We start from the raw sequence: 112,448 nt of genomic DNA, 5'->3' as shown, positions 1-112,448 counted from the left end.
TAAAAATGTCTTTTTGAGCACAAACCGGAAAATTACCGGCAACCCCGGCAGATTCCGCAATCTCGCGCATCAGGGATACAGAGACGCTGCGGCCTTTGCGGCATCGGTCCTAACGCATCTGTCCTAACGCATTTCTCCTAACTTACCCCGCCCTCGGAAAGGTAAACCGCACCTTGGCTTCCCGCCTGCCCCCGGACGCTGGACGTTCTCCCCGTTCCTTGCGCGCCTCCCCATCTCCGCGCTCGCCCGCCCCTTCGCTGGCCATGCAGATTGCCTCGCGCGCAGGCGCGGCGATCCTGGGGGGCTACCTGCTCGCCTCGGCCAGCATCGTGGCTCCCGCCGCCTTGCTGCCGGCCTTGCGGGCCGAGGCCGTCATGACGGCCAGCCTGTTCAGCTACGCCATCTACACCGGCGCCGCGCTCTGGGCCTTCGCCGCACGCACGCCAGGCCGCGCCTGGCTGGGCCTGCTGGCGCCGTCCGCGGTGCTTCTGATCGCCGCTGGCGCCGGCCACTGGATGCAGGGCCGGCCATGAAGACCTCTTTGCGCCAATCGATGGCATGGCTGCATACCTGGTGCGGCCTGTGGCTGGGCTGGCTGCTGTTCGTGGTGTTCCTGACCGGTACCTTGGGTGTGTTCCACGCCTCGATCACACGCTGGATGCAGCCGGAACGGCTGGCGGTCACCGCAGGCGCGGTGGACAACGAACGCGCCCTTGCCTATGCCCAGCACTACCTGGAGCGCCATGCGCCGCACTCCGCCCATTGGGAGATCGAGTTTCCCGCTAACGACGATGGCGCCATGCATCTGCACTGGGACGGGCAGGCCCGCGGCGACGACGGCGAAGCCCGGGAGGTCCGCCTCGACCCCATCACCGGCACCGTACTCCCGCCCGCCCGGGACACGCTGGGCGGGCAGCATTTCGTGCTCTTTCACTACGAGTTGCATGCGGGCATGACGGGCGTGTGGATCATCGCTGCCGCCACCATGGTCATGCTGGTAGCGATGGTGTCGGGCATCGTCACGCACAAGCGCTTCTTCAAGGACTTCTTCACCTTCCGCCCGGGCAAGGGCCAGCGCTCCTGGCTGGATGCGCACAATGCGCTGGGCGTGCTGACGTTGCCTTTCCTGCTGATGATCGCCTACACCGGGCTGGTCATCTGGTGGCCGGACACCATGCCGGCAGGCATCCGCACCTACTACGAAGGCAGCGAGGCCAAGCTGTTCCGCGTGCTTGGCCAGGCTGGCTGGCTCGAATCCAAGGCCCTGCCGCCGGCGGGCGCGCCGGCCGCGCTGGTGGCGCTGCCCACGCTGCTGGCTGATGCGCGCGAACGCCTGGCCGCCGGGGCTGGCGCAGACAGCGAGCACCGCGCCATCACATCGGTCGCCGTGACACGGCCAGGCACCAGCACGGCCAGCGTCGCCATCGCCGGCCCCTATCTGTACGACGGCCTGGCCTTTGCCGCCCGGCGCGAACTGCACTATGACGGCGTAAGCGGCGCCTACCTGTCCGCCAAGGCCGAGGATGAAATGCTGGGCACCGGCGGCGCCGCGCCGCTGGTTGCCGGCTCGGTCATGCGCACGCTGCACATGGCCCGCTTCGGCGGCTATGCGGTGAAATGGCTGTACTTTGCCTGCGGACTGGCGGGCGCCGCCATGATGGCCACCGGCCTGCTGCTGTTCTCGGCCAAGCGCGGCAACCGCAAGGCCCGGGAGTTCGGCGCAGCCAGCGCGCGCGTCCACGGCGCCATCGACCGCCTGAACGTCGCGGCGATCGGCGGGCTGGCGATCGCGTGCGCGGGATACCTGTGGGGTAACCGGCTGCTGCCCGTGGCGCTGCCTGAGCGCCACGAGTGGGAAATCGCAGTCTTCTTCGCCGTGTGGCTGGCCGCCACGGCCCACGCACTGGCCAGCCCGCCGGCCAGCGCCTGGCCCCGGCAACTGGCGCTGGCAGGCCTGCTGTGCCTGGCCTTGCCGCTGCTCAATGCGCTCACCACCGGCTGGCACGTCCTGCGCTACCTGGCACACGGAGACGGGCAGAGCGCGGGGCTGGAACTCGGCGCTCTGGCCCTCGGCGCCTTGCTGCTGTGGGCCGCCGCCGGGGTCCGCCGGGCCGGCCGCCAGGCCATGACCCGTTCACCGGCCAAGCGCGGCGGCGCCGCGGCCGGGCTGGGAGACGCATGATGGCACTGAGTTCGATGCCCCCAACGCTTGCCGCCCTGGCCAGCCTGGCGTTCTGCTATGCCGGCATGGCCAGCATCAGCCTGGCGATGGACCGGCACCACGGCCAGGTCCGGGGGCGCAATGCCGCGCCGCCGGCCGCCCCCGCGCGCTGGCTGCTGCGCGGCTGCGGCTGGCTGCTGCTGGCCCTGGCCGCGCTGCCCTGCCTGCGCGGCTGGGGCGCCAGCATAGGCGCGGTGGTGTGGGCAGGCTCGGTCAGTGCCGGGGCGCTGGCCTTCGTGCTGCTGCTTGCCTATTTCCCGCGCACGGCCGCGGCCCTGGCGCTGCCGGCCACGGCGTTCGCCGCGGCAAGCCTGGCGCTGCTGCCTTAGCCGGATGGGGGCCGCGCCCGGCTTCCCGCTTCTTAATGCCCGCTTCTCAATGCCCACCTCCCGCGATGCCGCCAGTCCAGGCCGTATCGCCACTTTCTCAACCGAAGACCCCTGACCCATGGCGCTGGCTCACCAACGCCCTCCTCTCACCGGCATCGCCATCCTGGCCATTGGCCCGGTGGAACACGGACGCCGGGCGGCACGGGTGGGCCTTGCGCAAGCAGTGGCAAGCGAATGAATAAGATCAACACCCTGCATTCACTGACCCTCCTGGTCACGCTGGCCGCCGTCATGGCCGCCACCGGCTGCGCCGCGCCGGCCGCGCCCGATGCCGCCCTGCCCACCGCGCCAGCGCAATGGCGCTACGCGCCGCAGGACCGCGCCGGTGCCGATCCCGTCAGCGCGGCGTGGTGGCAGTCCATCGGCAATGCCGAACTGGACATGCTGGTGCGGCGGGCCCGCGCGGACAACCCCGGCATCGCCGCGGCCTACGCGCGCGTGCAGCAGGCCCGCGCCAGCGTCATCATTGCGCGCGCGCCGCTGCTGCCGGCGCTCACCGGCTCCGCCGACGCGCAGCACTATGGCGGCTCAGGCGTCAGCAGCAGCGACAGCACCGCGAACTTGCGGCTGGGGCTGGCGGCCAGCTACGAGTTCGACCTGTGGGGCGGCAACCGCGCCGCCGCCGGCAGCGCCGCGGCATCGCTGCGCGCCGCGGGCTTCGCGCAGGATGCGGCAACGCTATCGGTCACCGGAGAAGTCGCGCTGGCCTGGCTGCAGACCGTCAGCCTGCGCGAGCGCATCGGCATTGCCACGCGCATGCTGGAGAACGCGCGCAGCGTACTGGCCGTGGTCGATGCGCGCCAGCGCGCCGGCAGCGCCACCGCGCTTGAGCTGGCCCAGCAACGCGGCCTGGTGGCCAGCCGCGAGCGCACCTTGCGGCTGCTGGCGCAGCGCGCCAACGACAGCCAGGTCGCGCTGGCGATCCTGCTCGGACAGTCCGCCGGCGGCCTGGAGGTCGAGACGGCCAGCCTTGCCAGCCTGCGCCAGCCCGCCATCGACAGCGGCCTGCCGGCAGCCCTGCTGACGCGCCGCCCCGACCTGGCCGCGGCCGAAGCCCGGCTCACCGCCGCCGACGGCAACATCGCCGTGGCCCGCGCGCTGATGCTGCCGCGCCTTGCGCTGACGGCCAACGCCACCGTGGAGAGCGACCGCCTGCGCACGTTGTTCGAGAACCCCGTCTACACGCTTGCCACCGGCGTGCTGGCGCCGATCTTCAACGCCGGCAAGCTGGCCGCCGGGCACGACCTGGCCATGGCACAAAAGCAGGAACTGCTGGCGGAATACCGCCGCGCTATCGTCGCGGCCTCGGGCGATGTCGAAGTTGCGCTCAACACCCTAGCCGGCGTGGATGCCCAGCGCATTGCCCAGGATGAGGAACTGGCACAGGCCCGGCGCGCTTTCGCGCTGGCGCAACGGCGCTATCGCGCCGGCGCGGAGACGCTGCTGATCGTGCTGGACACGCAACGCACCCTGTACAGCGCCGAGGACGAGGCCGCCCAGCTGCGCCTGGCGAGCCTGCAAGGCGCGGTGCTCTTGTACAAGGCGTTGGGAGGCGGATGGCAGCCGGATGCGTAGCGGCGCCCGCGTAGGGAATGTACCGATCCGTGCCGGCGGCGGGTGCATGCCTTGTCACTGAGTAACGATCTCACATACAATGCGAATCATTCTCAATAGCGTTTGGCGCAGGGCGCCCGCATCACACAGGCGCCATGGCCACGGCAGACACCCTTCCCCAGTCGGAACTCCACGCGCTCTACCGCAATCACCACGGCTGGCTCGTCAACCTGCTATGGCGCAAGCTGGGCAATGCGGACAACGCAGCCGACCTGGCCCAGGACACATTTGCACGGCTGCTGGTGGCTTGCGACGCTAGCTCGCTGCGCGAGCCGCGCGCCTACCTGACCACGGTAGCAAGCCGCCTGACCGCGCAATATTTCCGGCGCCTGGCGCTGGAACGCGCCTACCTGGAAGCGCTCGCCCTGCAGCCCGAAGCCGCCGCCCCGTCGCCCGAGACCCGCGCCCTGGTGGTGGAGGCGCTCACCGCCGTCAGCACGGTGCTCGAGCAGCTTCCTCCGCGCGTGTGCGAGGCCTTCCTGCTGTCGCAACTGGACGGCCTGGCCTACAAGGACATCGCGCAGCGGCTAGGCGTCACCGTCAACGTGGTCCAGAAATGGATGAGCAAGGCCTTCCTGCATTGCTATACCGCGGTGTACGGATGACGCAGCCCGCCAGCGGGCGCATCGACATGCAAATCGTCGAAGCGGCGGCGCAATGGATGTCGCGCCTGCAATCCGGTGAGGCCACCGCCGCCGACCATGCAGCTTGCGAGCAATGGCGCCAGGCCGACCCGGCTCACGAGCTCGCCTGGCGGCGCATGGCCCTGCTCGGCCAGGACCTGCGCGCCGGCCTGGACCAGATGCCGCCTTCCGTCGCCCGCAAGGCGCTCCATGTGGCCAGCCCTGGCGGCACCGCCGGGCGCGTCCGCCGTGCCAGCAGCGTCTCCCGCCGCAGCGCGCTGAAATCGATTGCTGGCGTGGGCATCGCGGCAAGCGGCGTATGGCTGGCGGGCGAGCAGTTCTCCGGGCGCGGGTGGAACACYCTGAGCGCCCTTGCCGCGGACTACCGCACCGGCAACGGCGAGCGCCGCACCATCGCACTGGCCGACGGCACCCGCGTGGTGCTCAACACCGGCACCGCCATCGACGTGCGCTTCACGCCGGCGCTGCGCGAACTGGTCTTCCTGGCCGGCGAAATCCAGGTCACCACAGGTCGCGACCCGGCCGCCAGGCCCTTCACCGTCACGACCCGCAACGGCAGCATCACGCCGCTGGGCACGCGCTTCATCCTCCGCGAAGAGCTCTCGCCCGACGGCACCAGCGACAAGCGCGACCCGATCAACGTCTCGGTGCTGGAGGGCGCGGTGCAGATCCGCACGCGCCAGCGCAGCGAGCCTTTTCGCCTTGATGCGGGCCAGGAAACCGCGTTCACGTCCATCGCCATCGATACGCCCTCCATCATCCGCCCGCAAGCCAGCGCATGGCTGGACGGCATGCTCGTGGCGGAGCAAATGCCACTGGGCCAGTTCATCGCGGAGCTGGCGCGCTACCGCGCCGGCAGCCTGCGGTGCGATCCGGCGCTCGCCGCCCTGCGCGTGTCGGGCGCCTTCCCGCTCGACAACACCGATGCGGTGCTCGCCATCCTTGAACAAACGCTGCCCGTGCAGGTGCGTTACCTCACCCGCTACTGGGTCCGCGTGGCACCCAGGTAAGCACGGCGCTGCGCGTGCGCCTTGTTCGTCCGTCTTCTCCCAACCCTATTTTGGCTGTGGGCGGCAGCTTTCCATTTCTCGCGCATCAAGTGAATTAGCAACGCTGCAGCAGCCACGCCGCCATGCAGCCAAAAGCCATTCAATGACACGAGAACCAAGAGGAATCCGCACCATGGCGCACCGCCCCAACGCTTGCACCAACCTGCAAGGGAACATGCCCTCGCCACAGCCTCGCAGCCGCTACCGGCACACGCCGCTGGTGCTGGCGCTACGGGCCGCCCTGCTCGGCTGCGCGCTGGGCGCGACAGCGACGATGCCGGCCATCGCGCAGGCGCAGGCCGCCCCCGCCAGCAGCAAGGCATACGACATCGGCGCGGGCTCGCTGGACCAGGTGCTCGGGCGCTTTGGCCGCGAAGCGGGCGTGCTGGTCGCCATCGATCCGGCGCTCACCCAGGGCCTGCGCAGCGAAGGGCTGCGCGGCAGCTACACCGTTCCCGAAGCGCTGGCCAAGCTGCTGTCCGGCCAGCAACTCGAGGCGGTCAGCGGCCCCAGCGGCGGCTATCGCCTGCGCAAGCGCAGCGCGCCATCCGCCGCGCTCGCGCCGGCTGGCGGCCCCATGCTGGCGGAGGTCAAAGTCACGGCCAGCGGCCCGGGCGACGGCATCACGGAGGGCAGCGGCTCCTACACCAGCGATGCCAGCAGCACCGCCACCCGCCTGGGCATCAGCCTGCGCGAAACGCCGCAGTCGGTCAGCGTCATGACCCGCCAGCAAATGGACGACCAGGGCTTGAACGCGCTGACCGAGGTCATCGCCCAGACCCCCGGCCTTACCCTCAACCAGGGCGGCAACCTGGGCTCCGACAGCAGCAGCGTGTACGCGCGCGGCTTTGCCGTGGAGAACTTCCAGCTCGATGGCGTGCTGCAGCTCAACAGCGGCTTTGGCGGCTTGTTCCAGACCAGCGACATGGCCATCTACGACCGCGTGGAAGTGGTGCGCGGCGCCACCGGCCTGATGAACGGCATCGGCTCGCCCGGGGCCACCATCAACCTGGTGCGCAAGCGGCCCACGCGGGACTTCCAGGCGTCGGCCAGCGTCGAAGGCGGCTCGTGGGACTATCGGCGTTTCGGGGTGGATGTGTCCTCCCCGTTCAACGAGGCCGGCACCGTGCGCGGCCGCGTGGTCGCCGCTTACCAGGAAAACAATGGCAGCGTGGAACGCCTGCACGAGCGCCGCGAGATCGTCTACGGCGTGGTCGAGGCCGACCTGACCCCTTCCACGCTGGCGACCCTGGGCTTCTCGCTGCAGAGCTTCGATGTACAAGGGCACGCCCGCTCCGGCCTGCCCCTGTACTTCGCGGACGGCACACGCACGGACTGGGCGCGCTCGAAATCGTCCGCCGCCGACTGGGCTTACTCGTACCGGCGCAATCAGAGCCTGTTCGCTTCGCTCGAGCACCGTTTCGACAACGCGTGGCGCGTCAAGGGCACGGTCAGCCAGGACACCTACGGCTACGACGAGGTCTTCGGCTACGCGGCCAGCGGCTTTCCCGACCGCAGCACGGGTGCCGGGCTGGCCATCTGGGGCGGCCGCTGGGGCGGCAAGCCGGACCAGACCAGTGTCGACCTCTATGCCACCGGGCCCTTCAGCCTGCTAGGCCGCGAGCATGAGATGGTGTTCGGCGCCACCTTCGCACGCACCTCCTACGACAGCACCACTTACCAGCTCTGGCGCCCCGATGGCTGGGACGGCAGCATTGCCAACATCTACACCTGGGACGGCCGCACGCCGGGCATCGCAGCGAACCCGCCTGTCGGCAGGTACAACTACGCCGAGCAAACCACCGCCGCGTATGCCACGGCCCGGCTGCGCCCGACGGATGCCTTGTCCGTGCTGCTTGGCGCGCGCATCACCAACTGGAGCACCGACACCCGCGACTCGGTCAACAGCACCGGCGCAACCACCGTCGACAACCGCTCAGCGAATGGCAAGGTCACCCCCTACGTGGGCGTGGTCTATGACCTCTCCAGGCACTGGTCTGCCTACGCCAGCTATACGAGCATCTTCAAGCCGCAGAACAACCGCACTCTCAGCGGCAGCTTCATCGACCCGGTGGTCGGCAACGGCTATGAAGTGGGTGGCAAGGGCGCGTTCTTCAACAACCAGCTCAATGTGAGCGGCGCGCTCTACTGGGTCAAGCAGGACAACCTGGCCGTGGCGATTCCCGGCGCGTTCGCGCCCGACGGCTCGCAGGCCTACTACGGCGCCTCGGGCGCCAAGACACGCGGCTTCGAGCTGGAAGCCGCCGGCCAGCTGGCGCGCGACTGGCAGGCCACTGTCAGCTTTGCCCGCAACCTGTCCCAGGACAAGGACGGCGTCACGCTCAACACCAATATCCCGCAGAACACCTTCAAGCTGTTTACCACCTACCGCATTGCCGCCGTGGGCAACGGCCTGACGGTAGGCGGCGGCCTGCGCTGGCAGAGCCAGATCTACAGCGACAACACGGGCCCCCTGAGCGCGCGGTCCACGCAGGGCAGCTACTCCGTGGCGGACCTGATGGCACACTACCCCATCACCAAGAAGATCTCGGCCACGCTCAACGTCTACAACCTGTTCGACAAGCGCTACTACACCAGTTCCAACTCGGCCTTCTACGGCACGCCGCGCAGCTTCCGGCTCGGGCTGAACGTGAGCTATTGAGCCGCGGCGTCGGTGAGGCAGCGCGGTCGGCCATGGGGGCCACGGGACGATCGACTATGATAAGTGCTTCTCTTCCGACCAATCCGGGCCTGCCCCACTCATGACCGCCAACGACAACAAAGCGCCGCCGATGAACGTAAAGACGGCGTTGCGCGTGCTCGAGATCATCGAAACCTTCGCGCGCGAGCGGCGCGCGCTGTCGCTATCGGAGCTGGCCCGGTTGCTGGCGGTGCCGGCATCGAGCTGCCTGGCGCTGATCCGCACCCTGACCTCGCTGGGCTACCTGTACGAGACCGGCCGCCGCCAGGGCTATTACCCCACGGGCCGCCTGCTGGCCATGGCGCAGCAGATCGCGCGGCACGACCCGGTGCTGGACCGGGTGCACGGCACCATGAACGAGCTGCGTGCGGCCACCGGCGAGACCGTGGTGATCGGCAAGCTGCATGAAGGCCGGTGGGTGGTGTACCTGGACGTGCTCGAATCCCCGCATGCGATTCGCTATATCGCCACCGCAGGCGAGCGGCGAGAGCTCCATGCGAACTCGATCGGCAAGGCCTTGCTGTCAGTCATGCCCGAGGACGAGCGCAGCGCGCTGATCGCGCAGCTTAGCTTCGAACGCTTCACGCCACGCACGGTAGCCAACGCGGCGCAGCTGGAAGCCGAGCTGAAGAAGTCCGCCGAGCAGGGCTGCTTCATCAACCTGGGCGAGTCGCTGCCCGATGTTGGCGCGCTGGCCTGGCCGGTGCGGCTGTCGGGAGAATGCTACGGCATTTCCATTGCCGGGCCGGCGTACCGCATCGAGCCCGCGCTGACGCGTTTCTCGGCCATCCTCAGGACGGCCTGCTCCGCGCTCGAGCGCGACGAGCGCAGCCGGTTCTCGCAATAGCCACCGGCATAGCCGTCGTCAATTCGTGGCGGGCGCTTCCTCCGGCACGCCGCACTCGCGCAGCAGGTCGCGCAGTTCGTTGATGACCGGGAACACCTCCTGGTTCCAGTCAGCGCCCTGCTCGTCATGCGCCGCCTGCTCGCTCTCGACGATCCAGCGGTCCTCCTTGAAGATCCGCTCGGTAAACCACACCAGCAGCGGCCAGGCCAGATCCAGTATGCCGGGAATGCCGGGCTTCTTGATCGAGAGCAGCCCGAACGTGCGGTTGGTGCGCTGCTCAGCGTCGAGCGGCACGTAGACGATCCACAGGTCCATCACCAGCGTGGCATCCGAAGTACGAATCTGCAGGGTCTGGTAGGGATACAGGGTGCGGACCGTCATCACGTCCTTGCCACCTTGCCCGCCCTTGCTGCCCTTGTTGCCGCCGCCGAACACCAGCGCTTCGCCCACCGGCTGCTTGCCTTGCTCGCGAGCGAAGGTGTAGTCCACCTCGACCCAGCCGTCGCCGCGCCGGCGGCCCAGCGAGCGGGCGCGCATCTGCCCCATCTGCCGCCGGTGCAGGAACTGATGGTTCATGTCCATCAGGTTCTCATGCATGAACGAGTAATGGCATTTGACCTCGCGGCCAAAACGCCGCGTCTTATAGGCCTTGTTGGCCACCGAGCCCAGGCTGGGCAACGGGGTTTCGTCGGCCAGCACCGCGCTGCCGGGAAACACGAAGATCAGCCCTTCCACCTCGCGGCAAGGGTAGGAGCGCACGCCGTTGGGCAGGCGCTCGCGGCCCAGGTAAGGCACGTCGATGCAGCGGCCGGTGCAGTCATAGGTCCAGCCGTGATAGCAGCAACGGATCGATTCGCCGTCGACCACGCCCGCATGCAACGGCACCTGCCGGTGCGCGCAACGATCCTCGAGCGCGAACACCGCGCCGGACGCCGTGCGCACCAGCACGATCGGCTCGCCGGCAAAGCGCACGCCATGCGCCTTACCGCGCTTGACTTCGCGCGACCAGGCCAGCGGATACCAGTGATCGGGGTGAATGGTGACGCGGCGCAGGTCGCGCAGCGGGACTTCGGCAGAAGCAGGGGTATCGCTATCGCTATCGCTATCGCTATTGCTATTGCTATTGCTATCGTTGGCACTGCTATCTAGCAACGGAACTGCATGCATGGGGGACTTCTCCTTGCAAGACTGGTATCTCGATTAGCCGACTGCATGGGCGGGGGGACGAAACCAAGGACTAAGTCTAACCGAAGGCGTGCCAAGCGACGTGTTGCCCGCCGCAAGGTAATGGCGGGTATCCGGGCTTACCCCGATACAGGCCGAACGTACCGGCAGTGGCGTGGATCGCGCCCGCGATGACGTGATGCTCAGGACGCATTCTCCGCCGGCGTCAGGCACCAGTAGCGCAGGTTCGCAGGCGCGGTATCCGACAACGACAGGGGGGGCGTGGCGTGGATCGCCAGGATGGCATCGCCGTGGCGCCAGGTGCAAGCATTGGCGCTGGCCGGAGTTGCCGCGGGCGACACCGCCACCGTTTGTCCGAGCATGGTCTGGAACAAGCCCCCGCCGCCGCGCTTGAGCCAGGCTTCCTTCAAGGTCCAGAGCTGGAAGAAAGCCTCGCGCTGCGCCGCCGGATCGCCGCCTGGGCGCAATGCCGGCAACGCGGCGCGCTCGGCGTCGCTGCTGACCGCGAGCACCAGCGCGTCCATCCCCTTGCGCGGCAGCACGCGCTCAATGTCCAAGCCAAGCGGCTCGAGCCCGACGGCACAGGCAACGTGGTCGCCGGAATGGGAGAGGGAGAGAAAAGCGGATGCAGGCCCAATGGCCCGCGGCGGGCCGTCCGGCGTGGCGCTCAGCGTCCAGTCCTGCCAGCCGCCGCCGTAGGCTTGCGCCAGCAATTGGCGCGCAATCCAGCGGCCAGCCACGAACTGCGCGGCGCGCTGGCCAGCCTGCAGGGCGTCCAGGCGCCGCGCTTCGTCCGCGCCCAGCCATTGCCTGGCGGGCGGAACCTGTCCCGCCAGGCCAGCTACCGACGCAACGCGAACGTGGATCGGGGCGGCCGGCATGGCGGGGGCGCGCGGATTTACTTGCCCGCCACCTTGGCGTACGTGCCCTTGAGCGCTACACCGGCCACCACGGCGCCTGCGTGGCACTCATACTCGGTCGGGCTGGCGACCGAGTCTTTCTTGTAATAGCTCACCACATCGACCACGGCATTGGCGCCGAGGGTCTTGGCCTTGTCCTGAAACGCGATCAGCGCGGACAGCGCGGCCCAGCGGCAGGCGTCTTCATCGCTCTTGCCGAAGCTGTTGGTCTTGCGGTTGGACACATCGCTCTCCTTGGTCTCCAGGACCTTGGGCTTCTTCTGCCCGGCCAGGAAGAACTTGACCGAGCCATCGAGCTTTTCCTGGGCTTCCGGCATATCCAGCACTTCCTGGAACGGCAGCATGTACCTGGTATCGCGCGCCGCGGCGGGCGTGGACAACAGCATGGCGGCCGAGGCGGTTGCGGCCAGGATGGAGAGAGCGTGCTTCATTGACCTTCCTTTCTTGGTGTTGTTGGTGTTGTTGATCTTGTTGATGAGGAAAATGCACGATAGTACTGGCAGATCAACGCCAGCGGCGGAACACCAGCGACGTGTTGATGCCGCCAAAGGCAAAATTGTTGCTCATCGCATGATCGATGTCGAGCCGCCTGCCTTCGCCCATGATGTAGTCGAGCGAGGCACAGCGCGGGTCCGGGTTGGCCAGGTTGATGGTGGGCGCAAACCAGCCGTCGCGCATCATCTCGACCGTCATCCATGCCTCGAGCGCGCCGCAGGCGCCTAGCGTATGGCCCATATAGCTTTTCAGCGAACTCACCGGCACCGCGTCGCCCAGCACCTCGCGGGTGGCATGGGACTCGGCGATATCGCCCTGGTCGGTGGCAGTGCCGTGGGCATTGACGTAGCCGATCGCCGAGGCCGGCAGGCCGGCATCCTCCAGCGCCAGGCGCATGGCCTGCGCCATGGTGTCCGCCTTGGGCTGGGTCACGTGGGCGCCGTCGCTGTTGGTGCCAAAGCCGACGATCTCGGCCAGGATGCGCGCGCCGCGCGCCAGCGCGTGCTCCAGTTCCTCCAGCACCAGCGTGCCGGCGCCCTCGCCCAGCACCAGGCCGTCGCGCTCGCTGTCGAACGGGCGCGGCGTGCCATGCGGCGCATCGTTGCAGGTGCTGGTGGCGAACAGCGTATCGAACACGGCGGCCTCGGTGGGATCCAGTTCCTCGGCGCCGCCCGCCAGCATGGCCACCTGCCGGCCGCTGCGGATGGTTTCGTAGGCGTAGCCGATGCCCTGGCTGCCCGAGGTGCAGGCACTGGAGGTGGTGAGGATGCGCCCGGTAATGCCGAAGAACACGCCGATGTTCACCGCCGTAGTATGCGGCATCATGCGGATGTATGTGGTGGCGCTGACGTCCTCGGTGGTGCGATCCATCATCATGCGGCCAAAATCGGCCACGGCCGACGGCGTGCCGGTGGACGAGCCGTAGGCAATGCCAAGCTTGCCGCTCGCGACCAGCGGATCGCCAAGCAGCCCCGCGTCGCGCAAGGCGGCCTCGCTGGCCAGCACCGACATCACCGCCACGCGGCCCATGGCCCGCGTGACCTTGCGGGTGTAATGCGCCGGCAGCGTGAACGGCGGCACGGGTGCCGCAAGCTGCGTGTTGAGGCCCTTGTAGACGGCCCACTCCGGCATCTGCACGACCGCGTTGCGGCCGCTGGCCAGGCGCTCGCGCACGCTCGCCCAGTCGTTGCCCAGCGAGCAGACTGCGCCGGCTCCGGTAATGACGACTCGCTTCATCCGAACATCCCCCCGTTGACCGAAATCACCTGCCGGGTGATGTAGCCCGCATCGGCGGACATCAGGAACGCCACGGTGGCGGCCACCTCGTCCGGCGTGCCCATGCGGCGTGCCGGGATCATGCGCAAGGCTTCCTCCAGCACGTGTTCCTCGACCATTTCTGTATCGATCAGGCCGGGCGCCACGCAGTTGACGGTAATGGCGCGCTTGGCCAGCTCGATGGCCAGCGCCTTGGTCGCGCCGATCACGCCGGCCTTGGCCGCGCTGTAGTTGGTCTGGCCCCGGTTGCCCACCAGCCCCGACACCGAGGACAGCGTGACGATACGGCCCGGCTTGCGCCGCTGCACCATGGGCATCACCACCGGGTTGAGCACGTTGTAAAAGGCGTCCAGGTTGGTGTGGATCACCTCATCCCACTCTGCCCCGGTCATGGCCGGGAACGCGGCATCGCGCGCAATGCCCGCGTTGCAGACCACGCCGTAGTAGCAGCCATGGGCTTCGATATCGGCCAGCAGCGCGGCCGCGGCCTGCTCCCGCTGGCTGACGTCGAAACAAAGCACACGCGCGGTGCGGCCCAGGGCGCGGATCGCGTCGGCCACCGATTCGGCTTCATCGCGCCGGGCGCGGCAATGCACCACCACATCGTAGCCCTCGCGCGCCATGCGCAGCGCGATGGCGCGGCCGATGCCGCGCGAAGACCCTGTGACGAGCACGGTTCGGTTCGTCATGGTTGTTGTCCTTGCAAGAAAGCCTGCGCGTCGGCAGGCTGGAAAACGGAAACGTTGGCGCGCGCCACTTCGCGCTCGCCCAGCGACAGCGAGCAGGCAAACATGCCGAGCCCGTTGTCGCCGACCAGCTCGGCACGCACTTGTATGGTCAGCACGCCGCCCATCGGGAACGCCGGCACATCGCATTCGTAGTGCCGCGAGCCAAGCAGGAAGCCGATGCCAGGCGCCCGGCCGGCACGCCAGTCCTGTGCGCCGGCCCAGGCGGCGATGGTCTGCGCCATGTACTCGATGCCGACCCAGCCCGGCATGCCGGACTCATCGACAAACAGCTGGGTGGCGCGCACCGTGGTGCGCGCCACCGCGTGCTCCTCATCGGCGCGCAACAGCTCATCCAGCAAGCGCATCCCGCCGGTGTGCGGCAGCACCTCGGCGATTGCCGGCAACGCGGCAAGGGACGTCATGGTCATGGTCAGCCGGCTCCCAGTATCACGGCGCTGTTGCTGCCGCCGAAAGCGAAGGAATTGCTCATCACGTGGCGCGGCGCGCGGCCCAGTGTTTCGCCGGGGGCCACCACGCGCAGCGCCGGCAAGGCCGGATCGGGCACACCGTCCCACCAGTGCGGGGGCAGGCGGCCGTCCGGGTTGTCGACCAGCGTCAGCCACATCAGCGCGGCCTCGATGGCACCGGCCGCGCCGAGCGCGTGCCCGGTCATCGGCTTGGTCGAGCTGAGCGGCAGATCGGCGCCGAACACCGCGGCGCATGCCAGCGCTTCCATGGCGTCGTTCTGCGGCGTGGCGGTGCCGTGCAGGTTGAGATAATCGATGTCCGCGGGCGCAAGCCCGGCGCGCTCCAGCGCCTGCAGCATGGCGGCCCGGGCACCGGCGCCGCTGGGGTCCGGCGCCGACATGTGATGCGCGTCGGAGGTCTCGCCGCAGCCGGCCAGGCGCACCGGCCCCGGCTCGGCGGACAGCAGGAACAGGCCGGCGCCTTCGCCCAGGTTGATGCCGCAACGGTTGGCCGACAGCGGGTTGCAGCGCGACGCAGAGACGGAATCCAGCGCACTGAAGCCAGCGACCGTGAAGGAGCACAAGGTGTCCGCGCCGCCCGCGATCACCACGTCCGCCATGCCGCTGCGCAGCAGGCGCGCGGCAGCCGCTAGCGCCTTGGCGCTCGACGAGCAGGCGGTGGACAGCGTGTAGGCCACGCCGGTCACGCCCAGCACGCCAGCCAGGAACTGCGCCGGCGAGCCCAGCTCCTGCTGCCCGTAGTGGAAACCCTCCGGCCACGCGCCGGTGGCAGCGCGCGCGCGCACGGCCACGCCGCCCTCGGCAATGCCGGAGGTACTGGTGCCCAGCACCACCGCCACCCGCGCCGGGCCAACCCGGGCGATGGCGGCCTGCGCCTGCGCAATGAACTGGAGCGCGGCGTGATACAGCAGCGCGTTGTTGCGGGTACGGTGCACCCGTGGCGTGTCGTCCGGCAGGCTGAGCGCAGCGTTGACCGTGCCGAGCTGCAGCGGCCGGCCCGGGCTGTACAGCTCGGTCACCTCGCCGCCCTGCGGGGCGTCGGCGCGCCAGAGCGCCGCGCGCACGGCATCCGCGCCGTCGCCCAGCGCGCAGGTCACGCCCAGTGCGTTAATAAAGACATTCATTTCGTCCCTCCTTGCCCCGCCGGCGGCAGGGCGCGGATGGTCAGCCGATAGCCATCGCGGTATTGCTCGAACTCGATCGTTTGCGGGTCCGGATAGCGCACCTCCGCCACCACCTCGCCACCCGCGCGCAGCACGCGCCGGCCGGCCTCGACCTCCAGGCGCCAGCCCGCCGGCAAGGCCGCGGCAATCGCCTCGACCGGCCACAACGACAACTGCATTTCACTCAGGATACGCTCCGGCACCAGCTCGGCCGGCGCCCAGGGCGAGCGCACCACGCGCAGGTCCTGCCCATCCCAGTCCAGCCGCGCCAGCACCTGCCCGCCAGCCAGCGCGGCCAGCCGCGTGTGGGTGGCGTCGGCTTCCAGCAAGGCCTGGATCTCGCGGCGCTCCTCCCCGCGCGGGGTGCGGTACACCACGGTGATCTGCTGCTGCAGCGCCAGCTCGCGGCCCAGCGATGCCGGCGGCAGGCGCAGCAACGGCACGGGCTGCTGCTCGGCAGCCAAGGTGGGCGCGGCAGGCGGCGAAGCGGAACCTGCCGCCGGCACCGCGCCCGGGCCGGCGCAGCCCGCCAGCAGCAACGCACACGCGGCAACACCCAGCAGCATCCGCGYCGGCGCGGCGCCAATGCAGTGATGCCTGGCGATCAGGCTTCGCAAAGCTGCTCCAGCACGCCAAGGCGGCGCCGCGACTCGGTGACGAACGGGTTGGTGCGGTCCCAGGCATAGCCCGCCAGGATGGCCGAGATCATGCGGCGGATCTCCGGCGTGGCATTGGGATGGAAAATCAGCTTCTGGAAGCGGCCTTCGTACCACGCTTCCACAAAGGTGCGGAAGCAATCCACGCCGTCCTTGAGCGGGCGGCCGTAGTCGGCCTGCCAGTCCACCGTCTCGCCATTCAACTGGCGCGCCAGGCAGGCCGTGGCCAGGCTGGCGGACTTGAAGGCAATGGTGACGCCGGACGAGAACACCGGGTCGAGAAATTCGCCCGCATTGCCCAGCAACGCATAGCCCTTGCCCCACAGCGATTTCACGTTGGCCGAGTAGCCAGCGATCTGCCGGGCCGGGGTGTCCCAGTCGGCGTTGGCCAGCAGCTTGGCAAGGCCGGGCTCCTCGCTCACCAGCGCCCGCAGCCGCTCGGTCTCGGTCCCTGTGTACTGGTCGAGGAAGCGCTTTTCCGCCACCACGCCCTGCGAGCAGCGGCCGTCCGAGAACGGAATGGTCCAGTACCAGACATCGACATGCTCCGGATGCACGCTGACGCGGATCTTGTTGCGATCGAAGGTGCCCAGCGGGATGCGGTCTTCCACGTGGGTGAAGATGGCGCTGCGCACGGGGAAGTGCGACGGCGACTCCAGGTCCAGCAGGCGCGGCAGCACGCGGCCGAAACCCGAGGCATCCAGCAGGAAGCGCGCCCGCACCTGGTACGCCTTGCCATCCGGGTCGCGCACGGTGACGCAAGGCTGCTCGCCCTCCAGGTCGGCTGCGCTGACCTGGTGCTTGAAACGAACCTCGGCGCCCTGCTTCTGCGCCTCGCGGATCAGCACGTCGTCAAAGCGCGCGCGCTGGACCTGGTAGGTGGTGCCCCAGCCGGCGGAGAACTTGTCGCGGAAATCGAAATCCGTATAGCGGTCGCCACGCACGAAGGCAGCGCCGTTCTTGTACTGGAAGCCGGCTTCGACCACCGCCTGCAGCATGCCCGCCTCTTCGATGTAGGCCATGCTCTGCGGCAGCAGGCTTTCCCCGATCGAGAAGCGCGGGAAGGTCTCCTTCTCGATCACCAGCACATCAGTGCCGCGCTTGCGCAATAGGCCCGCCGCCACGGAGCCCGCCGGGCCGGCGCCGATGATAAGGACATCCACCTGTTCGGTATTCATTTGCAACCCTGTTTGACTCGTTGATCTTGTTGGTTTTATTTGTCTTGCTATTTGTTTTGCTATTTGTCTTGCTGCGACTTCAACTTGAAACTAGTGCGCATGCCCATGCGGCGCGTGCGGCCGGAACCATGGCGACAGCACCCATACCGCCCCCACGCCGGACAGCATGGTCATGCCAAAGGCATGCAGCGCCGGCGTGGACGACAGCGCCAGCAGGCCAAAGGCCAGCAGCGTGCTGGCCGCGCCAAGCACAATCGCCGTCCATGACTCGCCGTCGCCGGGATGCTCCAGCAGGAAGATGCCGTAGTCCACGCCCACGCCAAGCAGCAGCGCCAGCGCAAGCACGGAGAACAGCTGCAGCGGCACATGCAGCCAGCCCAGAAGCGCCACGCTGAATACCGCCGCCAGCAAGGTCGGCACCAGCGCCCGCCACGAGGCCCTGCCATAGCGCCATGCCAGCAACAGCGCCACGCCCAGCGCGCCGGCAACCAGCAGCCAGGTCATCAGCACGCGGTAATGCTTGAGCAGCGAGGACAGGTCGGCCACGCGGTCCACCCACTCGACGCCAGGCACCTTGGCCGCCGCCGCCTCGATCAGCGCAATGGTGGCGGGCTTGTCCAGCCCGCGCAACAGCATGACGCTGGCGTAGCCCTGGCCCTCGCGATCCAGCCAGAGGTGGCGCAACGTCTCCGAAACCGGGTTCGCCAGCCACGCCGGCAACGTCAGCACACGGTCCGGCGCGGCGGCATTGGGCGCGCCCACAGGGCCGCCCACCGCGCGCGCCACGCGCTCGCGCACGGCGGCCTCCAGGCCGTCCGTCAGCGTGGCATCGGCATGCTGGCGGGACGCCGATGGCACCCAATCGGAGATGGCCAGGAAGCCCTCCAGCTCGCCGCGCGCCACCACGCCCGCCAGCGCCGCCTTGACCGCCTCCTCGCGCGCCAGCACCTGGTCCGGCGAGTCGCCGCGGACCAGCAGGAACTGGGCGGGGCTAGGCGTGCCCAGCAAGCGCCCAGCGGTGCGCTGCGCCTCGATCAGCGCCGGCGGCGAGCTTTGCAGCTGGCGCACGTCATCCGCCACCCTGACCTGCCACAGCCCCGGCACGATGAACAAGGCCAGGGCGCCCAGCAGCAACATCGAAGCGCGATCCATGCCCACGCGCGGCCAGCGGGCCAGGCTGGCGGTCAGCCAACTCGACAGGCGCGTCTGGCGCAGCTGGCCGCGGTCGAGCAGCGGGAACCAGAACACCACGGTCAGGAAAGCCGCCACCAATCCCACGGCTGAGAACAGCGCCATTTGCCGCAGCCCCGGGAACGGCGCGATGCCCAGCGCCAGGTAGGCCACCACGCTGGTCGACAGCGCCAGCGCCATGCCCGGCAGCAGCCTGCGCATCACCTGCGGCGGCGACAGGCCAGGGCTGGCCTGCCGCGACACGAAATAGTGAATGCCGAAGTCCTCAGCCACGCCCACCAGGCTGGCCCCGAACACCAGCGTGATCAGGTGGACGCGGTCAAACACCAGCGCGGTGGCCGACACCGCGGCAGCCGTGCCGATCAGCAGCGACAGCCCCACCAAGATGATCGGGCGCAGCGAACGGAAGGCCAGCCAGACCAGCAGCAAGACCGCCGCCAGCGAGCCCCAGCCGATCACGTTCATCTCCAGGTTGGCCTGGGATGCGGCGGCTTCCGCGTGCAAGGGAATGCCGGCGGCCACCACGTGCACGCCGCCGTCGCCCTGCGCGGCGGCGCGCTCGCCCAGCTGCAGCACGTCGCCGTAGTCCGTATTGCCGCTCACCGAGAACGCAGGCTTGGTGATGCGATACGTCAGCAGCACCCACTCCTTGCCCTCGGCGCTGAGTGCGGCGCRGCCATCACGCTCATGCACGCGCGTGATGGCCGCGCGCGACAGCCACCAGTCCTGCCAGAGCCCGATCGGGTCAGCCGCCCAGTCGGTCAGGCGCGGGCCGGTGGAAAGCTGGTAGAGCCGGGTCAGCGCCTGCTGGGACAGTACGTCGGGATCCGCTTGGCGCAGCATGGCGCGCTGGCTGTCGGTAAGCAGGCGGTCGCGGTAAGGCCGGTAGAAGGCCAGCGCCGCGTCGAGGTCGAAACTGGCGATGCGGTCCACCGGCTGCAGCAAGCTTGCCTGCGGTTTCGCGGCCGCGCTGAAGCGATCGGCGGCGGCGCGGGCGCGGGCCCAGTCGGGCGCGCCGACCAGCACCACGATCTCGCGCGAGACGCCATCGGCCAGCCGGCGCAGCACGCGGTCGGCGGTGGCGGTGCGCTGGCTGGTGGGCAACAAGGCCATCACGTCGGTGTCGAGCCGCGAGGCGCGCCAGAACTGCAACTGGTGCACCGTCAGCGCGATCACCAGCAACAGCCACGCCACGGCCAGCACCCGCTCCAGGGTGCTGAGCCCGTGCGCGGGCTTGCCGGTGGCCGGGGTGGCCTTAGCCACCTTTGCCGCCTTACTCAAAGCGCTTCTCCTCATCCGCGCCAAGCTTGGCGGCCGCGCTCGGGTCGATCATCTTGACGGTGGTGCTGTCGCCGCTGCCTTCTTCCAGGCGCACGTTGCGCACAAAGCGGTCCCCGGCCAGCTCGATGCGGGTGAATACGCGCCGCATGCCGGCGTCGGTCGGCGTCAGCGTCAGCGTCCAGCCGCTCTTGCCCACCAGCTGGCCGGCCACTTCGAAACGTGTGGACAACGTGCGCAGGTCGCCGCGCAGCACGGCAATCACCGATTCGCCCACGACCCGCATGGCGGGCTGGGCGTCTGCCTGCAACTGTTGCTGCACGCGGCCATCGGCACCGCGCATGACCAGCCGGTCCGGCGTGACCAGCAGGCTGGACGCAAACGGCTCACGCGTGCTCCACACCACGCCACGCTCGCGCGCGAGCACGAAGTCGCCGCGTGAGACCAGGGGATTGGCAAAGCCGGACAGACGGCGGATCTGCTCGAAGCGTCCGTGGATGACCGGGGCATCGGACAAGCGCGCAGCCACCGAGGCCAGCAAATCCGGCGCGGCCGCGGCGGCAAGGCCCGGGCCAGCCAGCACGGCGCAGCAAAGCGCCTGCAACAAGCGGCGGCGCATCATGCCTGGCGCTCCGGCTGCGCCCCGTCTTGCACACCAAGGCACGCCAGCAGGACCGGCGGGCAGACGTACTGCATCTCGCCATTGGCCATGTCCACCGCCACCTGGATGGTGTAGCCCTTGGTCAGGCGCCGGCCGCTGGCGGCATCGCGGACCACATACTCGATCTTGAGCCGGTTCTCCCACTCGACGATGGTGGCGCGCACGATGAATGACTGGCCGTAGGTGAGCGGCCCGACATACTTGACGCGCATGTCCACCACCGGCCATGCATAGCCCGAGTCCCGCATGGCTGGGTAGTCGTAGTGGTAGCGCGCCAGCAGCGCGCAGCGTGCCTGCTCGAAATAGCGCACGTAGTTGCCATGCCAGACCACGTTCATCGGGTCGAGGTCGTGGAAGGCCGCGCTGAGCGTGATCTCAAAGCTGAAGTCCTGGGAGGCTTGGGGCATAAGATTGGGTATCGCGATATCCGGATTCAGGTCAGCTCTCGATGGGCGCGGCGCTGGCGCGCGCTGCGTCCGGCACGGCGCCGCCCTGCCCCCAGAAATCGTAGAAGTTGAACCAGTCGTAGGGCGACTCCACCAGCAGTTGCGACAGCCATTGCGCATAGCCGGCCGCATGCTCGGTCAGGATCGCGTCGCGCCGCGCGCGCGGCAGGCGCACTTCACGGGCCAGCTCGGTAAAGCGCAGCAGATGGCCGTCGCCCGAACGCACGCAGCCCATGGCGAACAGCGGGCATTCCAGCAGCGCTGCCAGCACATAAGGCCCCACGGGAAAGCGCGCGGGCGCGCCCAGGAACGGCACCGTCACGGCGCGGCCGCCATGCACCGGGACGCGGTCGCCTGCAATGGCCACGAACTCGCCCGCGCGGACCTTCTCGGCCAGTTGCAAGGCGGTAGCCGGCGAGATATCGTCGACCTGGAACAGCTGCAGCCCGGAGCGCGGGTCCAGCCGCGACAGGATGCGGTTGAACTGCGCCGCGTGCGCGGTATGCACCAGTACCGTCAGGCGCAGGCCGGCGCGCTGGTTGGCCAGCACCCGGCACAGCTCCAGGCAACCCATGTGGGCGGTCACGATGATGCCGCCCTGCCCGCTGGCGATCTGCGCCAGCATCACCTCGGCGCCTTCGCGCCGCACCGCGCCGTAGCGGTAGCCGCCGCCGATGGCCAGCAGCTTGTCGAGCAACGTGTCGGCAAACGAAAACAGGTGGCGCAGGCTATGGCGCAGCCCCGGCATCATGCCCGCCGGGCCGACCGCGCCCGTGGCGGCCTGGATGCGGCGCAGGTAGTCGAGCGACGCATGGCGCGCCAGCGGCTTGGCAAGCCAGTAGTAGGTCACCACCGGGTACAGCACCGCGCGGAACAGCACACGGCCGCACAGGCGATACAGCCAGTACAGGCTCCAAACACCCCATACGCAAGTGGATTCGCGGATCTGGCTCCAGTGACGGGCCATGCGTCCGGGTTGCGCCGCTTGGGTGCCTTGGGTGGCTTGGGGCGTGCTCATGCCGGCCGCACCTTGCGCCACAGCAGTACTGGCAAGCGCTTGAGCATGCCGAAGAAGAGCCGCGTATGCATGGAAGAGATCAGCACGTTGTCGCGCCAGACCTGGAAATGGGAAACGCCGTCGGTGGGATACGTCACGCGCGTGGGCACGTTGACGATGCGCACGCCGCGCCAGACCAGGTGCACCAGCACCTCGGTATCGAACTGCATGCGCCGGCCCAGCTTGACCTGGCGCACCAGCGGGAGCACGTGCGCGAGAGGATAGACGCGCAGGCCGCACATCGAATCGCGCACGGCGAACGACAGCGTGTTGATCCAGACCCAGACGTGGGTCAGGTAGCGCGCCAGCAGCCGCACGCGCGGCACCGATTCGTCGTAGATCGGGCAGCCGCAGATCATGGCGTCCGGGCTGGCCTGCGCCAGGGCCAGGAACTGGGGGATGCAGCCGGCATCATGCTGCCCGTCGGCATCGATCTGCAGCGCATGGGTAAATCCCATGCGCGCGGCCTCCTCGAAGCCCGCCATGATGGCCCCGCCCTTGCCCTGGTTCTGCGGCAGGCGGATCAGGTGGACCCGCTCGGCATGGCTTGCGGCAAGCTCGCGCAGCACACGCTCGCAGGCCGGGCTGCTGCCGTCGTCCACCAACAGGCACGGCAACGGGTGCGCGAGAATGGCTTGCACCATCGCGCCGATGGCACGTTCGTGGTCGTAGACCGGGACGAGCGCCACGGGCTTAAACATCCGCCTCTCCAAAAATGATGCGCCCGCTGGCGTGCGGGCCGCGCGCCGAACTCAGGCGAAAGGCCAGCGCGCTGCGCTCGGGCTGCCAGGCCAGCGTCATGTGCACCAGGGTGCCGGGCGTGATCACGGCCTGGAACTTGAGGATCTCGATCCGGCGAAAACGCGCGCGCGGCGGCACCGGCAGGCGCTCGGGCGCCAGCGCCATCACCCAGTCGACCTGGGCCACGCCCGGCACGATGGGGCTGCCCGGGAAATGCCCGTCGAACACGGCCAGATCCTCGCTGACTTCCAGCTCGGCGGCGGCGGACAGCGCGTCCTGTGCGGCCTGCCAGCACACGGCCGGCAGCACGCGGCGGAACACGTCGCGCAGCATGGCTTGCGTAGTCTTGCCCTGCGCGTTGCACGGCAGCGCCTCGGCAAAGCTCCAGCGCCGCGGCAACGCCACCGCGTCCACGGCATCCGCAAGGCGGGCGCGCAGCGCGGCAAGCAGCGCCGCGCGGCCCTGGCCGGCCAGCATGGCCGCGCCGCTCTCGCTGGGCACCACCACGGCGCCAAGGCGCGTGCCGATATCCAGCTCCAGCAGCACCACTTGCGCCTCCCGCACCAGCGGCGACGCGGCCAGCGCCTGCTCGACCTGGGTCAGCGATACGCGCTTTTCCTCGATCTTGACGATGCGGTCGGCGCGGCCCGCCAGGGTGAAGCCGCCATCCGGGGCGGGCAGCACATGGTCCGCGCACTGAAACCAGCCGTCGTCCGGAAGGTGCGCGGAGCACACCGCCAGGAAGCCGTCCTGCAAGCGCCATTGCACGCCCGGCAGCGGCGTCCAGCGGTCTTCGTGGCGGGCACGCTGCCGCCAGGCGATGCCGCCGGTTTCCGAGCTGCCGAACACTTCGATGGGGGCTTGTCCCAGATGGCGCAGCGCGTCGGTGGCAGCCTCCGGCGGCAAAGGCCCGCCCGACGAGAACACGGCGCGCAGCACGCCGCGGGCGGCAGACCAGTCGAGCGCCTGCGGCATGCGCCGCAGGTGTGCCGGGCTGGTGACCAGCAGCGCGGGCGCATCACCGCACGCGCGCACGATTTCCTCATGGAAAGCGAGTCGGTCTGCCGGCATGGCGCGCGCCGCGGCAAGCGGCCACAACACGCAAAACAGCAGACCGTAGATATGCTGGTGCGACACCGTTGCCAGCACCCTCACCTGCGCCGGCAGCGCCGCGCCGAACGCTTCTTGCAGCGCCCGCACTTCCGCGTCGAGCTGCGACAGGTGCTTGACGATGGCGCCGGGCGCGCCGGTGGAACCCGAGGTAAACATCGTCACCAGCGTGTCGCGCGGCGCCAGCGCAGGCCAGTCCATGCAGTCGGCCGGCTCGATCGATGCTTGCGGCCACAGGCCATCGGGCAGCTCGCCGGCGCAGCCATCGGCGCGCTCGCGCAATGCCGCCAGCGTTTCGGCGCGCGTGTCGCCGGGCAGCACCACGTGCTTGCCCGCGTGCCAGGCGCCCAACAGCGCCGCCGCGAACTCGGTGGTCGATTCGATGTAGAGTGCCCAGGACTTGCCCGGGGCCTCGGTAAACGCTTGCCGCCAGGCGGCCACGCGCCGCACGAACTCCGGTGCGGTGGTCACACCGGCCGCGCCATGCGCGACCACGTGCGAGCGCTGGGCCAGCGCCGCCATCAATCCGCTTACGCCCAGCCACTCAGCCATGCCGCCCCCTTGCCATCACACGCTGGCGCACCAGCCATTCGCCGGCGAACATGGCGCCGATCAAGCCGTAGGCGATGCCGCCGTTGTAAAGCGCCCAGATGCGGTCGCTGGCCAGCACGGCGGTCAGCGCGGCTACCGTGCCGTTGCACACGAAGAACACGCACCAGGCTTGCGTCACGCGGCGCGTGTACGCCACGCCCGAGGGCGGCAGGTCCGGCTCTCGCAGCCGCGCCAGCCGCTCCACCAGGCTGGGCGGGTGCCGCAGGCTCCAGCCAAACAAGCCCAGCATCGCGGCATTGACCAGCACGGGGTACAGCTTGAGAGGCAGCGCGTGGTTGGACGCGGCCACGATCGCGGCCAGCACGGCGGCGGCCACGGCAAGCAGGCGCCAGCCGGTCTGGCGGCTGGTCAGGGCGCGCAGCAGCGCCAAGGCCACCAGCGCCAGCGCCATCACGCGCGGCGACCAATGCTGCAGGCCGAAGTAGATCGCCACCGGATAGCACAGCGTCAACACGCCGAGCAGCAATTTGCGCACGGGCATGCGCGCTCAGGCCGTGGCGGGCGAGTCGATCAGCAAGGCCAGCGCCTGCACCACGTCCTGCACGGTGCGCACGGCCTTGAACTGCTCCGGCTTGATCGGCTTGTTCAGCATCGGCTTGAGCTTCACCAGCAGGTCGACCGCGTCGATGCTGTCGATGTCCAGGTCGTCGTAGAGACGGGCTTCGGGACGAATGCGGGCCGGGTCGATCTCGAAGGTTTCCTCGAGCACCGCGGCCACCCGCGCAAAGATTTCGTCATGGGTCATGATGGGCTTCCCCCTGTTCGGCTATGACCGGCCATGGTTGCCGGCCTGGCAAGTGGTATGTGGATCCTTGGTGTGTCGCGGGCGGGTTCAGGCAGAAGCCTGGCCAGCGCGCTGAGATGCGACGAACGTGGCCAGCGCTGTCACGCTGGCAAAGCGCGCACGCATGTCTTCCTTGTCGCCGTTCATGGTCACGCCGTAGCGCTTTTGCAGCGCCAGCCCGAGTTCGAGCGCATCGATCGAATCCAGGCCCAGCCCTTCGATGAACAGCGGTGCGTCGGCGTCGATATCGTCCACGCCGATATCCTCCAGCGACAACGATGAAATGATCAGTTCCTTGATTTCTTGCTCAAGCGCCTTCACGGCGGACCTCCCTGGAAAAAAACTCGGATAGCGATTGGGTCAGGTGCCGTACCGCCAGCGCGTCGTCCAGTCCGGACGGCACCATCTGGGCGACACTGACATCCTCTCGCACGTCAATGATGTAACGAGGCCTGCGGGCCGGCACGCGGTACCACTTCTCACCCTTGGTGAGCGTGGGTGGCTCGCACCGGATCACCACAGGCGTCAGCGCAAAGCCGCCGCGCACCGCGACATTGGCCGCACCCCGTTGCAGGCGCAGCGGGCCATGCAACGGCGTGCGCGTGCCCTCGGGGAAAATGACGAGATTATTGCCCGCGCGCAGCGAGGCAATGCAGTCATCCACCATGCCTGCGCCGGAGTCATTGCAGACGTAGCCGGTGGCGCGCACCGGGCCACGGGTAAACGGGTTGTGGGCCAGGCCGGAGCGCACCACGCAATCGGCCTGGCGCGTCAGCGCGATCAGAAAGACGACATCGATCAGCGACGGATGGTTGGCCACGATCAGCAAGCCCTGGCGGCGCAGCCGCTCAGGATGCAGCACCTCGTAGCGGATCACCCCGACCGAGCGCATCAGCCACAGGAAAAGCCGGAACGCGTAATGCACCACGTTCTTGCAGACCCGCTGCCGGCGCGCCGAAGACCACAGCAAGACGGCAAGCAACGGGAACACCAGCACCCGCAGCACAAGCCCGCCGACGCCGAAGCTGGAGAAGCACAGCCCGGTCGCGCAGACGCGCCAGGCCCGGTCCAGGCGCTCAACCATGTCGCAGCCACCTCCAGCCGGCGCGCTCCCCGGCGTGGCACAACTCGGCGTCGCCGGACAGCATGAAGCGCAGCACCTCCAGCCCGTGTGGCAGCGTCACGCCGGCGGCGGCCGGCAGGGCCTCCCCCACCACTTCAAGACTGAACACCGGTTGCCCCGCCTGCGGCATGCCGACCCGCCACGCCCACCCGAACAGGCACTCCGGTTCATCCGCGAAGACGGCATAGGCCTCGGGCAGCGGCGCCTCGTAGTGCACCAGCAAGACTTCCGGGGCGCCGTCGGCCAGCAGGCCGCACGCTTCCACTACCGCCGCCTCCACCGTATCGCGGCCCGCGGCCAGGGCTTGCAGGTTGCCCGGATCGCCCCGGTCGATCGAATACAGCGCGCCGATGGCGTTATGCACGGACAGGCCGAAGGCCGTGGGCGACAAGGGCTCGCCGCCGGCAAGGTCGCCGAGCATTTGCAGCGGGCGCAGGGTGTCGCCGTGGCGCGACGCGAAGATGACGGGAATGCCGTCCACGCCCGGCTGGCAGGCATAGGCGGGGTGCAAGGCCGCGCGGCCCAGCGCGGTGATCCTGCGGCGCAGCATCGGGGCCATGGCGGCCAGCGTGGGCAATGCGTCGCCTTTGGGCAACCAGGGCGCGCGGCTCCAGGCCTGCCAGGCTTGCTGCGTCTCTAGTTGTGCTGCACATGCCGCCCATGCGCGAATACCAAATTCCATTGCCGTGCCGTTCGCGTAGGGTGGATGAAAAGGCGGGTTGCTGCCGGCCCGCGGGTGATGCACACCGGCGCCAGCAAACACGCAGGCGTTTCGCACACATCACGAATCACGCCCGTTGCCGAATTTTGTGGGCAGATACCGCCTGTTTGCCCAGGTTTGCCGCTTGATTGCTACTTGAATACTTTTCTTGCATTGACTCCGGGGCCGCTGCCGTGGCGGACATGGCTGCCTGCCGGCAAATGACGTTGCCCGTCAGCGAGTCGGTATTAAATCGGTGTTAAATAGGCGTTAAATAGGTGTTAACGACCGAAAACCCGCAAAACTGACCCCAGGCGACCCATCGGCATCAGCCGCGGGACAATCAAAACATCATTTCTGGCAGGAATGCCGAACTTTGACTCGCCCTTTTTGTCAGGGCCGAATTCTCGCACAAAGGCGCGGCAACAGGGGATGCAAGAAGGTTAAGAAGGTTGTCAATTGTAACGGCGCACGCCTGCCGGCCATGCGGTGGCATAGCCATGCCTGTCAAGGCCAGGAGGGAAACGGGGGAATGAGAACGGGAGGGAGTGTGAGCGGGTTATCCCCCGCCCGGCGTAGCGCGGCGGGGGCCCGTGGCAAAACGAGCGTAATGCGGCTTACAGCGCGGGCAGGATCTTCCCTGCCACCTCGCCAAAGCCGACGCGATAGCCGTCGCCCTGGCACCAGCCGGCCATGATCACTTCGTCGCCATCTTCCAGGAAACCGCGCTTGCTGCCGTCCGCCAGCGTCAAGGGCTCGGCACCGTTACGGGTCAGTTCCAGCAGGCTGCCATAGGAATCCGGCGTGGTGCCGCTGATGGTGCCGGAGCCCATCAGGTCGCCCACACGGACATTGCAGCCGGACACGGTGTGGTGCGCCAGTTGCTGGACCATGGTCCAGTACATGGCCTTGAAATTGGTGCGGCAGACGGTGGTGGCCTGCGCGGCGCCTTCAGGGCGCAGGGAGACTTCCAGCGCGATGTCATAGGCGTTGCGCTCGGGCTGCTGCAGATACGCCAGCGGCTCGGGCGATTGCACCGGATTGTCGCGGCGGAACGGCTCGAGGGCGTCCATGGTGACCACCCATGGGGAGATCGAGGTGCCGAAGCCCTTGCTGTTGAACGGGCCCAGCGGCACGTACTCCCACTGCTGGATATCACGCGCGCTCCAGTCATTGAGGATCACCATGCCGAACATGTGCCCGGCGGCCGCAGCGGTGCTGACCGGCTCGCCCAGGGTCGACGGCTTACCGACGATGAAGGCCATTTCCAGTTCGTAGTCGAGCTTCTGGCAAGCCGTAAAGACCGGGCGCGACGCGTTCGGCGGCTTGATCTGCCCCTTCGGGCGGCGCAGTTCCGTGCCGCTCACCACCACCGAGCTGGCGCGACCGTTGTAGCCGATGGGGATCTCCAGCCAGTTGGGCAGCAGCGCATTGTCCGGATCGCGGAACATGCGGCCGACGTTGGTGGCGTGCTCGCGCGAGGAGTAGAAATCGGTGTAGCCGGGGATGTCCACCGGCAGGTGCAAGGTAGCCCAGGCCATCGGCACCAGGGCCTGCTCATGCAGGGCCGACTTGGGATGCAAGGTGGTGTCGTCCGCCGCCAGCATGGACGTCAGGCGCTGGCGCGTTTCAGTCCATGCCGGCTTGCCGAGCGCGATGAAGGCGTTGAGCGTGGCGCCGCTAAACACGCCTTTGACGGAGGCAGGCAGCAGGCCCGCCTCGTCCAGCACGGACAGGTCGAGAATGAAGTCGCCGATGGCGACGCCTACGCGCGGCCCCTGCCCGTTCGGGGAAAAGATGCCGTAGGGCAGGTTCTGCAGCGGGAAATGCGTAACGCCATCATTGGCGGATTCGATCCAACTCTGCTGGACAGTGGTCATTGGGGGCTCCGGAGGGCAATGACAAGGGTGCCGGCGACATGCGCCGCGCGGGCACCCTGGATTCATGATGGTTGGCCGGGTGAAGCCGGCCTCGGGACTTGAAGATCAGCGCTCGTTGGGGTTGAAATGCTTGTTCAGGCCTTGCCAGCACCTGAAGTAGTCGTCCTGCAACTGCGCCGACTCCGCTGCATACGGCGTCGGCCGGATCACGGCCGGTGTCTCGAACATGAACGCCATGGTATCGCCGATGCGATGCGGCTGCGAGGTATCCGCGGCGGTGGCCTTGGCGAACGTCTCGGCATCCGGACCGTGGCCGCTCATGCAATTGTGCAGGCTGGCGCCACCCGGCGAGAAGCCATCGGCCTTGGCATCGTAGACACCCTCGATCAGGCCCATGAACTCACTGGCGATGTTGCGGTGGAACCAGGGCGGGCGGAAGGTGTTCTGCATCGCCAGCCAGCGCGGGCCAAAGATGACGAAATCGATGCTGTCCACGCCCGGGGTGTCGGACGGGCTTTGCAGCACCAGGAAAATCGAGGGGTCCGGGTGATCGAAGCTGATCGAGCCAATGGTATTGAAGCGGCGCAGATCGTACTTGTACGGCGCGTAATTGCCATGCCAGGCCACCACATCCAGCGGCGAGTGCCCGATCGCGGCGCGCCACAGGTTGCCCTGGAACTTCGCCACCAGCTCGAAATCGCCCTCACGATCCTCATACCATGCATGCGGTGTGAGGAAGTCGCGCGGATTGGCCAGGCCATTGGAGCCGATGACACCCAGGTCGGGCAGGCGGAACAAGGCGCCGTAGTTTTCGCAGATGTAGCCGCGCGCCTCGCCATCCGGCAGCTCCACGCGAAAACGCACGCCGCGCGGGATCACCACAATCTCCTGCGGCTCGACGTCCAGCAGGCCCATCTCGGTCGCCAGGCGCAGCCTGCCCTGCTGCGGCACGATCAGCATCTCGCCGTCTGCGTTGTAGAAGAAGCGATCCGTCATCGACCGGTTGGCCAGGTACAGATGGATCCCGCAACCCGACATGGCCTCCGGGCCGCCGTTGCCAGCCATGGTGATGATGCCGTCGACAAAGTCGGTGGGCTCCTTGGGCATCGCCGGCGGGCTCCAGCGCATCTGGTTAGGCGATGGCGGCACCGCATCGAAATGACTGACGATGCGCGACTGCTCGACCCGCGTGAACGGCTCGTGCATCGCCGCCGGACGGATGCGATAGCACCAGCTGCGCCGGTTGTGCGCGCGCGGCGCGGTAAACGCCGTACCGGAAATCTGCTCGGCATACAGGCCATACGGCGCGCGCTGGGGCGAGTTCTGCCCCACCGGCAACGCACCGGGCAATGCCTCGGTGGCGAACTCATTGGCAAAACCGGATTGATAGCCGGGCGTGCCGTGGTCGGGCGCCCGCCCCGTCACGTTCACAACGTTCAATTGCGTCTGCGTCATGTCTTGGGTCTTCCTCTTACGCTTGCGATTTCGCTTTCGATGAATCGAGCACGCCCGCGCGGGCTAGCTCCATGGCTTCCTGCAGAACAGCAAGATCGCCGATGTGGTTGGCCAGCAGCAGGATCAGTTGCGCGTTGGCGGCCTGGCTCTGCGCGTCGGTGAGATCGCGATGCATGTCGATCAGCGCCTCGTAGAAGTCGTCCGGACGGGCAAGGTTGGGTTCGGTACTCAGCGGCATTGGCTTGTCTCCCTACGCCTCAGGCCATTGCCGCGGCAGGCATAGTGGCCGAGTGATCACACTGATGGTGTCTTTCGAACTTTGGATCGTGAATTTCACAATCCGTAATTGATTTACCATATCGTAATCTCAGGTCCCGGACGTGTCAAACCGGTATCGGCCCTTATTTCGCTGCGGACGGCGAAAACCGGTGGACACTACGTCTGTAGGTTAGGCGCGAAGGACGGGATGGGACAAAGACGCGACGCCAGACGGCGCACAAGCGCAGGCAGCCCGAGCAATGTCAGGCGGAGAAAAKGATCAGGAAGAGCAGGGAGAAAGCGACAGGCTCGACAGGCAAACGCACGACCCGGCCTCGGCGCGGGGCCAAGGCCGTCAAAGAGAGGCGGATGCCGCCAGGCGCGGCGTCCGGCCTTCCATGTCACGCGGGCAAAACCCCAACAGCAGGCACGTGGGGACGTGCCCGCTGCTGGCATGACAAGCGCACGCCAGTCCGGCCGCAGACCCGGCCGGAACCAGCGCGAGTGCTCAGGCTGGCTTGTGACCTTCGCCCGGGCTCGACGCGAAGCCTGTGCTGACCGGGGTGGCCGGTGCAGGGCTTGCGGCGGTAGGCGTTGCGGCAGGCGCCTGCCCGGCCATGGAAGCGGCCGTGACGCCGCCATTGCGGCTGGCAATAAACGCGTTGACGTCGGCAGCAAGATGCTGGGGTGCCAGCACCACTTCCAGGCCAAGCGCCTCGCAAGCCGCTAGGAAAGTCGACATGCGGGGGTCGGCCTGACCCGATTCTGCCCGCAAGTAAGCTTCCCGGGAGATCCCGGCCTTACGGGCGACGTCTTCCTGCTTGAGCTTTCGCGCTCGGCGCAACGCCCGCAGTTGCCGGAACGGTTCGCTAGCGCCTCTAGGCACGGCTGTACTGTTCATGTCGGTCTCCAGTCACCAGTGAAAAAAAAGTGCGCGGACGTGCATTCGAGTATAGAGCACGCAAAGCGTTCCGTATGTAATCAGGGCAACACTTTGTGCAGATTTCTTGTTGGCACCCTGCGCAGGCTAATCCTAGCCTGTCAATAGGTCCGATAAAGCACAATTATCTGCCTCCGTGGTGACATAACGGGCGGCAGTGAAATAGGTTGACGAGGACGCACAAGCGCGAGGTTGACAATACGACCGGTCGTGCTATTCTTTCGGCATGCAGAAAGGACAACTTACCCGCGCAGCCATCATCGAGCAGGCCCTGGACACCGCCGCCCAGGTCGGGTTCGAGCAATTGTCGCTCGCCACATTGGCCGCCGACACCAGCATGTCCAAGAGCGGGCTCTACGCGCATTTCAAGTCCAAGGAGGCCCTGCAGCAGGCAGTTTTGGCGCTCGCCCTCGAGCGCTTTTCGGACATCGTCATCAGGCCGGCCATGCGCCTGCCGCGCGGCACGCGCCGGGTTCAAGCCCTCTTCGAAGGGTACATGCTCTGGCTCGGTGGATCCGTCAATAAAGGCCGCTGCCTGTTCATGGCGCTAGGCCAGGAATACCGCGACCGCCCCGGTGCCGTCAGGGATCAGGTGGTGCAATCGCTGAAAGACTGGCACAGCCTCATCGCCAGGGCCGTGACCGACGCGATCGAGGAAGGCGATCTTTCGCCGGCACAAGACGCGCGGCAGTTCGCCTTCGAGATGGTCGGCATCGGCATGTCCTTTCAACAGTCTTACAAGCTGCTGGGTCGTGAAGACACCGAGACCATGGCCCGCCGGGCGTTCGAGGCACTGCTCCGCCGCGCCGAGCTTGCGCAACCCGTGTGCAAGTAGCCAAGGGCGCGGAGGCACCTGCGCGAGACGCCCTCCGCGAGACAGATCGGGATGAATTTCGAGACGGCAGGATGTCGTCTTTTTTTGAAATAAAAAATAGCACGACTGGTCGGTCTTTCAGAGGGGTATCACCCCGGTCCAATGACCCGACCCGGAATGCCAGAAGATTTCGCTGGAGGTGACCGCCGTGACGCAAGCGATTTACTCATCCACCAAGAACCGCCGGGCAGCGCCGAGAACCAGGGCGCCAATACGCTTGGGGCGCCTTGGCTGGCAATTGGCCGAGCTGCTTTATCCGGCCGGCGTGGCGCGCGCGCTCGAGCACGCATGGTTCCGTCCGCCCCATGGCAACGGCCCGGATGGCGCTGGCCGCGAGCTGCTTGACCGTGCGCGCGCGGACTGGGCGCTCGTGACCGGCCAGGGAGCGAGCCGGCGTGTGCGCGTTTATCGATGGGGCAACACCGGGCCAACCGTCTTGCTGGCCCACGGCTGGGGTGGCCATGCCGCCCAGTGGCAGCCGCTGGTTGCGCCGCTGCTGGCGGCTGGCATGCGCGTGGTCGCCTTTGACGCACTATCGCACGGCGGCTCCGACGCGGGTGCGCGCGGCGCGGGCCAGACTTCTGTTGTGGAAATGTCACATTCGCTGTTGGCCACGGCGTGGCACGCCGGACCGATCCACGCGGTGATTGCACATTCGCTCGGCAGCGCCGCGCTGGCGCTGGCCGTGCGCGAAGGCTTGCATCTGCAGGCTGCCGTGATGATCGGGCCGCCGGCCGACATGCACACTGCCGCCGCGGCATTAGCCTGGCAGCTCGGCATTGGCCCCGGCGTACTGGCCCGTATGCAGCGCAACAGCGAGCGCTGGTTGGGCATGCCTTGGTCTGCCTTCAACGTCCCGGCCATCGGGCGCGCCCGCCCGGTGCCGCCCACGCTGGTGATCCACGACCGGCAAGACAAGGAAGTGGGCTGGGAAAGCGGCGCGGCCATTGCCGGTGCATGGCCTGGCGCGCAGTTGATGGCCACGGACGGACTGGGCCATCGCCGTGTCCTGCACGACGCGCAGGTCATCGCGCGGGCGGTATCGTTCATTCACGGCGCCGCGAACGCGCCCGGGCTTGCCGAGGTAACTCGCAGGATGCAAGCGCAGGCCGATGCCTGAGTGACGCCGAAACCCTGTTTGCGGCAGCGATTTTGTGGCATGCCACAAAATCGCCGCTGGCGGTTTGGGTCAGATCTTGGCGGTTAATTGCTGATTAAACAAAAAAGGAAGGCCGGCTGGCACCTCACCCGCCGGTCTCCTCCTTGGAGACGCGTCAGAACCCTGCATCAAAACCCTTCCAGCACCAGCTTGCCGATGGTCCGCCCGCTCTCCAGCATGGCATGGGCGCGGCGCAGGTTGGCCGCGTCGATCCGCCCGAGGTTCTCGCCCAGCGTGGTCCGCAGCCGGCCGGCATCGACCAGCCGTGCCACCTCGTTGAGCAAGAGATACTGCTCGATCATGTCCGGCGTGCCAAACATCGAGCGGGTGAACATGAACTCCCACACAAAGGTGGCGCTCTTGCTCTTCAGGTCGCCCACGGCCAGCGGGCCGCTGTTCTCCACGATCGAGCAGATCTTGCCTTGCGGCGCAATCACGGTCGCCATGGCAGCAAAGTGGCGGTCCGTGTCGTTAAAACACAGGATGTAGTCGACCTCGGCAAACCCGAGYTTGCGCAACTGGGCCGGCATGTCGCCACGGTGATCGATGGTGTGGTCAGCGCCCAGCTCGCGGCACCAGGCAGCCGACTCCGGCCGCGACGCGGTGGCGATGACCGTCAGCCCCGCCAGCGTCTTGGCCAGCTGGATGCCAATGGAGCCCACGCCCCCTGCCCCGCCGATGACCAGCACGGAGCGCCCGGCATGCTCGCCCTGCGGCGAGACGCCCAGGCGATCGAACAAGGCTTCCCACGCCGTAATGGCGGTCAGCGGCAAGGCGGCGGCCTGGGCAAAATCGAGCAATGCAGGCTTATGGCCGACGATGCGCTCATCCACCAGGTGGAACTCGCTATTGGCGCCAGGCCGGGTAATGCTGCCAGCGTAGAAGACCGGGTCGCCCACCTTGAACAGGGTGACATCCGGACCCACCGCGGCCACCGTGCCTGCCGCATCCCATCCGAGCACGCGCGTGGCGGGCTCGACCTTGTCCTTGGGCGCGCGCACCTTGGCATCCACGGGATTGACCGAGATGGCCGCTACTTTGACCAGCAGGTCGCGGCCTTCGGGCACGGGGGTGGCGATGTCCACGTCGACCAGGGATTGCGGGTCGTCGATCGGCAGGTAACGGGTCAGGCCAACGGCTTTCATTGCGGGTTCCATCAAGTCAATCAAGCAGGTTCTGCGGCACGGGATTGCGCCATGGCCACAGCGTAGCCTCGTTGCCGTGCATTGATTAGCCGGAAAATCCAACAATCAATTTCCCGATTTTCCGGACAATCTAGCCATCTCCTTGTTTGCTGCCCGCCGCAAGAATCTGTCCGCCCCCAAAACTGGATTGCCGCGGCACCTCGCCACCCAGCGTGATGCGGATCGCGCAGTACTTGAATTCCGGGATCTTGCCAAAGGGGTCCAGCGCCGCGTTCGTCAGCTTGTTGATGGCAGCCTCGTAATAGCAGAACGGCACGAACACCGCGCCACGCGGCGTACCGTCGTCCACCCGGGCAAACAGCGATACCTGGCCCCGGCGCGATGCGAGCGTCACCACGTCGCCCGGCTGGCCACCGATGGCGGCAAGGTCGAGCGGATGCACCAGCGCCACCGGCTCCGGTTCGATGGCATCCAGCACGCCCGCGCGCCGGGTCATGCTGCCGGTATGCCAGTGCTCGAGCTGCCGGCCGGTGATGAGCACGACCGGGTACTCCTGATCGGGCCGCTCGGCCGCGGGAATGATGTCGGCAGGGACGAATCGGGCTCGGCCCGAAGCCGTCGGAAACACGTCCGTAAAGATGACCGGCTCCCCCGGGTCGCCTTCAGCGCGGCAGGGATAGGTCACCGCGTCCTCCCGCTGCAAGCGCTCCCAGGTAATGCCGCCGATGCTGGGCATGGCATGGCGCATCTCGTCGAACACGTCGGCCACGCTCGCGTACGACCAGTCCAGCCCCAGCCTGGCGGCCATCTGCTGGATGATCCACAGGTCCTGCCGCGCTTGCCCGGGCGGATCGATCGCCTGGCGGCCAAGCTGCACCGTGCGGTCGGTGTTGGTAAAGGTGCCCGTCTTCTCAGGGAACGCCGAAGCCGGCAGCACCACATCGGCGAGGTAGGCGGTCTCCGTCAGGAAGATATCCTGCACCACCAGGTGGTCCAGCGCCGCCAGCGCCTCGCGCGCATGCTGGGCATCGGGATCCGACATAGCCGGGTTCTCGCCCATGATGTACATCCCGCGCACTTCGCCCCGCTCGATGGCCTGCATCACTTCGACCACGGTCAGCCCCGGCTGGCGATCCAGCGGCATGCCCCACAACGACTCGAAGCGCGCAACAGCCTCGGGATCGTCGACACGATGGTAGTCCGGATACATCATCGGGATCAGTCCGGCGTCGGAGGCGCCCTGCACGTTGTTCTGGCCGCGCAGTGGGTGCAGCCCCGTGCCCGGCCGGCCGATCTGCCCCGTCATCAGCGCCAGGGCGATCAGGCAGCGGGCATTGTCGGTGCCGTGGATATGCTGGGAGATCCCCATGCCCCAAAGGATCATCGAGGCTTTGGAACTGGCATACAGCCGTGCCACATAGCGGATGGTGTCGGCATCGATGCCGCAAACCGGCGCCATCCGCTCCGGACTGTAGGCCGCCACATTGCGCTGCAGCTCCTCGTAGCCGATGGTACGGCTGGCGATGAAATCCTGATCGACCAGTCCTTCGGCCACGATCACATGCATCATGGCGTTGAGCAGCGCCACATCGGTATCGGGCTCGAACTGCAGAAAGCGATGGGCGAAGCGCGCCAGGTCGGAGCGGCGTGGATCGGCCACGATCAGCTTGGTGCCATTTTTTACCGCGTTCTTGATCCAGGTTGCCGCCACTGGATGGTTCACCGTTGGATTGGCGCCGATCACGATCACCACCTGCGCACGCGCCACATCCATCACCGGGTTGGAAACCGCGCCCGAGCCGATGCCTTCGAGCAGCGCCGCCACCGACGACGCGTGGCAAAGCCGCGTGCAATGGTCCACGTTATTGCTGCCGAAGCCGGTGCGCACGAGCTTTTGAAACAAGTAGGCCTCTTCATTGCTTCCCTTGGCGGAGCCAAAGCCGGCCAGCGCGCGCTTGCCGTACGTGTCGCGGATGGCCGTCAGGCTGATGCCAGCGAGCGCAAGGGCCTCATCCCAGCTGGCTTCGCGGAACACATCCATCACGCGAGCGGGATCCATCACGAAATCGCCCCGCTTGGGGGGGGCGCCTTCGCGCCGCACCAGCGGCACCGTCAGGCGGTGCGGATGCTGAGCATAGTCAAAGCCATAGCGGCCCTTCACGCACAGGCGCATCTGGTTGGCCGGCCCAGGACGCCCTTCGACAAACAGGATGCGGTTGTCCTTGACGTTGTAGGTGAGCTGGCAGCCCACCCCGCAGTACGGGCAGACCGATTCCACCTGGCGATCCGGCACCGGCAACGCGGCGTCGCGAGCCGGCATCAGCGCGCCGGTCGGGCAGGCCTGCACGCACTCCCCGCAGGCTACGCAGGTGGAGGCGCCCATCGGGTCGCCCATGTCGAACACGATCGCGGCCTGGTCGCCGCGAAAGGCCAGCCCGATCACATCGTTGACCTGCTCCTCGCGGCAAGCGCGTACGCAGCGGGTGCACTGGATGCAGGCATCGAGATTGACGGCGATGGCTGGATGGGACAAATCGGCCGGCACGGCGGCGCGCGGCGCAAAGCGCGGCTTGCCGACGTCCAGCCGGGCCGACCAATGATCCAGCGCATTGTTGCGCGTGTAACGTGCCTCGGGCATATCGGACTGCAGCAGCGCCAGCACCATGCGCTGCGCGTGCAGCGCGCGCTCGGAGGCGCTCAGCACCTCCATGCCCTGCGCAGGGTAGCGGCAGCACGACGGCGCCAGCACGCGCTCGCCCTTGATCTCCACCATGCAGGCGCGGCAGTTGCCGGCGATGTCAAGGCCGTCCTTGTAGCACAGGTGCGGGATGTCGAACCCCTCGCGCTGCGCCACCTTGAGCAAGCTCTCGCCAGGCCTTGCGCACACATCCCGGCCATTCAGGCGGAACGTCACCGTGGTATCCGAGCAGGCATCCACTTGCGCGCGCTCGGCGCGGGTCAGTGCATTCATATCGCCCTCGCTTATCAGGCTAGTTCCTGGGGAAAGTACTTGATCACGCAATCCACCGGGTTGGGCGCGGCCTGCCCCAGCCCGCAGATCGACGCATCCCGCATCACCGCAGACAAGTCCGCCAGCGCGGCCAGGTCCCATTTCGGCTGCGCGATCACATCCAGCGCCTTGGCCGTGCCCACACGGCATGGTGTGCACTGTCCGCAGGATTCATGCTTGAAGAAGTGCATCAGGTTGCGCGCCACGGCCACCGCGCTGTCCTGCTCGGAAAACACCACGATGGCGGCCGATCCGATAAAGCAACCGTGGGGCTGCAGCGTATCGAAATCCAGCGGAATATCGCCCAGGGACGCCGGCAGGATGCCACCCGAGGCGCCGCCCGGCAGGTAGCCATAGAAGCCATGGCCGTCCTGCATGCCGCCGCAGTACTCCTCGATCAGCTCACTCGCGGTGATCCCCGCCGGCGCCACGTGCACGCCGGGCAGTTTCACGCGCCCCGATACCGAGAACGAGCGCAGCCCGTGCCGGCCATGGCGTCCCTGTGCGGCGAACCAGCCCGCGCCTTTTTCAAGGATCTCGCGGACCCAGTAAAGGGTCTCGAAATTGTGCTCCAGCGTGGGCCGGCCGAACAAGCCGACCTGCGCCACATAGGGCGGGCGCAGCCTGGGCATGCCGCGCTTGCCTTCGATCGATTCGATCATGGCGGACTCTTCGCCGCAGATATACGCGCCAGCGCCACGCCGCAGCTGGATCTCCGGCATATCCGGGATCGGCGGGTCGGCCTGCAGTCGGCGCAGCGCTTCGCCAAGCACGGCACGGCAGCCTGCGTATTCGTCGCGCAGGTAGATGTAGATCGCGCTGACCTGGGTCACCGCGGCGGCGATCAGCATGCCTTCGAGGAAGCGATGCGGGTCGCGCTCCAGGTAGACGCGGTCCTTGAAAGTACCGGGTTCGCCCTCATCCAGGTTGACCGCCATCAAGCGCGGGGCAGGCTCCGCCATCACGATCCGCCATTTGCGCCCGGTGGGAAAACCCGCGCCACCCAGCCCGCGCAAGCCGGAATCCTCCATCGTGCGCAGCAAGGATTCTGAATCACGCTCACCCGAGGCCACTGCGCGCAGCAAACGATAGCCCCCTTGCGCGCGATAGTCGTCATAGCCCAGATGGGCTCCGGGCGCGTGATGCACGGCGCGTGCGGCCACCGTGTCCACAATGGTCTGTGCGCTCGCAACATCCACCGGGTTCTGCCCGACCAGCGCGGCGGGCGCGCGCTCGCAGCGGCCGATACAGGGCGCTGCCACCACCTTGACGTCGCTGCCCAGCAGGGCCGGCAGCCGGGCGAGCAGGTCGCGCGCCCCGCCCAGCTCGCAGGCGATGCCTTCGCACACGCGCACCGTCACGCAGGCCGGCGGCCGAATGCCRCCATCCGCATCCTCGCGTACCACATCGAAATGATGATAGAAAGTGGCGACCTCATAGACCTCCGCCATCGATAACCCCATCTCCTGCGCCAGCGCCACCAGATGCGGGATCGCCAGCTGGCCGTAGTGGTCGTTGATGGCATGCAGGTGCTCGATCAGGAGATCGCGCCGGCGCGGTGCGTCGCCCAGGATGGCCTGGACTTCGGCCAAGGCTGCCGGGTCAGGCTGCCGCCCCTTTGGCTGGCGGCGCTTGCGCGCCTTGCCGATATCCTGGACCGCGATGGGAATGACGACCTGGTTCATGGCATTCTCGAAAAGCTGTCTCTTGGGGTGCCGGATGGCAACGGGGCAAGCGCTACAAGTGCTTGCCCGCCGCTCTGGTCTTATCTTGCACTGCACGCGGCCTCGCTACATGCAGCGGGAGTCGCGAGAGGGGTTTCGTTTTCACTTTCGCCTTCGATCATATCCCTATTCCCGTGGCGCATTGGCCGCGCCGATCCAAGCCGGCAAGCCCGTCAGGTCAGGTCCTCCGGCACCGCGCGATATCCCATCGGCGCGGCGGTATTGGCATGCACATATTTCTTCGCGCATTGGCTTGAGCACGAACAGGGCCAGGAAGGCGGACAGCCCCGCCATGCCCGAGGCCAGCATGAAGACCGCGCGCCAGTCGCCGGTGGCAGCGGTGATGACGCTGGAGAACGGCACCAGCAGCGCAGCCGTGCCCTTGGCGGTGTACAACAGGCCAGCATTGGTGGCGGCAAACCTGGGCCCGAAGGTGTCGCCGCAGGTTGCCGGGAACAGGCTGTAGATCTCCCCCCAGGCGAAGAACACGACACCGGTCAGCACCACGAAGGCGATGGGATCCTGCCCGTACTTAGCCAGCAGCAGAATGCCCACCGCCTCGATCGCAAAGGCCAGGAACATCGTGTTCTCCCGGCCGATGTTGTCCGAGATCCAGCCAAAAAAGGGACGCGTCAGCCCATTGAGCACGCGGTCGATGGTGAGGGCGAAAGTCAGCGCGGGCAACGCCGCGTTCACCGAGCTTGGCCTGCGTTTTCGCTGGGACAGCGAGATGTACGCCTGGCTATGCGGCATCGAATGCGAGCACAGCCGCATCGCGCGCTATATCGAGCAGTATCACGCGCACCTGCTCAAGGCCTACGATGCCGGCTTCCTCAGCCGGCTGATCCTTGACAAGAAGGCAGACTACCTGCACGCCATGGCGCTTCAGGCCAACTGAGCAACGGCGCCTCTTTCCCCGGCGGGCCCGCGCCATGCACCAAAATCGCGCCGAAAGTGCGTCACCGCACATTTCAGGGATGCCTGACTCGCTAATGTCTTCCTACCAATCAAAGACAAGGAGGCAGCCATGGGGTCACAAACGATGTTCGGGGCCGACGCGCCGGCCGGCACGCTCGCGCAGCAGCGCGAAGGGGCTTTCGCCAGCACCGGCGATTTGCCGATGCAGAATTGCCCGATCGAACCCACCTGGATCCGCACCGGTGCCCCGCAATCGCGCGCCGCGCAGCATTCCCGCGCGATTGACGGCCTGGCATCCACCAATGTGTGGGAATGCACGGGTGGCACGTTTGAGTGGTACTACGGCTGGGAGGAGACCGTGCTGATCCTGGAAGGCCAGGTCAGGGTCACCAGCGCCACCGGGCGCGTGCATGTGCTGCGGGCCGGCGATATCGGCTATTTCCCTGCCAACACGACCTGGTTCTGGGAGGTCGATGGCTATGTGCGCAAGGTAGCGTTCTGCCGCAAGCAGGTCCCGGTCACGCTGCGCTTTGCCACTCGCGTGCTGGCACGGCTGAACTTCACCAACCGCACTGGCGAGGCCTGCGGTGCCGCCACGGCTGCCCTGCGCCGCGCGATGGCGCGGATCGGCCTGCGCGATACGTCCACCCTCACCCTGCTGATGACGCTGCCGCTCTGACGCGGAACAACAAGGCGAGAACCGGCGCTTGCCTTGTTCCTTGCTGGATGCCAGCGCCCGAACTCTCGACTATCCGCGCATGTGGTTGACCAGCGATCCGATGCCCTCGAATCAGGTCGGACAGCGGATAGTTCTGCCGCCGCGCGCCGTCGATCCGCGCCACCACGCTGGCGGCGCGCCAGTCGAACTCGGTGACGATCACGGGGCCCAGGCAGCCGAAGGTGTCGAAGCCCTTGGCACGGCACCACTGCGGGAAATTCGGGGCCTCCGCAATCAGCTCGGCTGCGGTGACGTCGTTGACCACGGTGTAGCCGAAGATATGCGCCGCAGCATCGTCCGGCGCCGCGTTGCGGCATCGGCGGCCGATCACGATGCCAAGCTCGCCCTCGTAGACGATCTTGCCGCTGTCGCTGCGGGGCCACAGGATGGCATGCCCCGGCCCCGCCAGCGAACTCGCCGGCTTGATCAGGAATAGCGGATGCGCCGTCACCGGTCTGGAACCGAATCCACGTTTGCATCGCAAACTCCTCTGGCGGGTGCGCCAGGGTGCCCGCATCCGCGCTTGTGCTGCATTGTCGAGAACCTAGCCCACGCATGCGCACATGGCGGGCCCGGCTTTACCGCATGGCGCTCCGATCAGATCTTGCCAGCGCCGCGGGCCCACTTGTACTTGGCCCCCAGCACCGCGACCGGGATCTCGGTCGAGTGCGCGTAGGACGGCACGCCGTGCTCGTACAGGTATTCGGCAGCCGCCTCCACTTGCACGTCGCCCGCCAGCCAAGCCACGATCGGCTTGTCGATGCCGCGCGCCGCCATTTCCTCCTTCACTCCACCACCAGCTTGGCGAACACCATCGGTGGCGTGATGATGGTGTGCCAGTAGCCCAGGATGATGGCGTGGATGCGCGGGTCCTCCATGCCCAGGCGCAGGGTGTTCTTGTAGGTGGATGGCGGTTCGCCGCCGGTGATATCGACTGGATTGCCCGCCGCGCCAAACGGCGGGATGAACTTGCGGAACGCCGCGTCGAGATCATCCGGCATGGTCATCAGCGACAGGTTGTTGTCCACGCAAGCGTCCGACAGCAACACGCCCGAGCCGCCGGCGCCGGCGCCGGCGCCGGTGATGATCACCACGCTGGGCCTACCGCATACCCAAATCACCACACACCGACCACAAAATGGCACATCAGACACTTTCATCAACCGCTTTACGAACTTCCCGCGCCATGCCGCGCGCTTTCAAGATCTGCCCACTGAGCGCCAGTACCGCGTGGAACCGGATGCCCGGCAGGCAGCGGACGCCACCTCGATTGCCGCCCGCGCTGCCGGTAACCGACATAGCGCAGGCGTGATGTTGCCGAGCCTGGAGCGGGTATCATGTGCGACGCAGATCAACGCACAACAATGCACAACAACGAACAATCACCACGGGATCCCACCCGCCTAATGATTTCCGCAGATCCAGCCGGCGCGGCCGGCACCGGCCCCGACGCCTCGCTGCCCCGCGCCGAGCGGGCCTACCAGCACCTGCGCAATGCGATCCAGGCCGGGCAGCTGCCCTCCGGTACCCGCCTGCGCGAAGTAGAGCTAGCCGCCTCGCTGGGGCTGTCGCGCACGCCGGTGCGCGAAGCGCTGTCGCGGCTGGAATCCGAAGGCCTGGTCGTCAACGAGCCTAACCGGGGCATGATGGTGACCCAGCTCGACGCCAGCATGGTGAGCGAGCTCTATGTCATGCGCGAGGTGCTGGAAGGCACCGCCGCCGCGCTGGCCGCGCGCCACGCTACCGATGTGGAAATCTCGCTGCTGCGCGACATCGTCCAGCGCGACCTGGCTATAACCGACCAGCCCGACAAGCTCGCCGCCAACAACCGGCTCTTCCACGAAACGCTGCACCGCTGCGCGCACAACCGCTACCTGCTCAAGACCTTGCGCTCGCTGCACGAGTCGATGGCACTGCTGGGACGCACCACGCTGGCGCTACCGGGACGCGCCCGGGTCTCCTACGAAGAGCACATTGCACTTGTGGAAGCCCTGGAGCAACGCGATCCCGCGCTAGCCGAGCAAATCACGCGCCGGCACATCCAGCAGGCGTACAAGGCGCGGCTATCGATGTGGATCGAGGAACAATCCGAGTCCTGAGCCCTGAGTTCTGGCATGCGGGCGGCAATCTTCACTCAGGTCGCCGCAATCGCCCGCGCCCCGCGCCACGTCCCCAGGCTAAGCACCGCCAGCGCCCCCAGGATCAACGCCACCGCACCGAACGTCTGCGGCGCAATCTGCTCGCTGCCCAGCCACGCGCCCACCGCCAGCGCCACCGGCGGGTTCACGTAGACATAGCTTGAGGAACTCGTCGGCGATACGTTTGCCACTAGGTACATATAGGCGGAAAACGCCACCAGCGACCCAGCCACCACCAGGTAGACCCACGCCCACCACGCCTGGCTACTGACCGTCCGCGGCCAGGGCTCGCCGAATGCAACGGACAGAACCAGCAAGATCGCCCCGCCCAGCTGCATCTCGGCGGCAAACGCCACCGCGCCCTGCGGCAAATCCAGGCGCCTGGCGATCTGCGAACCAAACGACCAACTGCCGATAGCCACCAGCAAAGCCATGACGCCCGTGGCACTCGCGCGGAACTCCGCGCCGCCGGTCAGCACCAGGATGCCCGCGCTGCCCAGCGCAATGGCCAGCACTTCGTACCAGCGCGGCCGCGCGCCAAAGCAGATTCCCCAGAACAAGCCAAAGATCGGCATCGCACCAATCATCACGGTAGTCGCCCCGGACGAGATGGTCTGCTCCGCCACCGCCGTCAGCCCCATCCCACCGACCAGCAGGAAACCAGCCAGCACCCCGCAATTGCGCAGCTGGCGCAAGGTCGGCATGGCGGCGCCGCGATAGCGCAGCCACAGCGCCAGCAACAAGCCGGCGCTGAGAAAACGCGAACCCATCATCAGGAACGGCGGAAAGCTCTCCAAGGTGAAACGGATGGCGAGATAGGTCGTGCCCCATACCAAGTAGGTAATCATCAGGCAGAGCAGCAAGCGGGAGGAGATGGTGGGCACGGGAAGACCGGGAGAAAGCACAAGGGGCCTTCAAGATAGCGCGATCCAGTGCGCCCGCAAAAGGAAAATGACTCGCAAGGCTTGTGAGCCGATCTCACAAAGGTACGCAACGGAGCTAGCGCCAATAAAAAAACCGGCCAAAAGGCGCTGCGCTCCTCGGAGCGACGCGTTGGCCGGTTTTGCCGCGCGAAAGAGATCCGCGCCGGTTTGACATGGCATCTGCCATCCCTCGCCAGGACAGATGCGTTAGCGCATCGCCGCGACGGGCAGCATGACAGCCGCCAAACCAAGACTACATATATCAACAACAAACAACAACAGTTAACTACGACGTACTACGGCAGCATTCACTCTTGATTCTTGATGTCGGTGCTCGGGCGATCAGCCGTTCGCGAAAACGATCTTTGCCTTGCGAGCCTGATTCTGAAGGCGGCCCAGCACGGATTGCACAGCGGCGATGGCGCTCTTCACGTCGTCGACGAAGGCAGGGCTGCGGGGACCAAGTTCGCGTTCGATCAATTCGCGCTCGAGTTGGTCGGTCATCTTGATGTCGGATTGGGTGTTCATGGCTTTCTTCCTTTCAGGGATAACCCTTATCGGGTTTTCCCTAATTGTAGCAAAAGAAATGACGCACGGCAGCATTAGGTGATAGTACGTACCGCGCACCGCAGCGAATGCTGAGAAACGCGATCATGAGATGTTGCTCAAGCCACTCTTGGCTAGCAGAAAAAGCGGCGTACTATGCTCAACAATGAACTTATATGCGCTTTTTTATGCCTTTTTTGATCGCTATTGCGATTTACCGCTCTCCGACACGACTTGCTACGTGCCCTATAGCCTCCATAGCCTGCCTGATATGGCGCTCTGTGACGCCCCGCCCCCGCCAACAGCGGCCAAGCCCCTCTCAACCGCTGCAGCCAGGGCCATTACCTATTCGACGCACCTGAAAGCACCTCACAATCCTTGGAGTACGTGACGCACCAGCAAAGCGGACAGGACGAACATGGTCGTACCGATGAGACCATCCAGCACCTGCCAGGCCCTCGGCCGGGCGAACCACGGCGCCAGCCAGCGCGCGCCAAAGCCGAGAAGCCCAAACCACAACAGGCTGGCAGAGCTTGCTCCCGCCACGAACCAGCCCCGTAGCGCTGCTGGTTGCTGGGCACCAATGCTGCCCACCAGCAGCACCGTATCCAAGTAGACATGGGGGTTCAGCAGCGTGAAAGCCGCCGCCTGCGCCAATGCGGCACCCCGGCTGAGACCCCTACCGCCGTCAGGTGCTTTCATTTGGTGAGCATGCCGCGCGCGGCGCAGTGCCTGCCATCCATATACCGCCAGGAAGACGGCACCGGCCAGCGCCAGGACACGCGCTAGGCCGGGGCGCTCCCCCAATGCCTGAGCCATGCCCATGACACCCGCTGCAATCAGCAATGCGTCCGCCATGGCGCACAACAGCACCACGCTGCCCACATGCTCACGACGCAGCCCCTGGCGCAGTACGAATGCATTCTGTGCGCCGATGGCCACGATGAGCCCCAGACTCAGGGCCAGGCCTTGGAGGGAAACGGATAAGGCAAGCGAAGTATTCATACATCTAGCTTGCCTGCACCAGCGAATGAAGACAAACTACCTTTTCTTCATTCTGTTTAGCCTAACTTAACTTATGCTGGATTACTCCGCTCTATCCGCACTGGCTGCCGTGGTTCGGGAGGGTAGCTTCGAGCGTGCAGCCCGCGCTCTCCATGTAACGCCATCGGCAATTTCGCAGCGCGTTCGACTGCTGGAAGAGCGCGTAGGCTGCGCGCTGGTGGTGCGCGATCAGCCCTGCCGGGCCACGGAGACGGGCCGCCGGCTTTGCCAGCACATTGACCGTGTGCGGCTGCTCGAGCAGGAATTGCAAGGGGCGCTACCGGCGCTTGCCCCGGAGGGCATGGCACGGGTAGCGCTGCCCATTGCGGTGAATGCCGACAGCCTGGCCACCTGGGTCGCGCCGGCCATCGCCACCTTCGCGGCAGAAAGTCCCGTGTTGATGGAGGTGGCGGTGGACGACCAGGACCACACCACGGAGTGGTTGCGTAGCGGCGCAGTGCTGGCCGCCGTAACAGCCACAGCCCGTCCTGCCGCTGGCTGCAACAGTCGTCCGCTGGGCTCCATGCGCTACCTGGCGGCCGCCAGCCCGGCTTTCATCCAGCGCCATTTCGGCGATGGCGTGGGCGCCGGCAGCCTGGCACTAGCGCCCAGCCTGATGTTCAACACCAAAGATGAGTTGCAGGCGCGGTGGGTGCGGCGTTTGTGCCATCGGCACGTGGAGCTTCCCCGGCACACGTTGCCTTCGGCCCACGCCTTTGTGAGCGCAGCATTGACTGGCATGGGCTGGGGCTTGCATCCGGAGGCACTGATCGCCTCTCATCTTGAGGACGGCTCATTGGTCGAGTTGGTGCCGAACACCCCGCTTGATGTACCGCTTCACTGGCAACACGCACGCGCGGCGTCAGGGTTGCTCGAAGGTTTGAATCGCGAGGTTCTCGCCGCCGCCCGCGCCGCGCTTTTACCGCCCTGAGTGGCGCCAGGTCAGACGCGAGTTACCTGATTCGGATGCATGCCTGCTTTTGGCTTGACTCCGCCGAATTGCACGCGTGCTGTGCTGGTCCGCAATTGAGCGGATTGACCTGCACCACTGGACGACAGAACTGTGCTCTTCCGATCTGACAGGGTTGAGCGCAAACCGTGGCAGGAAACCGTGCAGTGTTTGCTTTTCACCCAATGCGCAGCCGCTGAATATCACGCAATGGAGGCGCGCCGAAAAGGCGTGCATATTCTCGACTGAACTGTGATGCACTTTCATACCCAACTTGCAGGCTTGCACTTCCCGCGTCGAGGTTTTGGCTGAACATTAGCTGACGCGCCTGCTGGAGACGCAATTGCTTCTGGTACTGGAGCGGGCTCGTGCCAGTGATGGCGCGAAAGTGCTGCCGAAACGTAGATGGGCTCATGTGCGCAGTCGCCGCAAGTTTGTTGACGTGCAGAGTCTGAGCGAAATTCAACTTGAGCCAGGCCACCGCCCTGGCGATCTGTTGACTCGGCGAACCTGTCGCTACCAGCTTTCGAAGTGCCGGGCCATTGCCTCCCACCAGCAGGCGTACGGCGATCTCCCGTTGAATCAACAAGGAGACTTGGGGTATCAGCTCTGGCTCATCGAGCAATCGAACGAGACGGATCAACGCATCCAGAACGTGCGCCTCAAGGTCACTGAATGAAATTGCCCGGTCCGGGCTCTCCTTCGGGGGCTGCGCCAATTCCATCTCGGCCGCCAGTTGCACGATGACACGCGGATCCATGGCCAGCATCAGGCCAAGAAACGGGGCAGCCGGCGTAGCGATGGTCACATTTGACACGACCGGCAGGTCGATAGTGGTCAACATGGATTGCCCCGGACCATAGTTGAATACGTCATCACCGAGCATGACCTGCTTGCCGCCCTGAGCGACAACACCGAGGCCGAACCCGTAGATGCACGGCATGGGTTCTGCGGCGGCGCTCCTGCGGTGGAGAGTCAAGCCTGAAATTGCAGTGGAGTAGTCACCATCACTTTGGGCAACCCGGCTGATTGCCTCCACGAGGGCATCAATGCCGGCAGCCTTGACGGGAATACTCTTGCTGTCGCTCGCGTTCATCGCCCTTCTCGGCCCTCGGTTTGTTGCTCGGAGTCTAGCACCGGGCTCAAGCCAACTTACCCTGATGGCGCGCTATTCGTCGGATTGTGTAAAAAGTGGCGCGAATCTGGCAAACGGTTTCGACGCCTGATCCCTCAAACTGGCTCCCGTTGATCCTTACCCGGAGCATTCCAGATGCCGTCCCTTTTCTCGCCCTACACCTTGAAGGGCGTCACCCTTCGTAATCGCATCGTCGTCTCCCCCATGTGCCAGTACATGGCTGAGGACGGGCACCTCAACGACTGGCACCAAAGTCACTATGCGACGCTGGCCCGCGGCGGCGCTGGACTCGTCATCGTTGAAGCCACGGCCGTGTCGCCGGAGGGACGGATCACGCCTGGCGATGTGGGCCTGTGGGGTGATTCTCACATTGCAGGCCTCGCATCTGCAGCCAAGGCCATCAAGGCCTCCGGCGCCGTAGCGGGTATCCAGATTGGCCATGCCGGTCGCAAGGCCGGCTGCACTCCGCCCTGGGAGGGCGGTGCGCCGCTGAACGAGAAGGACCCGCGAGCCTGGCAACCGGTGGCGCCAAGCGCGTTGCCCTTCATGCCCTCCAGCCCGCATATGCCACGCGAGATGCGTGTAGAGGACATCCAGCACACGCAGCAGCACTTCGTAGATGCCGCACGCCGCGCCCTGCAGGCTGGATTCCAGTGGCTGGAACTTCATTTTGCCCATGGCTTTCTCGGGCAGAACTTCCTGTCCACCCACTCCAATGCGCGGGACGACCATTACGGCGGCTCGCTGGAGAATCGCGCCCGCTTTCTGATCGAGACAGTGGCCGCAGTGAGGAAGGTATGGCCGGAAAACCTTCCGCTAACTGCGCGCCTGGGTGTTGTGGAATTTGACGGCCGCGAAGACGAAACGCTCACGGATTCCGTTCAGGTCCTGAAGTGGCTCAAGGATGCCGGTCTGGATCTCGTCGACGCGGGACTTGCCCTGTCGACCTCGGAAGAACAAGTGCCATGGGGGCCCAATTTCTTGGTGCCCTACGCACAACGGATTCGTGTGCAAACCAGTCTGCCAGTGGCAACGAGCTGGCAGATCACCAGCGCGCAAGAGGCCGACACCTTCGTTCGTGAGGGGCAACTGGACCTCGTCTTCTTAGCGCGTACCCTGCTGGCGAATCCGCATTGGCCGTTCCATGCGGCGCGCGATCTCAAGCTCGATAATGCGGCGTCGGTGCTGCCCACGCCCTACGCCTTCTGGTTGCAGAACTGGGCCAATTGAGATCGGCACGCTCGCGCGAATGAAAGTCTACGGAGAATCGAACCAGCATGAGCAAACTCAACGTCAACGGCCGTGAGCACACGGTAGACGCCGATCCCGGCACGCCCATTCTATGGGCCCTACGCGACACACTTGGCATGACCGGCACGAAGTTCGGCTGCGGTGCCGCGTTGTGCGGTGCTTGCACCGTGCATCTGGACGGGCAGGCCATCCGCTCGTGCATCACGCCGATCTCAGCCTCTGAGGGCAAGAAGATTGGCACCATCGAGGCCGCCACCGATGGCAGCGACCGGGTCGGAACCGCTGTGCATGCGGCGTGGGTCAAGCACGACGTGGCACAGTGCGGCTACTGCCAGAGCGGGCAAATCATGAGCGCCATCGCCTTTCTGAAATCGCTACCTCGCGGCAAGCAACCAACCGCCGCCGAGATCGATACCGCCATGGCAGGCAATATCTGCCGATGTGGCACCTACGCCCGCATCCGTGCCGCGGTGGCCGATGCCGCCAAGTCCGTCGCCTGAAGGAGCCGCCATGTTGCCCAATTTTGACTACAGCGACATGCCGCGCGCCCTTCAGCACATGCTGGAGCGAGACCGCGCCGACAATGCCGCTACGCTGTCGCGCCGTAGTTTCCTGAAACTGACGGGCACTGCCGGCCTGGCGCTCGGCGCCTTCCCCCATCTGGCGATAGGACAAGCTACCGGAAACGGCCAGGCTACGAATGCCCTGAAGCCGACGCAGCAGCCCTTGGCCTTCGTGCAGATTTCCCCAAATGGCGAGGTCATGGTGACCATCAACCGGCTTGAGTTCGGCCAAGGCGTACAGACTGCATTGCCGATGATTCTTGCCGAGGAGCTGGACGCCGACTGGAACCTGGTGCGTAGCCGGCACGGCTCGAACGACGCGGCCTACGTCGACCCGCTCTTCGGCATTCACCTTACCGGTGGCTCCCATTCGGTCAAGAACAGCTTCGCGCAGTACCGAGAACTCGGTGCGCGGGCCCGCGCGATGCTGCTGTCTGCTGCAGCAGCTCGCTGGAACATGGACGTGTCGACGCTGCGTACCCAGGCCGGGGCTGTGCTAGGCCCGAGCAGCAGGAAGCTGACCTACGGCGAGCTGGCCGAGGCCGCCATGACCCTGCCCGTGCCCGAGAACGTCACCCTCAAGAACCCGCAGGACTTCCGCATTATTGGGCGCCCCACGACACGCCTCGACGCGCGCGCCAAGAGCAGTGGGCGTCAGGACTTCGGCATTGACATGCATCTCCCTGGCCAGCTCACCGCTGTGGTGGCGCATCCGCCAGTGTTCGGCGCCCGACTGAACACGATGGACGATAGCGCCGCGCGCGCCGTCAAAGGGGTGAGGGCCGTGCTGCGCGTGCCGCTGGACCGCGGCGGCGAAGGCGTGGCGGTGGTGGCCGACGGCTACTGGCCTGCCAAGCAGGGGCGCGACGCACTGAAGTTGCAGTGGGATACGGGCGCGTTGGAAAAAGTGGACAGCGAACGGTTGCTGGCCCAGTACCGCGACCTGGCCCGTCGTCCTGGGCCGCGCCAGTTCGACGCCGACATGGCACCGCTGGCCACCGCTGCGCACCAGCTCGAAGCCGAGTTCGTGTTCCCCTACCTGGCCCACGCACCGATGGAGCCGCTGAACTGCACCGTCCAACTGTCTGACGGGCATGCCGAACTGTGGGTCGGCACCCAGTGCCCGGGTCTCGACGGTATCGCCGCCGCGCGTGCGCTGGATCTCAAGCCCGAGCAGGTGAAGATCCATGTGCAAATGGCGGGGGGCGGCTTTGGCCGGCGTTTCGTGGGCACAAGCGACTATGTGGTCGAGGCCTGCGAGGTCGCGAAGGCCGCTCGCGCCGCCGGCATGAACGCGCCGGTGCGCACGCTCTGGAGCCGCGAGGACGACATAAAGGGTGGCTACTACCGCCCCATGCACCTGCACCGCGCGCGCATCGGCTTCGATGAGCGCGGCAAGGTGCTGGCCTGGGACCACGTCATCGTTGGTCAATCCATCACTACCGGGACTGTGTTTGGGGAATTCCAGATAAAGAACGGCATCGATGCCACGGCCACGGAGGGTATGCGCGCGCCCTACCCGCTACCGATGCGCCTGACTGTTCACCACCCCAAGCTAAACGTACCGGTTCTGTGGTGGCGCAGCGTGGGTTCCACCCATACCGCATACGTCATGGAGACCTTGCTGGATGAGATTGCGCGCGCCACCAAACAGGATCCGGTGGCGTACCGCATGGGCCTGTTCGGTGACAAGAATCCGCGGCACCGCGCCGCATTGCAACTGGCGGTGGACAAGAGCGGCTACGGCAGGAAGCAATTGCCTTCGGGCCGCGCCTGGGGTGTCGCTGTTCACGAGTCCTTCGACTCCGTGGTGGCTTACGTCGTGGAGGCCGCGGTGCGGGATGGCCGTCCTGTGCTGCACCGCGTTACCGCTGGCGTGCATTGCAACCTGGTAGTGAATCCTCGGACGGTGGAGGCGCAGGTGCAAGGTGCGGCGGTCATGGCTCTGTCCATGTGCATGGCAGGCTCGGCCATCACGCTAAAGGACGGCATCGTCGAGCAAAGCAATTTCGGCGACTTCACCGTGGCGCGCATCACGGATACCCCCGCATTCGATGTTCACATCGTGCCCAGCGCCGACCCACCCACCGGCATGGGCGAACCGGGCCTGCCGCCGCTCGTCCCAGCGTTTGCCAACGCCATTGCACGTCTCACTGGCAAGCCACAACGGCAGTTGCCCTTCAATTTGGCCTGATCGGACGTTGTTGGGAGATTCCGGTCTCCTCTGTGTGCACACCCCGCTGGGCTGATCTGGCAGACGCCGGGGCTGCACGTCTACCAGATCGCCTTGGCATCGTTTCGTCTTGCCTACCGTGATTGCTTGCCGCACTCGATGTTCTTCTTTCGACACCCCACCTTCAGAACACATCTGCAGCGAATTTTCAAACAGGCTCTCAGAACTTGTGGCGAATACCTGCGGCGACACCGAGCATATTGCTTTGGCCGCTGGCAAGTGTGTAGCTATTGCCAAGGGAAAGGCTGTTCGCGTAGGCGATCATCGCGGAATCCAGTCCCAGGCCCGCGTTCTTTGCATATGCCGTGGTCAAGTAGACATCAGTTCGCTTGGAGAGGGCGTAGTCGGCGATGAAAGCAACTTGCCATGGGTTCGGGGTCGATGTGTTCGCGAAAAAGCGCTTGACGTGGTCATAGTTGTATTCGAGCGTCAGGCCAAGCGCCGGCGTCACCTGGTAGTTGGCGCCGATCCAGTAGAGGTCGTCGCGTTCAAGCAGGCTGCCATTCTGGTCCTTGTTCTGACCCCAGCGGTAGCCGCCCATGATCTTTGCAGGGCCAAACGCGTAGCTTCCCGCGATCGTCGCCTTCTTGAAATTTCCGCTCCCGAGGACAGCCGCGTTCAAGGGGTTCGACACAGTGGGGTTGAACTGGTCGTAAGCCACAGCCACGCCGACAGGGCCGGAAATGTAGGTCAAAGCCGCGCCATAGCCGGTATCGCGACGGAACTGGCCCGGGACTTCACCGTTACCACCCAGAAGCGGACCATTGGCCACCGTCGTCGGCAATGCCAGGCCGGTACCGAAGGACCAGTGTGCCAGTGCGGTGACCGGGCCGAACCGACCGGTGTACTTGATGGTATTGTCCTCGCGGAAGTTCGCGCCTGTCAGCATCACGATCGGTTCATACTGCGTGGCAAAGGCTGCGGGTACAAAGTTCGCGAGACCTTCAAACATCGACGTGTACTGACGGCCAAAAGTCAGTTGGCCGAACTGCGAGCTTTGCATGCCCACATAGGCTTGGCGACCGAACAGGCGGCCGCCCTGCTGCGACGTGCCGGCATCCAGGTTAAAGCCGCTTTCCAAGACAAAAATGGAATTCAGCCCGTTGCCGAGATCTTCCACGCCACGCAAGCCCCAACGCGATCCAGACAGGCCGCCAGAGTCCATGCGGTAGACATTGTTTGACGGGCCCGCATTGAACTTGTTGGCTGCATTGGGCACCGCGCCAACATGGCTAGCAAACTCGACGTTCATATCCGCCACGCCATAAAGCGTCACGCTGCTCTGTGCGTGTGCGCCGCCGGTGCAGATTGCGCCCGCAGCGATGAGTGCACCATGAATCTTGCGCCGCTTGTTGAATGATCCCATTGTCTCTTCTCCTTTGGTTTATTTCTGCGCCCCTGGCGTCCTCGTTGACCCGTGGCACCGCGACTACGGCAACGCTATGGGAGTGGGGTCGCGTACTAGATCCACTAGATCGAAAGTCACATTCGCTGCCGCGATCACAGCGACCGAAGCGTTCGTGTCCAGCCCGGCTGTCCCTAGGACGACCATCGCCACCAGAGAATCTCCGCGCGGGTCACCTTGTTCGATCCGCATCATGAAACGTTCGATCACAGCCAGCGCGCTTCAGTAGCGTTCCTTACCGATCAACACCCTATTCCGGCCTCGGGTGCAGGCAATGATATCAGCCAGAAATATTTCTTGTCGACATAAATAACATTGACTGAAATGCGTTGAACGCCGCGAGCGCGAGCAGTTGGCCTTCGCGCGGCTCTGAGGCGACCCCGCGGTCACTGCTATGCTTATTCATTGGGAGATTGCCCTGAGGTGGCGCGCATCGGCAAGTGCTTTGGCTCGTTCTCCCGCGTGCACAGCAGGTGTTTGAGCAGCCGGTCTTGCCGTGTCCGAGGAGCCCGTGCCGTTCTGGGGGAGTCGATTCGGGCATAGCCCTGTTCGGCACGCAGCGGCTCTTGAGACTCTGCTAACCCGCACCGATTTCTCCCGGTGGGACAGCCGCAGCCTCACGGGATCCATACTCGCGAGCAGATATCGCGGCCTTCGCTGGCCGCCTGCCGACAGAGAGGGAACTGGAGAGCCATGGCGGGCAGGCTTGCCCGCGCGAGCTTAGAAGGCCTACGCCGGCACAGCGCTGCGGCCGGCAGCGGCGCCCTTGCCTTTCTGGGCGCCGGATGACAGAGCACGGACGGCAGCTTCGCGGGAATTTCCGATGCGCTTGTGCGCGGTCTGCAAGACCGCTTCAATGTCCCGCTTGATTACAGCGCGCTGTAGAGCGCGCCAGGTCTTGAAGGAATTCTCCAGCGAGCCGGGATGGGATGCGAGCCCCAGCCGCACATAGCGCAGGACCCGCAGCGAGATAGAGTTCAGCACCTCCCCTACCAGCCGGTTGCTGGACAGATCTGCCATGGCCATGTTTGCCAGGAAGGTCACGCTGATATAGGCGTCTACCGATTCCTCGGCGGCCTTGCTGAATTGCGGAATGAATTGCTCGAACAACGCTTCCAGCGCGTCCGCGCGCTCTTCCATCAACTGCCTGAGCAGAATCTCGAACAGCGCGTCCCGCACGACGTAGATATCCCGCAGGTCCTGGGCATTGGGCTCGGTGACGATGGCGCCGCGCCGAGGGCGGAACTCAATCAACCGCTCCCGCTCCAGGATGCGCAATGCCTCGCGCACAGGAGCGCGGCTAACAGCCAAGACCTCGCTGATGTCTTTCTCCAGCAAGCGCTGGCCTGCGTGGATCACGTCGATCGTAATCAGGCCCGCCAGCCGTACCGCGATCTGGTCAGCTACGGATGCCGACCAGTCGCGTCCATGCATAAGCGCCTGCTCGACAGCCAGCGTGACCGGATTCTGCGGTGTTTGTGGTGCAAGCAGCGACTGCAGTTCCGGCGTGTTGGTAGTCTTGAGCCTGCCCATGAGTGGTAAGTCCTTCCGATGATTGGGGAACGGGTCGGGTGCTGGCCTTGGTCGGCACCGCACCTCTTGCAGCGCCAAGATCTTACCTTACGTGGCGAATCGGGCAGATTGCGGATACTGGTGGAGCCAACTGGACCATTGGTCCAGGCAGTCGCACGCCTCCCCAAAGAACAAGGCCCTGCGCAGGACGACGTCCTTGCAGGCCCGCTACAGGCCCCCGGGACATCGGGACATCGGGCCACCGCTGAAACATGGTGCCGCACGCCGGTGCAGAGATAGGGGAAGCAGAGCCGGATTATTATCCTTGGATTCAATCCACGGGCTGAACCACGGCGTCTAATCGTCGGATCCGGGAGGCGTATCGATGTTCAGGTATTTGCGCACGATGTACCCGTCATTTTCCCACGCAATCAGATCGGTCAACAGCATCGCTGCCGTGGCATAGGAGAGCCGCTCGGCGAGCCAGCAGAATCCCATGCAGATCGCCGAGCCCATCCGATGGAGGTACGGACCATTGCCTGCTGACTGATCGTCTTTAATTATGATATCCCCCCTCACCCAAGGCTGCGCGCACGGCCCGCCGAACATGGAAGCTTGTCGCCTTGGCATCCAAGCATGCGCGGCTCTCTCCGATGGCCCTCCGGGGAGGGCGCAACGTCTTCATGATACGGCATTTTATTTTTGTCGACAATATAAAATGCAAGTCCACATTGGTTCCACAGAGGGTTCCGCAGGGCCGGTGGGGTCACTGAAGGTTGCTCGAAGGCCAATTCGCCACGCGCCGCGTGGCTGGCAAGACGGAAGACGTGAAGAATCCGAATCCGGCAAAGAGTGCGTCCGTACATGGCATGGCCTGACGCGGCTTCCGCTCTGCCAGGGCTATGCTCAGGTCGGTGCCGTCTGTCGGCGCAATGTGCCGCGTGCCGCCCTGCTCTCCTTGGGGCTGCAGCCAAATTGCACGTGATACCAGCGCGAGAATCCGCTCGGCGCGGAAAAACCAAGCAGGGTTGCCACCTCCGTCAACGGACGATCGCTCTCGGTGACATGGCGTATGGCGAGTTCCGTACGGATGTCGTTAACGATCGACGAGAAGCTCTGCCCCTGTTCCGCCAGCCGGCGCTGGACCGTGCGGCACACCACGCCCAGATGCTCCGCAACCTGTTCGATGCTGCAGCGCCCACTGGGCAACAGCAGCAGGATCATGCGCCGCACATCCTCAAGCATTGTCGCCTGCTGCGACAGGGCAGACGCGTCTATCAGCCGCTGCACGTAGCGCCCCATGGCCGGATCCGCGGACGGGTTGCGTGCATCCAGATCGGCCTTTGCGCAGATAATGCAGTTGAAGTCGTAGTTGAATTCGACGCAAGGGCCAAAAAACCGCCGGTGCGTACTCAGGTCGCGCGGCGCGGGGTGCTCAAAGCACACACGCCGCGGCTCCCAGTCGGGCTTGTGGAGCTGACGTATCAACCGCACCATGACCCCAAGCGCAAGCTCAACCCTTTGACGCGTGGGTTGATGTGCGCTGCCAGCCACTACCACCTCGCGAATAATGACCAGTCCATCGCACTCCTCGATCGCCAGCGACAGCGCACTGTTTAGCGACGCTTGATAGCGCATCAGCATGTGAAGCGACTCACGCAGCGTCGCCTGGTCGCGGATCAGCAATCCTACCGCCCCAAGATTGGACAAGAGGCGCGACTCGGCCATGCACAGTCCGAAACTCTCGTTGCCTGACATGGTTGCGGACGCCTGAAGCAGCCTTCCGACACGTTCGACTGGAATCATGATGTCCGGCTCGCTCAGTACGCTCGGACTCAACCCCGCGTCAAAGAGCATCCGCACCGGGTCCAGTCCGGCAGCTCGAGCGACCTCGCTGTAGTTGGTGAGGGCCGCGGCGCGGACAAGTGACGACATTAGAGTACTGAGTAGGACATTGACATGGAATGATAAATGCCTGTCATGTACTGTCAAGCGGGAGATACCCGCGACATCCAGACTCGCAAGGATCGATCGGCCTAACCGACAATCGGAGACACGCTCATGATTCAACACCTCAAGGCGGCACCCGCAGTGGTCCGCGCAACCTCTCTAGGCAACTCGATCCGGGTCGAGCCCATCACCTGCACGATCGGTGCGGAACTCAGCAACGTCAACCTTGGCGCGGCGGCCGAGGACGACCAACAGATGGCGGAGATTAGGGCGCTGCTCCTGAAGCATCGCGTGGTGTTCTTCCGCGACCAGGACATCACGCGCGCGCAGCACGTGGCCTTTGCGCGCCGCTTCGGTGAGCTGGAGGACCACCCAGTGGTAGGCAGCCATCCCGATTACCCAGGACTGGTTCAGATCTACAAGACCCCGGACAGCCCCCCCGAGCGCAACGAGAATTCCTGGCATACCGATGCCACTTGGCGCGAAAAGCCTCCGATGGGCTGCGTGCTGCGCTGCGTCGAATGCCCGCCTGTGGGCGGTGACACGATGTGGGTCAACATGGTCGAGGCTTACAACCAGTTGCCCGAGGAGATCAAGACGAAGATCGCCACATTGCGCGCGCGCCACAGCATCGAGGCGAGCTTCGGTGCCGCGATGCCGATCGAAAAGCGTCTTGCGCTGAAGGCTCAGTACCCGGACGCCGAACACCCGGTTGTGCGCATCCATCCCGAAACCGGAGAGAAAGTGCTGTTCGTCAATGGAAGCTTTACGACGCACTTCACAAATTTCAATGTGCCGGCCAACGTGCGCTTCGGGATGGACAAGGCGCCGGGTGCCGGCAATTTGCTTAGCTACCTGGTCAGCCAGGCCAACATCCCCGAATACCAAGTGCGTTTTCGTTGGAAGAAGAACAGCGTTGCGTTCTGGGACAACCGTTCAACCCAGCACTACGCAGTGATGGATTATCCACCGTGCCACCGAAAGATGGAGCGTACCGCCATCATCGGTGACGCGCCTTACTGAAAGATCGACATGACCTCTATGGCACCGACCGTTCTCATCGTCCCTGGCCTGCGTGACCATGTGCCGGAACACTGGCAAACCCTGCTGGCGGCGACGCTGCCTCGCGTCGTCAGCATCGCTCCGCTTGAGCAAGACAAGCTGAGTTGCGCTGCCCGCGTCGACGCGATCGATCGCGCTTTGGCCACCATCGAGGGGCCGGTGATCATCGTGGCGCACAGCGCAGGCGCGATGATGGTCGCCCATTGGGCCACCCGAGGCGCCACACGCGAGATCCTTGGCGCACTGCTCGCGGCGCCCGCGGACCTCGAAACGTCCATGCCAGCAGGCTATCCGACGCTCGGCACGCTGAGCGACCACGGCTGGCTGCCGATCCCTCGCGGCACATTGCCGTTTCCGAGCATCGTTGCGGCAAGCAGCAACGATCCTCTGACGCGCCTCGATCGCGCCCGTGGCCTGGCGAAGGCGTGGGGCAGCCGCTTTGTCGAACTCGGCGAGGTCGGGCATCTGAATCCCGCTTCAGGCTATGGCGAGTGGCCGCAAGCCAAAGCGTTCATTCGCGAACTCTCGTGACCGAACCGGCGGTGGAATGCCGCCGGCCGGGAAAAAAAGAGCGGCCCGCGGGATTTGAAGACGGCGGCGCCCGCTTAGGACGATCAGTCAGACTCGGCGACCGCGATCCGTATGCTTACCTGACGGACGAGCCGGAACGACGATGCCGCATACACTGACCAACGACTGCGCAAAGGCCATTCGCGCTGCAATGGCGAGTTTGCGCAGAATAATCGCTTATTAATCCGGCTGGTAGTTAATGGACTTCAGCAGCGCGGCCTGTTGCTGGTATGCCTGCTTCAGGTCCGCCATCAACTCTTCCGACGTAGCGGCGCCCCCCTGCTCCATCCCCATGTCCTTGACGTGGTTCTGCACCGCCGGTTGCTTGAAATACGCCAGTGTTATCTCGCGGATTTTCTCCTGGATTGCCGGAGCGACATCCGGGCGGGACCACACTGCGAACCACCCTGCTTGCGCCAGTTGTGGGTAACCGAGCTCCTTGAAAGTCGGCACATCCGGCAATTCGGCAATCCGGGTCGGATAGTTCAAGGCAATCGCCTTGATCTTTCCCGCTTTGATCAGCGGCAACGAGGTAGTCACCCCATCGAACATCAGGGGCACATGACCACCCATCAGGTCGTTCAACGCCGGGGGCGAGCCTTTGTAGCCCACATGCCGCATTGGCACATGCGTGAGCTGCCCGAGCAGGATGCCCGAGGTGTGGCCCTTCAATCCCGTAGCATAGGACGCGAAAACGAGACCATCCTTCTGCGACTTGCCATAGTCCACCAACTGCTTCAGGTTGGAGATGGGCACATCCTTGTTGGCAACCAGCACCAGCCCCGTGCGACTGATCTGGGCCAGGGGCTTCAGGTCCGTAAACGGCTTGTAATGGACCTTGTAGGCCAACGGCGCTTCGCTCACGACACCGCCCTGGATAACCAGGAAGGTATAGCCATCCTTGCCGTTGGACTGCAAATCGCTGATCGCCAGCGCACCGGCGGCACCAGCCTTGTTTTCTACGATGACTGGCTTGCTCAATTTTTGCTGCAGGCCTTGCGCCAGCAGCCGGGCCAAGGCGTCGGCACTGCCGCCGGCAGGCCCCGCCACCACCAGACGGATCGGCTTGCTGGGCCAAGCCTCCTGGGCCTGGGCCACGGACATGCCCCCGGCGACACCAACACCGATTACCAAGGCGCAACCGCGCCACCCCAAGTGATTGGCCTGCTTCTTCATGTCTACCCCTTTTGATTTCGATTGCGATGCTTTGCGTGTTTAGAAAGGCTTGTTCGTCTATTCTCGGATCGCACCGGGCCAACCGGCTTGACCGTTCACGACAAGTTATTACCAACTCGCGCAAGCAAAGGGAAAACCCTGCTCAGATCTCCAGAGCGTGCAGGCGGGCCCCGACCACGGCTCCCCTGCGCCTGCGGATGACTGTCATAAATAGCCAAGTTCAAGGCGCGCAAGGTAAAGCGGGAAGTAACGCCAGGCTAGATGATCCGATGCAAGAAGTCATAAGGAGACAAAAATTGAACATGTCTACGAGTAACGCGATGCCGGCTGGGCCGGCTGCGGCTACCACTGGTGCCCGACCCTACGCGTGGGTGGTCTTTGCATTGATGTTTTGCCTGCTACTGTCTGACTACATGTCGCGGCAGGCGATCAATGCCTTGTTTCCACTCTTGAAAGTGCAGTGGCAGCTTTCCGATACACAGCTCGGCTCGATTAGCAGCGTGGTGCCGTTGATGGTCGGCGTGCTGACCCTCCCGTTCTCCATCATCGCGGACCGTTGGGGGCGCGTCAAAAGCATTGCACTGATGGTTGCGGTGTGGAGTGTTGCCACGCTTGGGTGCGCCATCGCCAGTACCTATCATGAGATGTTCGTTGCGCGTTTGTTCGTCGGCGTCGGCGAGGCTGCCTATGGAAGTGTCGGATTCGCTATGCTCGTGAGCGTCTTCCCAAGGCATATGCGGTCTACCATTGCCGGCGGCTTCACGTCTGCCGCCGCCTTTGGGTCCGTGCTCGGTGTTTCGCTTTCCGGGATCATTGCGACGCACTTTGGATGGCGATGGTCGATGGGTCTGATGGCCATCGTTGGCTTTGTGCTGGTGATCATTTATTACTTCGTGGTCACCGAGAAAAAACTCGCAAGTGCGCAACCGGACAATGCAAACGGAACTCCGGTCCACGGGCATGTGAAACTGACACCGCGCGTGTTTTTCTCTGGCCTGTTTCCGTCCCGTTCCGTCTTTTGTGCCTACCTCGGTTGCGCCCTGCAGATCTTCGTTCAAGGCACTCTGTTCGTGTGGCTGCCCAGCTACCTGAATCGCTACTGGGGCATGCCTGTCAGCGAAGCAGCCACGCTGGCGGCCGGCCTGGTCCTTGTCAGCGGCCTTGGCCAACTCATATGCGGTGTGATGACCGATCGGATCAGCGGGGATTCGTCGCTCAAGAGGTGGAACATGGCCATTGGCTATTGCCTCGTGTTAGGCGTTCTGCTGGCGATCGCGTTCCGTTTGCCACAAGGCAATCTGCAACTCGCGCTCCTTGCGCCCGGGGTGTTCTTCCTTGCCAGCTCGTTCGGCACATGTAGCGCGATCATTGCCGGGGCCACGCCGCCAGCCATTCACGGCTCGGCATTTGCCACTCTAACGCTGTTTAACAACATACTGGGCCTCGCAGCAGGCCCCTTTATCACCGGCATGGTAGCGGATGCGGTTGGTCTTCAAGTTGCCTTGCGCTGGCTACCGTTCGCGGCAATGCTGCCCTTCACCGTGTTCCTCATTGGCAGATGGTGCTACGTCGCGGAAGCGCGACGCGGCTGAGCGCGCTGCCGAGTCTACGATGCACGGCCATTGAGAGCCTCAGTTCCAAGTTGCACAAAGGCTCGTACCGCCGGGGATATTTCCCGACGCCTATATGCTAGCGCCAGGTGCACTGAGAACTTGAAGTCGGCGATCTGTGTGTAGAAGATGCCTGGCTGGGAGAAATTCTGCATTGACTCAGGCACGATGGCCACTCCATATCCCGCGGACGCGAGGCAGATGGCGGAGATGAAATCCTGGACGCGATATTCCAGATGAGGCGTGAACCCTCCGGCTTTGCCCAGGGCGGATAGCGCATCCCCGAATCCCTCCTCGTCTGCAAACTGCGGGACGATGAAGGATTGATCTGCTAGCGCGCGCGCTGAAACGGTCCCTCGCCTTGCAAGTGGATGGCTTCCTGTCATTGCAGCCAGCAGACGTTCAGTCTGCAGGACTTTCGTGATCACGCCAGCCGGATAGAGTCGTCTGGGCCTGACAATTCCCACATCAATCTGGCCATCGCTGAGCGCTTCGAGCTGCCTTGGCGTTTCCATTGGCACGACTTCGATCCGGACCATCTCGTGTGATTTCCGGAACTCGCTCAGCATCGTGGACAAAAGGCCGCTGCTTACGCCAGATGCCACATAGCCGACACGGATGACGCCAGCCAGCCCTCGGGCAGCCAGGCGTCCCACCTGGTCGGCTCGCTCAATGTGCCGCAACGCAGCAACCGCCTCGGCATGGAACAGGCGCCCCGCGTCGGTAAGTGACACCGGCTTCCTTTTGTTGCGGTTCAAGAGCGTGACCCCCAAATCCTGCTCAAGGCGTTGGATCTGCGTGCTAAGCCCTGATTGTGCGACACCCAGGCGATCTGCCGCCTTCGCAAAGTGAAGCTCTTCTGCCACGGCAAGGAAGCTCTGCAACTGGCGAACGTCAATCATCGTTTTAATCTCAATTTCGGAACAAAGATTACTGTCTTCTATCTGGATCATATCAAAGAATCCAGATGAAATAACACCCTGCAACCTCCCGGAGAGCTACCAATGAATGCCCCGCTTCCTGCGTCGGTGCTTGCCAGCAATGACGAGTCCCGCTTCCAAGTGTCTGCCCACCCAGCCCACCATCGCATCCTGCATGTAACCGTTGAGCGCGATACCGTTCTTGGCTTCCTGCATGACGCACGCAAGGTCGATGTTCAAAACCTCGAGTACGTTCCCTTCATGCGCTACGGGCTCGCGGACTTACTGGCGAAGCATGTCGGCGAGGACTTCGCGACAACCATCAACAGCATTGTGAAGGACCGGCAGCACGGTGGCTTTACGGTAGGCCTCCAGGGACTGACGACGAACGCCGACGATTTCGTTCGCTTCGGCACTGCCATTGGGCACCTCTTGGGCCCCGGCAACCACGATGCGATGTCGGGCACTTACTATGCTCGCTTCGTGGTCAAGCACACGGACGATAGCGACTCCTATCTGCGCCAAGCCTATCGACTCTTCACGATGCACACCGATGGCACCTTCGTTACCGAAGCGACGGACTGGCTGTTGATGATGAAATTCGCAGAACAGAATGCAAGTGGCGGCGAGTCCCGATTCTTGCATCTGGACGATTGGCAGGAGCGTGACCGGTTTGTCAGTCACCGCCTCGGGACGCAGCCTTTCCTCTACAAGGCGCCGGGGTCCAAGAATGTCAGCGATAGGGTCGAACGCCCTCTCTTCTTCCAGAACGCGTTTGGGCTGTCGATGTCATTCATCGATCAGTTTGTACAGCCTCGCAATCGCGAGGAGGCTGCATTTCTCAACGACCTGTCGACTTCCATGGAGGCTTCGCCGGGAACAAAGGAAGTTTCGCTGCCCGTCGGCGATCTGGTTGTCCTGAACAACTACTTCTACCTCCACGGGCGTGCGCCGTTCGAGAAAAATGAGGCGCTGTTCCGKGAGCTGATGCGCCAGCGAGGCACGTTCGCCTAATCATCAATGTGATCCGGCGTGGCTGATAGTGACAGCGGTTGGGCCTGATAGACGCTTCAAATCAACATGACATCTCAAACAGAAGTTGCAGATATCCAGGCCGTTCCGAGCGCTGGAATGCCCGCCAAGCCGGCATATGGAGCCAATAGTCAGATTCATCGACGACTGCGACCAATCCTCTCACTGGCCGATTTTGAAGTCGCGGCAAAGAGGGAGCTTCCGCGCCCGATCTTTGGCTATATTGCCGGCGCCGCAGAGGACGGCAAGTCGCTTGCCGCGAACAGGACGGCATTCGACGACGTCAGGTTTCGTCCCAAAGTCCTTGTCGACGTGTCTGGAAGGTCGCAAGCGACTGAGATCTTTGGGCAACGTTACGCTTCACCCTTCGGCGTGGCGCCCGTTGGAATCAGTGCGATCGCCGCTTACCGCGGCGATGTGGTTCTCGCGCAAACAGCACGGGAAGAGCGGATACCCGCAATCATGAGCGGCACGTCCCTGATTCCGATGGAAGACGTTCACGCAGCCGCGCCAGGCACCTGGTTTCAGGCATACCTGCCGGGCGATGCCGCACGCAGGGACGCCCTGATTGAGCGGATTGAAGCGGCCGGGTTCGCTACGCTTGTCCTTACGGTTGATATTCCCGTTTGGGCCAACCGGGAGAATAACGTCCGTACTGGCTTCTCTTTGCCTTTGCGACCATCTCTGCGCTTGGCGTTCGATGGGATATCTCGGCCGCGTTGGCTGGCCGGGACGTTCGCCAGAACGCTCATGTCTAGCGGGATGCCGCATTTCGAGAATTCTTTTGCGTCTCGCGGCGCACCGATCCTGTCGGCCTCCGCGATTCGCGATACGACGGGGCGCGATCACCTGAGCTGGACGGATATCGAGCGAATCCGGCAAAGATGGCGCGGCAACTTGGTCATAAAGGGCATTTTGCATAAGTCCGACGCCGAGCGCGCTGTCGCCTTGGGCGCAGACGGCATCATTGTCTCGAATCACGGCGGGCGCCAACTGGACGGCGCCGTGGAGCCGCTTGCTGTATTGCCGGAGATTTGTGAGGCAGTCGCGCACAAGACAACCGTCATGATGGACAGCGGTATCCGGCGAGGCGGTGATGTTCTGAAAGCGTTGGCATCAGGAGCCCGCTTTGTCTTCCTGGGGCGACCTTTTATTTACGCCGCGGCTGTTGGGGGAGCCGAAGGCGTTCGCCACGCCATCACGCTCTTGCGCGATGAGGTCGATCGAAACATGGCCATGCTTGGCGCGAAGACCATCGCGGACGTGAACGATTCCGTCATCGTCTAGGGCCACAGAGCCGATCGGATTGTGTCGCGTTTCCCCACTTCCATGTAGCCCGCATCGCCAAAACGCATGGTCCTCGTGGACATGCAGCAATGCAGACCATGCATTGCTGCATGGCGTCATGTGCCCGGGCATGAGCACGCGTGCCAAAACCGGCATGCCCATGCCAGGCAGAGTCATTCAGATCGGAACGGGGGGAGGTCGCAGGCGGATGAGCGGAAACCGTGCCTGCATTCTGGGTGGTGGCGGGATTCACATCGTGGGCGACGCCGAGGCAATCACCAACACCGCTGCCGCCACCGTTCGCGAGATGGCGGCGCTCTTCTGCGACGCACTGCGCTCCGGCGTGGAATATGCGGATCCCGACATCGCGCACAACGAGGAGCGCTACCGGCAGCGGGTCCTGAACACCCTGACCCGACCGCCGGATCACTAGATCACTAGATTGCGTTCTGCAGGCCAAGGCAGCCTGACGGTTCGAGTTCCCCAGGAGAGGAAACCCTCAAATCACGAAAATGGACGAGCCCGTGGTCTTTCGAGCCTCCAGGTCCCGATGTGCCTGCACGGCATCCTCCAAGGCATAGCGCTGGTTGATCTCGATGCGGATGCGCCCTGCTGCCACGTGGCCAAATAGCTCGTCGACCAGCTCCGCCTTTTCGGCCGGATCGGCGATGTAGTCGGCCAGGCCCGGGCGGGTCAGGTAGAGCGAGCCCTTGCGGGCCAGGATTTGCGGATCGAACGGCGGAATTGTGCCGGAGGCGGTACCAACGCAGACCATCAGGCCCCGGCGCTTGAGTGAGTCCAGCGAGGACATGAAGGTGGCCTTGCCGACGCTGTCGAAGACCACGGACACCCCCACTCCGCCCGTCAGCTCCCGCACGCGCTTGGCGACATCCTCATGGCTGTAGTTGATCGTGTGATCACAGCCGTGAGCGCGCGCGACTTCAGCCTTGGCATCGGTCGACACCGTGCCGATCACCGTCAGCCCGAGCAATTTAGCCCATTGCGAAACGATCAAGCCAACACCGCCTGCCGCGGCATGCAGCAGCACGGCCTCGCCCGCCACGAAGGGGTAGATCCGGCGCACCAGGTAGGAGGCGGACAAGCCCCGCATGGTCATGGCCGCCGCGGCTTCGCAACTGATGGCATCCGGCAGCTTGATCAGGAGTGCGGCAGAAATCAACCGCTCAGTGCTGTAGGCACCCAGCGTGTTGACAAAGCCCGTGTAGGTCACACGGTCGCCGACCGCCAGCTGGGTCACACCGGCACCGACTGCCTCGACCACGCCGGCCGCCTCGTTGCCGAGGCCGCTGGGCAGCGGAACCTGGTAGGTGCCACCGCGGAAGTAGGTGTCGGCAAAATTCAGGCCCACGGCCACGTGGCGAACGCGGACCTCTCCCGGTCCTGGTTCGCCAACCTCAGCGTCTTCAAAACGAAGGACCTCGGGGCCGCCCGTTTCGTAGAATTTAACGACTTTCGCCATGTTGTCTCCTGTTCTGTATCAAATAGGCTAGATGAATATCAAAGCCGTCCGATCGATGGGGGAAACTGCACCTTCAGCCTTAGTCCGCCCCCCAGGAAATGCTGGACGACTCATACAGCATAGGATGTCAACTCCCCCAGAGGCCTTAGGCCGGCTTGCGCAGGAATCCCTGGTTGCCACCGTTGCGATTGGGTGCGAAGCCATTGGCCTGGAGCGTCTCTTCCGCCGTGTCGTAGAAGACCCCGATCTGCATGATCTCTCGTGCCTGTTTCGCCGTCGCGATGGGGCGACCAAATTCGCCGGCGATACGCACCAGTTGCTTGATCTGCTCGACAGAGGTGGCCTTTCCCGTGCGGGTCTGGTTCCAGAGTACATCCTCGATGCCGCACCGCACATGCAGGCCCAAGGCAATGCCGATCATATTCACGGGCAGCACATTGAGCACCGAACTCTCCACCGTGATCACCGCGCCGTCGGGCGCAGCACGCAGGAAGTTAGCCAGGTTGTAGATGTTCGCTTGGTCCATGCCACCGCTGATCGCCACCCAGTTCATCACCAGGGGCCCCTTGTAGACGCCGCGGCGAATCATCCGCTCAATGGTTTCAAAGCTGTTGATGTTGTAGCACTGGAACTCACTTTGGATGCCGGCGGCTGTCAGGCGTCGGATGTGCTCCTCAACCCAGCTGGGGTTCGAGGGCACGATCATGTCCTTGTAGGTTGCATAGAGGTGCGGGAATCCCCGCGAAACTCCCTTGAAGTCATCCAGGCCAGCATGCTCTGTCACATTCATCTGCGTGGTGTTGACGGTCACCGTCACCTGGTCGGGCTTCGGATCGAGTTCGGCCAGCATATGCCGCGTGTCGTCGGAGAGCCATTTGGCCGCAGAGCCATCGTCTTCGGGCGCAAAGCTGATCGAGCCACCCACCTGGATGACCATCTCGGGCACGGCCTTTCGCACCCCGGCGATCAGCTCATTGAACATGGAAAGGCGCTTGCTGCCTCTGCCATCGGGTTCTCGCACATGCAGGTGCAGCACGGTGGCACCGGCTTCGTAGCAATCCGCCGCCTTCTGGATCTGCTCCTCCATCGTCACAGGGATATCTTCCGGGAAGTCGGAGGGAATCCAGCCCGGCGCATAGGGAGCGGCCGTGATGATCAGGGGCTGCTGGTTCTCGGGATACAGGTGGCCGTCAAGGAAGTTCATGATGATGGATATCCAAGTTGAAATGTGAATATTGAGTATGTCGAACTAGATGAGAGAACTTTAGAACCCTATTTACAGCGCCATCGTCGGCACGGCGGTGCGCAGGCGAGCATCTCCTTTAACCGGTGATGTCAGAGTGTCCTTCGCGACGAGTGAATCATCTGGCCTGGCACCACTTCCCGCTTTACCTTGCACGCCTTGAACTTGCCTTTTTATGACAATAGGCTGGCGCAGGAGCACCGGACAAGGTGGCGGCCGCGCTGACCTCGCATGCCGCTAAAGCTGGATGCCGAAGCGCCGCGCGATCTCTCTGTTCGCTGCATGTATCAGCAGGCTGCTACGACCTCAACCGGGCGTTTGCGCGCCAATGGCACCCGAGCAGCCTTCCAGCACTTCTTTGCGGCATCGGCCAATGAACATTTTCGCCATGGCACGCAGCTCCAACTATTCCGTTGGAAACATGACGAGCCGCCGCAGAAGCCGTTTCCTTGCTTTAGGGAATTCTCATTGATTGAGTTCTGGCGTACGTAGCCAGAGTTGCTTGTCCGCCGCAACGACTTCATAGGTGCGGATACGCAAGCTCGAAGACGAGGTGCACTGGCCGTTGCGAATGTCAAATCGCAAGCCGTGTGAAGGGCAACTGATGACGTGCTCAACACACGAGCCTCCCGCCATGGAAGCACCCGCATGCGGGCAACTGTTTTCCATGGCAAAGAACTGGCCGCCAAGGTTGAACACGATCGCCGATTGACCGTCTTGCAAGAAGACCAATTTGCGTGCGCCTGGAGCCAGTGACTCCGCAGGCCCGACCAGAATCCATTCGGAATCAGGCATTGGATTCGCACTCGCTGTTCAAACGCTTGGCCACCACGGCTTGCTGCATGATGCGAACCAACTCGCTTGCTGGAACCGCGCCAGTAACCGGCCACTGCGCATTGAAGACGAGATGAGGAACCCCTCCTGCATGCTCGGCCCCAATTGAGGACTGGCGCGCGGAGGATGCCCTGGCATCCCAGTTGAACCCAGACGCTTGAGCCAGGGCCTGCAGGGTCTGCGTTGAACCGATGTCTTGCCCTTGGAAGAAGAATGCGCAGTAGATGGACTCCACCAACTGGTACATGACCACCGGCGCCAGTTTGGACTGGGCCGCATTGACCAAGGCACATGCCAGCGCCGAATTCGGAAAGGTCGCAATGTTCTCGAAGTTCAGCGATAGATCGACCGATTCAGCCACAGCGCGAATCTGTGCGCGGCGCATCGCCACAGCCCGTTGGCCACCAAGCCGTGCTTCATAGAATGCCTGGTACGGAATGCCTTGCGCAGGAATCTGCGGCAGCAGAGCATTGGCATGCCATATCGTCTCCAGCGCCAATCCGGGATGCTGCTGTCGAAAGCTTGCCCATGCTGAACGCAGATTACGCAACCCAATCCAGCACCAGGGGCATATCAGGTCAAGGTAGAAGTCAACGCGCAGAGTTTGCGACGATGTAGGGGCAGGGACCGCACCCGAGAGTTCAGAGCAATTCACGCAATCATTCCTTATCCCCCGGGGCGGGGGCCGTATCTTATTCTTCGAGCCTGATGCCTGCGTCGTTGGCGATCTTCGTCCAGACTTGCAGATCGTTCCGGACAATTTCGCCCAACTGCGCGGAGGACTTTACCGGCGGCGGCTCGAAGTTCTGTTTCTTCATCAGGGCCGCGATCTCCGGCAACGCCTGTACCTTGTTGACCTCATCCGCCAGCCGCTTCACGATCACCGGACTAGTTCCGGCCGGCGCGAACATGCCGAACCATCCCACCGTACTGAACTTGTAGCCCTGTTCACCCATCGTCTTGACGTTGGCAAGCTGGGGAGACCGCACGTTGCCCGCAATGGCAATGCCGCGCACCTTCCCCGAACGCAGGAACGGCACCGCCACGCTGGGATCGGTCCAGCCGATCTTTAGCACACCCGAGGAAAGCTCGGTGAGCAGTTGACTGGAGGTCCGATATGCAACGTGTTCGGTCTTCATGCCGGTCTGCTTCTTCAACCACTCCATCGTCAAGTGCGCGGATGAGCCTGTGCCCCAACTGCCATAGCTGTACTTATCCGGATTCGCTCTCACGAACTCGACAAGCCCAGGCAAGTCGGACACCGGCAGATCCGGGCTCACCAGTAGCAGCACCCCGCCCACAGCCGTCTGCGCGATCGGCATGAGGCTCTTTCGTGCCTCCTGGGAAATGGACTTGATGACTGCCGGCGCAACCACCATGTTGGACGCCGTTGTGTAGAGAATCGTGTAGCCATCCGGCGCCGCTTTGAGGACGGCGTTGGTCCCGATCACCCCGCTGCCACCCGGCCGGTTCTCCACGACCACTGCCTGCTTCAGCGATTCGGAAAGGCGCTGCGCCATGACCCGCGCCAGCGCATCGGTTCCCGATCCGGCAGACGACGGCACGATCATTTGAATCGGGCGCGCCGGCCAGGCTTCCTGTGCCTGGACCGGGCCTGGCGCGCATAAGGCAATGATTGTCTCGGCGCACAACGCAGCTGCGAGCAGCTTTTTTAGTAATGACATCGTCTCCCCCATTTTTTTGACTACTATCCAGCCTGCCAAGTGCTGTCGGCCTCACCGAGGCCTGCTGCGCGACGAGCCGCCTCTACCTGCCCAGGCCATCTTCGGCACGATCATAGCAGTCATGTTTTTTATTGTCGACATAAACAAACTAGCCATAATGAGATTGCCAGTCTTGACATTCAGGCGTGCCCCCTGGCACCGCGCCGCGCAAGGCTGGCACCCTCACCTGCCGGTCATTTCCAACCGGCCCGAGTCAGGCGGCCTTGCGCAGGAAGCCTTGATTGCCGCCATTGCGGTTCGGCGCGAAGCCATTGGCAGCCAACGTCTCCTCGACCGTGTCATAGAACACGCCAATCTTCTGGATTTCGCGCGCTTCCTGGGCCGTTGCCACTTTGCGGCCGAATTCGCTCGCGATGCGCACCAGCTGCTCAATCTGCTTCACCGTGCTCATCTTGGCCGTGCGCGACTGGTTCCAGAGGCAGTCCTCGGTCCCGCAGCGCACATGCAAGCCCAAGGCAACACCCATCATGTTGACAGGAAGCACGTTGCGCACAGAGCTTTCAACGGTAAGCACCGCGCCATCCGGGACGGCACGAACAATGTTGGCGAAGTTAAAGATGCTGGGTGCATCCATGCCGCCGCTGATTGCCACCCAATTCATGACCAGCGGGCCCTTGTAGACACCACGCCGAATCAACCGCTCCACGGACTCGAAGCTATTGATGTTGTAGCACTGGAAGGCACTCTGGATGCCGGCTGCGGTAAGGCGGCGGATGTGCTCTTCGACCCAGCCGGGCTGGGCGGGAACCGTCATTTCCTTGTACGCGTCGAAGATCGCAGGGTTCTCACGCGAGGTGCCCTTGAAATCCGCGAGTTCCGCATGCTCCGTCACGTTCATCTGAGACGTGTTCACCGTGACGGTCACCTGGTCCGGAACGGGGTCAAGTTCGGCAAGCATGTGACGGGTGTCGTCGGACAGCCACTTGGCGGCGGCCCCCTCGTTTTCGGGTGCGAAACTGATCGACCCGCCCACCTGGATGATCATCTCCGGCACAGCGTTACGCACCCCGGCGATCAGCTCGTTGAACTTGGACAGACGCTTCGAGCCTTTGCCGTCAAGCTCGCGCACATGCAGGTGCAGCACAGTCGCGCCGGCGTTGTAGCAATCCACGGCCTTCTGGATCTGGTCTTCCATCGTCACGGGGATGTCTTCCGGGAAATCGGACGGCAGCCATCCCGGTGCGTAGGGCGCCGCAGTGATGATCAACGGCTGCTGGTTTTCGGGGAACAGGGATCCATCGAGGTAGTTCACGGCATGTCTCCATTGATAAAGGTGGGGCAAGGCTTGGCGGCGGCTGGCGCGCCTCAGAACGGCTTGTCTCCGATGATGGCTGCGCGCTCCATCTTGCGTGGGGCCGGCCAGTAGTCCTGTACCGCGTAGTGCTGGGTGCAGCGGTTGTCCCAAATGGCCACGCTACTAGGCTGCCAGCGGAATCGCACCTGGTATTCGGGGATCGCCGCCTGGCTGATCAAGTAGTTCAGCAGATGGCTCGCGCCCGGAGTCTTGTCCTGTCCGTAGCGCACGTTCTCTGGCGTATGGAAGTTTGCGAAATGCGTAGAGAAGCCGCAGACGTAGAGCACCTTCTCGCCGGTCTCCGGATGCGTGCGCACCACGGGATGTTCGACCATGGGGTACTGCGCGGCAAGCTTGGCGCGATTTTCCGGGCTCATCGCCGCCCCGAATGAATGTTCGATGCCATGCTTGGCGCGCAGGCCGGCGATGCGCTCCTTGATTTCTTCGGGCAGGTTCTCGTAGGCCGCGGCCATGTTCACCCAGATGGTGTCGCCGCCGACCGGCGGGCATTCAATGCAACGCAGGACGCAACCCATCGGCGGGGTTTCGCGCCAGCTGCCGTCGGTGTGGTAGCTGTTCTCGTAATTCTCGCGCTTGTCGCTGCGATAGATCTGTACCAGGCCGGGATGATCCGGGTCGCTGCCAGCGACCGGGTGGTCCTCCAGTTCGCCAAAACGGCGTGCGAAGGCCACGTGATCGGCCCGGCTGATATCCTGGTCCCGCAGAAACAGCACCTTGTGCTTGAGCAGCAGCGCCTTGATCTCGGCAAGCAACGCGTTGTTTCGCGCTGCATCGGCCAGGTTGACGCCGCCGATTTCGGCACCAATGGTGCAGGTAAGAGGTTCTACGTGCATGGAAAGCTCCCTTTACACTACAAAGATTGACGAGCCGGTGGTCTTGCGCGGCTCCAGGTCCCGATGCGCCTGGACCGCATCCTGCAGCGCATGGCGCTGATGGATCCCGATGCCGTTGGGCTGCGGCACAGGGTCAGTGCCATTGGGGAAATACGTGTCGACGTAGTTCAGAGCCACCGCGACGTGCCGGATTCGCGCCTCGCCGGGACCCGGCTCGCCAACCTCGGCGTCCTCGTATCGGAGGACCTCTGGCCCTCCCACCACGTACATGCGATCGGCTTTTGCCAATTCCGTCTCCTGTTGTCGTCTATTGCTGCCGCCACTATCATTCGGTAGCCTGGGTTAATTGTCGGCTCTCGCATGCGCAGGAGCTTTGACAGGCCACGCCAGAAGTTGACCATCCATGACAGTCGATTCCCGGCTTGATTCACTGCACGCAGACGCGGCGCCAGCGGCGTATGCAATGCATGAGCGACACTGGCAGCCAGGCGACCGGCTTCATCGGTAGATTGCGCAGGCCTTCGATCAACCTGACTATCCCTCTTCGGAAAGAGCCCCCTATGACCGTCCTGGTTCGCAGCGCCTCCCTCACGAAGTACTCCGGGATCGCTCGCGCCGCGGGCATCGACCCGGTGCAGATGGTTTCCCATGTCGGCCTGGACCGGGAATGCCTGCACACGCCCGACCTGCGCATCCCCGAATTCCGGCTTGCGGAGGTTCTAGAGACATCCGCGCGGATCACTGCCTGCCATTCGCTCGGGCTGCTCATGGGCGAATCGTGGCGGCTTTCCGACTTCGGCCCGGTCAGCCTGACGCTGCAGCATCAGCCCACACTGCGGGATGCACTGGCAGAGGTCGAGCGTTATCGCCACCTGCTCAGCGACTCTGTCGCGACGCAGTTCACCGAGCATGCGAATATCGCGGTCTTGCGAGTGACGTTGCTGACCGGCAGGCAGCAACCCGGCCGGCAGGCTATGGAGCTGACCGTCGGCGCGGTGCTTTGCCTGATCCGCGCCATACTTGGCGCCCAATGGAAACCCCGCTGCGTGCACTTTTCGCATGCGGCCCCTGCAGACCTGCGGGTGCATCGTCGCCTGTTCGGCCAGCAGGTCGAATTTGGCTGCGAATTCGATGGCCTGGTCCTGTCGAGCCAGGATCTGGATCGCGTGAACCCCCTGGCCGATGCCAGCCTGGCCAGATACGCCAGGGAATTACTTGACCTTCAATCGCCCTCGAAGGAGCACTCCCCAACGGCTGACGTACGGCGGGCAATTCACCTGCTGCTGCCGCGCGGCCGCAGTGCGGTGGAACAGGTTGCGCAGAACCTGGGTGTCAGCCCGAGGACTCTGCAGCGGCAATTGGAGCAGCGCGGGGAAACATTCTCGGGCCTGGTCAATCAGGTGCGGCGCGAACTGGCCGAGCGCTATCTGCAAAGCCAGCAGCAGTCCATATCGCGTACGGCGGACCTGCTTGGATTCTCAGAGGTGAGCGCGTTCACGCGGTGGTTTGGGGTGCAGTTTGGGAAACCGCCGACGCGCTGGGTGATGGAGGGAAGGGGAATCGTCTCGCAGGAAGACGTCAATCGCCCAACGGGGGGATGAGCACCGGAGCTATCGGATGCGCCGCAAATGCAATGCGCGGGCGCAACGTCCCGTGGCGAATATGCCGCGGTTCCGCCCGCGAGACACCCATAAAAAAACCGGCCCACGCTGCGCTCCGGCGGAGCGGCGAATAGGCCGGTCTTGCTGCGCGGGAGACGTTTCCCGCATTGCGATGCCGCTACCTGAACGATCAGCCGTTCGCGTAGACGATCTTTGCCTTGCGTGCCTGGTTCTGCAGGCGGCTCAGCATATGCTGGGCGGCGGAAATGGCGCTCTTCACGTCTGCCACCAGGCTGGGGCTGCGGGGACCAAGTTCGCGCTCGATCAGATCGCGTTCCATTTGGTCGGTCATCTTGATGTCGCTTTGCATGTTCATGGCTTTCTCTCTAGGGATTACCCTCATCGGGTTTTCCCTAATCATAGCAAAGGAAATGACGCGGCGCAGCATTAGGTGATAGTACGTATGCAGAAAGGCAACGCTTTCCAGCGAGCCAGCCTCGGTCTGCTCAGCCTGCGCGACGCGCCGAGACCCCGCGCGCGGGGCGTCCATGGCTGCGGGCTTAGCGCAGGCGCCAGGATAGTCATGCGCCCCTTCAGCCTTTTGCCAGCACCTCCCGAATGGCATTCTCGAACGCCTCCACCGGCTGCCCGCCGCTCACCAGGTACTGGTCGTTGAAGATGATCGAAGGCACGGAACGGATGCCCATGTCCTGATAGTGCTTCTCCATCTCACGGACTTGCGCCGCATACGCGTCGCCCGATAGCACCTTGCGTGCCTTGTCGGCGTCCAGGCCGGCTGCGGCCGCGGCCTCGACGAGGACCTCGTGATTGCTGGAATCCTTGGACTCCGTGAAATACGCACGGAACAGCGCCATCTTCAGCGGCAGCTGGCGCCCCTCCAGGTTTGCCCAATGCAATAGCCGATGCGCGTCGAACGTGTTGTATACGCGGGTACGAGAGCCAAACTCAAATCCGACGTCAGCGCCACGCTGGCGGATCATGGCCTGGCTCTGCACGATTTCCTCCTCGGTGCGGCCATACTTGCGTGCCATGTAATCCTGGATCGATTCGCCCCCCGGCCCCATGTCCGGATTGAGCTCGAATGGGCGAAGCGTGATGTCTGCCGAAACGGCATCGCCAAGCCGCGCCAGCGCCTGTTGCAGCGAACTCAGGCCAACGGCGCACCACGGGCACGCGACGTCGGAGACAAAATCGATTTTCAGCGTCTTTTGCATTGTGTTTTCTCGGTGTCAGTCCATCACTGCGCGACAGGGTAGCTGCAATTCCCATTGGCTGCAGGGCCGGGGGCAGTGCCTCACACCTTCAGGGTTTTCCCGCAAGGCGGCCACGACCGGACGCCCCCTCGCCGGCATCTGTCCGTCGCCCGCCAACCACACGGCCCTGGCGCAGATCGGGAAACGTGCACCGCGCCCACTCCTCAAGCAGCGCGGCGCGCGGTAATATCTTTCCAACAGGTCATCGGTGCACGATGATCCATTCCCAGAGAAGGATTGAAGCGAATCATGGAAGAAGGCTCGGCAGCTCCACTTGAGATCGCCCCTTCCCTCCCCTTGGTACCGAGTGACGTTCACGGCGCTCCGTCGGACTTCCTCGCCAGTGCCAGCACCAACCTCGGCGCCAACGCACGGCAGCTCTTCCTGAACCGTGAGGCCAGCCAGCTGGAGTTCCACCGGCGCGTACTCGCCCAGGCCGAGAACCACGACATTCCGTTGCTGGAGCGATTGCGCTTCCTCTGCATCTTCAGCAGCAACCTGGACGAGTTCTTCGAGATCCGCGTTGCCGGCCTGAAGGAGAAGATCAAGCTGCAGGCGCCGGCGACCACCGGCCCGGATGGACTGGACGTGCGGCAGATCTACGCGCTTGTCAGCGCCCGCACCCACAAGCTGGTCGCGGAACAGTACCGCCTGTTCAACGAAGTGCTGGTTCCGGAACTGGACCGCGAGGGAATCCGCTTCCTGCGCCGTCCGCACTGGACGCAGGAACAGGGCGAGTGGATCCGCAGCTATTTCTTCCGCGAACTGATGCCGGTGCTCACCCCCATCGGCCTGGACCCGGCGCACCCGTTTCCGCGCGTGCTCAACAAGAGCCTGAACTTCGCCGTGGAGCTCGAAGGCAAGGATGCCTTTGGCCGGGAGGCGAACGCGGCCATCGTGCAGGCGCCCCGGGCCCTGCCCCGCGTGATCCTGCTCCCCAAGGAGATTTCCGGCTGCGAACACGGCTTCGTGTTCCTGTCTTCCATCCTGCATGCCCACGTCTGCGAGCTGTTTCCTGGCATGCGCGTGCGCGGGTGCTATCAGTTCCGCGTCACCCGCAACAGCGAACTGTTCGTCGACGAGGAAGAAATCAAGAACCTGCGCGATGCGCTGCAGGGCGAGCTGCCGCAGCGGCATTTTGGCGACGCGGTGCGGCTCGAGGTTGCGGACAACTGCTCAGAGGAGATGACCCGCTTCCTGCAAAACCAGTTCGGCCTGGAAGATGCCGAGGTGTTTTCGGTGAATGGCCCGGTCAACCTGGTGCGCTTGCTGCCGGTTCCTGACAGCGTGGACCGCGATGACCTGAAATACCCGCCGTGCCGCCCCGGCTTGCCCAAGGCGCTGCAGGACCAGCCCGACATGTTCCGCGCCATCCGCGACGGCGATATCCTGCTGCACCATCCGTACCAGTCATTTTCGCCCGTGGTGGATTTCATCCGCCAGGCCGCGGAAGATCCGGAGGTGATGGCCATCAAGCAGACGGTGTACCGCGCCGGCAACGACTCGGCCCTGCTGGAGGCGCTGATCGGCGCTGCGCGCAGAGGCAAGGAAGTCAGCGTGGTGGTGGAGTTGCTCGCCCGCTTCGATGAGCAGGCCAATATCAACTGGGCAGCCCAGCTTGAAGAAGCGGGCGCGCACGTGGTGTACGGCGTGGTTGGCTACAAGGCCCACGCCAAGATGGCCATGGTGGTGCGGCGCGAAGGGAAAAAGCTCAGGCGCTACGCCCATATCGGCACCGGCAACTATCACTCGCAGACGGCCAGGAGCTTTACTGACTTTGGCCTGTTTACCTGCAAGGAAGCGCTCGTCGACGATGTGGCCAACGTGTTCTCACAGTTGACCGGACTTGGCCACCCCGGCACGCTGGCGCACTTCTGGCAATCGCCGTTCACCATGCACGCGGCGCTGCTCGAAGCCATCCGCCGCGAAGGCAAGCACGCCAAGGCTGGCCGCAAGGGATTGATCATCGCCAAGATGAACGCCTTGCTGGAGCCCAAGCTTATCCAGGCGCTGTACCAGGCATCCTGCGATGGCGCGCGGATCGAGCTGATCGTGCGCGGGGCCTGCGCATTGCGCCCTGGCATTCCGGGCCTGTCCGAGAATATCCGGGTGCGCTCCGTGCTTGGCCAGTTCCTGGAGCATGCGCGGATCTTCTACTTCTACAACGACAAGGCCGAAGACGTGCGGCTATCGAGCGCCGACTGGATGGACCGCGACTTCTTCCGGCGCATCGAGGTGTGCTTCCCCGTGCTGGACAAAGCCCTCAAGGATCGCGTGATCGATGAGGGGCTGAAGGTCTACCTGAAGGACAACCGCGACACCTGGGAAATGGACGCGGACGGCAACTACCGGCGCAAGCGGGGCCGCCAGCCGGTATCCGCGCAGGACATCCTCAAGCAGAAGCTGGCCTGATCCCTGTTCGGCGCCCTAGCGCGCGCCTGGGGACGCGCAGCGATACACGTTGCCCGACAGCGTCACGTTGGTTTGCTCCAGGCGATCCTTGCCGCCGGTCTGGCCTGCGCGCTGGGTGAGCAGGTACACCAGGTTGCCGCCCATTGCCGCCGCTTTGTTCTTGATGTCATTGCGTGCACCGGTTTCCAGATCCGCATTGGCCGTGATGGCGCCCCGCACAAAATCGCCCTGGCTGCCGGTCACGTCGCCAAGATAGGTGCATCCCGCGGCAGGCTCATTGTGGGTGATCCTGACCGCCGATGCGGCCGGGCTGGAAAGCTGCGTTGGCGCACAGCCGGCCAGCGCGCAGCTTGCCGCGATCCATGCAACGCCTGCGATTGTCCTGATGGTCATAGCCATTGAAGTATTGAAGTATTGAAGTATTGAAGTATTGAAGTATTGAAGTATTGAAGTATTGGTAGCGCCACGGGCCCATGCGCCTGCCTCAGCGGAACAGGTAGTCCACGCCGAGTGATACGGCCTGGCTCTTGACCGAAGCATCGTTGCCCTTCCAGCTGAGCTTGCCGTAATTCATGTACTGCATCCGCAAGCGCCAGTTCTGCGTGACCGCATAGGACGCGCCCACCCCCAGGCTGATGAGCCCCTGCGACTTGTTGCTCGATTCGAGATCGCCCGAGCGCCGGCCATGCATATAGTTGACACCGGCGATGCCCAGCAGCGAAAAACGCTCGGTCAGGGGCAGGTGGCCCACTACGTTGACGGACAAGGCGTTCACGTCGAATTTGTCGTTGGCGCTGCCATTCTTGGCCACGACACGGCCAAGGCTGGCTAGCGAGCCTTCGACCGACACATAGGGCGAAAACTGATAGCCGCCCCGCAAGCCAAGTCCAACGTTGTTGGACGATCCGCCCGCCCAGCCGGGCGTGCTCGTACTGACTTTGTCGCGGGCAATATTGAGGTCGCCGCCGACGTACCAATAGTTGGCGGCAAGTTCCTCGGCTGCGGCATGCGCAGGCACAACCGACAAAAGCACCAACATGGCAGCAGGCGCGATGGGAAAGAGGCGGCCAGGGAAGGCTATAGAGCGCATATAATTTAATCTCCGACGAATATAAATTACCGTAAAACGATAACACATTGCTGTTTTACAGTAATTTTTTGCCATGCGCAATCCCTTAGGAGACCGGCATGCCGCCCCCCCTTTCCTTTCTCTTGCCCGCTGATGGCGCGCTAACGCGCGTTAGCGTCATCGCGCGCCGCATGCAGTGGCTGACACTGTGGTGCGCCGTCGTGACGACGGCGGGCCTGATCGCCTTCTGGTTCTTGCTTTCCGATGCGGAACTGGACCGGAACCTGCGTGCGTTCCTGGCCGGGCCTGCGCCAGGCGGGCAGTTGCTGGTGTCGATGCCGTACCGGCTGCTCGGGCTGGCCATCACGAGCGTGGCCACGGCTTTGCTGGTCAGTGGCCTGATGCAAGCGCACAGGCTATTCGCGGCCCTGGCGGGCGGCGCGGTCCTTACCCTGGAGACGGCCGTGCGCCTGCGCCGCGTGGCGCTGGTGGTGACGGCGTTCAGCGTGGTGGTTCCGCTCACCAAGACACTGCTGGCCATGACCCTGGCCAGCACGGCTGCCAACGGCCCCTACATGGTGGTGATCATTACCTTCGGCGACGTGATGCTGGGCTTGCTGGGCGGCTTGCTGCTGGCCATCGCCTGGGCGATGGTCGAGGCCGCGCGCGTCGCGCTGGAGAATGAGAGCTTTGTTTGAGTTTGAGTTTGAGTTTGAGTTTGAGTTTGCGTTTGCGTTTGCGTTTGAGGCACCCTGACCCTATGACTATCCTCGTCCGGCTTGACGTCCTGCTTGCTGAGCGCAAGATGAAATCGCGCGAGCTCGCCCAGTACATCGGCATCACCGAGCCCAATCTCTCCTTGCTGAAATCCGGCAAGGTCAAGGGCATCCGTTTCGATACGCTGGAGAAAATCTGCGAGGCGCTGAAATGCCAGCCAGGCGACCTGCTGGAGTACCGCGCCGATACGCCTGGCGAAGATCAGGCCTGAGCGCCTCGCCTATCCCGCCAGCGCGGCCCGCGCTGGCCGGGTGAACTGCAAACAATTGTCTCACCCCCGCTGCCGCATTTCCGGCAGATCGGCGCCAGATCGGCCACCCGCCTGGCCTTACGGCCCGCGCAGCCACCGGGCTCCCCCCAATCGAGTGATACCGCGTCGTGAGTGATCTTGCGCATACTCGCACTTTCTTGAACTACTCGCCCCCAAACGGGCGCGAAGCAAGGTGCTTATGCTGATCCTCATCTACTGCAGTTATGCGGTTGCCTGCATCTTCGCGCTCTGGAGAGCGGCGCGCTGGGTGGAAAAACACCATCCGGCCCTGCGCGACAACGACCCGCCGCGGCATGACGCGCGCGCAGCCTGCAAGCCCCCGGAAGAGAACCTGCCTGCGAGCCAGCGACGCCACCTGGAGATGCCGCCCGCCGGGCCCGCCTGCCTGGCGCAACGCGCCGGCGCCAGCGCTGCCGCCTGCATGGTCCTGTAGCCCCCTGGACGGTGGCCCGTACCTGGTCCTCGGCATTCATCCTTGAAAAAACCAGATTACTGTATATATTTACAGTAACTGTATGGATGAACAGTATCTGCGGGAGCCGATCATGGAACACCTGGTCCGGGTACAGAACGAATACGACAGGCAGGTCCTGGCCTGGTTGCGCGAACGCGTAGGCGATGCGGCGGTGCAAGCCGCGGCACAGCGGCTGGCGGGAGACCGCAAGCCCTACCTGTCAACGATCTGCCGCAGCCTGAACATCACGCCACCGACCCGCCGCACCCTGCGCGCCCAATCGAACCGGGCCAGCCGGGAGGTTGGGGATCGCTACCTTGCCTCGATCCGTGCGCTCCTGGCGCGGCCAGCACCGGCGCAGCGGCATTCGCAGCAGCAACCCGCGCAACCCCAACCCTCGCAATGCCAGGATCCACATTAGTCCCGCGCCTTGGGTACACGGCGGGCCGCGGCATTGTTCGCCGGAATATGCTTTCCGCTTCGCCTCACCCCGCTGTCGTCATGGCTTTCTTGACTTATCATTCCCTATAGATGATAGTTAATTGAAATTTGTTCTCTTTTTAAGAACCTATTTCAACCAAAGGATTGCCGTGGATCTGGCCGAACTTGAGATTTTCCGAGCCGTTGCGCTTGAAGAAAGCGTCACGCGGGCGGCCAAGACCCTGGACCGCGTGCAGTCGAATGTCACCACGCGCGTCAAGCAGCTCGAAGAGGAGCTCGGCGTCGCCCTGTTCCTGCGCGACAGCAAGCGCATGACCCTGACGCCGCAAGGGCAGCGCTTCCTGGGCTACACCGAGCGGCTGCTGGCGCTGGCCGAAGAGGCCCGCCAATCCATGCGCAGCGATGCCCCCTCGGGCACGCTGCGCGTGGGCAGCATGGAAAGCTCGGCCGCCAGCCGGCTGCCCCGCCCGCTGGCGCGCTATCACGGCAAATGGCCGGCCGTGCGGATCGAGATCCAGACCGGCACCACGCAAGCCTTGATCGACGCACTGCTGGCACATCGCATCGACTGCGCCGTGGTGGCCCATCCCTCCGAGGGCGCGCCGGACACGCTAGACATGGACGTACTCGGCCCCGGCCTGGAAGGCACGTTCCTGTTCTCCGAAGAACTGCTGCTGGTGCTGCCGCACAGCCATCCGCCAGTGCGTACGCCGCAGGACATCAAGCTGCGCAGCCTGGCCACGTTCTCGCGCGGCTGCACGTACCGCCTGTGTGCCGAGGACTGGCTCGCCAGCGGCGAAGGCCCACGGCTGGCGCTGAACGTGCTGGAACTGGCGTCTTACCACGCGATCCTCGCCTGCGTGACGGCGGGCTCGGCCGTGGCCATCCTGCCGAGGTCGCTGCTGGCGCTGCACCCCGATGCCGCAAGCCTGCAAACCGTGCCTGTGCGAGTCGCGCACACCTTGCTGGTGCGCCGTTCGGGTTTTGCCACGTCGGCATACGCGGCGTTTCTCCAGGAGCTGCAGCATGACTAGGATCCGGACCGTCACAGCCCCGCCGCAATCCTTCGGCAAGACCATGGCGCCCTGGATGCCCTCACTGGCCGCCGCGCTGGTGCTGGCGGTGGGCATGGGCTTCGGGCGCTTTGCGTTCACCGGCATGTATCCGCTGATGGTGCGCGACGGCCTGCTGAGCGTCAGTGCCGGCTCGCTGGCCGCGTCCGCCAACTATGCGGGCTATCTCGTGGGCGCCCTCGCGGTCAGCCGCATGCCGCAGCGCGTTGCGCCGCGCTTTTGCCGCATCGCGCTCTTCGGCACCGCCCTGTGCTTGCTGGCACTGGCCGTGCCGGCCGCGCCCTGGTTCTTTATCGGCGTGCGCTTCCTGGCGGGCGTGCTCAGCGCCATCGCGCTGATCTGCGCGTCCGTGTGGCTGTTCCAGGTGGTAGGGCATCCGCATGGCGCGCCGCTGTTGTTCTCGGGCGTCGGTGCCGGCATCCTGCTGTCCGCCGAGCTCATTGCCGCCGGCAACCTGGCCGGTTGGCACAGTCCTTTGCTGTGGCTGGCCATCGGCGGTGGCGCCGCCGTGCTGAGCTTGCTGGCATGGCCGTATCTTGCGGGCCGCGTGCCGGCACCCCAGCCGCATGCCGCTACCAGTGCCAGTGCCACGGACGAGGCCAATGCCAACGGCCCTGGTCCGTGGCCGCTGGTGGCCAGCTACGGGCTGGCGGGGTTCGGCTACATCGTCACGGCAACCTACCTGCCGCTCTTTGTGCGCGACGCGCTCGGCCACATCGACCCGATCCATATCTGGGCCGCGTTCGGGCTTGGCGCGGCACCTTCGTGTTTTCTCTGGCATGCGCTGCACGGGCGCCTTGGCACGCGGCGTGCGCTCGCGCTCAACCTGCTGGTGCAGGCAGTGGGCGTGATCCTTCCCGCGCTCAGCCACTCGGCCGTGGCCTACCTGGCTAGCGCGCTGCTGGTGGGCGGCACCTTCGTTGGCACCGTGACCATCGCCATGCCCGCCGCGAAACGCGTGGCCCACCGCGTGACATTCAACCTGCTTGCCATCATGACCGCCGCCTATGGCGTCGGCCAGATCGCCGGCCCGCTGGTATCCGATGCGCTGATGGCGCACAGCCATAGCTTCAGCGGGCCGCTTGCCGCCGCCGCTGCCGCGCTGCTGGCATCTGCCGTCTTCTGCTTCCTGTGAAGGCCAGCGCATGCCCGGCGCGCGGCACGGAACCCACCCCACAGAATCCACCCCCACAAAATCCACCCATTACCGAAGAAACGAGGAGCCCGTCATGACCGACCCCATCCACGCCACGCAACCACGCACGCTGCTCTCCCGGCTCGGCCTTGCCACCCCGGTCATCCAGGCACCAATGGCAGGCGTCAGCACACCGGCGCTTGCCGCGGCAGTGTCGAATGCCGGCGGCCTGGGCTCGCTCGGCGTCGGCGCCATGGACGCCGAGGGCGCCCGCAAGACCATCCGCGAAACTCGTGCGCTGACGGACAAGCCCTTTAACATCAACCTGTTCTGCCACACTCCCGCCGTCGCCAACTCCGCGCGCGAGGCGCAGTGGCTGGCCTACCTGGCGCCGAGCTTCGCCGAATTCGGCGCCACGCCGCCCGCCAGCCTGCGCGAGATCTACACCAGCTTTGTCACCGACGACGCCATGTTCGCGATGCTGCTGGAGGAGCGGCCCGCGGTAGTGAGCTTCCATTTCGGCTTGCCGGCGCAGGCCTGGATCGACGCGCTGCACGCCGCCGGCATCTTCCTGATGGCCACGGCCACCAGCCTGGACGAAGCGCGGCAGATCGCCGCTGCCGGCGTCGATGCCATCGTTGCCCAAGGCGTGGAAGCCGGCGGCCACCGCGGCACGTTCAAGCCCGAAGGGCATGACGAAGGCCTCGGCACCCTGGCGCTGGTACGGCTGCTGGTCCGCCATACCGCCCTGCCCGTGATCGCCACCGGCGGCATCATGGACGGCGCCGGCATTGCGGCGGCCCTGGCGCTGGGCGCGCAGGCCGCGCAGCTCGGCACCGCCTTCGTGGCCTGCCCGGAAACCGTGGCCGACGCCCCCTACCGCGCCGCCCTGCTGGCGGACCGGGCTGCCAGCACCACGCTGACCCGCTCCATTTCCGGCCGGGCCGCACGCGGCTTCGTCAACCGGCTGACGGCGCTGGGCGAGGCGGCGGGCCACCCGGCGATCCCCGATTACCCCATCACCTACGACGCCGGCAAGGCCCTGCATGCGGCGGCCAAGGCGCGCGGCAACGCGGACTACGCCGCGCAATGGGCCGGGCAAGCCGCGCCGCTGGCGCGCGCCCTGCCGGCAGCGCAACTCGTAGCGACACTGCGCGAGGAGCTGGCGCAGACGATTGCGGCACTGAGCCGGGCGGGATTCGGGCCTAACTGAGCGGGGCCTGCCGAAGCCGGCGGCGCGTGCGTCTTGCTGCTACCATTTCGCCACGCGCAACGGCGTCATGCTGGCCCGCAGCGGATCCCCTCCTTCCTCACGAGACAAACCCATGGACGCACTCACCTCCACATTGGCCATTGGCGGCGCGCTGGCGCTCGGCGCGGTCAGCCCCGGCCCGAGCTTTGTCATGGTGGCCCGCGCGGCCATTGCCCGCTCCCGCGCCGATGCGCTCTACATGGCGCTGGGCATGGGGCTGGGCGGCGTGGTGTTTGCGGCGGCCGCGCTGCTCGGGCTCAAGCTGTTGCTGACGGCCGTGCCCTGGCTGTACATGGCGATGAAAGTGGGCGGCGGCATCTACCTGGTGTATCTGGGCGTGCGCATCTGGCGCGGCGCCAGCGCGCCCCTGGCGATGGCAGCCGGCGCGGCAGAAGGCGGTGGAGCGCCCGCCACGGGGCGCGGCCGTGTCTTGCTGAGCGGCTTCGCCACGCAGCTGAGCAACCCCAAGACGGCGGTGGTCTACGCCAGCGTGTTTGCCGCGCTGTTGCCCGCCCAGGTGCCGGCTTCACTGCTGCTGGCGCTGCCGCTGATGGTCTTTGCCATCGAGACGGGCTGGTACGCGATCGTGGCGATCGCGCTCTCCTCCGCCAGGCCGCGTGCCTTCTACCTGCGCTTCAAGCTGTGGCTGGATCGCGCGGCCGGCGGGGTGATGGCACTGCTCGGCATCCGGCTGCTCACGTCGCTGCGCCAGTAGCAGCGGCGGCACCCTAATACGCGGAATCCGCCATGCTCGGCGGAAACAGCAGCCTGAAGACCGTGGTTCCCCCCACTTCGGACTCCACCTCAACGTGCCCATGGTGCAAGTCCATGATGGACTTCACGATGGCCAGGCCGATGCCCGCCGACTCGCCCGAATTGGCACGGGCGGGATCGCCGCGAAAGAAGCGGTCGAACAGCTTGGGCAGGTGTTCCGGCGCGATGCCGGCCCCGGGGTTGCGCACTTCGATACGGCTGCCTGTGGGGCCCGCGCGCGCCGCCATCACCACCGTCTGCCCGGCGGGGGTGTAGCGGATGGCATTGGCCACCAGGTTGCTGACCGCGCGCCGCAGCAGCAGCGGATCGGCCAGCACGGCGCCCCCGCCATCCACCGCGATCGCCACGCCGCGCGCCTCCGCCAGCCCCTCGAAATAGTCGGACAGCGCGCCCAGTTCGCGCGCCAGGTCCAGGCGCACCAGGTTGACCGCCACGCGGGCGTTCTCGGCCCGCGCAAGGAACAGCATGTTCTCGATCATGCGGGCCAGGCGTTCATACTCCTCGATATTGGACGCCAGCAGCGCCTGGTATTCGTCGGCGCTGCGCTCGCTAGACAGCGCGACCTGGCTCTGCCCGAGCAGGTTGCCGATGGGCGTGCGGAAGTCGTGCGCCAGGTCCGCGGAAAACTGGGACAGGCGTTCGAACCCATCCCGCAACCGGTCCATCATCTGTTGCAGGGCCGCAGCCAGTTCCGCCAGTTCGGGCGGCAGCCGCGCCGGGTCGATCGGCAGCTCGAGCCGGCGCACCGTGACCGACGACGCCCCGGCGGCGATGCGCCGCAGCGGCGCCATGCCGGCGCGCAGCACCAGGTAGCCAAGCCCGGCCACGGCCAGCGTGCCCAGCAGCCCCGTCAACAGCAGTTTCGCGCGGTATGCGCGCAGCAACGTGGTGCGGGAGATGGCGGTCTGGTAGAGCGTGAAGGCCAGCGTCTGCGTGACGGCGCCAGTGCCAGCAGTGCCTGGACCGACAGGGACCAGCGCCTGCACGCCGTGCACCGGGTAGCCCTGCCGCGTGGTCCAGGCACGGATCGCTTCGGGCCCGAGCTGCGCATCCGGCGCCACCGGCTGCAAGGCGGGCGGCCCTTCGCCGGCATTGGCCGCGAGCAGCACGGCGCCGCCAGCGGCGCGCACCACCAGCGCAAACTCGTCGTTGCCGGACACCACGCCGGCCACCTCTCGCCAGTCGCTGTCGGGCCGGGCGCCCTGCTCCATCAGCTCGGCCCGCGCGCGCGCCACCTTGCGCAGCAACTCAGCGTCGTCGCGCTCTATCACCTGCATGGCCAGCGCGCGGTAGAGGTAGGCGCCCGCACCGCCGAACACGATCGCGGCCACCAGGCCAAAGGCTAGCGCCAGGCGGGCAGTGAGCGAGAGCCTGCGCATCAGGGTTCCCGGCGCTCCAGCACATAGCCCATGCCACGCACGGTGTGGATCAGCTTGGGCTGGAAATCGTCGTCCATCTTGGCGCGCAGGCGGCGCACCGCCACATCCACCACATTGGTATCGCTATCGAAATTCATGTCCCAGACATGGGAGGCGATCTGGGTGCGGCTCAGCACCTCGGTGTGACGGCGCGCCAGGAAATGCAGCAGGGAGAACTCGCGCGGCGTCAGCTCGATGCGCCGGCCGGCACGCGTCACGCGGTGACGGATCAGGTCGATCTCCAGGTCTTCGATCTCGATGCGGTCGGCCTCGCGCACCGGGCCGCGCCGCAGCAAGGTGCGCACCCGCGCCAGCAGCTCGACAAAGGCGAAGGGCTTGGCCAGATAGTCGTCGCCGCCCAGCTCCAGCCCGCGCACGCGGTCCTCCACTTCATCGCGCGCGGTCAGGAACAGCACCGGCGTGTCCTTGTGCTCGCGCAGTTGCTTGAGCACGTCCCAGCCGTTCATGCCGGGCAGCATCACATCAAGGATAACCAGGTCGTACACCACCTCCAGCGCCTGGTGCAGGCCATCGGCGCCGGTCACCGCCAGGTCGACCACGAAGGACGATTCGGTCAGCCCCTTGCGCAGGTACTCGCCCGTCTTGGGCTCGTCCTCCACCACCAGAATTCTCATGTCCGTCCTCGCCTGGCCAGTAACGGCAGGGCGCGCTTCGGGCGCCTTGCATGCTCGGATGATAGCCGTTGGCGCGGTGCTCCTGAATGACAAATCTGTAATCGATTCGACAGCATTACCGGCTCCCCTGGCTTCCTAGAATGCGGCCATCGCTCGCCGCGGACACGGCAACAATGCGGCCGTCGCGGCCCCCACCCACGCATACCGGAGTGCACACCATGTGGATTGTCAGGCTCGCGCTGAGCCGCCCCTACACCTTTGTGGTGCTGGCGTTGTGCTTGCTGCTGGCCGCCCCGCTGGTGCTGCTGCGCACGCCCACCGATATCTTTCCGGCCATCGACATCCCGGTGGTCAGCGTGGTGTGGTCCTACAACGGCCTGTCCGCCGAGGACATGGCGCGGCGCATTGTCACCGGCTACGAACGCTCGCTGACCAACAGCGTGGACGATATCGAGCATATCGAGTCGCAGTCGCTCGCCGGCGTGGCGGTGATCAAGATCTTCTTCCACCCCGGCGCCGACATCAACCGCGCGATTGCCGAGACCTCGTCGGGCGCGCAATCGATGCTGCGCAACATGCCGCCGGGCACCACGCCGCCGCTGATCCTGAGCTACAGCGCCTCCACCGTGCCGATCCTGCGGCTGGCGCTGGCCAGCGACCAACTGCCGGAGCAGCAGCTTTACGACCTGGGCAATAACTTCATCCGCACGCAGCTGGCTACCGTGCAGGGCGCGTCGGTGCCGCTGCCTTACGGCGGCAAGGTGCGCCAGGTGATGGTGGATCTCGATACGCGCGCGCTGCAGGCACGCGGCCTGGCGCCACTGGACGTGGTCAACGCCATCAATGCGCAAAACCTGGTGCTGCCCGGTGGCACCGCCAAGATCGGCGCGCTCGAATACCGGGTCGACCTGAACGGCAGCACTGCCACCGTGGCCGGCCTCAACAACCTGCCGGTCAAGAGCGGCCCAGGCGGCACGGTCTATGTGCGCGACGTGGCCCAGGTGCGCGACGGCTACGCGCCGCAGACCAACGTGGTGCGCCGCGACGGCAAGCGCGCCGCGCTGCTGGAGATCGAGAAGAGCGGCAACACCTCCACGCTGTCCATCATCGCCCAGGTCAAGGCCATGCTGCCGCGCATCATGGCCGGGCTGCCGTCTTCGCTGCGGGTGCAGCCGGTGTCGGACCAGTCGGTCTTTGTTACCTCCGCCATCCACGGCGTGCTGCACGAAGCGCTGATCGCCGCCTGCCTGACCGCAGCGATGATCTTGCTGTTCCTGGGCAGCTGGCGCGCCACGCTGATCATCGCGATCTCGATCCCGCTCTCGGTGCTGGCCGCGCTGATGGCGCTCAGCGCGCTCGGCGAGACGCTCAACATCATGACGCTGGGCGGGCTGGCGCTGGCGGTGGGCGTGCTGGTGGATGACGCCACCGTGGCCATCGAGAACATCACCCACCACCGCGAGCTGGGCAAGCCGCTGGAGCATGCGATCCTGGAAGGCTCGGCGCAGATTGCCGTGCCCACGCTGGTGTCCACGCTGTCGATCTGCATCGTGTTCCTGCCAATGTTCCTGCTCACCGGCGTGGCGCGCTACCTGTTCGTGCCGATGGCCGAGGCCGTGGTGTTCGCCATGGCGGCGTCCTACTTCTTCTCGCGCACGCTGATACCCACGCTGGCGCATTACCTGCTGCGTGGCGAACGCAACGACGAACACAACGACGCGGCGCAGACGCGCAGAACCGGCCGCCTGCGTCGCGCCTGCGCACGGTTGCAGGCGCGCTTTGAACATGGGTTCGAAGGCGTCCGCACGCGCTACGCCGCGACGCTCGCTGCAGCACTGCGCCACCCTAGGCGGCTGGCCGCGGCCTTCCTGGCCTGCTGCGCCGCCTCGATGGCGCTGGTGCCCTTCCTGGGACAGGACTTCTTCCCCAGCGTGGACAGCGGCGAGATCCGCCTGCACATGCGCGCACGCACGGGTACCCGCATCGAGGAAACGGCGCGCATCGCCGATGCGGTGGAGAACCGCATCCGCGCGGCCATCGGCCCGGACCAGGTGGCCGGCATCATCGACAACATCGGCCTGCCTGTCAGCGGCATCAACCTGACCTATGACTCCGCGCTGCCGATCGGCACGGCCGACGCGGAGATCCTGGTGTCGCTGAAGCCGGGCCATGGTGCCACGGCGGGCTATGTCGACCAGCTGGGCGCCCTGCTGCCCAAGGCGTTCCCGGGCATGAGCTTCTCCTTCCTGCCGGCCGACATCGTCAGCCAGATCCTGAATTTCGGGCTGCCGGCGCCGATCGATATCCAGGTGGTGGGCAATCAGCTGGCAGCCAATCGCGCGGTGGCGCAGAAACTGGTTGGCCAGTTGCGCGCGGTGCCGGGGCTGGCCGACGTGCATATCCAGCAACCGGACGACCAGCCCGCGCTGACGGTAAATGTGGACCGCACCCGCGCGCTGCAGGCCGGGCTGTCGCAGCGCGAGGTGGCGCAGAACCTGCTGATCTCACTCTCCGGCAGCAGCCAGACCTCACCCAACTTCTGGCTCAATCCGCGCAACGGCGTGAGCTATCCGCTAATGGTGTCGGTGCCGCAGTCCGCCATGGGCTCGCTGCAGTCGCTGTCCAACATACCGATGGGACTTGGCGCCGCCACGCCAGGCTCCGGCAGCGGCGGCGACCTGCTCGGCTCGCTCGGCAACGTGGAGCGCTCCAGCCAGCAAGGCGTGGTGTCGCACTACAACGTGCAGCCGGTGATCGACATCTTCGGCTCGGTGCGCGGGCGCGATCTTGGCGCGGTGGCGGGCGACATCGGCCGCATCGTCGATGCCGCGCGCAAGACGCTGCCGCCCGGCTCCGAGCTGGTGGTGCGTGGACAGGTGCAGACCATGCATGCCTCTTTCGCCGGGCTGCTTGGCGGCCTGGCGATTGCGGTGGTGCTGGTGTATCTGCTGATGGTGGTGAACTTCCAGTCCTGGCTTGACCCGCTGGCCATCATCGGCGGCCTGCCGGGCGCGCTGGCGGGCATGGCGTGGATGCTGTTTGTCACGCGCACCACCATCAGCGTGCCGGCACTGACCGGCGCCATCATGTGCATCGGCATCGCCACCGCCAACAGCATCCTGGTGGTCAGCCTGGCGCGCGAACTGCGCGCGGCGGGCGTGGCGCCCCTCGAGGCGGCGCTGCAGGCCGGCATCGGGCGCTTCCGTCCGGTGGTGATGACCGCGCTGGCCATGCTGATCGGCATGATCCCGATGGCGCTTGGCGCGGGCGATGCCGGCGCGCAGAACGCCCCGCTCGGCCGCGCCGTGATCGGCGGGCTAGCCTGCGGCACCGTCGCCACGCTGGTGCTGGTGCCCACCCTGTTCGCGCTGCTGCACCGGTGGCTTGCCGCGCGTGCGCCGGCCCCCAGCCCAGTCCCTGATTTCCGTCCCGCTCTCGGTCTCGACCAGAAAGGCCCGGCATGACTCTCCCTGCTCCCCCCATGTCCTCATCCGGCGACGTCGCCGCCGCCCCGGGCAAGGCACCCGCGCGCACGCGCCGCCTGCGAGCCAGGTTGCTGGTATTAGCAGTGCTTGGCGGCGCGCTGGCCGCCGGCATCCTGCCCAGGCTGCATGCCCATGCCACGCTGGCCGCGCGCACCGCCGAAGCCCAGGCCACCACCGTCTCGACGGTGCGGCCTGCCAGCGCGCCAGCGCTGCAGGCGCTGACCTTGCCAGGCGACGTGCGCGCCTTCCAGGACGCACCGGTCTATGCGCGCGTCAACGGCTACCTGCGCCGTTGGTACGCCGACATCGGCACCCCGGTCAAGCAAGGCCAGTTGCTGGCAGAGATCGACGCGCCCGAGGTCAGCGACCAGCTGCGGCAAGCACACGCCGACGAAGCCATCGCCGCGGCCAACTACGCGCTGGCCAAAAGCACCGCCGAGCGCTGGCAAGACCTGCTCAAATCCCGCTCGGTGGCGCAGCAGGACACCGACCAGAAGGTGGCCGACATGCAGGCCAAGGCCGCCACGCTGGCCTCCGCCCGCTCCAACACGGCACGGCTGGCGCAACTCGCCTCGTACACGCAGATCCGCGCGCCCTTCGACGGCGTGGTGACCGCGCGCAACGTGGACACCGGCGCGCTGATCGATGCCGGCAGCGCCGGCGGACCCGGCCGGGAGTTGTTCCATCTCTCCGCCGGCACGCGGCTGCGTGTGTATGTGCAGGTGCCGCAGGATGCAAGCGGCATGGTTGGCCCGCAGATGCAGGCATGGCTCACACTGCCGCAGTTCCCCGGCCAGCGCTTTGCCGCTACCGTGGCGCGCAATGCCGGCGCCATCGACAACGTCACGCGCAGCCTGCGCGTGGAGCTGGACGTGGACAACGCGGGTGGACGGATCCTGCCGGGCGCCTATGCGGAGGTCCACCTGAGCGCGCCGCAAGCAAGGGCCGGCCTGACCCTGCCGGCCAACACGTTGATGTTCCGCCCGCAAGGCACCTGCGTGGCTGTGGTGGGCGCGAACGGCATGCTGGCGATCCGGCTGGTGACGCTGGGCCGGGACTTTGGCTCGCATGTGGAGATCACGGAGGGCTTGCAGGGCGGCGAACAGGTGGTGGTCAACCCCGGCGACGGCCTGCTGGCGGGCGATCGGGTCCGGGTGGCGGCGGATGCGCCCGATACGCCCGATACACCGGCCACACCGGCCACCCGGCCGGCAACCACGGCCAGCCAAGCTAAGTAGGCCCGCCATGCAGACTCCCAAGCGTTCTCATCAAACCCGCGTGCCTGCAGCCCGGCCACGCCGGCTGGCGGCGTCGCTCGCCGCCTTGGCGCTGGCAGCGCTGCTCACAGGCTGCGCCACCGCGCCGGCCTATCAGCCACCCACTGTCGACACGCCCGCCGCGTACAAGGAAGCCGGCGCCAGTGCGGCGCATCCGGGCGGCCCGGCGGGCATCGCGCCAGACTGGTGGCGCGTGTATGCCGACGCGCCGCTCAACGCGTTAGAAGCCCGCATCGACGTTTCCAGCCAGACGCTGCGCAAGGCCGTGGCCCTGCTGGAAGACGCCCGTGCCCAGGCCCGGGCCGCGCATGCGGCTTACTTTCCCACCATCAACGCCGGGCTGAGCACCAGCAGCAGCCATACCTCGGCCAATGTGGTTGGCCGCTCGCTGGCCGGCAAGACCGAGCCCGACCACCTGCTGGGGCTCACCGCCTCCTGGGAACCCGACCTGTGGGGACGCATCGGCAATGGCGTGGATGCCGCCGAGGCGCGCGCCCAGGCCAGTGCGGACGACGTGGCGGCGGTGCGCCTCGGCCTGCAGGCCGAACTGGCCGCCGACTACTTCGGCCTGCGTTCGGCCGACAGGGAGATCGATCTGCTCAGGCGCACCGTCGACGCCTACGGCACGGTCCTGCAACTGGCCGACAACCGCTACCGTGGCGGCATCGCCACCGAAGGCGACGTGGCGCAAGCCAAGGCGCTGCTCGAAAGCACCAGGGCGCAGCTAGCCGATCTGCGCCTGAACCGCACGCAGCTGGAGCATGCCATCGCCACGCTCCTGGGCGAGCCCGTAGCGCGCTTCTCGCTGCCGCCACTGGCCGATACTGCCGTGCTGCCCACCCTGCCGGCCATGCCGGCCGCCTTGCCCTCGCAGCTCCTGGAGCGCCGCCCCGACATTGCCGCCGCCGAACGCCGCGTGGCAGCCGCCAATGCGCAGATCGGCGTAGCCCGCGCCGCGTTTTTCCCGAGCCTGCTGCTCGCCGTCGGTGGCGGCCTGGAGAGCACCAGCCTGGCCAGCTGGCTGACCGCGCCGAGCCGCTTCTGGGCGATCGGCCCCGCACTGGCCGCCACGCTGTTCGACGGTGGCCGCCGCCAGGCGGTGGCCGACAGCGCGCGCGCCCAGTTCGATGCCAGTGCCGCCGACTATCGCGCAAGCGTGCTGCGCGGCTTCCAGGAGGTGGAAGACAACTTTGCCGCGCTGCATGCGCTGCAGGAGGAGGCCACCAGCCAGCAAGCCGCCACCGAAGCGTCCGAGCGCGCTCTGGCGCTGGGGCTGGACCGCTACCGCAAGGGCGCGGTGGCCTACCTGGATGTCAGCGTGCTGGAGAGCACCGCGCTTGCCAGCGAACGGGCTGCCGAGCTGGTGCATCGACGCCAGTTGATCGCGAGTGTGATGCTGGTCAAGGCACTGGGCGGCGGCTGGCAACGGACTGCCGCGGCGCCATAGCGGCGTAGCGGCATTGGCGGCATCAGCGGTGCATGACGGGATTGTAATGAGATGGTAAGGCCGAGGTCACCGTGCAAAACCAATACTGGTCACAGCCTTTCATCATCTCGATGAAAGCGCGGTGGCCCCAGCCACACCGGGCCCTTCCAACTGAAAGAGGTAACGCACCATGAAAGCAATCGTTCGCACACTCTTGCTGTCCTGCGCCCTGGCAGCGCCGGCTCTGTCCTTCGCCCAAAGCGAGCAGGCGCCACTCACCCGTGCCGAAGTCCGCGCCGACCTGATCCGGCTGGAGCAAGCCGGCTACCAGCCGGGCCACGGCGACGACGCGACCTATCCGCAGGACATCCAAGCGGCCGAAGCCAAGGTAGCCGCGCAGGCTGCCGCGGCAGCCAAGGGGGACGCGGCAAGCATGCCGCCGCAGGCTCAGGCCAGCCTGCAACCGCGGATCGATGCCGTGCGCAGCGCCTTCTACTACGGCGCATGACGCGTCAACGCCGCTGCACGCTAAGCGTTCCGGCCGCGCATAGCGCTCCCGGAGCGCGCTATGTGCCATGCGAAACACAAACGGCGGCGGCGTCAAAGCTTGCTCAACACACTGGGGCAAAACGCGGAAGTACCTATCCTCGCGGCGGCAGGCCTTAAAATCTCCCTCATGTTCGTTTCGAGATCTCGAATCTCGCCAAAACCATGATGAAGAAGCGCCCCCTCCTCGCCGCCCTCCTGTTGGCGTCGATCGCCGCCCACGCACAACCGCCCGGCAAGGACGCGGCCCCACTCGGCCTTGAGCTTGGCAAGACCAAGTGCGCGCGGATGACACCCGGCCCGAATCGCGTCAAGACAGGCACCACGCCGTGGGCCGGCGGGGACACGGTGGAGCTCAAGCACCTTGACCGTTTCAATCTGCCRGGCCTGACCCGCGCGATCGTGAACTGCGACGCAGGCGACACGGTGGCGCTCGTCACACTGACGTTCGATCGGTCCGCGCTGGATGACGTCAGCAAGAAGCTCGACGCCCGCTACGAGTCCAAGCGCAAGACCGAGCCCAGTGCCGAGAACGGCTACGCCGAATGGGAGGCAGCCAACGGCAGCCTCGAGATGCTCTACGCGCGCGACAGCAAGCAGTTCACCCTGGCGTATTGGGCCAAGGGCGCCAAGGCCAAGTACTTCGCCTACAGCGGCACGAACGACAAGAAGCCCGCCGCGCCAGCACAGTCAACGCAGCCAGCGCAGGCACCCCGGACACAGCCCGCGCCGCTGTAACTGCCGCCTCGAAATGGGCTTTACGCCCCCCCTTCAACGCACTTGCTGCAACCGGCGCAGCAACCGCCGTCCTGCGTCGACCACGCCCGGATCGGCCGTCATCTGGTACCGCACGATCATGCCCTCCACGCAGAGCATCGCCTCTTGCGCAATGGCATCGGGCTCCGGCAGGCCAAGGCGCCTGGCCAGCGAACCGATAAAGGCCGCCAGTTCCGCCTTGTGCGCCACGGACTGCGCCACCTGAGTGCCCTCGCCGGAGGCGCCCGCCTCCGCCACCGCATTGATAAACGCGCAACCGCGAAAATCCTCGTCGGAAAACCAGTCGGCCAGCGCGTGCGCGATGACCTCCAGTCCAGGGCTGGCGGCAAAGCGCGCTTCCACGTCCTGCTCGAACCAGCGCATCCAGCTCTCGTGGCGCCGGTCGAGGAAGGCCGCGATCAACTCGTTCTTTGAGGCGAAATGCCGGTACAGGGACATCTTGGCCACGCCGGACTCGGCAATGATCTTGTCGATGCCGGTCGCGCGCAGCCCGTCCTGGTAGAACAGGCGGGCGGCGGTATCCAGGATGCGCTCGCGGGCGGAAGGCGTGGCCATGGCTGAAGTGTTCCTTGCTGCGAAAAGTGGCACGAAAGTGAGGCGATTATCCCTGATCGGCCTATGCGGACTAAGGGGTTGTTTCAACCTGAAGCGAAGCGGCTCTGGCCAGGCGCGCGGCCGCAGACAGTACAAGTGGATCGGCCAAGGCCGCGCAACGACGCCAGCATCTTTTGGAAATGGCCTTTAAAGGCCGAGATCGCTCAGGCTGGCATGGTCGGCCGGCCGGCGCCCCAGGGGCCAGAAGAATTTGCGCTCGGACGCCTTGATCGGCGCATCGTTGATGCACGCAAAGCGCCGCTGCATCAGGCCCGCTTCGTTGAACTCCCAGTTCTCGTTGCCGTAAGAGCGATACCAGTTGCCCGAATCGTCATGCCACTCGTACGCGAACCGTACCGCGATGCGGTTGCCGTCGAAAGCCCACAGTTCCTTGATCAGGCGGTAATCCAGTTCCTTCTGCCACTTTCGCGCCAGGAAGCCGACGATGGCCTCGCGCCCGTTCACGAACTCCGCGCGGTTGCGCCACGCGCTGTCGACGGTGTAGGCGAGCGCCACACGCTCGGGGTCGCGGCTGTTCCAGCCGTCTTCGGCGCCGCGTACTTTCTGGATGGCGGTTTCACGGGTGAACGGGGGCACGGGCGGGCGGATTTCGGGGTTGGACGACATCGACTTCTCCTGGCTGCGACAGCAGTGAATTGAAAAAGGCGGCCTGCAGCACATTCGGTGAACCCAGAATGATACAGACCTGTCTACATTATTTTTGTAGACAGGTCTGTCTGTCAAGGCGAATCTGCAGGCGTGAAAAAGCCGGCAATCAGCCGGCCTGGAATCCGCCATCAGCGCCAAGGAAGCGCTCAGCGCGGGCGCCGCATGTGGAACAGCGCCTCGGGCCCGATCTCGAAGTAGTCGGCCGGCCCGCCGCCACGCAGGATCGGCCGGGCCGCGGCAGTGTCATAGATGCCGTCCTTCAACAGCGCCTTGTCCACGTGCACGCCGACCACCTCGCCCAGCACCAGCCAGGTTGGCACCTGATGGCCGTCGACGCCCTCGAGCTGGATCAGCTGGGTGAGCTTGCATTCGAACGAGACCGGGCTTTGCGCCACCCGCGGCACCGCAACCAGGCGCGACGCTACCGGCGTGAGCCCTGCCAGCTCGAACTCGTCGACCTCCGGCGGCACGGCCGCGCAGCTTGCGTTCATGGCGTCGGCCAGCGGCCGCGTGGCCAGGTTCCAGCAGAACTCGCGGGTCTGCTCGATATTGCGCACGCTGTCCTTGTAGCCAATGCTGGAAAACCCCACGATGGGCGGCGTGTAGTTGAAGGCGTTGAAGAAGCTATAGGGCGCGAGATTGACGATCCCATCGCCAGCGCGCGACGAAATCCAGCCGATCGGGCGCGGCCCGACGATGGCGTTGAAGGGATCATGGGGCAAGCCATGCCCGTTGGCGGGCTCGTAGAAATAGGGTTCGGCGGACACGAAGCGGGAGACTCGGGAAAACAGCGTTGAGAAGCGGAGGCAGCGCCGCCGCCTCCTTGACCAGATGTTGCCGGACACCCCTGGGCGCCAGACAAGCCATCTGCGATGCTACCAGTTGCCGCGCCAGCGCGTTCGGCGCGGCGCGGTTGGCTCAGCGCGCTCCCGCAGTGGCGGCCGGCTCGTCATAAGCGTCCTGCGCCAGCAGCACCAGATCGGCGACGGCCTTGCCACCCGCCGAAAGATGCGCGCGCATCGCGGCAGCCGCCGCATCCGCGTCGCCCGCCAGTACCGCCGCCACGATCACGCCATGCTCCTGGAAGGAACTCGGCACGCGAGCGGGGTTGATGAGTCCGCGATGGCGCCAGTAGATCGCCAGCCGCCGCCGCAGCATGCGAATCTGCTCAGCCAGATAAGGGTTGGCTGTAGCCTGATAGAGCACGTCGTGGAAATCGCGGTTGGCATCCACATAGCCCGGCGTATCGGCCGCCTCCACAAAGGCCCGGCCATGCTCGAACGCCGACGACAGCGCCGCCCTGCCCGCCTCGCTGATGCGCTGCGTTGCCAGCCGGGCCACCACGCCCTCCATCTCAGCCAGCGTCTCGAACATTGCCACCAGTTCGGCCACGGTTGGCTTGTGCACGAAGATCCCCGCGCGCGGCACGATCGTCACCAGGCCTTGCGCCGCCAGCATCAGCAATGCCTCCCGCACCGGCGTGCGCGAACTGTCGAATTGCTCGGCCAGCGCACGCTCGTCCAGCTGCGATCCGGGCTTCAGCTTGCCGGCGTGAATCTCTTCCTCAATCGCCTCCCGGATCCGGTCCTGGAGGGACTGCACGGGTAAACCTCGATTTGATGCTTCCTTTGGCATATCTAGAATCGACCTCAATATATCTAAACATCAATCTTATATGCAAACACACGGTGAACCCCGGCTCAGCATCGATGGAAGCGTTGCAACCATCACCTTTGAACGCCCCGAAGTGGCGAATCGGCTAAGTCCGCGCGATTTGCTGGTACTTCGCGAGCATATCAACTCCATCAATGCGATGGAGAGTGTTTTGGTTCTGCGCTTCACCGGTACCGGCAAGTATTTCTGCAGCGGCTACGACATCGGCGCGCTGGCCAACGCCGACGAGGCGGGGGCGCCAGCCTTCGGCGAGATGATCGACCTGATCGAAGCCGCTCGCCCGGTCACCATCGCGGCGGTCAACGGCGGCGTCTATGGCGGCGCCACGGATCTGTGCCTGGCCTGCGACTTCCGCGTGGGCGTGCCCCAATGCGACATGTTCATGCCAGCGGCCAGGCTCGGCCTGCATTTCTACCGGGGCGGGCTGGAGCGCTATGTCAGCCGGCTGGGCGTGGACACCGCCAAGCGCCTCTTCCTGACGGCTGACCGGCTCGATGCGGATGAAATGCTCAAGGTGGGCTTCCTGACCGAGATCGTCGCGGCCGACACCCTGGCGCATCGCGTCGACGCGCTCAGCGCCACGCTCGCCGGCATGGCGCCCATTGCCCTGCTGGGCATGAAGCAGGCCCTGAACCAGATCGCGCGCGGCGCGCTGGACACAGCCGCGCTAGAACGCGAGATCGCACGGGCCGGGGCGTCGGAGGATTTGTGCGAGGGCGCGGCCGCCTGGCGCGAGAAACGCGCCGCGGTATTCACCGGCAGGTAGGCGCGCCGCGGAAAGCAGAACACGGAACACGGAACACGGAACACAGAAAGCAAAAAACAAAACCCGGAGACAACGATGATCAAGCGGCACCCAACCCTGCTGTTCCTGCTAGCGTCCGCATCCGCTCTGGCCGGCCCCGCGCTGGCGGCGGACGCTTTCCCAATCAAGCCGATCCGCGTGGTGATCGGCTTCCCCGCTGGCGGCGGCGCCGACAACGTGGCGCGGCTGTATGGCGACGCGCTCTCCAAGGAACTCGGGCAGCCGGTTATCGTCGACAACAAGCCTGGCGCGGGCACCACCATTGCCGCCGAGACCGTGGCCAAGGCGCCGGCCGATGGCTACACCCTGTATATCGCCTCGGCCAGCCTGATGGGCGGCGACAAGGTGCTCTACAAGAACATCCGCTACGAGCCCACGGACTTTGCGCCCATCACGCGGCTGACCGTCTCGCCGCTGCTGCTGGCGGCCAACAAGGAATCCGGCATCACCAGCGTGGCCAACCTGCTGGCGAAAGCCCGCCAGCACCCCGGCGCGCTCAACTACTCGTCTTCCGGCAACGGCGTGATCACGCACCTGGCCGGCGTGCAGTTCACCAAGCTGGCCGACGTCCAGCTTACCCACGTGCCCTACAAGGGCGGCGCGCCGTCCGCACAGGCGGTGGCCGCCGGCGACGCGCAGTTCACCTTTGCCACGCCGGCCTCCGTGCAGGCCATGATCGACACCGGCAAGGTGGTCGGCATTGCCGTCACCTCCGCCAAGCGCTCTTCCGTGCTGCCGAACTATCCAACCATTGCCGAAGCCGGCATCAAAGGCTACGACGTGACCAACTGGTACGGCCTGTTTGCCCCGGCGCAAACGCCGCCCGCCGTGATCGAGAAACTCTTCGCCGCTTCGGCCAGGGCACTGGCCAAGCCGGAATTGCGGGCCAGGCTGGCCGGCCGCGGCGAGGAAGTCTCGCCGTCCGCATCGCCCGCGGAGTTCCGGCAGTTCGCGCAGCGCGAAGGCAAGACCGTGGCAGACCTGACTCTGAGCAGCGGCGCCAGGATCGATTAAGCCGCACGCCCTTCCTGCACTCGTTCGATGTACCCGGGGCCTCCCGGCTCAAAAGGATTTCCATGAATCGCAATGCCGCAAACCTCCCGCTCGCGGGCTTTACCGTGGTGGACCTGACCCGTGTGCTGGCCGGTCCCTACTGCACCATGATGCTGGCCGACCTCGGCGCGCGCGTGATCAAGATTGAGAACCCCGCAGGCGGCGACGACTCCCGGCATGTAGGCCCGTTCGTGGATGGCGAGTCGGCGTACTTCGCCTCGGTCAACCGCAACAAGGAATCCATCGCGCTCGACCTGAAATCCCCGCGCGACCGTGAAGTCCTGGCGGCGATGATCGCCGGCGCCGATGTGCTGGTGGAGAACTTCCGTGCCGGCGTGATGGAAAAGCTTGGCTTTACCTGGGAGGCCCTGCATGCGGCTAACCCGCGCCTGGTCTATGCCTCGATCTCCGGCTTCGGCCAGACCGGCCCCTACCGCGACCGGCCCGCCTACGACATGGTGGTGCAGGCAATGGGCGGCCTGATGAGTGTGACCGGCCAGACCGGCGGCGACCCGGTGCGGGTCGGCGTGTCCATCGGCGATCTTGGCGCGGGACTCTATGCCGCCATTGGTATTCAGTCCGCGCTACTCAAGCGCAGCCGCACAGGGCTTGGCGAACGCGTCGATATCGGCATGCTCGATTGCCAGGTCGCGCTGCTGGAAAACGCCATCGCGCGCCACTCCGCCACCGGCGCCGTGCCCGCGCCGCTGGGCACGCGCCATCCCTCCATCACGCCGTTCGACATGTTCAAGACCGCTGACGGCTTCATCGTGATTGCGGCGGGCAACGACACCCTGTTCCGGAAACTATGCGCCGCGCTAGGCCTGCCGGAACTGGCTGCCGACCCGCGCTTTGCCACCGTGGTGGCGCGCAACCAGCACCACGCCGAACTCAAGACTTGCATGGAAGCGCGCCTGGCTGATACGGACAGCGCCACCTGGTCGGCCACGCTGGAAGGCGCCGGCGTGCCGCACGGCCCGCTGCAAAGCGTGGCCGACATCGTGCAGGACCCGCACGTGCAAGCGCGCGGCATGCTGCTGCAAGCCAGCATCGGCGAGGACCGCCCGATCACCCTGGCCGGCAACCCGATCAAGATCGGCAGCCAGGCAGGCGCGAGCCGCTTCCGGCGCTCGCCCAGGCTGGACGAGCATCGCGCAAGCCTGCTGGAGGAGTTTGGCCAGCAGGCCGAGGTAGGCTGAAGCGGGATCTACTTCAAAGCGTTCAATGCGTTGGCTCAAGTTCGAGCCGGTTGTCCGTGACAGCGAGCTTTACCGGATCGCCCTTCTTCCATCGCACTTTCGGAATCACCAGTTGCCATTCGGCGCCCGACTGATCACGGAAAAACGCAACGACGCCGACGTATTGCGCATCATCAGCCATCGGCTCCGACAGCCCGACCGTTGCGGCGGGGCCAAGCGTCACTTCCGTGCGGCCGAGGCTATCCGTTTTCAGCGGGTCGCCGGCACCTTCGAGCAGTTGCGCGTAGGTGGCCGCTTCAAACGCCTTGGCGTCCGTCAACTGGTAGATACGCAGCACGACCGGCAACGACACGCCGCGCGCATCCTGATTCAGCGCGCTGCGGCTCACGATCACTAGGTTCATCTGCTTGACCTTCGCGACGAAAACCGCGCTTGTCGCCGCCACCGTCGTGTCCTTGACCGCATGCCAGGCACCGCAGCCAGCCAGCACCATGACCACTCCTGTCAGCCCCAGCGAGACCGCAGATCGCCGCACCCATCGCAATGTCAAGTGCGCCAGGTCCGTCATGTACGTCACGTATTTCACTGCCATCAGAACCCCGACCCTGTGAATTCGGTGGCGGGATACGCAGTCTCCTTGCCGTTCGCGACCAGCACGAGCCGCACCGAATAGTGAAGACTGGCGTAGCGCCCCACGAAGTGACTCAGCACGTCCCCAAACAGCACCACGTCGCCTGGGCCGGCGAAGGCCGCCGGATCAATCTCCACATGAATGGCGAACTCCCGCAGCATGCCCCCTTTGCGCAGGACGCCCCGCTGGTCGAGCCTGACGCGCCGGATCGCCGCGATGCGCTTCGCGTTGTCGTCCCGCCCGGTCCAGTCGTACAGGGCAAGCACGCCGCGCAGCACATCCGTGTCCAGTGCATTGAACTCGTGACCGGAGAAGTGCGACATGACCTGCCACGGGTATTGCCTGTCTCTCGGCGGATAGAGCGGCAGCGTGGGCCGCGTCAGGTTGCGAACGCTGCCGACGTCCCCCGCGCCCGATGCGAGCGTGGTGATCGTCGACTCGCGCAGCGCCGTGCGCGGCAACGTGCCGTTGTTCGCCAGCACGCGCACTTTCACGTGCGTATCGGGCGGGCTGCCGGGGGCGTCCCCGAGTTTGTCCCATACGTTGCCGCCCAGCGTGATCCACATTTGGCGGCCTCCGGTCACACCAAAGCCCAGCGATGCATGGAAATACCGTTCGGGCGCCTCGTGCCGCAGCATGCCACCGCGGTGCTGGAATGCCTTGAAGGGCCGGTAGGCGTGCTGCTCCGCACTGTTCAGGTCGGTAGCGGCAACCGACAGCGCATCGTAGGGTTCGATGTGCGCGCCGTCGGCGTCCGGCGCGCGCACCAGGTAGTCGCGATCGTGCGCGTTGGGCTGCAGCGGCTGCGCATCGATCTCGAACAGGTTGATCACCGGTGTGCAGAAGAGCCGGAGGTTGCTGGTGCCAAACGCGACGTCGCCAGCGAGCGGCCCTTTGAGCAGGACCTCGAATTCGATACGCGTTTCGCCCGGAGGCACGCTCGCCGCATCGAAGCCGCACAGGTCCACGAAATGGAACTTCTCGGGGAACGTGAAGTACTCGAGCATCGTCTGCTCGCGATCCAGCTCCCGGTTGCGCCGCTCGTGGTCAGACGGCCAGAGCCGCGTCTCAGGACCGAAGCCCGCCACCTCGAACCTCATGCGCGGCAGGGGCTGCGGGCGCCCATCATGGATCCGCGCCATGCGCACTGCAATCGCGTCGACCTGGCGCGTCAACGCCGCATATAGCGCCGAGGCGGTCGGCCGGTCGCCATGCAGGTACAAGCGGATGCGCGCCAGGTCATCGAGCGGGCGCTGGTCAAAATGCGGCAGTTCGAACGCGATGCGGATCACCCTGCGGCCGTCGGCGCGCACCGCTGGGCCTGCCTCCACCAGCTCGAGCGGCAGCAGGCGCACGGGCTGGGTGGTGCGGTACGCGCATACGGTGCCCTCGGGGCCGACCGGGCTTGAGCGCACTTGAGTGCCCGCGGGCAGTGTGCCGAGCACGCGTGCCTCGCCCGCGCGCGGCACGCATTCGAGGATCGCCAGCGACGGAATCGTGCGCCCGGCGTGCGGCCACAGGTTGTCGATCAGCGGGTCGGTGATTTCCGGCAGCGCGTCATCGAGCTTCGCGCGCATCCGCGCCATCAGGAACGCAAAGCCCTGGTAGAGCTGTTCCACGCTGCCTTCGCGCTCACCCAGGCGCGTCAGGCCCAGCCGGCGCGCCGCATCGGGCTGCGCCGCGGCGAACTCCCTGCTCGCCTCGCCCAGATAGCGCATCTCCGCTTCGTAATATTTCAGCAGCGGATTGTCTTCGTCACTCATGGTGTCATCTCCGGTCGCAAAGGAGGCAGAACCGGCGCCGTCCCGGCGTTGCCGACGATAAAGACGCGCTCTGGCATCCTGAAGTCGCGCAGCTTGAGCAGATCCAGCGGACCCGCGCCAACCTGCGTGCGCAGCACGTAGCGCAGCGGCTCGCTGTCCGCATCTTTGTCCAACGCCTTCCACGTGAGTGCATAGCGCGTGCTGTCGAGCGGCTTGACCTCGGCCTTCGCCAGCAGACGCAGGAAGGCCCAGTCGCCGGTCGACTCGAACGCCTGGCGCGTGCCGGCATTGACCGACTGCCACGTCAAGCCCGCGTGGCCGTTCAGGCCATTGCCGGGCCACGCGAGCGGCGTATACGCTTCGCGCTGATTGAAGTAGACGATCTGCTTGCCGTCGACGGACAGCGCCGAACGCGTGACGTTCGGGGTCGGCAATGCCATGATCTCGAAGCGGTATCCCGCATCGCCCTGCACGTACATCTGGGCACCGAGCGTGGACAACTGCCGGATCGCGGCGAGGAACGCGGGATCGAACTGCAACGCCTGCGGCGCCAGTTCATTGGGCACCCACTGGTCGCCTTGCGGCTTGAGCACGCCGGCCAGTTGCGTCGTGATGAAGCGCGCGATCAGTCCCGTGTCGAACCGCACGTAGCGCCCCAGTTCGGCGAACGACGCATCGGCATTCGTATCGAAGAACGGATAGCGGCCGCTGAAGGTGGTCGCAAACGGTGCAGCGACGCTCACGCGCCACGCCTCGTTCAGGCTCGCGGCGGCCGGCTGCAGGATCGTCTGCCAGGCCGTGTCCAGCGGTCGCGCAAACAGCGCGTCGCCAAAGCCCGACCACTGCGTGCCCAGGCTCGCGGCGGTGAGCGCTGCGTCATCCTTTGCCTGTGCGAGTTCCGAGAGCTTCCCCTGGAACACGGCCTGCGCTAGCGAGCGGGCCATCGCCTGCGCATCGGGACTCGCCGCCACCTGCTGGAGCTTCAGGCGCATCGTGGTGGCAACCGTCAGGTAGCGCGCGAGGCTCACCCCGTTCAGCGTCGTGGCGGCACTGGCGGCATTCCCGCCGTGACCATCTCCGCTGCCAGCGCTAGTACTGCCGCTACTGTCGCCCATCAGCGCGAGCAGCGGCCCAAATGCCTTGTCCAGAGGATGGACGGCGGGGGCCTGGGCCTTGCCATCGCCGCCGATCAGGCTTTGCGCCTTGCGCACCAGTGTGTCGGCCAGCGCCTGCTGCGGACGACCCGCCTGTGCCTGATACTGCACGGACCGCATCAGCGCGATCAGCGGTGACGTCTGCGCGTCCGTCAGCCGGGTGAGCTGGTCGATCGCATCGTTCAGGTTCGCCGCCGGCTGCCACTGAATGCTGTTGAGCATGCCCTGCCATGCGGCCGTGTATTCCGCAAAATAGCGCTCGGTCAGCCGCGCCTTGAGATCGTCGGTGGCGCGTTGCTCCTGCCGTGCGCTCGTCGTCACGGCCCCCTGCACGACGGCCGCGTCCGCCGACTGTGCCGCCCCCCCGTTCGCCAGCACCCAGTCCCCATGCACGCACCGTTCGCGAGCGGCCTTGTCGATCGACTCGGCGATCATGCCGTCCCACGCCGCGCGCGTAAAGACGCCCGGCACCGTGCGCGTCGTGGTGAAGAGCCCACGCGCGTCCGTGCCGTTGAGTAGCGTCGCGAGCGATGCATCCGCGTACTTGCCCCGCACGTCATCCAGCACGTTCTGGTAGACCGTGTCGTCGGCGTTCGCGAGGCCAATCTGGTTGACGAGTGTGTTGCGCGCCTCGGCCACGAGGGTATCGGACGCGTTGACGCGCCATTCCGGGTGCGCCTTGAGGTGGGCTGCGTAGAAGCTGGCGAGCCGCTGCGACGTGTCCAGCCACTCGCCGGCCGGCATCACAGCCGGTGCGGGCCATGCGGAGACGATCAGCCCGGTCAGGAACGCGGGATCGGTGCGGCGCGGTTCCGCCAGCATCAGGTACCCCTTGAGCGCGTCATAGCCGCGCCGCTGCGCATCGTGACTCTGCAACGCATCGGCGCGCGTCTGCGCGAGATCGGTGAGCGTGGCCCGGAGGGTCTGCACGACCGGGCGCTGCAGGTTGCGCTCGGCGACCGTCCTGTACGACTGCCACAGCTCATCGAGCATCGCGTCATTGCGGTTCAGGCCCGCACGCAGATGCCACGGCGCGCCATGCTGCTGCCGATGCTCCAGCATCTCAATGCGCTGCTGCAGCGCGAGTTGCGCGCGCAGGGCAGCCGGGCTGCCGGGCGCAGCCGCAACGGTTGCGTCGGCTGCATCGGCGCTCGCCCGCGCCTGCCGGATGCCTTGCAGGTTGCCGGCAAACGAGATTGTCATCGCCACGCACCAGCCGATCGCTGCCACGGTGACAAGCGCGGCGAGCGCGTTCGGCCAGTAAAAGCCGATGCGCCTGCCGCGATGCCGGCGCTGGCTGCGGCCAATCTCCTGCCACGTGGGCCGCAGCGAGGCCGGCTGCTCACGCAGCGCCATGCCGGAGACGTCAGGCCGGGCCGCTTCAGCCGACGCGGCCATGGCCGGCGTCAGAACCGGTACCGCAACCTGCTGGCTCGCGGCAAACACCGGCGCGAACATCACGCCTTGCAGCGGTGCGCGAAGCCACTTCGAGGCCATCAACGCATCCCAACTGGCCACGATCCGCTCGCGTTGCCCGCCGATGTACTGCGATACCTGCGCGAGGTACGGCATGCGCGTCGACTCGTAGCACAGTGGCACGCCAATCGTCCCCGTGCGCTGTTCAAGCATCGTAAGCTGGTCGTTCAGTGCATTGGCAGGCCCCGGAGCACGACGGTGGCATGAACCCGTCAGGAAGGCGCCGATGGCCTGGAACGTCTCGGGTTGGCGGCCGGTCGTCGGCACGGGATGCAGGAACGTCACGGGCGCGGCCCAGCCGAGCTCGGTTGCGATGGTCGAGAGCGTGCGTGCAAGCTCGGCGTCGGGCCGGATGCCCTCACCCGTGCGCACCACCTGCACCACGGCGTCGACCGGACGCCTGCGTCTCAACTGCCTGACCTGTTTGCGCCACAGCCCCGCATCCATGCCGTCGGGCGCCGCGTGCACGAGAATGGCATCGGCGATATGCATCACGCCCGCCTGCTTGAGGCCGGGGGCTACGGTGTCGACCAGCGTATCGCTGCCGCTCACCAGCAGCCACGGCAGCCGGTAGCGCCAGAACCAGCCGTGCGAGGCACGCAGGTCTTCGCACAGGTACTGCAGGCGCGCATCACGTTTGAGCGCGGAGGTGCCCTTGATGGCCTCCTGCCGGCTGCCGGTCTCCCGGCGAAAAAGCCGGCCTGCCACGCTGTATGCGCCAAGTCCCAGTGCGACGGGATGCAGGATCAAGACCCCAGCCAGTACCGCGAGAATCCAGATCGAGGCCGTCTTTTTGGCGTCCAGCGTCGGCACATAGAACTGATCGCCCTTGAGCCAGACCAGACCGAGCGCAAGTGCGGCCAACGCGACGGCGGCCACCACCAGCCCCCAGGTGGCGAGCGAGCCGGAGGCACCGGAGGAGTCGTCGCGCGGTGCCAGTGCCTTGAGGTTATTCGTTGGATTCGTCATACGGCGAAGTGGGATCGGTTGTGGGGCTCACGTAAAGGATGGCGGCCTGTGCGGTTTGCGTGTGCTCGGGCGTGTGAAGGATCAGGTGCGGGCCGGCAGTCCCCGACTCAACGGCGGCGGCAATCGACAGCCAGCCGCCTGCCGCGCCCGCGTGACCGATGACGCTATCGGGCCGGCGCTGCGTTTCCAGCTTGGTGACGCCACTCAGCGAAGCGCTGCCGAGTGCAGACAGCAGAGCCGTATCGTGCGCGGCGTCCAGCCCGCTGATCCAGGCGGGATGGACGGCCGGGGCTTCGGCGTTGCCCCACATCACGGCGTTCGCCAGCACATCAGCGAGCGCATCCAGCTCGCCTGCCACGGGCCGGTGCAGGGTCCCCATGACCTTGACCGGCTCAGGTAGCTGAAACACACCAGGACCGAGCAGTACGGCGACGCCGCCTTCGGTACTGCCAGCGGGCGGCGCATCGTGCCACCGCGCGGCAATCACCAGCAGCGGCCGCTTCTCGCCAGCGTCGAGCCACGCATCGGCTACGAGCAGGCCATTGCCGGCCGGCACCGCCATGCACTCAAGCGCAGGCAATCCGGCAATCCGCAGGGCGTGGCGGACCTGTTGCACACGAATATCGGCGCACTCGGCGGACGCGAGCACACGCACGGCGGGCGCATAAGTCGCGCCGTACTGCGACAACGCATGCAGGCTTGGGCCGAGCGTGTCGAGGGTCTGCGCAAGCATCCGCACGAGGGGCGGAATTTGCTCACGCGTGGGCGCGGGCGCAACGCTCAGCCGCCGTCCGGCAACGTCCGCCATGTCTTCATCCGTCAACGGCACCGGCTCCTCTTCGTTCGGCTCCGCAAACAGCGGATCGTCATCTGCAAACCGGCTATGCACGATCGTTCCGGAACCAGTGCGGGGCGACTGCGCCTCCATCAAGGTCATCGTCCCGGCCAGGGCCGCCGAAAGCGGCTCGCTCTTGAGCGGCAGGCAATACCCAATACCGAGTACCTGCAATGGCTGCTGCGCATAGCGCACGCGGTGACTCAGCCATTGACGCCGGTGCATGTTCCGGTAATGCGCCCGGAACCAGATCGCTTCGTATCCGGCACGCGCAATGCCAAGCGTGAAAAGAAACAAGCCATTGGGCAGGCCCACCACGCTGAACCAGAACCACGGGCCGCGCGCGGGCGTGCCCGCCGGCCACAGCAACAGCGCTGCCGCGCCACCAATCCCGCAGCACAGCACCCAGCCGATAAGCCACGGCACAAGGCGCGGCTTGTTCGCGGGGTAGGCGCTCGGCAAGCCCACCGCTGCCAGATCGACCGCCATCGTCAGGCGATATTCACGTTTTGCAGCGACGAAAGCAGCCGGCAGCCGCACGCGCAGCGGTGATGGTGCATGGCGACCGGCCTCCCGCCCTTGCCGGGAAACGAGGCGTTGCCCTCGGCAATCGTCGTCCTCCCATGCCGCGCACAGAGTGCCTCGTCACCGAGGCACGCCAGAAGCCGGCCCATGAACATCATTTCCGACGAGGCGGTCGTTACGGAACCGCCGTTTTCCAATGCATCACCGACGCGAATAGGGGATCTCATCATAATCACTGAAAGTTGAATGATTTCTCGCACGACGCACGTTCAATCCGAGTCCATTTACCCGATTTAATGTCAACAACGTCAACGTATTCACTAGATCCACAACTATGCAAATCAAGAGAAACATAACGACCGTCGAGCGAAATCACTGGCAAGACATTTGGAGATGCTTCCCTCCGCATTTTTGACGAACGCATGCCAGACGTATAAAAACCAGGTAAATTAACGATATTTTTATCGCTACCGATTTTCGCAACAACCACCAGGAAATTCATCGGGCTCAAGGAAACAGGAACAAGAGATGCATAAATGCCAGCCCGCAGATTTACGCCTGATAAAAATCCGACATGAGGAGCCGCCTTCTTTGCGCGAACGACCACATCTGGCTTACATCCCATCAATTTATCCACTGGAATATATGAAGTCCCCGACACAATCACCAATTCCCGGTCAGAACTCAGCCTTATACCAAGCGGCTTTTTTTCGACCAAGCAACGATTCCGAAAGCCGGACCCTTTTATAACAATCCCCGGCTCAGAATTTATCTCGATACTGAAATCCCTATCTGTGATCGATTCAGCACAAGAAAGCCCACACATCCACATCAAAAACAAAATAGCGACGCGTCGATAACGTATCGCAATCAGCTTGCCATCCTTACCCGGAAGCGACACGTTGCCCATGGCGATCGTCCCCCTGCCACGTGAGCCCCGTCGCCCAAACACGCCTGAGGCGACTATCGATTTCTCATCGCCACTTCCCCGTTTTTCGCCCCTTCGAATACGGTTTCGCATTGCCCGCCTCAGATCATTTATCTGCCTTGATGAAAACCCCATCATGGCATTCGGTTTCCGACTTCCGGCAGACGCGTCTTACACAGCCTTGGGATATTTTCTTCATAGTACATACTAATAATCCGCCTCCTCTTTTTATCAACCTTCAGGTTGATAAACTGACCCCCACACGCCGGGTACGCCTCCACAAACGTAGATTGGCCAATTGAATAAAGAAAAACCCTATGAATTGTATAAACACCCATCCCCTCATCGACAGACCAAATGGAAAACCCATTCCGACCATCGAAGCTGTAATCATCAATGGCGATATGAATGGGGTTTTCCGTTTCGAGGTCAATTTTTCCACGATGAACCCCTTTCTCAAGGTCCACAATATCGAAGGTTACTGAATGACCGTCGACTCTCAAGACGGCCCTCGTAGCGGGAGTCGGCGCGAATGCGATTGTCGAATCTTCCGCAAAAACGCCACAGGAAGCCAAAATCAACGGAACGAGGAGCAATCTATCGATCATGCGCATGGTCATCAATTCTTTTTTTTATGCTGAGCCGAATACTGGGGCGACCAAGAGTAAAAATTGCCTTCCCATAGGTATTTCCAAACGCCGTCTGCATAAACGCCGTACACACCCGACTTTCACAGTTACTCCTCCATGAAACGGAGCGTCCCAATCATTTCCATAAACAGGTCGTAACTGAAGCCATTTTCCAGGCTAAGCTCGCGCTTGCGTAGCAGGCACACGGCATCTAATTGGGCCGTCATCTTGTCGTTGCCAACCATGACATGAACGCAGCGATAGCGTGATGTGTACTCCTTCTCTGGCTTGCAACGTCCACGTGCTTTGGCAAAGGTTTCCTCAGCGATCCAGCCATGCCAGTTACTGCCCTGGATCGGCCTTACCTCGGTTTTTATTGCCGGGTCACCGCAGTTTGATGTTTGGTATGCTGAACTCATCACCAGCGTCGGCAGGCTATCTCCGGGTTTCAATCGGAATACGCTGTGGCCTTTAGCAGTCAACTTTCTTTCGATACCGATCCCTTCGACGATGAAGGCAACGCTATCGCCCCCACGGGGGTCGAAGTTCGGATCGTATTGAAAATCCATTTCCATGACGGCATAGTCCTTGTTTTTATATGAACTTGTGCACCCGAACCCAATCACTTGATCAGAGACGCTTTTCAAAGCCGGGGTTCTCAATGACATGCCACATTGCTCCTCCACTTTGGAAGAAGTACGATTAGTTCCGATGCTGCGAAGACGAGCCGCGTCAGCTGCCGATTGCGCATAGGCCATCGAATATAAAAGCAGCCCGCATGCTGCGATAATGCGCCGAATCATGGATCCTTTCCTATCTCAGTGGAGCAGGCATTGTCTGCCCACATATATTTCCAGAAATCTCCGGAAGTATTTTTCATCATGAATTCCGAATATTTCTGAATTCGGTTACTCCATAAAACGGAGCGTCCCAAGCATTTCCATAAAAAGGTCGTAACTGAAGCCATTTTCCAGGCTAAGTTCGCGCTTGCGTAGCAGACACACGCCATCTGATTGGGCCGTCATCTTCTCGTTGCCAACCATTACGTGAACACAGCGGTAGCTGTGATTGCTCGTATCCAGCACGTGCAATGCCAAGTGCGAGAAGGAGCAAGCCGTTGGGCGAGCCCGCCGCGCCAAACCAGAACCAAGGACCGCGCGCGCGGTTAGCGACGCCGCCGGGCACCACTCTGTGCGGCCACCGCAGCCCGGAAGCCCTTCTGTCAATGCGCCTCCTAACGATGTGCTCGGAAATTGGGCAAAAGATGTGCATAACACAATGGGTTGTACGTCATCACTCTCTACTGACCTACTTGTTTGGCAAGCCTATCTTTCAAAATTAGAGCCTCATATTTTTTAATAAAATCATTCCCAGAATGATGTATTTGGAGCGCAAAATTTTGTTGTCAGGACATTTTTTTTATCGCCCAGCGCAATTGATACGCATTTTGCGGTCAGTGAATAGCCGTCATTCCTCTTGTATTTAGGCAGCATCTGCATAAATCCGACCCACTCACCTATATACCCCTCCATTCCACTGACAAATACGTGCCGAGCCGGATAATTTTCTATCTGGTGTCGAGTAAAATTCTGGCCATCGATTTCTTCGTATGAAAAATAGTACCTCCCATCATCCAAGTATAATCTGTCAGCATCTGATATCACGGATATCAATGCCATGCCTATCATCAAGGGAGAGATAATTATCCCCACCATAATTAGTGTGGTTTTCTATTTCATAATAGCAATTAGAAATCATCTTAAATTTAAATTCCCTGCTCTCAGGCAACTCAAAATTACACCTCGACTCCGAAAATGCGGTGGGGGATGAAACCGCACACATCAGCGCAAGCACGGCCAAATATAATAATTTCATCAATCAATCCATTATCAGCTTGAAGTCAACTGAAAATCCATCGACCATATCGGAAAGATACGAATACGCGTGTCTTGTGAGCCTTAGTCGTTCGTCAAACCCAACCGCCTGTGCATTCACACAAAACGTGACATTTCTGATCGCACTGGCTAACGCTGTCGAGTCAATATTTTCATCAAACGATACTTTTTCAAATTGATAATTCATCATCGATGCGAATATAGGACCTCATAAAGGGCACTGAAATCTTAATAATATCTCGCACGACGCACGATCAATCCTATTCCATTTACTACATTCAACATCAACAACGTTGGCATATTCATTAGATGCCTCAGCTACAAAAATGCAGATAGACCTAACGGCAATCCAGAGAAATCACCGGCAATCATTAGCCTGACTTTAAATTTACTCCTCCATGAAATGGAGCGTCCCAAGCATCTCCATAAACAGGTCGTAACTGAATCCATTTTCCAGGCTAAGTTCGCGCTTGCGTAGCAGACACACGGCATCTAATTGGGCCGTCATCTTTTCGTTGCCAACCATGACGTGAATGCAGCGATAGCGTGATGTATATTCCTTCGTCGGCCTGCAACGTCCGCGCGCTTTGGCGAATGTTTCTTCAGCAATCCAGCCGTGCCAGTTACTGCCTTGAATAGGTGTCACCTGAGTTTTTATTACCGGCTCATTGCAGTCTGATTCTCTGTATGCTGAAGCCATTGACAGGATCGGCAGACTATCACCAGGCTTCAATCTGAATACGCTGTGTCCTTTAGCAGCCAGCTTTTTTTCGATACCAATCTCCTCGACGACGAAACTAATGTGATCGGCCCCACGGGCGTTGAAATTCGGATCGTAGTCAAAATTCATTGCCATGACGGCATGGCCACCATTTTTATATGAACTGGTGCAGCCGAAGCCGATCGTTTGATCAGCGACGCTTTTCAAAGCTGGAGTATGCAATGACATGCCACATTGCTCCTCCACTTTGGCGGAACTACGATTGGTTCCGATGCTGTGGAGACGAGCTGCGTCAGTTGCCGATTGCGCAAAGGCTATCGAGTATAAGAGCAGCCCGGATGCTGCGATAATGCGACGAATCATTGATCATCCTCCGTTTGGCGCAACAGCCCCCCTGCCGTGGGCATGCTCTCCCCATCACCAAGAATAAAATTGGCATAGCGAAAAAACTGCTTGCGTTCTGGCAAACCGCCTGCACCACCAACCAGAAGATAGCAGGCACGCACATCCTCGTCGCTTGAACCGTGGTCCGCTTTCTGGTTAATGCGAGTTTTAGCCCAAAAATAGCCCGCTGAATCCGCCACCACGTGGCGTTGTTGCATAAATCGGACTTAAAAACACAGAGACTCCTGTGATCCGAAATTCAGACGATGTGGACGGACTTCGGGCGTGCAAGAGCCGCCATGCGGTTAAGCACGCCTACGCGGATCGCCACTTCTGTTGCTTGCGAGCCGATGC

Annotated in this window: 108 protein-coding genes and 4 pseudogenes; 43 read left to right on the top strand and 69 right to left on the bottom strand. The window is 64.7% G+C overall.

The features are described from left to right. Positions 1-218 precede the first annotated feature (218 nt). The 8 genes from AC1DQR_RS15705 to AC1DQR_RS15670 all read left to right on the top strand — a co-directional run bounded on the left by AC1DQR_RS15705 (position 219) and on the right by AC1DQR_RS15670 (position 9,465). Positions 219-533, top strand: a complete 315-nt coding sequence (locus AC1DQR_RS15705; RefSeq protein ID WP_416052859.1) for a DUF3649 domain-containing protein — start codon at positions 219-221, stop codon at positions 531-533. Next, complete coding sequence (locus AC1DQR_RS15700) at positions 530-2,182, top strand: PepSY-associated TM helix domain-containing protein (protein WP_477133313.1); 1,653 nt, start codon at positions 530-532, stop codon at positions 2,180-2,182. The genes AC1DQR_RS15705 and AC1DQR_RS15700 overlap by 4 nt, the downstream gene beginning before the upstream one ends. Continuing rightward, complete coding sequence (locus tag AC1DQR_RS15695; RefSeq protein WP_477133312.1) at positions 2,179-2,550, top strand: DUF3325 domain-containing protein; 372 nt, start codon at positions 2,179-2,181, stop codon at positions 2,548-2,550. Before AC1DQR_RS15700 ends, AC1DQR_RS15695 begins: the two co-directional genes overlap by 4 nt. A gap of 234 nt (positions 2,551-2,784) precedes the next feature. Then, on the top strand, positions 2,785-4,185 hold the full coding sequence (locus AC1DQR_RS15690; protein ID WP_477133311.1) for an efflux transporter outer membrane subunit: 1,401 nt from the start codon (positions 2,785-2,787) through the stop codon (positions 4,183-4,185). Between the two features lie 134 nt (positions 4,186-4,319). Next, a complete protein-coding gene (locus AC1DQR_RS15685; protein WP_416052863.1) occupies positions 4,320-4,829 on the top strand; it encodes a sigma-70 family RNA polymerase sigma factor in 510 nt (169 codons plus the stop codon). Continuing rightward, entirely contained in the window at positions 4,826-5,878 is a 1,053-nt protein-coding gene (locus AC1DQR_RS15680; RefSeq protein WP_477133310.1) for a FecR domain-containing protein, read from the top strand. The genes AC1DQR_RS15685 and AC1DQR_RS15680 overlap by 4 nt, the downstream gene beginning before the upstream one ends. A 172-nt stretch (positions 5,879-6,050) precedes the next feature. Continuing rightward, positions 6,051-8,579: a TonB-dependent siderophore receptor gene (locus tag AC1DQR_RS15675; protein WP_477133309.1), complete on the top strand. Its 2,529-nt coding sequence runs from the start codon at positions 6,051-6,053 to the stop codon at positions 8,577-8,579. A 130-nt stretch (positions 8,580-8,709) separates the two neighbouring features. After that, positions 8,710-9,465 carry an IclR family transcriptional regulator gene (locus AC1DQR_RS15670; RefSeq protein ID WP_043358260.1) on the top strand — a complete coding sequence of 252 codons (756 nt, stop codon included), beginning with the start codon at positions 8,710-8,712 and terminating at the stop codon, positions 9,463-9,465. An 18-nt stretch (positions 9,466-9,483) separates the two neighbouring features. On the opposite strand, the gene AC1DQR_RS15665 is transcribed toward AC1DQR_RS15670, so the two are convergent. From AC1DQR_RS15665 to AC1DQR_RS15550, 24 genes are all read right to left on the bottom strand, one after another. Continuing rightward, positions 9,484-10,632 (bottom strand): Rieske 2Fe-2S domain-containing protein, encoded by a 1,149-nt coding sequence (locus AC1DQR_RS15665; protein ID WP_477133308.1) that lies wholly within the window; start codon positions 10,630-10,632, stop codon positions 9,484-9,486. Between the two features lie 200 nt (positions 10,633-10,832). Beyond that, positions 10,833-11,531: a 4'-phosphopantetheinyl transferase family protein gene (locus AC1DQR_RS15660; protein WP_477133307.1), complete on the bottom strand. Its 699-nt coding sequence runs from the start codon at positions 11,529-11,531 to the stop codon at positions 10,833-10,835. 17 nt (positions 11,532-11,548) lie between these two features. Beyond that, complete coding sequence (locus tag AC1DQR_RS15655) at positions 11,549-12,001, bottom strand: excinuclease ATPase subunit (protein WP_416052868.1); 453 nt, start codon at positions 11,999-12,001, stop codon at positions 11,549-11,551. Positions 12,002-12,074: 73 nt separating this feature from the next. Further along, a complete protein-coding gene (locus AC1DQR_RS15650) occupies positions 12,075-13,301 on the bottom strand; it encodes a beta-ketoacyl-ACP synthase (protein ID WP_416052869.1) in 1,227 nt (408 codons plus the stop codon). Then, positions 13,298-14,029: a 3-oxoacyl-ACP reductase FabG gene (fabG, locus tag AC1DQR_RS15645; protein ID WP_150986618.1), complete on the bottom strand. Its 732-nt coding sequence runs from the start codon at positions 14,027-14,029 to the stop codon at positions 13,298-13,300. Before fabG ends, AC1DQR_RS15650 begins: the two co-directional genes overlap by 4 nt. Further along, positions 14,026-14,496: a hotdog family protein gene (locus AC1DQR_RS15640; protein WP_416052870.1), complete on the bottom strand. Its 471-nt coding sequence runs from the start codon at positions 14,494-14,496 to the stop codon at positions 14,026-14,028. The genes fabG and AC1DQR_RS15640 overlap by 4 nt, the downstream gene beginning before the upstream one ends. 2 nt (positions 14,497-14,498) lie before the next feature. Continuing rightward, the gene (locus AC1DQR_RS15635) at positions 14,499-15,680 is read right to left on the bottom strand and encodes a beta-ketoacyl-ACP synthase (protein WP_416052871.1); all 1,182 of its coding nucleotides are present in this window, start codon (positions 15,678-15,680) and stop codon (positions 14,499-14,501) included. After that, the gene (locus AC1DQR_RS15630; RefSeq protein WP_477133306.1) at positions 15,677-16,336 is read right to left on the bottom strand and encodes a DUF3261 domain-containing protein; all 660 of its coding nucleotides are present in this window, start codon (positions 16,334-16,336) and stop codon (positions 15,677-15,679) included. The genes AC1DQR_RS15635 and AC1DQR_RS15630 overlap by 4 nt, the downstream gene beginning before the upstream one ends. Next, positions 16,324-17,553: an NAD(P)/FAD-dependent oxidoreductase gene (locus AC1DQR_RS15625; RefSeq protein ID WP_477133305.1), complete on the bottom strand. Its 1,230-nt coding sequence runs from the start codon at positions 17,551-17,553 to the stop codon at positions 16,324-16,326. Before AC1DQR_RS15625 ends, AC1DQR_RS15630 begins: the two co-directional genes overlap by 13 nt. 90 nt (positions 17,554-17,643) lie before the next feature. Next, positions 17,644-20,025, bottom strand: coding sequence for an MMPL family transporter (locus AC1DQR_RS15620; protein WP_477133304.1), 2,382 nt, complete (start codon positions 20,023-20,025; stop codon positions 17,644-17,646). After that, positions 20,018-20,644: a LolA family protein gene (locus AC1DQR_RS15615; protein WP_477133303.1), complete on the bottom strand. Its 627-nt coding sequence runs from the start codon at positions 20,642-20,644 to the stop codon at positions 20,018-20,020. Before AC1DQR_RS15615 ends, AC1DQR_RS15620 begins: the two co-directional genes overlap by 8 nt. Continuing rightward, positions 20,641-21,090, bottom strand: a complete 450-nt coding sequence (locus AC1DQR_RS15610; RefSeq protein WP_416052876.1) for an acyl-CoA thioesterase — start codon at positions 21,088-21,090, stop codon at positions 20,641-20,643. The genes AC1DQR_RS15615 and AC1DQR_RS15610 overlap by 4 nt, the downstream gene beginning before the upstream one ends. 31 nt (positions 21,091-21,121) lie before the next feature. Next, positions 21,122-22,147 (bottom strand): LpxL/LpxP family acyltransferase, encoded by a 1,026-nt coding sequence (locus AC1DQR_RS15605; RefSeq protein ID WP_416052877.1) that lies wholly within the window; start codon positions 22,145-22,147, stop codon positions 21,122-21,124. Then, on the bottom strand, positions 22,144-22,887 hold the full coding sequence (locus tag AC1DQR_RS15600; RefSeq protein WP_416052878.1) for a glycosyltransferase family 2 protein: 744 nt from the start codon (positions 22,885-22,887) through the stop codon (positions 22,144-22,146). The genes AC1DQR_RS15605 and AC1DQR_RS15600 overlap by 4 nt, the downstream gene beginning before the upstream one ends. Continuing rightward, entirely contained in the window at positions 22,880-24,589 is a 1,710-nt protein-coding gene (locus tag AC1DQR_RS15595) for an ApeI family dehydratase (protein ID WP_477133302.1), read from the bottom strand. The genes AC1DQR_RS15600 and AC1DQR_RS15595 overlap by 8 nt, the downstream gene beginning before the upstream one ends. Next, positions 24,582-25,130 carry a COG4648 family protein gene (locus tag AC1DQR_RS15590; RefSeq protein WP_416052881.1) on the bottom strand — a complete coding sequence of 183 codons (549 nt, stop codon included), beginning with the start codon at positions 25,128-25,130 and terminating at the stop codon, positions 24,582-24,584. The genes AC1DQR_RS15595 and AC1DQR_RS15590 overlap by 8 nt, the downstream gene beginning before the upstream one ends. A gap of 6 nt (positions 25,131-25,136) precedes the next feature. Next, positions 25,137-25,394 carry an acyl carrier protein gene (locus AC1DQR_RS15585; RefSeq protein ID WP_043355719.1) on the bottom strand — a complete coding sequence of 86 codons (258 nt, stop codon included), beginning with the start codon at positions 25,392-25,394 and terminating at the stop codon, positions 25,137-25,139. Positions 25,395-25,481: 87 nt separating this feature from the next. After that, positions 25,482-25,754, bottom strand: coding sequence for a phosphopantetheine-binding protein (locus tag AC1DQR_RS15580; protein WP_150986626.1), 273 nt, complete (start codon positions 25,752-25,754; stop codon positions 25,482-25,484). After that, positions 25,741-26,517, bottom strand: coding sequence for a lysophospholipid acyltransferase family protein (locus tag AC1DQR_RS15575; RefSeq protein ID WP_416052882.1), 777 nt, complete (start codon positions 26,515-26,517; stop codon positions 25,741-25,743). The genes AC1DQR_RS15580 and AC1DQR_RS15575 overlap by 14 nt, the downstream gene beginning before the upstream one ends. Further along, the gene (locus AC1DQR_RS15570) at positions 26,510-27,238 is read right to left on the bottom strand and encodes a beta-ketoacyl synthase chain length factor (protein ID WP_416052883.1); all 729 of its coding nucleotides are present in this window, start codon (positions 27,236-27,238) and stop codon (positions 26,510-26,512) included. Before AC1DQR_RS15570 ends, AC1DQR_RS15575 begins: the two co-directional genes overlap by 8 nt. 635 nt (positions 27,239-27,873) lie before the next feature. Continuing rightward, the gene (fahA, locus tag AC1DQR_RS15565; protein ID WP_416052884.1) at positions 27,874-29,136 is read right to left on the bottom strand and encodes a fumarylacetoacetase; all 1,263 of its coding nucleotides are present in this window, start codon (positions 29,134-29,136) and stop codon (positions 27,874-27,876) included. Between the two features lie 105 nt (positions 29,137-29,241). Then, complete coding sequence (gene hmgA / locus AC1DQR_RS15560; protein WP_416052885.1) at positions 29,242-30,591, bottom strand: homogentisate 1,2-dioxygenase; 1,350 nt, start codon at positions 30,589-30,591, stop codon at positions 29,242-29,244. A 16-nt stretch (positions 30,592-30,607) separates the two neighbouring features. Beyond that, positions 30,608-30,829, bottom strand: a complete 222-nt coding sequence (locus AC1DQR_RS15555; protein WP_174424965.1) for a DUF2783 domain-containing protein — start codon at positions 30,827-30,829, stop codon at positions 30,608-30,610. Between the two features lie 528 nt (positions 30,830-31,357). Then, entirely contained in the window at positions 31,358-31,750 is a 393-nt protein-coding gene (locus tag AC1DQR_RS15550) for a helix-turn-helix domain-containing protein (RefSeq protein WP_150986631.1), read from the bottom strand. 265 nt (positions 31,751-32,015) lie between these two features. Between AC1DQR_RS15550 and AC1DQR_RS15545 the strand changes: the two genes are divergently transcribed. Next, the gene (locus AC1DQR_RS15545; RefSeq protein WP_416052886.1) at positions 32,016-32,624 is read left to right on the top strand and encodes a TetR/AcrR family transcriptional regulator; all 609 of its coding nucleotides are present in this window, start codon (positions 32,016-32,018) and stop codon (positions 32,622-32,624) included. A gap of 187 nt (positions 32,625-32,811) precedes the next feature. Further along, positions 32,812-33,783, top strand: coding sequence for an alpha/beta fold hydrolase (locus AC1DQR_RS15540; protein ID WP_416052887.1), 972 nt, complete (start codon positions 32,812-32,814; stop codon positions 33,781-33,783). Between the two features lie 167 nt (positions 33,784-33,950). Here AC1DQR_RS15540 and AC1DQR_RS15535 read toward each other — a convergent pair whose 3' ends face one another. The 4 genes and pseudogenes from AC1DQR_RS15535 to AC1DQR_RS15520 all read right to left on the bottom strand — a co-directional run. Beyond that, positions 33,951-34,967 (bottom strand): zinc-binding alcohol dehydrogenase family protein, encoded by a 1,017-nt coding sequence (locus AC1DQR_RS15535; RefSeq protein ID WP_416052888.1) that lies wholly within the window; start codon positions 34,965-34,967, stop codon positions 33,951-33,953. A 130-nt stretch (positions 34,968-35,097) separates the two neighbouring features. Continuing rightward, the gene (fdhF, locus tag AC1DQR_RS15530; protein WP_416052889.1) at positions 35,098-37,938 is read right to left on the bottom strand and encodes a formate dehydrogenase subunit alpha; all 2,841 of its coding nucleotides are present in this window, start codon (positions 37,936-37,938) and stop codon (positions 35,098-35,100) included. A gap of 14 nt (positions 37,939-37,952) precedes the next feature. Next, complete coding sequence (locus AC1DQR_RS15525) at positions 37,953-39,662, bottom strand: NADH-ubiquinone oxidoreductase-F iron-sulfur binding region domain-containing protein (RefSeq protein ID WP_416052890.1); 1,710 nt, start codon at positions 39,660-39,662, stop codon at positions 37,953-37,955. Between the two features lie 212 nt (positions 39,663-39,874). After that, positions 39,875-40,388, bottom strand: a pseudogene (locus AC1DQR_RS15520) (MFS transporter); the annotation flags it as partial. Here AC1DQR_RS15520 and AC1DQR_RS15515 point away from each other — a divergent pair. Together AC1DQR_RS15515 and AC1DQR_RS15510 are read left to right on the top strand one after the other, a co-directional pair. Continuing rightward, positions 40,357-40,599, top strand: coding sequence for a LysR family transcriptional regulator (locus AC1DQR_RS15515; RefSeq protein WP_416052891.1), 243 nt, complete (start codon positions 40,357-40,359; stop codon positions 40,597-40,599). The pseudogene AC1DQR_RS15520 and the gene AC1DQR_RS15515 overlap by 32 nt on opposite strands. A gap of 129 nt (positions 40,600-40,728) precedes the next feature. Continuing rightward, positions 40,729-41,298, top strand: coding sequence for a cupin domain-containing protein (locus AC1DQR_RS15510; protein ID WP_477133301.1), 570 nt, complete (start codon positions 40,729-40,731; stop codon positions 41,296-41,298). A gap of 109 nt (positions 41,299-41,407) precedes the next feature. Here AC1DQR_RS15510 and AC1DQR_RS15505 read toward each other — a convergent pair. Together AC1DQR_RS15505 and AC1DQR_RS15500 are read right to left on the bottom strand one after the other, a co-directional pair. Then, a pseudogene (locus AC1DQR_RS15505) lies at positions 41,408-41,794 on the bottom strand (fumarylacetoacetate hydrolase family protein); the annotation flags it as partial. 140 nt (positions 41,795-41,934) lie between these two features. Continuing rightward, positions 41,935-42,434, bottom strand: a pseudogene (locus tag AC1DQR_RS15500) (acetate--CoA ligase family protein); the annotation flags it as partial. Between AC1DQR_RS15500 and AC1DQR_RS15495 the strand changes: the two are divergent. Together AC1DQR_RS15495 and AC1DQR_RS15490 are read left to right on the top strand one after the other, a co-directional pair. Beyond that, the gene (locus AC1DQR_RS15495; protein WP_477133351.1) at positions 42,421-42,744 is read left to right on the top strand and encodes a hypothetical protein; all 324 of its coding nucleotides are present in this window, start codon (positions 42,421-42,423) and stop codon (positions 42,742-42,744) included. The pseudogene AC1DQR_RS15500 and the gene AC1DQR_RS15495 sit on opposite strands and share 14 nt — an antisense overlap. Further along, the gene (locus tag AC1DQR_RS15490) at positions 42,744-43,436 is read left to right on the top strand and encodes a GntR family transcriptional regulator (protein ID WP_174424983.1); all 693 of its coding nucleotides are present in this window, start codon (positions 42,744-42,746) and stop codon (positions 43,434-43,436) included. The genes AC1DQR_RS15495 and AC1DQR_RS15490 overlap by 1 nt, the downstream gene beginning before the upstream one ends. 35 nt (positions 43,437-43,471) lie before the next feature. Here AC1DQR_RS15490 and AC1DQR_RS15485 read toward each other — a convergent pair whose 3' ends face one another. The 3 genes from AC1DQR_RS15485 to AC1DQR_RS15475 form a co-directional block, all read right to left on the bottom strand. Then, on the bottom strand, positions 43,472-44,350 hold the full coding sequence (locus AC1DQR_RS15485; protein WP_477133345.1) for an EamA family transporter: 879 nt from the start codon (positions 44,348-44,350) through the stop codon (positions 43,472-43,474). 390 nt (positions 44,351-44,740) lie between these two features. Continuing rightward, a complete protein-coding gene (locus AC1DQR_RS15480; protein WP_150986638.1) occupies positions 44,741-44,926 on the bottom strand; it encodes a hypothetical protein in 186 nt (61 codons plus the stop codon). A gap of 387 nt (positions 44,927-45,313) precedes the next feature. Beyond that, on the bottom strand, positions 45,314-45,949 hold the full coding sequence (locus AC1DQR_RS15475; protein ID WP_416052893.1) for a LysE/ArgO family amino acid transporter: 636 nt from the start codon (positions 45,947-45,949) through the stop codon (positions 45,314-45,316). 73 nt (positions 45,950-46,022) lie between these two features. On the opposite strand from AC1DQR_RS15475, the gene AC1DQR_RS15470 reads away from it, so the two are divergent. Then, positions 46,023-46,919, top strand: coding sequence for a LysR family transcriptional regulator ArgP (locus AC1DQR_RS15470; protein ID WP_416052894.1), 897 nt, complete (start codon positions 46,023-46,025; stop codon positions 46,917-46,919). Positions 46,920-47,115: 196 nt separating this feature from the next. Here AC1DQR_RS15470 and AC1DQR_RS15465 read toward each other — a convergent pair whose 3' ends face one another. Beyond that, positions 47,116-48,033, bottom strand: a complete 918-nt coding sequence (locus AC1DQR_RS15465; RefSeq protein ID WP_477133300.1) for an AraC family transcriptional regulator — start codon at positions 48,031-48,033, stop codon at positions 47,116-47,118. 174 nt (positions 48,034-48,207) lie between these two features. On the opposite strand from AC1DQR_RS15465, the gene AC1DQR_RS15460 reads away from it, so the two are divergent. From AC1DQR_RS15460 to AC1DQR_RS15450, 3 genes are read left to right on the top strand one after another with little or no spacing between them, the layout of a single operon-like run. Continuing rightward, entirely contained in the window at positions 48,208-49,302 is a 1,095-nt protein-coding gene (locus AC1DQR_RS15460) for an NADH:flavin oxidoreductase/NADH oxidase (RefSeq protein ID WP_477133299.1), read from the top strand. Positions 49,303-49,349: 47 nt separating this feature from the next. Next, positions 49,350-49,823: a (2Fe-2S)-binding protein gene (locus AC1DQR_RS15455; RefSeq protein WP_416052897.1), complete on the top strand. Its 474-nt coding sequence runs from the start codon at positions 49,350-49,352 to the stop codon at positions 49,821-49,823. A 10-nt stretch (positions 49,824-49,833) separates the two neighbouring features. Continuing rightward, positions 49,834-52,080, top strand: coding sequence for a xanthine dehydrogenase family protein molybdopterin-binding subunit (locus AC1DQR_RS15450; RefSeq protein ID WP_477133298.1), 2,247 nt, complete (start codon positions 49,834-49,836; stop codon positions 52,078-52,080). Positions 52,081-52,279: 199 nt separating this feature from the next. Here AC1DQR_RS15450 and AC1DQR_RS15445 read toward each other — a convergent pair whose 3' ends face one another. The 4 genes from AC1DQR_RS15445 to AC1DQR_RS15430 all read right to left on the bottom strand — a co-directional run bounded on the left by AC1DQR_RS15445 (position 52,280) and on the right by AC1DQR_RS15430 (position 56,971). Continuing rightward, positions 52,280-53,485: a porin gene (locus AC1DQR_RS15445; RefSeq protein ID WP_477133297.1), complete on the bottom strand. Its 1,206-nt coding sequence runs from the start codon at positions 53,483-53,485 to the stop codon at positions 52,280-52,282. Between the two features lie 768 nt (positions 53,486-54,253). Then, positions 54,254-55,135 (bottom strand): GntR family transcriptional regulator, encoded by an 882-nt coding sequence (locus AC1DQR_RS15440; protein WP_416052900.1) that lies wholly within the window; start codon positions 55,133-55,135, stop codon positions 54,254-54,256. A gap of 258 nt (positions 55,136-55,393) precedes the next feature. Beyond that, positions 55,394-55,645: a hypothetical protein gene (locus AC1DQR_RS15435; protein WP_477133296.1), complete on the bottom strand. Its 252-nt coding sequence runs from the start codon at positions 55,643-55,645 to the stop codon at positions 55,394-55,396. Between the two features lie 297 nt (positions 55,646-55,942). Continuing rightward, positions 55,943-56,971, bottom strand: a complete 1,029-nt coding sequence (locus tag AC1DQR_RS15430) for an AraC family transcriptional regulator (RefSeq protein ID WP_477133295.1) — start codon at positions 56,969-56,971, stop codon at positions 55,943-55,945. Positions 56,972-57,097: 126 nt separating this feature from the next. Here AC1DQR_RS15430 and AC1DQR_RS15425 point away from each other — a divergent pair, with 126 nt between their 5' ends. Both AC1DQR_RS15425 and AC1DQR_RS15420 read left to right on the top strand, forming a co-directional pair. Further along, a complete protein-coding gene (locus AC1DQR_RS15425) occupies positions 57,098-58,009 on the top strand; it encodes a TauD/TfdA dioxygenase family protein (RefSeq protein ID WP_477133294.1) in 912 nt (303 codons plus the stop codon). Positions 58,010-58,018: 9 nt separating this feature from the next. Next, entirely contained in the window at positions 58,019-58,579 is a 561-nt protein-coding gene (locus tag AC1DQR_RS15420) for an RBBP9/YdeN family alpha/beta hydrolase (RefSeq protein ID WP_416052904.1), read from the top strand. 219 nt (positions 58,580-58,798) lie between these two features. Here the strand turns inward: AC1DQR_RS15420 and AC1DQR_RS15415 are convergent, their stop codons facing one another. After that, the gene (locus tag AC1DQR_RS15415) at positions 58,799-59,794 is read right to left on the bottom strand and encodes a Bug family tripartite tricarboxylate transporter substrate binding protein (protein ID WP_416052905.1); all 996 of its coding nucleotides are present in this window, start codon (positions 59,792-59,794) and stop codon (positions 58,799-58,801) included. Between the two features lie 302 nt (positions 59,795-60,096). Here AC1DQR_RS15415 and AC1DQR_RS15410 point away from each other — a divergent pair, with 302 nt between their 5' ends. Then, positions 60,097-61,386, top strand: a complete 1,290-nt coding sequence (locus AC1DQR_RS15410) for an MFS transporter (protein WP_477133293.1) — start codon at positions 60,097-60,099, stop codon at positions 61,384-61,386. A 14-nt stretch (positions 61,387-61,400) separates the two neighbouring features. Here AC1DQR_RS15410 and AC1DQR_RS15405 read toward each other — a convergent pair whose 3' ends face one another. Next, positions 61,401-62,357, bottom strand: a complete 957-nt coding sequence (locus AC1DQR_RS15405; RefSeq protein ID WP_416052907.1) for a LysR family transcriptional regulator — start codon at positions 62,355-62,357, stop codon at positions 61,401-61,403. A gap of 51 nt (positions 62,358-62,408) precedes the next feature. Between AC1DQR_RS15405 and glaH the strand changes: the two genes are divergently transcribed. The 3 genes from glaH (at position 62,409) to AC1DQR_RS15390 (ending at position 65,076) form a co-directional block, all read left to right on the top strand. Next, on the top strand, positions 62,409-63,338 hold the full coding sequence (glaH, locus tag AC1DQR_RS15400; protein ID WP_416052908.1) for a glutarate dioxygenase GlaH: 930 nt from the start codon (positions 62,409-62,411) through the stop codon (positions 63,336-63,338). 66 nt (positions 63,339-63,404) lie between these two features. Continuing rightward, positions 63,405-64,643, top strand: a complete 1,239-nt coding sequence (locus tag AC1DQR_RS15395; RefSeq protein ID WP_477133292.1) for an alpha-hydroxy acid oxidase — start codon at positions 63,405-63,407, stop codon at positions 64,641-64,643. A 208-nt stretch (positions 64,644-64,851) separates the two neighbouring features. Next, complete coding sequence (locus AC1DQR_RS15390) at positions 64,852-65,076, top strand: hypothetical protein (protein WP_477133291.1); 225 nt, start codon at positions 64,852-64,854, stop codon at positions 65,074-65,076. A gap of 66 nt (positions 65,077-65,142) precedes the next feature. Here AC1DQR_RS15390 and AC1DQR_RS15385 read toward each other — a convergent pair whose 3' ends face one another. Together AC1DQR_RS15385 and AC1DQR_RS15380 are read right to left on the bottom strand one after the other, a co-directional pair. Further along, positions 65,143-66,123 (bottom strand): quinone oxidoreductase family protein, encoded by a 981-nt coding sequence (locus AC1DQR_RS15385; protein ID WP_006156180.1) that lies wholly within the window; start codon positions 66,121-66,123, stop codon positions 65,143-65,145. Between the two features lie 145 nt (positions 66,124-66,268). Continuing rightward, entirely contained in the window at positions 66,269-67,327 is a 1,059-nt protein-coding gene (locus AC1DQR_RS15380) for a beta-keto acid cleavage family enzyme (protein ID WP_477133290.1), read from the bottom strand. 270 nt (positions 67,328-67,597) lie between these two features. Between AC1DQR_RS15380 and AC1DQR_RS15375 the strand changes: the two genes are divergently transcribed. Next, on the top strand, positions 67,598-67,858 hold the full coding sequence (locus tag AC1DQR_RS15375) for a hypothetical protein (RefSeq protein ID WP_477133289.1): 261 nt from the start codon (positions 67,598-67,600) through the stop codon (positions 67,856-67,858). Here the strand turns inward: AC1DQR_RS15375 and AC1DQR_RS15370 are convergent. The 6 genes and pseudogenes from AC1DQR_RS15370 to AC1DQR_RS15345 all read right to left on the bottom strand — a co-directional run. Then, complete coding sequence (locus AC1DQR_RS15370) at positions 67,832-68,161, bottom strand: Rieske (2Fe-2S) protein (RefSeq protein WP_416052913.1); 330 nt, start codon at positions 68,159-68,161, stop codon at positions 67,832-67,834. The genes AC1DQR_RS15375 and AC1DQR_RS15370 overlap by 27 nt on opposite strands. Next, on the bottom strand, positions 68,154-68,855 hold the full coding sequence (locus AC1DQR_RS15365; protein WP_477133288.1) for a DsbA family oxidoreductase: 702 nt from the start codon (positions 68,853-68,855) through the stop codon (positions 68,154-68,156). The genes AC1DQR_RS15370 and AC1DQR_RS15365 overlap by 8 nt, the downstream gene beginning before the upstream one ends. Before the next feature lie 37 nt (positions 68,856-68,892). Then, positions 68,893-69,885, bottom strand: coding sequence for a Bug family tripartite tricarboxylate transporter substrate binding protein (locus AC1DQR_RS15360; RefSeq protein WP_416052915.1), 993 nt, complete (start codon positions 69,883-69,885; stop codon positions 68,893-68,895). Positions 69,886-70,138: 253 nt separating this feature from the next. Further along, positions 70,139-71,197: a beta-keto acid cleavage family enzyme gene (locus AC1DQR_RS15355; RefSeq protein ID WP_477133287.1), complete on the bottom strand. Its 1,059-nt coding sequence runs from the start codon at positions 71,195-71,197 to the stop codon at positions 70,139-70,141. A 53-nt stretch (positions 71,198-71,250) separates the two neighbouring features. Further along, complete coding sequence (locus AC1DQR_RS15350; RefSeq protein WP_416052917.1) at positions 71,251-72,093, bottom strand: TauD/TfdA dioxygenase family protein; 843 nt, start codon at positions 72,091-72,093, stop codon at positions 71,251-71,253. An 81-nt stretch (positions 72,094-72,174) separates the two neighbouring features. Next, positions 72,175-72,381 (bottom strand): annotated as a pseudogene (locus AC1DQR_RS15345) (quinone oxidoreductase); the annotation flags it as partial. A gap of 272 nt (positions 72,382-72,653) precedes the next feature. Here AC1DQR_RS15345 and AC1DQR_RS15340 point away from each other — a divergent pair. Next, positions 72,654-73,694 carry an AraC family transcriptional regulator gene (locus tag AC1DQR_RS15340; protein WP_416052918.1) on the top strand — a complete coding sequence of 347 codons (1,041 nt, stop codon included), beginning with the start codon at positions 72,654-72,656 and terminating at the stop codon, positions 73,692-73,694. 190 nt (positions 73,695-73,884) lie between these two features. Here the strand turns inward: AC1DQR_RS15340 and AC1DQR_RS15335 are convergent, their stop codons facing one another. Beyond that, positions 73,885-74,070: a hypothetical protein gene (locus AC1DQR_RS15335; RefSeq protein ID WP_477133344.1), complete on the bottom strand. Its 186-nt coding sequence runs from the start codon at positions 74,068-74,070 to the stop codon at positions 73,885-73,887. Between the two features lie 217 nt (positions 74,071-74,287). Next, a complete protein-coding gene (locus AC1DQR_RS15330) occupies positions 74,288-74,929 on the bottom strand; it encodes a DsbA family oxidoreductase (RefSeq protein WP_416052919.1) in 642 nt (213 codons plus the stop codon). 288 nt (positions 74,930-75,217) lie between these two features. On the opposite strand from AC1DQR_RS15330, the gene ppk1 reads away from it, so the two are divergent. Further along, entirely contained in the window at positions 75,218-77,380 is a 2,163-nt protein-coding gene (gene ppk1 / locus AC1DQR_RS15325) for a polyphosphate kinase 1 (RefSeq protein ID WP_477133286.1), read from the top strand. A 15-nt stretch (positions 77,381-77,395) separates the two neighbouring features. On the opposite strand, the gene AC1DQR_RS15320 is transcribed toward ppk1, so the two are convergent. Both AC1DQR_RS15320 and AC1DQR_RS15315 read right to left on the bottom strand, forming a co-directional pair. Next, positions 77,396-77,773, bottom strand: coding sequence for a DUF4156 domain-containing protein (locus tag AC1DQR_RS15320; protein ID WP_416052921.1), 378 nt, complete (start codon positions 77,771-77,773; stop codon positions 77,396-77,398). A gap of 91 nt (positions 77,774-77,864) precedes the next feature. After that, on the bottom strand, positions 77,865-78,419 hold the full coding sequence (locus AC1DQR_RS15315) for a porin family protein (protein WP_416052922.1): 555 nt from the start codon (positions 78,417-78,419) through the stop codon (positions 77,865-77,867). A 149-nt stretch (positions 78,420-78,568) separates the two neighbouring features. Here AC1DQR_RS15315 and AC1DQR_RS15310 point away from each other — a divergent pair, with 149 nt between their 5' ends. The 8 genes from AC1DQR_RS15310 to AC1DQR_RS15275 all read left to right on the top strand — a co-directional run bounded on the left by AC1DQR_RS15310 (position 78,569) and on the right by AC1DQR_RS15275 (position 84,567). Then, entirely contained in the window at positions 78,569-79,147 is a 579-nt protein-coding gene (locus tag AC1DQR_RS15310) for a DUF2975 domain-containing protein (protein WP_416052923.1), read from the top strand. Between the two features lie 62 nt (positions 79,148-79,209). After that, complete coding sequence (locus AC1DQR_RS15305; protein ID WP_150991403.1) at positions 79,210-79,437, top strand: helix-turn-helix domain-containing protein; 228 nt, start codon at positions 79,210-79,212, stop codon at positions 79,435-79,437. Between the two features lie 238 nt (positions 79,438-79,675). Next, complete coding sequence (locus tag AC1DQR_RS15300; protein WP_416052924.1) at positions 79,676-79,930, top strand: hypothetical protein; 255 nt, start codon at positions 79,676-79,678, stop codon at positions 79,928-79,930. A 112-nt stretch (positions 79,931-80,042) separates the two neighbouring features. Beyond that, complete coding sequence (locus AC1DQR_RS15295; RefSeq protein WP_416052925.1) at positions 80,043-80,372, top strand: CppA family protein; 330 nt, start codon at positions 80,043-80,045, stop codon at positions 80,370-80,372. 169 nt (positions 80,373-80,541) lie between these two features. Further along, the gene (locus tag AC1DQR_RS15290) at positions 80,542-81,426 is read left to right on the top strand and encodes a LysR substrate-binding domain-containing protein (protein WP_416052926.1); all 885 of its coding nucleotides are present in this window, start codon (positions 80,542-80,544) and stop codon (positions 81,424-81,426) included. After that, complete coding sequence (locus tag AC1DQR_RS15285; protein WP_416052927.1) at positions 81,419-82,600, top strand: YbfB/YjiJ family MFS transporter; 1,182 nt, start codon at positions 81,419-81,421, stop codon at positions 82,598-82,600. The genes AC1DQR_RS15290 and AC1DQR_RS15285 overlap by 8 nt, the downstream gene beginning before the upstream one ends. A gap of 94 nt (positions 82,601-82,694) precedes the next feature. Then, positions 82,695-83,813 carry an NAD(P)H-dependent flavin oxidoreductase gene (locus tag AC1DQR_RS15280; RefSeq protein WP_477133285.1) on the top strand — a complete coding sequence of 373 codons (1,119 nt, stop codon included), beginning with the start codon at positions 82,695-82,697 and terminating at the stop codon, positions 83,811-83,813. A 112-nt stretch (positions 83,814-83,925) separates the two neighbouring features. Beyond that, complete coding sequence (locus AC1DQR_RS15275; RefSeq protein ID WP_416052929.1) at positions 83,926-84,567, top strand: LysE family translocator; 642 nt, start codon at positions 83,926-83,928, stop codon at positions 84,565-84,567. Between the two features lie 13 nt (positions 84,568-84,580). Here the strand turns inward: AC1DQR_RS15275 and AC1DQR_RS15270 are convergent, their stop codons facing one another. Beyond that, positions 84,581-86,005, bottom strand: a complete 1,425-nt coding sequence (locus tag AC1DQR_RS15270) for a heavy metal sensor histidine kinase (RefSeq protein ID WP_477133284.1) — start codon at positions 86,003-86,005, stop codon at positions 84,581-84,583. After that, entirely contained in the window at positions 86,005-86,679 is a 675-nt protein-coding gene (locus tag AC1DQR_RS15265; RefSeq protein WP_150991420.1) for a heavy metal response regulator transcription factor, read from the bottom strand. Before AC1DQR_RS15265 ends, AC1DQR_RS15270 begins: the two co-directional genes overlap by 1 nt. A 218-nt stretch (positions 86,680-86,897) precedes the next feature. Between AC1DQR_RS15265 and AC1DQR_RS15260 the strand changes: the two genes are divergently transcribed. From AC1DQR_RS15260 to AC1DQR_RS15240, 5 genes are all read left to right on the top strand, one after another. Continuing rightward, positions 86,898-90,143, top strand: coding sequence for an efflux RND transporter permease subunit (locus tag AC1DQR_RS15260; protein WP_477133283.1), 3,246 nt, complete (start codon positions 86,898-86,900; stop codon positions 90,141-90,143). A gap of 17 nt (positions 90,144-90,160) precedes the next feature. Beyond that, positions 90,161-91,402 carry an efflux RND transporter periplasmic adaptor subunit gene (locus tag AC1DQR_RS15255; protein ID WP_416052932.1) on the top strand — a complete coding sequence of 414 codons (1,242 nt, stop codon included), beginning with the start codon at positions 90,161-90,163 and terminating at the stop codon, positions 91,400-91,402. A 40-nt stretch (positions 91,403-91,442) separates the two neighbouring features. Continuing rightward, the gene (locus tag AC1DQR_RS15250; protein WP_477133282.1) at positions 91,443-92,888 is read left to right on the top strand and encodes an efflux transporter outer membrane subunit; all 1,446 of its coding nucleotides are present in this window, start codon (positions 91,443-91,445) and stop codon (positions 92,886-92,888) included. A 169-nt stretch (positions 92,889-93,057) separates the two neighbouring features. Then, entirely contained in the window at positions 93,058-93,375 is a 318-nt protein-coding gene (locus AC1DQR_RS15245) for a DUF4148 domain-containing protein (RefSeq protein WP_477133281.1), read from the top strand. Between the two features lie 206 nt (positions 93,376-93,581). Next, positions 93,582-94,151: a hypothetical protein gene (locus AC1DQR_RS15240; protein ID WP_416053284.1), complete on the top strand. Its 570-nt coding sequence runs from the start codon at positions 93,582-93,584 to the stop codon at positions 94,149-94,151. Positions 94,152-94,184: 33 nt separating this feature from the next. Here the strand turns inward: AC1DQR_RS15240 and AC1DQR_RS15235 are convergent, their stop codons facing one another. The 4 genes from AC1DQR_RS15235 to AC1DQR_RS15220 form a co-directional block, all read right to left on the bottom strand. Continuing rightward, the gene (locus AC1DQR_RS15235) at positions 94,185-94,745 is read right to left on the bottom strand and encodes a TetR/AcrR family transcriptional regulator (RefSeq protein ID WP_477133280.1); all 561 of its coding nucleotides are present in this window, start codon (positions 94,743-94,745) and stop codon (positions 94,185-94,187) included. Positions 94,746-94,931: 186 nt separating this feature from the next. Then, positions 94,932-95,411 carry a nuclear transport factor 2 family protein gene (locus AC1DQR_RS15230; protein WP_416052936.1) on the bottom strand — a complete coding sequence of 160 codons (480 nt, stop codon included), beginning with the start codon at positions 95,409-95,411 and terminating at the stop codon, positions 94,932-94,934. 188 nt (positions 95,412-95,599) lie between these two features. Next, positions 95,600-96,220 (bottom strand): flavin reductase family protein, encoded by a 621-nt coding sequence (locus AC1DQR_RS15225; protein WP_416052937.1) that lies wholly within the window; start codon positions 96,218-96,220, stop codon positions 95,600-95,602. A gap of 151 nt (positions 96,221-96,371) precedes the next feature. Next, positions 96,372-97,055, bottom strand: coding sequence for a GntR family transcriptional regulator (locus AC1DQR_RS15220; RefSeq protein ID WP_477133279.1), 684 nt, complete (start codon positions 97,053-97,055; stop codon positions 96,372-96,374). Positions 97,056-97,128: 73 nt separating this feature from the next. Between AC1DQR_RS15220 and AC1DQR_RS15215 the strand changes: the two genes are divergently transcribed. The 3 genes from AC1DQR_RS15215 to AC1DQR_RS15205 all read left to right on the top strand — a co-directional run bounded on the left by AC1DQR_RS15215 (position 97,129) and on the right by AC1DQR_RS15205 (position 100,184). Next, positions 97,129-97,893 carry an enoyl-CoA hydratase/isomerase family protein gene (locus AC1DQR_RS15215; RefSeq protein WP_477133278.1) on the top strand — a complete coding sequence of 255 codons (765 nt, stop codon included), beginning with the start codon at positions 97,129-97,131 and terminating at the stop codon, positions 97,891-97,893. Positions 97,894-97,968: 75 nt separating this feature from the next. Beyond that, positions 97,969-98,946, top strand: coding sequence for a Bug family tripartite tricarboxylate transporter substrate binding protein (locus AC1DQR_RS15210; RefSeq protein ID WP_477133277.1), 978 nt, complete (start codon positions 97,969-97,971; stop codon positions 98,944-98,946). Positions 98,947-99,008: 62 nt separating this feature from the next. Further along, positions 99,009-100,184: a CaiB/BaiF CoA transferase family protein gene (locus AC1DQR_RS15205; RefSeq protein ID WP_477133276.1), complete on the top strand. Its 1,176-nt coding sequence runs from the start codon at positions 99,009-99,011 to the stop codon at positions 100,182-100,184. Positions 100,185-100,206: 22 nt separating this feature from the next. Here AC1DQR_RS15205 and tssJ read toward each other — a convergent pair whose 3' ends face one another. From tssJ to AC1DQR_RS15150, 11 genes are all read right to left on the bottom strand, one after another. Beyond that, the gene (gene tssJ / locus AC1DQR_RS15200) at positions 100,207-100,776 is read right to left on the bottom strand and encodes a type VI secretion system lipoprotein TssJ (RefSeq protein ID WP_477133275.1); all 570 of its coding nucleotides are present in this window, start codon (positions 100,774-100,776) and stop codon (positions 100,207-100,209) included. Further along, positions 100,776-102,578, bottom strand: coding sequence for a type VI secretion system baseplate subunit TssF (tssF, locus tag AC1DQR_RS15195; protein WP_477133274.1), 1,803 nt, complete (start codon positions 102,576-102,578; stop codon positions 100,776-100,778). The genes tssJ and tssF overlap by 1 nt, the downstream gene beginning before the upstream one ends. Beyond that, positions 102,575-106,177, bottom strand: a complete 3,603-nt coding sequence (locus AC1DQR_RS15190; protein WP_477133273.1) for an ImcF-related family protein — start codon at positions 106,175-106,177, stop codon at positions 102,575-102,577. Before AC1DQR_RS15190 ends, tssF begins: the two co-directional genes overlap by 4 nt. Continuing rightward, complete coding sequence (locus AC1DQR_RS15185; protein WP_477133272.1) at positions 106,158-107,552, bottom strand: hypothetical protein; 1,395 nt, start codon at positions 107,550-107,552, stop codon at positions 106,158-106,160. Before AC1DQR_RS15185 ends, AC1DQR_RS15190 begins: the two co-directional genes overlap by 20 nt. Further along, positions 107,504-107,767: a PAAR domain-containing protein gene (locus tag AC1DQR_RS15180; protein WP_477133271.1), complete on the bottom strand. Its 264-nt coding sequence runs from the start codon at positions 107,765-107,767 to the stop codon at positions 107,504-107,506. The genes AC1DQR_RS15185 and AC1DQR_RS15180 overlap by 49 nt, the downstream gene beginning before the upstream one ends. Positions 107,768-107,769: 2 nt before the next feature. Beyond that, positions 107,770-108,603 carry a hypothetical protein gene (locus tag AC1DQR_RS15175; RefSeq protein ID WP_477133270.1) on the bottom strand — a complete coding sequence of 278 codons (834 nt, stop codon included), beginning with the start codon at positions 108,601-108,603 and terminating at the stop codon, positions 107,770-107,772. Next, positions 108,600-109,079: a hypothetical protein gene (locus tag AC1DQR_RS15170; RefSeq protein WP_477133269.1), complete on the bottom strand. Its 480-nt coding sequence runs from the start codon at positions 109,077-109,079 to the stop codon at positions 108,600-108,602. Before AC1DQR_RS15170 ends, AC1DQR_RS15175 begins: the two co-directional genes overlap by 4 nt. 122 nt (positions 109,080-109,201) lie before the next feature. Continuing rightward, the gene (locus AC1DQR_RS15165) at positions 109,202-109,897 is read right to left on the bottom strand and encodes a hypothetical protein (RefSeq protein WP_477133268.1); all 696 of its coding nucleotides are present in this window, start codon (positions 109,895-109,897) and stop codon (positions 109,202-109,204) included. A 561-nt stretch (positions 109,898-110,458) separates the two neighbouring features. Continuing rightward, complete coding sequence (locus tag AC1DQR_RS15160; RefSeq protein WP_477133267.1) at positions 110,459-110,773, bottom strand: hypothetical protein; 315 nt, start codon at positions 110,771-110,773, stop codon at positions 110,459-110,461. Positions 110,774-111,377: 604 nt separating this feature from the next. Further along, positions 111,378-112,073, bottom strand: coding sequence for a hypothetical protein (locus AC1DQR_RS15155; RefSeq protein ID WP_416052949.1), 696 nt, complete (start codon positions 112,071-112,073; stop codon positions 111,378-111,380). Continuing rightward, entirely contained in the window at positions 112,070-112,312 is a 243-nt protein-coding gene (locus AC1DQR_RS15150) for a hypothetical protein (RefSeq protein ID WP_477133266.1), read from the bottom strand. The genes AC1DQR_RS15155 and AC1DQR_RS15150 overlap by 4 nt, the downstream gene beginning before the upstream one ends. Positions 112,313-112,448 lie beyond the last annotated feature (136 nt).

It is taken from the genome of Cupriavidus sp. 05L411 (assembly GCF_056398045.1).
Note: the sequence above shows the minus strand (reverse complement) of the source record. Positions and strands in the feature narration are given on the sequence as shown.

Bases quoted from the DNA above. Each gene is read 5' to 3' on its own strand.
- AC1DQR_RS15255 (WP_416052932.1), top strand. From the start codon at position 90,161: ATGTCCTCATCCGGCGACGTCGCCGCCGCCCCGGGCAAGGCACCCGCG.
- AC1DQR_RS15655 (WP_416052868.1), bottom strand. From the start codon at position 12,001: ATGAAGCACGCTCTCTCCATCCTGGCCGCAACCGCCTCGGCCGCCATG.
- AC1DQR_RS15165 (WP_477133268.1), bottom strand. From the start codon at position 109,897: ATGATTCGGCGCATTATCGCAGCATGCGGGCTGCTTTTATATTCGATG.
- fahA (WP_416052884.1), bottom strand. From the start codon at position 29,136: ATGACCACTGTCCAGCAGAGTTGGATCGAATCCGCCAATGATGGCGTT.
- AC1DQR_RS15480 (WP_150986638.1), bottom strand. From the start codon at position 44,926: ATGAACACCCAATCCGACATCAAGATGACCGACCAACTCGAGCGCGAA.
- AC1DQR_RS15670 (WP_043358260.1), top strand. From the start codon at position 8,710: ATGAACGTAAAGACGGCGTTGCGCGTGCTCGAGATCATCGAAACCTTC.
- AC1DQR_RS15245 (WP_477133281.1), top strand. From the start codon at position 93,058: ATGAAAGCAATCGTTCGCACACTCTTGCTGTCCTGCGCCCTGGCAGCG.
- AC1DQR_RS15665 (WP_477133308.1), bottom strand. From the start codon at position 10,632: ATGCATGCAGTTCCGTTGCTAGATAGCAGTGCCAACGATAGCAATAGC.
- AC1DQR_RS15335 (WP_477133344.1), bottom strand. From the start codon at position 74,070: ATGAACATGCAAAGCGACATCAAGATGACCGACCAAATGGAACGCGAT.
- AC1DQR_RS15360 (WP_416052915.1), bottom strand. From the start codon at position 69,885: ATGTCATTACTAAAAAAGCTGCTCGCAGCTGCGTTGTGCGCCGAGACA.
- AC1DQR_RS15455 (WP_416052897.1), top strand. From the start codon at position 49,350: ATGAGCAAACTCAACGTCAACGGCCGTGAGCACACGGTAGACGCCGAT.
- AC1DQR_RS15410 (WP_477133293.1), top strand. From the start codon at position 60,097: ATGTCTACGAGTAACGCGATGCCGGCTGGGCCGGCTGCGGCTACCACT.
- AC1DQR_RS15640 (WP_416052870.1), bottom strand. From the start codon at position 14,496: ATGACCATGACGTCCCTTGCCGCGTTGCCGGCAATCGCCGAGGTGCTG.
- AC1DQR_RS15160 (WP_477133267.1), bottom strand. From the start codon at position 110,773: ATGGCATTGATATCCGTGATATCAGATGCTGACAGATTATACTTGGAT.
- AC1DQR_RS15285 (WP_416052927.1), top strand. From the start codon at position 81,419: ATGACTAGGATCCGGACCGTCACAGCCCCGCCGCAATCCTTCGGCAAG.
- AC1DQR_RS15315 (WP_416052922.1), bottom strand. From the start codon at position 78,419: ATGTTGGTGCTTTTGTCGGTTGTGCCTGCGCATGCCGCAGCCGAGGAA.
- AC1DQR_RS15170 (WP_477133269.1), bottom strand. From the start codon at position 109,079: ATGCGCATGATCGATAGATTGCTCCTCGTTCCGTTGATTTTGGCTTCC.
- AC1DQR_RS15575 (WP_416052882.1), bottom strand. From the start codon at position 26,517: ATGGTTGAGCGCCTGGACCGGGCCTGGCGCGTCTGCGCGACCGGGCTG.
- AC1DQR_RS15690 (WP_477133311.1), top strand. From the start codon at position 2,785: ATGAATAAGATCAACACCCTGCATTCACTGACCCTCCTGGTCACGCTG.
- AC1DQR_RS15515 (WP_416052891.1), top strand. From the start codon at position 40,357: ATGGTGAGGGCGAAAGTCAGCGCGGGCAACGCCGCGTTCACCGAGCTT.
- AC1DQR_RS15460 (WP_477133299.1), top strand. From the start codon at position 48,208: ATGCCGTCCCTTTTCTCGCCCTACACCTTGAAGGGCGTCACCCTTCGT.
- fabG (WP_150986618.1), bottom strand. From the start codon at position 14,029: ATGACGAACCGAACCGTGCTCGTCACAGGGTCTTCGCGCGGCATCGGC.
- AC1DQR_RS15660 (WP_477133307.1), bottom strand. From the start codon at position 11,531: ATGCCGGCCGCCCCGATCCACGTTCGCGTTGCGTCGGTAGCTGGCCTG.
- AC1DQR_RS15430 (WP_477133295.1), bottom strand. From the start codon at position 56,971: ATGTCGTCACTTGTCCGCGCCGCGGCCCTCACCAACTACAGCGAGGTC.
- AC1DQR_RS15695 (WP_477133312.1), top strand. From the start codon at position 2,179: ATGATGGCACTGAGTTCGATGCCCCCAACGCTTGCCGCCCTGGCCAGC.
- ppk1 (WP_477133286.1), top strand. From the start codon at position 75,218: ATGGAAGAAGGCTCGGCAGCTCCACTTGAGATCGCCCCTTCCCTCCCC.
- AC1DQR_RS15370 (WP_416052913.1), bottom strand. From the start codon at position 68,161: ATGCCTGATTCCGAATGGATTCTGGTCGGGCCTGCGGAGTCACTGGCT.
- AC1DQR_RS15425 (WP_477133294.1), top strand. From the start codon at position 57,098: ATGATTCAACACCTCAAGGCGGCACCCGCAGTGGTCCGCGCAACCTCT.
- AC1DQR_RS15650 (WP_416052869.1), bottom strand. From the start codon at position 13,301: ATGAAGCGAGTCGTCATTACCGGAGCCGGCGCAGTCTGCTCGCTGGGC.
- AC1DQR_RS15375 (WP_477133289.1), top strand. From the start codon at position 67,598: ATGCCGCTAAAGCTGGATGCCGAAGCGCCGCGCGATCTCTCTGTTCGC.
- AC1DQR_RS15435 (WP_477133296.1), bottom strand. From the start codon at position 55,645: ATGTTCGGCGGGCCGTGCGCGCAGCCTTGGGTGAGGGGGGATATCATA.
- AC1DQR_RS15280 (WP_477133285.1), top strand. From the start codon at position 82,695: ATGACCGACCCCATCCACGCCACGCAACCACGCACGCTGCTCTCCCGG.
- AC1DQR_RS15545 (WP_416052886.1), top strand. From the start codon at position 32,016: ATGCAGAAAGGACAACTTACCCGCGCAGCCATCATCGAGCAGGCCCTG.
- fdhF (WP_416052889.1), bottom strand. From the start codon at position 37,938: ATGAATGCACTGACCCGCGCCGAGCGCGCGCAAGTGGATGCCTGCTCG.
- AC1DQR_RS15380 (WP_477133290.1), bottom strand. From the start codon at position 67,327: ATGAACTTCCTTGACGGCCACCTGTATCCCGAGAACCAGCAGCCCCTG.
- AC1DQR_RS15295 (WP_416052925.1), top strand. From the start codon at position 80,043: ATGGAACACCTGGTCCGGGTACAGAACGAATACGACAGGCAGGTCCTG.
- AC1DQR_RS15340 (WP_416052918.1), top strand. From the start codon at position 72,654: ATGACCGTCCTGGTTCGCAGCGCCTCCCTCACGAAGTACTCCGGGATC.
- tssF (WP_477133274.1), bottom strand. From the start codon at position 102,578: ATGAGTGACGAAGACAATCCGCTGCTGAAATATTACGAAGCGGAGATG.
- AC1DQR_RS15210 (WP_477133277.1), top strand. From the start codon at position 97,969: ATGATCAAGCGGCACCCAACCCTGCTGTTCCTGCTAGCGTCCGCATCC.
- AC1DQR_RS15420 (WP_416052904.1), top strand. From the start codon at position 58,019: ATGACCTCTATGGCACCGACCGTTCTCATCGTCCCTGGCCTGCGTGAC.
- AC1DQR_RS15300 (WP_416052924.1), top strand. From the start codon at position 79,676: ATGCTGATCCTCATCTACTGCAGTTATGCGGTTGCCTGCATCTTCGCG.
- AC1DQR_RS15350 (WP_416052917.1), bottom strand. From the start codon at position 72,093: ATGCACGTAGAACCTCTTACCTGCACCATTGGTGCCGAAATCGGCGGC.
- AC1DQR_RS15175 (WP_477133270.1), bottom strand. From the start codon at position 108,603: ATGATGGGGTTTTCATCAAGGCAGATAAATGATCTGAGGCGGGCAATG.
- AC1DQR_RS15585 (WP_043355719.1), bottom strand. From the start codon at position 25,394: ATGACCCATGACGAAATCTTTGCGCGGGTGGCCGCGGTGCTCGAGGAA.
- tssJ (WP_477133275.1), bottom strand. From the start codon at position 100,776: ATGGCAGTGAAATACGTGACGTACATGACGGACCTGGCGCACTTGACA.
- AC1DQR_RS15590 (WP_416052881.1), bottom strand. From the start codon at position 25,130: ATGCCCGTGCGCAAATTGCTGCTCGGCGTGTTGACGCTGTGCTATCCG.
- hmgA (WP_416052885.1), bottom strand. From the start codon at position 30,591: ATGACGCAGACGCAATTGAACGTTGTGAACGTGACGGGGCGGGCGCCC.
- AC1DQR_RS15445 (WP_477133297.1), bottom strand. From the start codon at position 53,485: ATGGGATCATTCAACAAGCGGCGCAAGATTCATGGTGCACTCATCGCT.
- AC1DQR_RS15635 (WP_416052871.1), bottom strand. From the start codon at position 15,680: ATGAATGTCTTTATTAACGCACTGGGCGTGACCTGCGCGCTGGGCGAC.
- AC1DQR_RS15465 (WP_477133300.1), bottom strand. From the start codon at position 48,033: ATGAACGCGAGCGACAGCAAGAGTATTCCCGTCAAGGCTGCCGGCATT.
- AC1DQR_RS15305 (WP_150991403.1), top strand. From the start codon at position 79,210: ATGACTATCCTCGTCCGGCTTGACGTCCTGCTTGCTGAGCGCAAGATG.
- AC1DQR_RS15510 (WP_477133301.1), top strand. From the start codon at position 40,729: ATGGGGTCACAAACGATGTTCGGGGCCGACGCGCCGGCCGGCACGCTC.
- AC1DQR_RS15495 (WP_477133351.1), top strand. From the start codon at position 42,421: ATGATCACCACGCTGGGCCTACCGCATACCCAAATCACCACACACCGA.
- AC1DQR_RS15330 (WP_416052919.1), bottom strand. From the start codon at position 74,929: ATGCAAAAGACGCTGAAAATCGATTTTGTCTCCGACGTCGCGTGCCCG.
- AC1DQR_RS15700 (WP_477133313.1), top strand. From the start codon at position 530: ATGAAGACCTCTTTGCGCCAATCGATGGCATGGCTGCATACCTGGTGC.
- AC1DQR_RS15610 (WP_416052876.1), bottom strand. From the start codon at position 21,090: ATGCCCCAAGCCTCCCAGGACTTCAGCTTTGAGATCACGCTCAGCGCG.
- AC1DQR_RS15570 (WP_416052883.1), bottom strand. From the start codon at position 27,238: ATGGAATTTGGTATTCGCGCATGGGCGGCATGTGCAGCACAACTAGAG.
- AC1DQR_RS15475 (WP_416052893.1), bottom strand. From the start codon at position 45,949: ATGAATACTTCGCTTGCCTTATCCGTTTCCCTCCAAGGCCTGGCCCTG.
- AC1DQR_RS15405 (WP_416052907.1), bottom strand. From the start codon at position 62,357: ATGATCCAGATAGAAGACAGTAATCTTTGTTCCGAAATTGAGATTAAA.
- AC1DQR_RS15320 (WP_416052921.1), bottom strand. From the start codon at position 77,773: ATGACCATCAGGACAATCGCAGGCGTTGCATGGATCGCGGCAAGCTGC.
- AC1DQR_RS15600 (WP_416052878.1), bottom strand. From the start codon at position 22,887: ATGTTTAAGCCCGTGGCGCTCGTCCCGGTCTACGACCACGAACGTGCC.
- AC1DQR_RS15395 (WP_477133292.1), top strand. From the start codon at position 63,405: ATGACATCTCAAACAGAAGTTGCAGATATCCAGGCCGTTCCGAGCGCT.
- AC1DQR_RS15415 (WP_416052905.1), bottom strand. From the start codon at position 59,794: ATGAAGAAGCAGGCCAATCACTTGGGGTGGCGCGGTTGCGCCTTGGTA.
- AC1DQR_RS15550 (WP_150986631.1), bottom strand. From the start codon at position 31,750: ATGAACAGTACAGCCGTGCCTAGAGGCGCTAGCGAACCGTTCCGGCAA.
- AC1DQR_RS15205 (WP_477133276.1), top strand. From the start codon at position 99,009: ATGAATCGCAATGCCGCAAACCTCCCGCTCGCGGGCTTTACCGTGGTG.
- AC1DQR_RS15555 (WP_174424965.1), bottom strand. From the start codon at position 30,829: ATGCCGCTGAGTACCGAACCCAACCTTGCCCGTCCGGACGACTTCTAC.
- AC1DQR_RS15235 (WP_477133280.1), bottom strand. From the start codon at position 94,745: ATGGCCACGCCTTCCGCCCGCGAGCGCATCCTGGATACCGCCGCCCGC.
- AC1DQR_RS15675 (WP_477133309.1), top strand. From the start codon at position 6,051: ATGGCGCACCGCCCCAACGCTTGCACCAACCTGCAAGGGAACATGCCC.
- AC1DQR_RS15215 (WP_477133278.1), top strand. From the start codon at position 97,129: ATGCAAACACACGGTGAACCCCGGCTCAGCATCGATGGAAGCGTTGCA.
- AC1DQR_RS15150 (WP_477133266.1), bottom strand. From the start codon at position 112,312: ATGCAACAACGCCACGTGGTGGCGGATTCAGCGGGCTATTTTTGGGCT.
- AC1DQR_RS15270 (WP_477133284.1), bottom strand. From the start codon at position 86,005: ATGCGCAGGCTCTCGCTCACTGCCCGCCTGGCGCTAGCCTTTGGCCTG.
- AC1DQR_RS15155 (WP_416052949.1), bottom strand. From the start codon at position 112,073: ATGATTCGTCGCATTATCGCAGCATCCGGGCTGCTCTTATACTCGATA.
- AC1DQR_RS15450 (WP_477133298.1), top strand. From the start codon at position 49,834: ATGTTGCCCAATTTTGACTACAGCGACATGCCGCGCGCCCTTCAGCAC.
- AC1DQR_RS15275 (WP_416052929.1), top strand. From the start codon at position 83,926: ATGGACGCACTCACCTCCACATTGGCCATTGGCGGCGCGCTGGCGCTC.
- AC1DQR_RS15490 (WP_174424983.1), top strand. From the start codon at position 42,744: ATGATTTCCGCAGATCCAGCCGGCGCGGCCGGCACCGGCCCCGACGCC.
- AC1DQR_RS15685 (WP_416052863.1), top strand. From the start codon at position 4,320: ATGGCCACGGCAGACACCCTTCCCCAGTCGGAACTCCACGCGCTCTAC.
- AC1DQR_RS15625 (WP_477133305.1), bottom strand. From the start codon at position 17,553: ATGAATACCGAACAGGTGGATGTCCTTATCATCGGCGCCGGCCCGGCG.
- AC1DQR_RS15605 (WP_416052877.1), bottom strand. From the start codon at position 22,147: ATGAGCACGCCCCAAGCCACCCAAGGCACCCAAGCGGCGCAACCCGGA.
- AC1DQR_RS15260 (WP_477133283.1), top strand. From the start codon at position 86,898: ATGTGGATTGTCAGGCTCGCGCTGAGCCGCCCCTACACCTTTGTGGTG.
- AC1DQR_RS15230 (WP_416052936.1), bottom strand. From the start codon at position 95,411: ATGTCGTCCAACCCCGAAATCCGCCCGCCCGTGCCCCCGTTCACCCGT.
- AC1DQR_RS15265 (WP_150991420.1), bottom strand. From the start codon at position 86,679: ATGAGAATTCTGGTGGTGGAGGACGAGCCCAAGACGGGCGAGTACCTG.
- AC1DQR_RS15385 (WP_006156180.1), bottom strand. From the start codon at position 66,123: ATGGCGAAAGTCGTTAAATTCTACGAAACGGGCGGCCCCGAGGTCCTT.
- AC1DQR_RS15470 (WP_416052894.1), top strand. From the start codon at position 46,023: ATGCTGGATTACTCCGCTCTATCCGCACTGGCTGCCGTGGTTCGGGAG.
- AC1DQR_RS15390 (WP_477133291.1), top strand. From the start codon at position 64,852: ATGAGCGGAAACCGTGCCTGCATTCTGGGTGGTGGCGGGATTCACATC.
- AC1DQR_RS15615 (WP_477133303.1), bottom strand. From the start codon at position 20,644: ATGATGCGCCGCCGCTTGTTGCAGGCGCTTTGCTGCGCCGTGCTGGCT.
- AC1DQR_RS15595 (WP_477133302.1), bottom strand. From the start codon at position 24,589: ATGGCTGAGTGGCTGGGCGTAAGCGGATTGATGGCGGCGCTGGCCCAG.
- AC1DQR_RS15180 (WP_477133271.1), bottom strand. From the start codon at position 107,767: ATGATGAGATCCCCTATTCGCGTCGGTGATGCATTGGAAAACGGCGGT.
- AC1DQR_RS15310 (WP_416052923.1), top strand. From the start codon at position 78,569: ATGCCGCCCCCCCTTTCCTTTCTCTTGCCCGCTGATGGCGCGCTAACG.
- AC1DQR_RS15190 (WP_477133273.1), bottom strand. From the start codon at position 106,177: ATGACGAATCCAACGAATAACCTCAAGGCACTGGCACCGCGCGACGAC.